The organism is Solitalea canadensis DSM 3403, from assembly GCF_000242635.2.
Lineage (GTDB): Bacteria > Bacteroidota > Bacteroidia > Sphingobacteriales > Sphingobacteriaceae > Solitalea > Solitalea canadensis.
Window position 1 is genome coordinate 5,017,418 of the sequence record NC_017770.1, and the last position, 115,343, is coordinate 5,132,760.

97 protein-coding genes (1 of these 97 cut by a window edge) are annotated in these 115,343 nt (G+C 37.2%); 64 read left to right on the forward strand and 33 right to left on the reverse strand.

All coding sequences use genetic code 11. The features are described 5' to 3' along the window. Window positions 1-1,541, forward strand: partial view of a hypothetical protein gene (locus SOLCA_RS21215; protein ID WP_014682541.1) — the 3' portion only. 79 nt of this gene lie to the left of the window's left edge; the window shows 1,541 of its 1,620 coding nt (coding positions 80-1,620); its start codon lies beyond the left edge, outside the window; the stop codon is at window positions 1,539-1,541. An 84-nt stretch (window positions 1,542-1,625) separates the two neighbouring features. Here the strand turns inward: SOLCA_RS21215 and dxs are convergent, their stop codons facing one another. Then, a complete protein-coding gene (gene dxs / locus SOLCA_RS21220) occupies window positions 1,626-3,554 on the reverse strand; it encodes a 1-deoxy-D-xylulose-5-phosphate synthase (protein WP_014682542.1) in 1,929 nt (642 codons plus the stop codon). Between the two features lie 137 nt (window positions 3,555-3,691). Next, complete coding sequence (locus tag SOLCA_RS21225) at window positions 3,692-4,969, reverse strand: nucleotide sugar dehydrogenase (RefSeq protein WP_014682543.1); 1,278 nt, start codon at window positions 4,967-4,969, stop codon at window positions 3,692-3,694. A gap of 229 nt (window positions 4,970-5,198) precedes the next feature. Here SOLCA_RS21225 and SOLCA_RS21230 point away from each other — a divergent pair, with 229 nt between their 5' ends. Together SOLCA_RS21230 and SOLCA_RS21235 are read left to right on the forward strand one after the other, a co-directional pair. Continuing rightward, entirely contained in the window at window positions 5,199-5,966 is a 768-nt protein-coding gene (locus SOLCA_RS21230; RefSeq protein ID WP_014682544.1) for a segregation and condensation protein A, read from the forward strand. 241 nt (window positions 5,967-6,207) lie between these two features. Then, window positions 6,208-7,479 (forward strand): serine hydroxymethyltransferase, encoded by a 1,272-nt coding sequence (locus tag SOLCA_RS21235; RefSeq protein ID WP_014682545.1) that lies wholly within the window; start codon window positions 6,208-6,210, stop codon window positions 7,477-7,479. Between the two features lie 686 nt (window positions 7,480-8,165). On the opposite strand, the gene SOLCA_RS21240 is transcribed toward SOLCA_RS21235, so the two are convergent. Next, a complete protein-coding gene (locus SOLCA_RS21240; RefSeq protein WP_042480342.1) occupies window positions 8,166-8,864 on the reverse strand; it encodes a ComF family protein in 699 nt (232 codons plus the stop codon). Between the two features lie 97 nt (window positions 8,865-8,961). After that, complete coding sequence (gene rlmN, locus SOLCA_RS21245; RefSeq protein ID WP_014682547.1) at window positions 8,962-10,026, reverse strand: 23S rRNA (adenine(2503)-C(2))-methyltransferase RlmN; 1,065 nt, start codon at window positions 10,024-10,026, stop codon at window positions 8,962-8,964. Window positions 10,027-10,165: 139 nt separating this feature from the next. On the opposite strand from rlmN, the gene SOLCA_RS21250 reads away from it, so the two are divergent. The 19 genes from SOLCA_RS21250 (at window position 10,166) to SOLCA_RS21340 (ending at window position 36,162) form a co-directional block, all read left to right on the forward strand. After that, window positions 10,166-11,320, forward strand: coding sequence for an amidohydrolase family protein (locus SOLCA_RS21250; protein ID WP_014682548.1), 1,155 nt, complete (start codon window positions 10,166-10,168; stop codon window positions 11,318-11,320). 22 nt (window positions 11,321-11,342) lie between these two features. Then, complete coding sequence (gene idi, locus SOLCA_RS21255) at window positions 11,343-11,843, forward strand: isopentenyl-diphosphate Delta-isomerase (protein ID WP_014682549.1); 501 nt, start codon at window positions 11,343-11,345, stop codon at window positions 11,841-11,843. Between the two features lie 8 nt (window positions 11,844-11,851). Next, window positions 11,852-12,142, forward strand: coding sequence for an acylphosphatase (locus SOLCA_RS21260; RefSeq protein WP_014682550.1), 291 nt, complete (start codon window positions 11,852-11,854; stop codon window positions 12,140-12,142). 62 nt (window positions 12,143-12,204) lie between these two features. Beyond that, on the forward strand, window positions 12,205-13,689 hold the full coding sequence (locus tag SOLCA_RS21265; protein WP_014682551.1) for a lipopolysaccharide biosynthesis protein: 1,485 nt from the start codon (window positions 12,205-12,207) through the stop codon (window positions 13,687-13,689). Between the two features lie 86 nt (window positions 13,690-13,775). Beyond that, window positions 13,776-14,210, forward strand: coding sequence for a dUTP diphosphatase (gene dut, locus SOLCA_RS21270; RefSeq protein WP_014682552.1), 435 nt, complete (start codon window positions 13,776-13,778; stop codon window positions 14,208-14,210). Window positions 14,211-14,256: 46 nt separating this feature from the next. Then, complete coding sequence (locus tag SOLCA_RS21275; RefSeq protein ID WP_014682553.1) at window positions 14,257-16,008, forward strand: tetratricopeptide repeat protein; 1,752 nt, start codon at window positions 14,257-14,259, stop codon at window positions 16,006-16,008. Beyond that, on the forward strand, window positions 15,986-16,777 hold the full coding sequence (locus SOLCA_RS21280) for a DUF4292 domain-containing protein (RefSeq protein WP_014682554.1): 792 nt from the start codon (window positions 15,986-15,988) through the stop codon (window positions 16,775-16,777). Before SOLCA_RS21275 ends, SOLCA_RS21280 begins: the two co-directional genes overlap by 23 nt. A gap of 9 nt (window positions 16,778-16,786) precedes the next feature. Beyond that, window positions 16,787-18,082 carry a murein hydrolase activator EnvC family protein gene (locus tag SOLCA_RS21285; protein ID WP_245536734.1) on the forward strand — a complete coding sequence of 432 codons (1,296 nt, stop codon included), beginning with the start codon at window positions 16,787-16,789 and terminating at the stop codon, window positions 18,080-18,082. A gap of 129 nt (window positions 18,083-18,211) precedes the next feature. Beyond that, entirely contained in the window at window positions 18,212-18,430 is a 219-nt protein-coding gene (locus tag SOLCA_RS21290; RefSeq protein ID WP_014682556.1) for a Sec-independent protein translocase subunit TatA/TatB, read from the forward strand. A 51-nt stretch (window positions 18,431-18,481) separates the two neighbouring features. Continuing rightward, entirely contained in the window at window positions 18,482-19,915 is a 1,434-nt protein-coding gene (gatA, locus tag SOLCA_RS21295) for an Asp-tRNA(Asn)/Glu-tRNA(Gln) amidotransferase subunit GatA (protein WP_014682557.1), read from the forward strand. Between the two features lie 216 nt (window positions 19,916-20,131). Then, window positions 20,132-21,586: a lytic transglycosylase domain-containing protein gene (locus SOLCA_RS21300; RefSeq protein WP_169313294.1), complete on the forward strand. Its 1,455-nt coding sequence runs from the start codon at window positions 20,132-20,134 to the stop codon at window positions 21,584-21,586. Between the two features lie 192 nt (window positions 21,587-21,778). Further along, window positions 21,779-24,058, forward strand: a complete 2,280-nt coding sequence (locus SOLCA_RS21305; protein ID WP_014682560.1) for an NADP-dependent malic enzyme — start codon at window positions 21,779-21,781, stop codon at window positions 24,056-24,058. A gap of 184 nt (window positions 24,059-24,242) precedes the next feature. Then, window positions 24,243-24,836, forward strand: coding sequence for a Holliday junction branch migration protein RuvA (ruvA, locus tag SOLCA_RS21310; protein ID WP_014682561.1), 594 nt, complete (start codon window positions 24,243-24,245; stop codon window positions 24,834-24,836). A gap of 38 nt (window positions 24,837-24,874) precedes the next feature. Then, window positions 24,875-31,921: a T9SS outer membrane translocon Sov/SprA gene (gene sov / locus SOLCA_RS21315; RefSeq protein WP_042480346.1), complete on the forward strand. Its 7,047-nt coding sequence runs from the start codon at window positions 24,875-24,877 to the stop codon at window positions 31,919-31,921. Window positions 31,922-31,979: 58 nt separating this feature from the next. Next, window positions 31,980-32,360, forward strand: coding sequence for a glycine cleavage system protein GcvH (gcvH, locus tag SOLCA_RS21320; protein ID WP_014682563.1), 381 nt, complete (start codon window positions 31,980-31,982; stop codon window positions 32,358-32,360). A gap of 65 nt (window positions 32,361-32,425) precedes the next feature. Beyond that, window positions 32,426-32,761 (forward strand): VanZ family protein, encoded by a 336-nt coding sequence (locus SOLCA_RS21325; RefSeq protein WP_157604626.1) that lies wholly within the window; start codon window positions 32,426-32,428, stop codon window positions 32,759-32,761. A gap of 353 nt (window positions 32,762-33,114) precedes the next feature. Continuing rightward, window positions 33,115-33,333, forward strand: coding sequence for a FeoA family protein (locus tag SOLCA_RS21330; RefSeq protein ID WP_014682565.1), 219 nt, complete (start codon window positions 33,115-33,117; stop codon window positions 33,331-33,333). Window positions 33,334-33,345: 12 nt separating this feature from the next. Then, complete coding sequence (gene feoB / locus SOLCA_RS21335; protein WP_014682566.1) at window positions 33,346-35,460, forward strand: ferrous iron transport protein B; 2,115 nt, start codon at window positions 33,346-33,348, stop codon at window positions 35,458-35,460. A gap of 87 nt (window positions 35,461-35,547) precedes the next feature. Next, window positions 35,548-36,162: a SprT-like domain-containing protein gene (locus tag SOLCA_RS21340; RefSeq protein WP_014682567.1), complete on the forward strand. Its 615-nt coding sequence runs from the start codon at window positions 35,548-35,550 to the stop codon at window positions 36,160-36,162. Here the strand turns inward: SOLCA_RS21340 and SOLCA_RS21345 are convergent. Together SOLCA_RS21345 and SOLCA_RS21350 are read right to left on the reverse strand one after the other, a co-directional pair. Next, window positions 36,159-36,644, reverse strand: coding sequence for an SRPBCC family protein (locus SOLCA_RS21345; protein WP_014682568.1), 486 nt, complete (start codon window positions 36,642-36,644; stop codon window positions 36,159-36,161). The genes SOLCA_RS21340 and SOLCA_RS21345 overlap by 4 nt on opposite strands. A 17-nt stretch (window positions 36,645-36,661) precedes the next feature. Further along, on the reverse strand, window positions 36,662-37,585 hold the full coding sequence (locus SOLCA_RS21350; RefSeq protein ID WP_042480351.1) for a DUF4440 domain-containing protein: 924 nt from the start codon (window positions 37,583-37,585) through the stop codon (window positions 36,662-36,664). 117 nt (window positions 37,586-37,702) lie between these two features. On the opposite strand from SOLCA_RS21350, the gene SOLCA_RS21355 reads away from it, so the two are divergent. Then, window positions 37,703-38,377, forward strand: coding sequence for a hypothetical protein (locus tag SOLCA_RS21355; protein ID WP_014682570.1), 675 nt, complete (start codon window positions 37,703-37,705; stop codon window positions 38,375-38,377). Here SOLCA_RS21355 and cysS read toward each other — a convergent pair whose 3' ends face one another. From cysS to mutL, 5 genes are all read right to left on the reverse strand, one after another. Then, on the reverse strand, window positions 38,378-39,838 hold the full coding sequence (cysS, locus tag SOLCA_RS21360; RefSeq protein WP_014682571.1) for a cysteine--tRNA ligase: 1,461 nt from the start codon (window positions 39,836-39,838) through the stop codon (window positions 38,378-38,380). A gap of 107 nt (window positions 39,839-39,945) precedes the next feature. Then, on the reverse strand, window positions 39,946-41,058 hold the full coding sequence (locus tag SOLCA_RS21365; RefSeq protein WP_014682572.1) for an endonuclease/exonuclease/phosphatase family protein: 1,113 nt from the start codon (window positions 41,056-41,058) through the stop codon (window positions 39,946-39,948). After that, the gene (locus tag SOLCA_RS21370) at window positions 41,055-41,948 is read right to left on the reverse strand and encodes a rhomboid family protein (protein WP_014682573.1); all 894 of its coding nucleotides are present in this window, start codon (window positions 41,946-41,948) and stop codon (window positions 41,055-41,057) included. The genes SOLCA_RS21365 and SOLCA_RS21370 overlap by 4 nt, the downstream gene beginning before the upstream one ends. 2 nt (window positions 41,949-41,950) lie before the next feature. Next, the gene (locus tag SOLCA_RS21375; RefSeq protein ID WP_014682574.1) at window positions 41,951-42,661 is read right to left on the reverse strand and encodes a rhomboid family intramembrane serine protease; all 711 of its coding nucleotides are present in this window, start codon (window positions 42,659-42,661) and stop codon (window positions 41,951-41,953) included. Between the two features lie 89 nt (window positions 42,662-42,750). After that, window positions 42,751-44,610 (reverse strand): DNA mismatch repair endonuclease MutL, encoded by a 1,860-nt coding sequence (gene mutL, locus SOLCA_RS21380; protein WP_014682575.1) that lies wholly within the window; start codon window positions 44,608-44,610, stop codon window positions 42,751-42,753. A gap of 314 nt (window positions 44,611-44,924) precedes the next feature. Between mutL and SOLCA_RS21385 the strand changes: the two genes are divergently transcribed. The 3 genes from SOLCA_RS21385 to bshA all read left to right on the forward strand — a co-directional run bounded on the left by SOLCA_RS21385 (window position 44,925) and on the right by bshA (window position 50,052). Then, entirely contained in the window at window positions 44,925-47,846 is a 2,922-nt protein-coding gene (locus tag SOLCA_RS21385) for a glycoside hydrolase family 3 N-terminal domain-containing protein (RefSeq protein ID WP_014682576.1), read from the forward strand. A 72-nt stretch (window positions 47,847-47,918) separates the two neighbouring features. Beyond that, the gene (locus SOLCA_RS21390) at window positions 47,919-48,770 is read left to right on the forward strand and encodes a hypothetical protein (protein ID WP_014682577.1); all 852 of its coding nucleotides are present in this window, start codon (window positions 47,919-47,921) and stop codon (window positions 48,768-48,770) included. A gap of 139 nt (window positions 48,771-48,909) precedes the next feature. Beyond that, window positions 48,910-50,052 carry an N-acetyl-alpha-D-glucosaminyl L-malate synthase BshA gene (gene bshA / locus SOLCA_RS21395; RefSeq protein WP_014682578.1) on the forward strand — a complete coding sequence of 381 codons (1,143 nt, stop codon included), beginning with the start codon at window positions 48,910-48,912 and terminating at the stop codon, window positions 50,050-50,052. Window positions 50,053-50,172: 120 nt separating this feature from the next. On the opposite strand, the gene SOLCA_RS21400 is transcribed toward bshA, so the two are convergent. Beyond that, window positions 50,173-51,810, reverse strand: coding sequence for a pseudouridine synthase (locus SOLCA_RS21400; RefSeq protein WP_014682579.1), 1,638 nt, complete (start codon window positions 51,808-51,810; stop codon window positions 50,173-50,175). 374 nt (window positions 51,811-52,184) lie between these two features. Here SOLCA_RS21400 and SOLCA_RS22610 point away from each other — a divergent pair, with 374 nt between their 5' ends. Together SOLCA_RS22610 and SOLCA_RS21415 are read left to right on the forward strand one after the other, a co-directional pair. Further along, complete coding sequence (locus tag SOLCA_RS22610) at window positions 52,185-53,105, forward strand: lytic transglycosylase domain-containing protein (RefSeq protein WP_014682580.1); 921 nt, start codon at window positions 52,185-52,187, stop codon at window positions 53,103-53,105. Between the two features lie 99 nt (window positions 53,106-53,204). After that, on the forward strand, window positions 53,205-54,062 hold the full coding sequence (locus SOLCA_RS21415) for a lytic transglycosylase domain-containing protein (RefSeq protein WP_014682581.1): 858 nt from the start codon (window positions 53,205-53,207) through the stop codon (window positions 54,060-54,062). A gap of 80 nt (window positions 54,063-54,142) precedes the next feature. Here SOLCA_RS21415 and SOLCA_RS21420 read toward each other — a convergent pair whose 3' ends face one another. Beyond that, window positions 54,143-56,815: a TonB-dependent receptor domain-containing protein gene (locus SOLCA_RS21420; RefSeq protein WP_014682582.1), complete on the reverse strand. Its 2,673-nt coding sequence runs from the start codon at window positions 56,813-56,815 to the stop codon at window positions 54,143-54,145. Between the two features lie 281 nt (window positions 56,816-57,096). On the opposite strand from SOLCA_RS21420, the gene uvrA reads away from it, so the two are divergent. Both uvrA and SOLCA_RS21430 read left to right on the forward strand, forming a co-directional pair. Further along, entirely contained in the window at window positions 57,097-59,943 is a 2,847-nt protein-coding gene (gene uvrA / locus SOLCA_RS21425) for an excinuclease ABC subunit UvrA (RefSeq protein ID WP_014682583.1), read from the forward strand. 48 nt (window positions 59,944-59,991) lie between these two features. After that, on the forward strand, window positions 59,992-61,494 hold the full coding sequence (locus SOLCA_RS21430) for a bifunctional ADP-dependent NAD(P)H-hydrate dehydratase/NAD(P)H-hydrate epimerase (RefSeq protein WP_014682584.1): 1,503 nt from the start codon (window positions 59,992-59,994) through the stop codon (window positions 61,492-61,494). A gap of 68 nt (window positions 61,495-61,562) precedes the next feature. Here the strand turns inward: SOLCA_RS21430 and SOLCA_RS21435 are convergent, their stop codons facing one another. From SOLCA_RS21435 to lipA, 3 genes are read right to left on the reverse strand one after another with little or no spacing between them, the layout of a single operon-like run. Then, window positions 61,563-62,342: an anti-sigma factor gene (locus SOLCA_RS21435; protein ID WP_014682585.1), complete on the reverse strand. Its 780-nt coding sequence runs from the start codon at window positions 62,340-62,342 to the stop codon at window positions 61,563-61,565. An 8-nt stretch (window positions 62,343-62,350) separates the two neighbouring features. Next, the gene (locus tag SOLCA_RS21440) at window positions 62,351-62,896 is read right to left on the reverse strand and encodes an RNA polymerase sigma factor (RefSeq protein ID WP_245536735.1); all 546 of its coding nucleotides are present in this window, start codon (window positions 62,894-62,896) and stop codon (window positions 62,351-62,353) included. 17 nt (window positions 62,897-62,913) lie between these two features. Continuing rightward, a complete protein-coding gene (lipA, locus tag SOLCA_RS21445) occupies window positions 62,914-63,792 on the reverse strand; it encodes a lipoyl synthase (protein ID WP_014682587.1) in 879 nt (292 codons plus the stop codon). A 204-nt stretch (window positions 63,793-63,996) separates the two neighbouring features. Between lipA and SOLCA_RS21450 the strand changes: the two genes are divergently transcribed. Further along, window positions 63,997-64,401 (forward strand): OsmC family protein, encoded by a 405-nt coding sequence (locus tag SOLCA_RS21450; protein WP_042481875.1) that lies wholly within the window; start codon window positions 63,997-63,999, stop codon window positions 64,399-64,401. A 133-nt stretch (window positions 64,402-64,534) separates the two neighbouring features. Here SOLCA_RS21450 and ytxJ read toward each other — a convergent pair whose 3' ends face one another. The 5 genes from ytxJ to SOLCA_RS21465 form a co-directional block, all read right to left on the reverse strand. Then, complete coding sequence (ytxJ, locus tag SOLCA_RS21455; RefSeq protein WP_014682589.1) at window positions 64,535-64,864, reverse strand: bacillithiol system redox-active protein YtxJ; 330 nt, start codon at window positions 64,862-64,864, stop codon at window positions 64,535-64,537. Then, window positions 64,864-64,992 carry a hypothetical protein gene (locus tag SOLCA_RS23820; protein ID WP_014682590.1) on the reverse strand — a complete coding sequence of 43 codons (129 nt, stop codon included), beginning with the start codon at window positions 64,990-64,992 and terminating at the stop codon, window positions 64,864-64,866. Before SOLCA_RS23820 ends, ytxJ begins: the two co-directional genes overlap by 1 nt. An 87-nt stretch (window positions 64,993-65,079) precedes the next feature. Next, window positions 65,080-65,235, reverse strand: a complete 156-nt coding sequence (locus SOLCA_RS23310; protein ID WP_014682591.1) for a hypothetical protein — start codon at window positions 65,233-65,235, stop codon at window positions 65,080-65,082. Window positions 65,236-65,269: 34 nt separating this feature from the next. After that, window positions 65,270-65,764: a 6,7-dimethyl-8-ribityllumazine synthase gene (gene ribH, locus SOLCA_RS21460; RefSeq protein WP_014682592.1), complete on the reverse strand. Its 495-nt coding sequence runs from the start codon at window positions 65,762-65,764 to the stop codon at window positions 65,270-65,272. A gap of 95 nt (window positions 65,765-65,859) precedes the next feature. After that, window positions 65,860-66,543 (reverse strand): tetratricopeptide repeat protein, encoded by a 684-nt coding sequence (locus tag SOLCA_RS21465; RefSeq protein WP_014682593.1) that lies wholly within the window; start codon window positions 66,541-66,543, stop codon window positions 65,860-65,862. Window positions 66,544-66,628: 85 nt separating this feature from the next. Here SOLCA_RS21465 and recF point away from each other — a divergent pair, with 85 nt between their 5' ends. From recF to arsC, 4 genes are all read left to right on the forward strand, one after another. Further along, complete coding sequence (gene recF, locus SOLCA_RS21470; RefSeq protein ID WP_014682594.1) at window positions 66,629-67,768, forward strand: DNA replication/repair protein RecF; 1,140 nt, start codon at window positions 66,629-66,631, stop codon at window positions 67,766-67,768. An 86-nt stretch (window positions 67,769-67,854) separates the two neighbouring features. Then, on the forward strand, window positions 67,855-68,148 hold the full coding sequence (locus SOLCA_RS21475) for a DUF721 domain-containing protein (protein ID WP_014682595.1): 294 nt from the start codon (window positions 67,855-67,857) through the stop codon (window positions 68,146-68,148). A 43-nt stretch (window positions 68,149-68,191) separates the two neighbouring features. Further along, complete coding sequence (locus SOLCA_RS21480) at window positions 68,192-68,791, forward strand: GNAT family N-acetyltransferase (RefSeq protein ID WP_014682596.1); 600 nt, start codon at window positions 68,192-68,194, stop codon at window positions 68,789-68,791. Between the two features lie 24 nt (window positions 68,792-68,815). After that, entirely contained in the window at window positions 68,816-69,157 is a 342-nt protein-coding gene (arsC, locus tag SOLCA_RS21485; protein WP_014682597.1) for an arsenate reductase (glutaredoxin), read from the forward strand. A 297-nt stretch (window positions 69,158-69,454) separates the two neighbouring features. On the opposite strand, the gene SOLCA_RS21490 is transcribed toward arsC, so the two are convergent. Continuing rightward, window positions 69,455-69,874 (reverse strand): nucleoside-diphosphate kinase, encoded by a 420-nt coding sequence (locus tag SOLCA_RS21490; RefSeq protein WP_014682598.1) that lies wholly within the window; start codon window positions 69,872-69,874, stop codon window positions 69,455-69,457. A 98-nt stretch (window positions 69,875-69,972) separates the two neighbouring features. Between SOLCA_RS21490 and SOLCA_RS21495 the strand changes: the two genes are divergently transcribed. The 16 genes from SOLCA_RS21495 to SOLCA_RS21570 all read left to right on the forward strand — a co-directional run bounded on the left by SOLCA_RS21495 (window position 69,973) and on the right by SOLCA_RS21570 (window position 89,426). Continuing rightward, complete coding sequence (locus tag SOLCA_RS21495; protein WP_014682599.1) at window positions 69,973-70,854, forward strand: FKBP-type peptidyl-prolyl cis-trans isomerase; 882 nt, start codon at window positions 69,973-69,975, stop codon at window positions 70,852-70,854. Between the two features lie 160 nt (window positions 70,855-71,014). Further along, the gene (locus SOLCA_RS21500) at window positions 71,015-72,022 is read left to right on the forward strand and encodes a DHH family phosphoesterase (RefSeq protein ID WP_014682600.1); all 1,008 of its coding nucleotides are present in this window, start codon (window positions 71,015-71,017) and stop codon (window positions 72,020-72,022) included. Window positions 72,023-72,050: 28 nt separating this feature from the next. Then, a complete protein-coding gene (locus tag SOLCA_RS21505) occupies window positions 72,051-72,884 on the forward strand; it encodes an FKBP-type peptidyl-prolyl cis-trans isomerase (RefSeq protein ID WP_014682601.1) in 834 nt (277 codons plus the stop codon). Between the two features lie 121 nt (window positions 72,885-73,005). Then, a complete protein-coding gene (locus tag SOLCA_RS21510) occupies window positions 73,006-73,776 on the forward strand; it encodes a TatD family hydrolase (protein ID WP_014682602.1) in 771 nt (256 codons plus the stop codon). A 53-nt stretch (window positions 73,777-73,829) separates the two neighbouring features. Continuing rightward, window positions 73,830-74,867, forward strand: a complete 1,038-nt coding sequence (locus SOLCA_RS21515) for an asparaginase (RefSeq protein WP_014682603.1) — start codon at window positions 73,830-73,832, stop codon at window positions 74,865-74,867. Window positions 74,868-75,209: 342 nt separating this feature from the next. After that, complete coding sequence (locus tag SOLCA_RS21520) at window positions 75,210-75,890, forward strand: response regulator transcription factor (protein ID WP_014682604.1); 681 nt, start codon at window positions 75,210-75,212, stop codon at window positions 75,888-75,890. Continuing rightward, window positions 75,890-77,260: a sensor histidine kinase gene (locus SOLCA_RS21525; RefSeq protein WP_014682605.1), complete on the forward strand. Its 1,371-nt coding sequence runs from the start codon at window positions 75,890-75,892 to the stop codon at window positions 77,258-77,260. The genes SOLCA_RS21520 and SOLCA_RS21525 overlap by 1 nt, the downstream gene beginning before the upstream one ends. A 117-nt stretch (window positions 77,261-77,377) precedes the next feature. Then, window positions 77,378-78,649 (forward strand): TolC family protein, encoded by a 1,272-nt coding sequence (locus SOLCA_RS21530; protein WP_042481878.1) that lies wholly within the window; start codon window positions 77,378-77,380, stop codon window positions 78,647-78,649. 12 nt (window positions 78,650-78,661) lie between these two features. Further along, window positions 78,662-79,762 (forward strand): efflux RND transporter periplasmic adaptor subunit, encoded by a 1,101-nt coding sequence (locus tag SOLCA_RS21535; RefSeq protein ID WP_014682607.1) that lies wholly within the window; start codon window positions 78,662-78,664, stop codon window positions 79,760-79,762. Between the two features lie 20 nt (window positions 79,763-79,782). Continuing rightward, window positions 79,783-82,908 (forward strand): efflux RND transporter permease subunit, encoded by a 3,126-nt coding sequence (locus SOLCA_RS21540; protein WP_014682608.1) that lies wholly within the window; start codon window positions 79,783-79,785, stop codon window positions 82,906-82,908. Window positions 82,909-83,065: 157 nt separating this feature from the next. Then, window positions 83,066-83,845 (forward strand): SH3 domain-containing protein, encoded by a 780-nt coding sequence (locus tag SOLCA_RS21545; protein ID WP_157604628.1) that lies wholly within the window; start codon window positions 83,066-83,068, stop codon window positions 83,843-83,845. A 368-nt stretch (window positions 83,846-84,213) separates the two neighbouring features. Next, the gene (locus tag SOLCA_RS21550; protein WP_014682610.1) at window positions 84,214-85,185 is read left to right on the forward strand and encodes a polyprenyl synthetase family protein; all 972 of its coding nucleotides are present in this window, start codon (window positions 84,214-84,216) and stop codon (window positions 85,183-85,185) included. Between the two features lie 79 nt (window positions 85,186-85,264). Then, entirely contained in the window at window positions 85,265-86,320 is a 1,056-nt protein-coding gene (locus tag SOLCA_RS21555) for a TerC family protein (RefSeq protein WP_014682611.1), read from the forward strand. Between the two features lie 152 nt (window positions 86,321-86,472). Further along, window positions 86,473-87,717, forward strand: coding sequence for an ornithine--oxo-acid transaminase (rocD, locus tag SOLCA_RS21560; RefSeq protein ID WP_014682613.1), 1,245 nt, complete (start codon window positions 86,473-86,475; stop codon window positions 87,715-87,717). Window positions 87,718-87,797: 80 nt separating this feature from the next. Beyond that, the gene (locus tag SOLCA_RS21565) at window positions 87,798-88,490 is read left to right on the forward strand and encodes an aspartate/glutamate racemase family protein (protein ID WP_014682614.1); all 693 of its coding nucleotides are present in this window, start codon (window positions 87,798-87,800) and stop codon (window positions 88,488-88,490) included. 141 nt (window positions 88,491-88,631) lie between these two features. Further along, the gene (locus SOLCA_RS21570) at window positions 88,632-89,426 is read left to right on the forward strand and encodes an SDR family oxidoreductase (protein WP_014682615.1); all 795 of its coding nucleotides are present in this window, start codon (window positions 88,632-88,634) and stop codon (window positions 89,424-89,426) included. Between the two features lie 128 nt (window positions 89,427-89,554). On the opposite strand, the gene SOLCA_RS21575 is transcribed toward SOLCA_RS21570, so the two are convergent. From SOLCA_RS21575 to recJ, 3 genes are read right to left on the reverse strand one after another with little or no spacing between them, the layout of a single operon-like run. Beyond that, window positions 89,555-91,078, reverse strand: coding sequence for a GH3 auxin-responsive promoter family protein (locus tag SOLCA_RS21575; RefSeq protein WP_014682616.1), 1,524 nt, complete (start codon window positions 91,076-91,078; stop codon window positions 89,555-89,557). Window positions 91,079-91,104: 26 nt separating this feature from the next. Continuing rightward, window positions 91,105-91,860, reverse strand: a complete 756-nt coding sequence (gene lptB, locus SOLCA_RS21580; RefSeq protein WP_014682617.1) for an LPS export ABC transporter ATP-binding protein — start codon at window positions 91,858-91,860, stop codon at window positions 91,105-91,107. Between the two features lie 11 nt (window positions 91,861-91,871). Beyond that, window positions 91,872-93,572 (reverse strand): single-stranded-DNA-specific exonuclease RecJ, encoded by a 1,701-nt coding sequence (gene recJ, locus SOLCA_RS21585; RefSeq protein WP_014682618.1) that lies wholly within the window; start codon window positions 93,570-93,572, stop codon window positions 91,872-91,874. 255 nt (window positions 93,573-93,827) lie between these two features. Here recJ and pheS point away from each other — a divergent pair, with 255 nt between their 5' ends. Together pheS and SOLCA_RS21595 are read left to right on the forward strand one after the other, a co-directional pair. After that, the gene (gene pheS / locus SOLCA_RS21590; protein WP_014682619.1) at window positions 93,828-94,865 is read left to right on the forward strand and encodes a phenylalanine--tRNA ligase subunit alpha; all 1,038 of its coding nucleotides are present in this window, start codon (window positions 93,828-93,830) and stop codon (window positions 94,863-94,865) included. A gap of 13 nt (window positions 94,866-94,878) precedes the next feature. Next, a complete protein-coding gene (locus SOLCA_RS21595) occupies window positions 94,879-95,463 on the forward strand; it encodes a TetR/AcrR family transcriptional regulator (protein WP_014682620.1) in 585 nt (194 codons plus the stop codon). 417 nt (window positions 95,464-95,880) lie between these two features. Here the strand turns inward: SOLCA_RS21595 and SOLCA_RS21600 are convergent, their stop codons facing one another. Further along, window positions 95,881-96,693, reverse strand: a complete 813-nt coding sequence (locus SOLCA_RS21600; RefSeq protein ID WP_042481882.1) for a carcinine hydrolase/isopenicillin-N N-acyltransferase family protein — start codon at window positions 96,691-96,693, stop codon at window positions 95,881-95,883. A 114-nt stretch (window positions 96,694-96,807) separates the two neighbouring features. Here SOLCA_RS21600 and rlmD point away from each other — a divergent pair, with 114 nt between their 5' ends. From rlmD to pepT, 5 genes are all read left to right on the forward strand, one after another. Further along, window positions 96,808-98,214 (forward strand): 23S rRNA (uracil(1939)-C(5))-methyltransferase RlmD, encoded by a 1,407-nt coding sequence (gene rlmD, locus SOLCA_RS21605; protein ID WP_014682622.1) that lies wholly within the window; start codon window positions 96,808-96,810, stop codon window positions 98,212-98,214. A gap of 194 nt (window positions 98,215-98,408) precedes the next feature. Then, a complete protein-coding gene (locus SOLCA_RS21610) occupies window positions 98,409-98,783 on the forward strand; it encodes a hypothetical protein (protein ID WP_014682623.1) in 375 nt (124 codons plus the stop codon). A gap of 78 nt (window positions 98,784-98,861) precedes the next feature. Further along, window positions 98,862-99,368 (forward strand): phosphoribosyltransferase family protein, encoded by a 507-nt coding sequence (locus SOLCA_RS21615; RefSeq protein WP_014682624.1) that lies wholly within the window; start codon window positions 98,862-98,864, stop codon window positions 99,366-99,368. 5 nt (window positions 99,369-99,373) lie between these two features. After that, entirely contained in the window at window positions 99,374-99,838 is a 465-nt protein-coding gene (gene tnpA, locus SOLCA_RS21620) for an IS200/IS605 family transposase (RefSeq protein ID WP_014682625.1), read from the forward strand. Window positions 99,839-100,139: 301 nt separating this feature from the next. Continuing rightward, complete coding sequence (gene pepT / locus SOLCA_RS21625; RefSeq protein ID WP_014682626.1) at window positions 100,140-101,384, forward strand: peptidase T; 1,245 nt, start codon at window positions 100,140-100,142, stop codon at window positions 101,382-101,384. Between the two features lie 132 nt (window positions 101,385-101,516). Here the strand turns inward: pepT and recQ are convergent, their stop codons facing one another. From recQ to SOLCA_RS21640, 3 genes are read right to left on the reverse strand one after another with little or no spacing between them, the layout of a single operon-like run. Continuing rightward, window positions 101,517-103,634 (reverse strand): DNA helicase RecQ, encoded by a 2,118-nt coding sequence (recQ, locus tag SOLCA_RS21630; protein WP_014682627.1) that lies wholly within the window; start codon window positions 103,632-103,634, stop codon window positions 101,517-101,519. 55 nt (window positions 103,635-103,689) lie between these two features. Further along, a complete protein-coding gene (locus tag SOLCA_RS21635) occupies window positions 103,690-104,193 on the reverse strand; it encodes a shikimate kinase (protein WP_014682628.1) in 504 nt (167 codons plus the stop codon). A 1-nt stretch (window position 104,194) separates the two neighbouring features. Beyond that, window positions 104,195-105,253 carry an ABC transporter permease gene (locus SOLCA_RS21640; protein ID WP_014682629.1) on the reverse strand — a complete coding sequence of 353 codons (1,059 nt, stop codon included), beginning with the start codon at window positions 105,251-105,253 and terminating at the stop codon, window positions 104,195-104,197. A 177-nt stretch (window positions 105,254-105,430) separates the two neighbouring features. On the opposite strand from SOLCA_RS21640, the gene hemN reads away from it, so the two are divergent. From hemN to SOLCA_RS21670, 6 genes are all read left to right on the forward strand, one after another. Further along, a complete protein-coding gene (gene hemN, locus SOLCA_RS21645; RefSeq protein ID WP_014682630.1) occupies window positions 105,431-106,795 on the forward strand; it encodes an oxygen-independent coproporphyrinogen III oxidase in 1,365 nt (454 codons plus the stop codon). 188 nt (window positions 106,796-106,983) lie between these two features. Further along, window positions 106,984-107,973 carry an aldo/keto reductase gene (locus tag SOLCA_RS21650; RefSeq protein WP_014682631.1) on the forward strand — a complete coding sequence of 330 codons (990 nt, stop codon included), beginning with the start codon at window positions 106,984-106,986 and terminating at the stop codon, window positions 107,971-107,973. A 56-nt stretch (window positions 107,974-108,029) separates the two neighbouring features. After that, entirely contained in the window at window positions 108,030-108,374 is a 345-nt protein-coding gene (locus tag SOLCA_RS21655; RefSeq protein ID WP_014682632.1) for a winged helix-turn-helix domain-containing protein, read from the forward strand. Window positions 108,375-108,546: 172 nt separating this feature from the next. Next, window positions 108,547-109,665: a cytochrome-c peroxidase gene (locus SOLCA_RS21660; RefSeq protein WP_014682633.1), complete on the forward strand. Its 1,119-nt coding sequence runs from the start codon at window positions 108,547-108,549 to the stop codon at window positions 109,663-109,665. A 15-nt stretch (window positions 109,666-109,680) separates the two neighbouring features. Continuing rightward, window positions 109,681-111,660: a TonB-dependent receptor plug domain-containing protein gene (locus tag SOLCA_RS21665; RefSeq protein ID WP_014682634.1), complete on the forward strand. Its 1,980-nt coding sequence runs from the start codon at window positions 109,681-109,683 to the stop codon at window positions 111,658-111,660. Between the two features lie 15 nt (window positions 111,661-111,675). Further along, window positions 111,676-112,179 (forward strand): molybdopterin-dependent oxidoreductase, encoded by a 504-nt coding sequence (locus SOLCA_RS21670; protein ID WP_014682635.1) that lies wholly within the window; start codon window positions 111,676-111,678, stop codon window positions 112,177-112,179. Between the two features lie 106 nt (window positions 112,180-112,285). Here SOLCA_RS21670 and SOLCA_RS21675 read toward each other — a convergent pair whose 3' ends face one another. The 4 genes from SOLCA_RS21675 to SOLCA_RS22620 all read right to left on the reverse strand — a co-directional run bounded on the left by SOLCA_RS21675 (window position 112,286) and on the right by SOLCA_RS22620 (window position 115,240). After that, window positions 112,286-113,428, reverse strand: coding sequence for a BT_3928 family protein (locus SOLCA_RS21675; protein ID WP_014682636.1), 1,143 nt, complete (start codon window positions 113,426-113,428; stop codon window positions 112,286-112,288). Between the two features lie 106 nt (window positions 113,429-113,534). After that, a complete protein-coding gene (locus SOLCA_RS21680) occupies window positions 113,535-114,083 on the reverse strand; it encodes a DUF1599 domain-containing protein (RefSeq protein WP_042481885.1) in 549 nt (182 codons plus the stop codon). A gap of 74 nt (window positions 114,084-114,157) precedes the next feature. After that, window positions 114,158-114,418 carry an energy transducer TonB gene (locus tag SOLCA_RS21685; protein WP_014682638.1) on the reverse strand — a complete coding sequence of 87 codons (261 nt, stop codon included), beginning with the start codon at window positions 114,416-114,418 and terminating at the stop codon, window positions 114,158-114,160. 153 nt (window positions 114,419-114,571) lie between these two features. Next, on the reverse strand, window positions 114,572-115,240 hold the full coding sequence (locus SOLCA_RS22620) for a hypothetical protein (protein WP_014682640.1): 669 nt from the start codon (window positions 115,238-115,240) through the stop codon (window positions 114,572-114,574). Window positions 115,241-115,343: the final 103 nt, after the last annotated feature.

Genomic DNA, 115,343 nt, shown 5'->3' on the forward strand with positions numbered 1-115,343 from the left:
AATTAGGAACATATTTAAAACCTTCAGAGGCTAAACTTTTATACACTGATTCTGTAGTTCGTCATACTACATTAAGGCCCTACGTGTTGAATGCTAATGATTCGTTGTTTTTAAAGGAAGATTCAACAACACATAAAACATGGCTTGGAAGAAAACTGTGGGATGAACATTTACTGCAGGTAAGACAACCGGATTTTGATTTGTACCTGGACTTTCTGCCCGACTTTCAAGTTGGTCGCGATTTCAATAATGATCGAACCACTTGGTTAAATACAAGAGGTTTTTATATTGGAGGCCGAATCGGAAAACAGTTCACTTTTTATACTTCTTTTTATGAGAATCAAGGCGTTTTCCCTCTTTATGTAGATCAAAGTACCCGTACAACAGGAGTAATCGCGGGACAAGGAGAGGTTAGAAATTATGGAAATGGCGGATTTGATTATTCATACGCAGCCGGTCGTATTTCTTATACACCCTCTAAGTACTTCAATTTTGATTTAGGTTATGATCGTAATTTCATTGGAGACGGCTATCGATCACTGCTTTTGTCTGATGCAACAGCTCCTTATCCTTATGTTAAACTGACAGCAACTGTTTGGAAGTTGCGTTATATGATGATGTGGGCGCAAATGATCGACCGCGAGTCACCAAAGTTTGATTACCAGAATGGATATAGAAAAAAATGGGGGGTATTTCACTATCTTGACTGGAATATTTCAAAGAAGGTTTCTGTTGGATTATTTGAAAATGTGATCTGGCAAGATGCGGATTCTTTAGGGAAACGTGGCTTTGATATGAGCTATCTGAATCCATTATTATTCTTTCGTCCGGTTGAGTTTGCTAACGGGTCTCCTGATAAAGTATTAGTCGGAATGACTGCCAAATATAAGATGCTACCTAAGTTTACGTGGTATGGACAATTTGCTTTAAATGAATTTACCGCAAAAGAGTTTTTTGCCGGAGATGGATATTGGGGAAATAAGTGGGGGGCACAAATAGGATTCCGCTCATTTGATATTTTTAAAATCCCGAATTTACATTTCCAAGGAGAAGTAAACATAGTTCGACCGTATACCTATACTGCCAGAAAACCAGTTGTAAATGGTGTGGTAAACCCTAATAATGGTAAACCAACGAACAATTACGTTCATTTTTCTCAATCATTGGCTCATCCTTGGGGCGCAAACTTTGAGGAATTCTTAGGAATTGTTAACTATTCATGGAAACGATTTGATTTTCGCGGTCAGTTTACTTACGGTTATTATGGTTTAGATCCTCAGGGAATGAATTATGGTAAAAATATCTTACTTCCATATGATACTCGTGTAAGTGATTATGGTAATCATATAGGACAGGGGATTACGACAAATCTGTTTTATGGGGATTTAACGGCTGCTTACGTATTAAATAAGAAATACAATTTGCGAATTGAAACTGGATTAACTTTGCGAAGTGAGAATAATTCCAATGGAAACAATTCAACCGCGATAATTAACTTCGGATTGCGGAGTTCATTCCGAAATTTGTACTACGATTTTTAGAAACATAATATAAAAAAACCGCAAAGGCGCTAAGACGCTAAGATTATATCTTTACGTTTTAGCGCCTTTGCGGTTTACTATCTATTAAATTGCTAATAACTTCGCTGTGCTTCCTTCTACCATTGATTTAACAGTACTCGCTATTGCTTTTGAATCATAATGACACTCTGCATAAAGTTCCTGTTGTTCTCCATGTTCAACGATTCTGTCAGGGATACCTAAGCGTTTTACTTCTGCCATGTATCCGTTATCTGCCATAAATTCTACTACAGCAGAACCCATTCCTCCAACTACACATCCATCTTCAACAGTAATCACTTTTTTAAACTTTTTAAATACCTCGTGAAGCAATTCTTCATCTAAAGGCTTTACAAAACGGAGATCATAATGAGCAGGGTTAACTCCTTCTGAACTCAGTTGATTTATCGCTTTTACAGCTTCATTTCCTATGGTGCCGATTGTTAATATTGCTACTTCATCACCATCGCAAATCTTACGACCTTTCCCTACCTCAATTGGCTGTAAGGGACGTTTCCAGTCGGCCATTACACCATTGCCACGTGGATAACGAATAACAAAAGGACCCATGTTATCTTGTTGAGCGGTAAACATAAGATTACGCAGCTCTTCTTCATTCATTGGAGCAGAAACTGTCATGTTTGGAATGCAACGCATATAGGCTAAATCATAAGCCCCATGATGCGTTTGGCCATCAGCACCGGCAATTCCGGCTCTATCAAGGCAAAACACTACATTGAGATTCTGGATTGCTACATCATGTATTACCTGATCATATGCACGCTGCATAAATGATGAGTAAATATTGCAAAATGGAATCATTCCCTGAGTTGCTAACCCGGCAGAGAAGGTAACTGCATGTTGTTCGGCAATACCCACGTCGAATGCTCTGTTTGGCATTGCTTTCATCATAATGTTTAATGAACAACCTGAGGGCATAGCTGGGGTAATTCCCATTATTTTGGGATTCTGTTCTGCTAGTTCAACAATTGTATGTCCAAATACATCTTGATATTTAGGAGGCTGAGGAGTTGCAGGTACAGATTTTTTTATTTCTCCAGTGATTTTATCAAACAATCCAGGAGCATGCCACTTGGTTTGGTCCTGCTCTGCTAAAGCATAGCCTTTTCCTTTTACCGTTACACAATGTAGTAATTTTGGCCCTGGAATATGTTTCAAATCCTCCATTACTCTTGCCATGTGCTCGACATTGTGCCCATCAATGGGGCCAAAATAACGGAACTGTAATGCTTCAAAGAAATTACTTTTTTTCAGAATGCTTCCTTTGATAGCCTTTTCTACTTTCTTAACTATATCACGAGCATTAGGCCCGAATTTGCTAATTGGACCTAATATCTTCCAAACATCCTTTTTGAATTGATTATACGATTGTGAGGTTGTGATATCGGTAAGGTATTCTTTTAATGCACCAACATTCGGGTCAATTGACATGCAATTGTCGTTAAGAACCACTAATAAATTAGAGTTCTCTACGCCAGCATGATTGAGTGCCTCAAAGGCCAGTCCTGCAGTCATTGCTCCATCGCCAATAACGGCGATGTGTTGACGGTCGGTTTCTCCTTTGTATTGAGATGCTACGGCCATCCCTAGGGCAGCTGAAATCGAGGTGGATGAATGACCTACCCCAAAGGTATCGTATTCACTTTCTGATCGTTTAGGGAAACCACTAATGCCTCCGTATATACGATTAGTATGGAACACGTCTCGCCGACCTGTTAATATTTTATGTCCGTATGCCTGGTGACCAACATCAAAAATGAGTTGATCATATGGAGTATTGAATACATAATGTAAAGCGACAGTTAGCTCTACTACACCAAGGCTTGCACCAAAGTGGCCACCGTTTACAGATACGATGTCAATAATATATTGTCTTAACTCTTTACAAACTTCTTCTAACTGATTCTCCTTCAATTTTCTCAAATCCGAAGGATAGTTGATATTTCTCAACAATGGTCCCGCTTCAACCTGCATTGTTTGGATTTTTGTTATAACTCCGTTTAAGCCAGCAAATATATAACTTAAACATAATATAATTACTTTGGTTTCAGAGAATAGAACGATTATAAGTTGGACTGATAATGAGAGTTTTGTCCTTTTTTAGCTTGAAATTATAATCTAGCATCTACAATATTTCTGTCCAGAATCCCCTTCGTGTCAAAAATTACTGTTGATCCGTTTGCAGTTATACGTGAAAAATCTATTTCTAAAAACTCATTATGTGCAACAGCCAAAATGATGGCATCATAAACCTTGCTATACAGATTCTGGGATAAATCAATCCCATATTCTTTTTTAACAATGCTCTTATCTGCCCAGGGATCATAGATGTCAACTAATAATCCAAATTGGGTTAATTCCTCATAAATATCTATAACCCGGGAATTACGAACGTCTGGGCAATTCTCTTTAAAAGTAACACCTAATATTAAAGCTTTAGCTCCATCCACCCGATGTTTTTTCTGTATTAATAATTTCACCACTTTGTTGGCGATGAACATTCCCATGTTATCATTGATTCGGCGACCGGATAGAATTACCTGGGGATAATATCCTAAACTCTGGGCTTTATGTGTAAGATAATAAGGGTCAACTCCTATACAATGTCCTCCGACCAAGCCTGGTCTAAATTTGAGAAAATTCCACTTAGTGCCAGCAGCTTCAAGTACATCATTGGTGTCAATGCCCATTCTGTCGAAAATAAGAGCCAGCTCATTTACGAACGATATATTAACATCACGTTGGGCGTTTTCTATGGCTTTTGACGCCTCCGCTACTTTTAATGACGGTGCCAGGAATGTCCCCGCTTCAATAATGGAATCGTATAGGTCTTTTATTATTTTGGCAATTTCTGGAGTACTGCCGCTTACCACTTTTCTGATAGATTTTAACGTATTTGTTTTATCACCCGGATTTATTCGTTCTGGTGAATAGCCACAGAAAAAGTCTTTATTGAATGTTAAACCACTGTATTTCTCCAGTACTGGAACACAATCCTCTTCTGTGCAACCGGGATAAACAGTGGATTCATAAATAACAATATCTCCCTTTTTAATTAATGTCCCTAACATTTCAGAGGCCTTTAGCAATGGACGTAAATCAGGATTCTTGAATTCGTCTACCGGAGTTGGAACCGTTACAATATAAACAGTGCAATCTTTTAAGTCATTTAAATTACTTGTGAAGGAGAGTTTTTCTATTGAATTGATATCCACATATTGAGTTTCAAGGGTTTTATCGAAACCTTTGGATAACTCATCTATACGTAGCTGATCAATATCAAAACCTACAGTAGTAAATTTCTTTCCAAACTCTACCGCCAATGGTAGACCCACATATCCTAAACCAACAATTGCTATTTTTATATTTTCAGTAGAAAGTGTATCCATTCTGTTTTGTTCAATATATTCTAAATGAACGGAAGTTCTAAAACAAAGAGTTCTATTGATTGCAAAAATACGCTATTACTTTAAATAATAGCTGAATTCCATCAGCCCACCAATATCCAATCTATTGTTATTTTATTGTTTCGGTGTTGTCTTTTTCCCCATTGGTTGAAAATTAGCTCATTGATAATTACATCGGAAGTGTATTTTTGCGGCAAAAGATTACTGTCCGTTGAGTTTCGAGATAAAGTTAGCACAATTTGAAGGTCCTTTTGACCTGCTTCTGTTTTTTATTGAACGGGATGAGTTAGATATTCACGATATTCCTATTGCTCATATAACTCGCGATTTTCTCGATTATATTCATCAAATGCAGGCGATGAATATCGAGCTTGCAAGCGAATTTATTCTTGTTGCGGCAACATTAATGCGAATTAAGGCTAAAATGTTGATTCCTAGGCCAGAATTGGATGAAGAAGGTAACGAAATCGACCCTCGCTTAGATTTGGTCCAAAAGCTTCTTGAATATAAAAAGTACAAAGCTGTAATGACTGACTTTCAGCATTTGGAAGATGAACGATTGAAACAAGAAAAAAGAGGGAATATTGCTCGTGAGTTAGAAGAAATTGCAAGTCAGGCGGCTCCCGGCGAAGAATTGCAAACACTTGATCTCTATCGATTATTAACCGTTTATGAACGAGTATTGGCTCGATTTGCGGCAGGTAAACAGCAAATAGTTCATACTGTTGTTCAATATCCTTATTCAATTGAAGAGCAGAAAGTAGCAATTATGAAGCTTTTCGATAAAGAAAAAAGGGTGAGTTTTGAAGATGTTTTATCCATAAGTCAGGATAAAGTTCAGTTGGTTTATAACTTCTTGGCTGTTTTGGAGTTATTGCAACAGCAAATCCTTGATATTAATATCGGCCTTGGATTTAATAATTTTTGGGTTTCTCCTAAAGAACAAGTTGAAGAATCCGTTGAAGAAATGGAAAAATAGACTTGAAATAGCAAACAATGCGGCAAGATCTCAAAGCTCTATTCTTACTTTAACGTATTAATCTTTATTCAGAATTAAATGTCAAAAACCTGACGTCTTAGTGACTTTGCGCGAAACTTCATTTAAAATCCTCAAAAAGAGTTAGTAACTTCGCGGCACCTAACCCGAGGAAGGTGTCAAGTGTTTACAAGCCTTGTAAATGTTTGATTTTCATCTTAACACAAAAACAAATTATTCTCACATGAACAGAGATACCGTTCTATTTGATCTTATTGCTAAAGAAGCAGACCGCCAGGAAGAAGGCATCGAGTTAATCGCATCAGAAAACTTTACCAGCAAGCAGGTAATGGAAGCACAAGGTTCTTGTTTAACCAACAAGTATGCTGAAGGTTTACCTAACAAACGCTATTATGGCGGCTGTCAAATTGTTGACCAAGTTGAGCAATTAGCAATTGACCGTGCTAAAGAATTGTTTGGCGCTACCTGGGTTAACGTACAACCTCACTCAGGAGCTTCTGCAAATGCTGCTGTATTTTTGGCATTATTACAGGCTGGGGATAAGATTTTAGGGTTTGATCTTTCACATGGAGGTCACTTAACTCACGGTTCTCCTGTTAACTTCTCAGGTCGTTTATATCAACCTCATTTCTACGGAGTAGAAAAAGAAACTGGTTTGATCGACTATAAGCAAATGGAGGAAGTTGCTATGCGTGAGAAACCAAAATTAATAATTTGTGGTGCATCTGCTTACTCGCGTGATTGGGATTATGAACGCATTCGTTCAATTGCTGATCAGATTGGCGCTTTGATTCTTGCAGATATTTCACACCCTGCAGGTTTAATCGCGAAAGGATTGCTGAATGATCCATTAAAACATTGTCATGTAGTTTCAACTACTACGCATAAGACTTTACGTGGTCCTCGTGGTGGTATGATTATGATGGGCCAGGATTTTGAAAATCCTTGGGGGCTAAAAACACCTAAAGGTGAATTAAAAACAGTTTCGTCGTTATTAGATGCTGCTGTGTTCCCTGGTACTCAAGGCGGACCATTAGAGCATGTTATTGCTGGTAAAGCTGTGGCATTTGGTGAAGCATTAACCGATGAATATTTACAATATATTACCCAGGTTAAAAAGAATGCTGCTCGTATGGCTCAATCTTTTGTTGATCGTGGTTACCAAATTATTTCAGGTGGAACCGATAATCACTTAATGCTTATCGATCTTCGTAATAAAAATGTAACCGGTAAAGCTGCTGAAAATGCTTTAGTGTTGGCAGATATTACTACTAACAAAAATATGGTTCCATTTGATGACAAATCACCGTTTGTTACATCTGGATTCCGTGTAGGTACAGCTGCTGTTACAACTCGTGGAATGAAAGAAGAACACATGGATACAATTGTTGAATTAATTGACCGTGTGTTAATGAATATTGATAACGAAGGAGAAATTAAAGCAGTAAAGAAAAAGATTAATACCTGGATGCACGATTTCCCTCTTTATAAATAGTAAATAACTGATTAGGATATTCTGAGAGGCGGTGATGAAAATCATCGCCTTTTTTTGTTTACGATTTTTGGGTGATTATGAGTGGGGTAGGTACAAAAAAAGAAAGCAAGAATAACATTAAGTTAATCTCGCCTTCTATCTAAATTTACGCTCTCTAAGTACTTTTACGCAATCGATTGAGAAAGGTTTCAAAAAAGATAAAATTTTTTAGAAATATATTTTGGTGATATTTTATTGGTCTTGAAAAGCGGATTTAAGTAGAATAATAGGGAGTAGGAGCGAAGCCTGTAAATTATGGTATGTAAGTATGAAGAGGAAAAAGATCAGTGAAGACCTACATTAATAAAATATGGAACTAAAAAATTTAGGCGTCGTGCAGTTAAAATGAGAGTCGGTTTTGCTACCACTCGAAGCAATCTTTTTAAAGATGTATAGCTAATAAGATTAGTGTTACCACTAATCACCAACTGTTGTTCCTGTTCTAAAAAGAAGTGAAAAATTGGGAAGAAATGCCCATAAAAAAAGAAAGCAAGATTAACATAGTTAATCCCGCCTTCTATCTAAATTTACGCTCTCTGTGTCCTTTTACGCAGCAGGTACAGAAAGGTTTCAGAAAAAGTGAAAATATTTCAATAATCTTGTAACTATCAGATTATCAGCGATAAAATTTGTTTAAACATCTATCTTTATTTTGCGTAAGCAATAGCGGCAACGCTTACGCTAACATTTTCGATTTTTAACAAGCTTTCTGCACATGCTTCGATTGTTGCACCAGTCGTAATGACATCATCTACCAATAGGATATGTTTTCCGGACAATTCATCTATATCTCTGATTTGGTAAATGCTTTCCACGTTTTCATGACGCTGAAAACGGTTTTTCTTAGTCTGTGTTTCATTTGAAGTAGTTTTAATTAAGGAATTGGAGTTAATGGGGATTTTCATGCTCTCTGCCAAACCTTTGGCAAAACATTCACTTTGGTTGTAACCTCTGGTTTTTAATTTGGTTGGATGAAGTGGCACAGGAATTATAATGTCGACAGAGTCATATGGCTCGGCATAACGAAGTTGATATCCGTAGATTCTTCCTAATTTAACACCTACCTCCTGTTGTTTTTTATATTTAAGCTGATGTAAAAGATTTTGCACTTTTCCACCTTTTCTAAAATTAAAACAGGCACATGCTGCTTCAATTTTAATCTTGCCCCAAAATTGTTTGGCAACCGGGTTAGCCTTGTCGAGATGGAAGTTTGTGTAGGGAAGGTGCTGTTGACAAAATGTGCATATAACAGTTTCTCCCTTAAATAAATTGTTTCCACAAGCCTGACATAGTTCAGGAAATATTAATGAAAGAAAATCATTAATGTACTCTTTAAAAATATTCATAGATAGTAAATGACCAATCATTAGGATTGATCGAATGTTAAATAGCAATCAACGCCACATCTAAATAAATATGGCAATAAACATCTGAATGTTCAGTTTAATGACCTGCTGCCGCTTCTTCTTTTACGGCGAGTTGTCCGCAAGCTGCATCAATATCTTTGCCTCTGCTTTTGCGGATATGGACATTTACATTGTTTTTCCGTAAGTAGCTTGCAAAAGCTTCCAGTTTGTCTTCCTCCGTATTTACAAAATCTGCAAATGAAATTGGGTTATACTCAATGATATTTACTTTACAAGGAACATGTTTACAGAACTGAGCCAGTTCTTTGGCATCTTGCAAGGAATCATTAAAGTCATTGAATACGATATACTCGTAAGTAACTGGATTTTTAGTTTTAGCGAAATAATATTTTAACGCGTCTCGCAATGCTGTTAATGAGTTTTGCTCATTAATAGGCATAATCTCATTGCGCTTGGTATCGTTTGCAGCGTGGAGAGATAAGGCAAGATTAAACTTAACATTATCGTCACCAAGTTTTTTGATCATCTTAGCAATGCCAGCTGTTGAAACGGTAATACGTTTTGCTGCCATATTTAATCCATCTTCAGCAGTAAGTCTTTCCACCGATTTCATCATCCCACTATAATTGAGCAAAGGTTCTCCCATACCCATATATACAATGTTCGATAATGGAATTCCATAATGCTCACGTGCCTGTTTGTCGATCAAAACTACCTGGTCATAAATTTCATCCGCATTTAAATTACGTTTACGATCCATGTAGCCGGTGGCACAGAATTTACAGGTTAAGCTACAACCAACTTGTGAAGACACACAAGCGGTCATCCTGTCTTCTGTAGGAATTAATACACCTTCAATAATATTACCGTCGTAAAGCTTAAAGGTATTTTTGATAGTTCGGTCTGAGCTGATTTGTTGCTTATCAATTGCAACAGCATTGATGGTGAAATTTTGGTTAAGTTTTTCACGAAGATCTTTTGAAAGATTGGTCATTTCATCAAAACTCCAGGCAGATTTTTTCCATAACCATTCATAAACCTGCTTTGCTCTAAACCCTTGTTCACCCATTTCGGTAAACAGAGTTTTCAGATTTTCAAGTGAATATGAACGTATGTCCTTCTTAACCAATGCCTTTTCCATGGCGCAAAGATACGGTTTTTTAATAATTCGAAAATTGAGTATTGGAGAATGAGGAAATGATAGTTAAATGCAATTACTGTTTTATGGCAAATTCCTAAATTTTCTCATTCTCAAGTTTTATAACCCCTATCTTTGGCACATGCGAAAATTGTCTGCTGATTGGATTATTACACTTGCTCATGAGCCTTTAAAAAATGGAGTAGTGATCATCGACGATGATGGAAAAGTGATAAACCTGCTGCAATCTCCTGTTGGTTTGAATGATGTAGAGCATTTTGATGGAATTCTTTGTCCAGGTTTTATAAATGCCCATTGTCATCTTGAGCTTTCTCACCTAAAAGGTAAGCTGCCTGAAAAAACTGGTTTGGTTAACTTCATTCAAAATGTGCAGAAGTTTCGTAGCGCAGACATTCAGGAAATTATTTCATCCATAGAGCGTGCCGAAAATGAAATGCGCGAGAATGGAATAGTTGGAGTAGGTGATATCTCCAATTCGGAAAATACATTTTTGCAGAAGAAAAAGCAGAACTTACACTATCATACATTTGTGGAAGTTTTTGGATTTAATCCTGCATCTGCAGAAAAATTGTTGTCAAATTCGATTGAATTGGCGTCAAAGGCCCCACAGGAAGCAACAGTTGTTCCTCACGCTCCTTATTCTGTTTCTGAAAAATTATTCAGGCAAATAGCTGACTTAGAACAATCAATCGTTTCAATCCATAATCAGGAAACTGCAGAAGAAGGTAAGTTTTATAAAAATAAAACAGGTGATTTTCTTAAGCTTTATGAAGGTTTTGGATTAGATATTTCCTTCTTTAATGCTAAAGGGAAAAACTCTATACAGTCGTATTTGCCTTGGATGGGTAAAGGGAGAAAACTTTTAGTACATAATACTTGTTCCTCGGAGGAGGATCTAAACTTTGCAGAGGATAATAGCGATAATTACTGGTGTTTATGTCCTAACGCAAACATTTATATTGAAAACCAGTTGCCTGATATTCCATTGTTTATACAAAAAAAGCTTAAACTGGTAGTAGGAACCGACAGTCTTGCTTCCAATCATCAGCTTTCCATCTTAGCAGAGATGATGACGATTGCTGCAGCATTTTCTGATATAGACCTGGAAACTATGCTTGTCTGGGCGTGCAAGAATGGTGCGGACTTTTTTGGATGGAATGATTTTGGAACCATTGAAAAAGGAAAGAAACCCGGACTAAATCTTCTTCAACATGTAAGAGAGACTTCAGGACATTTTTATATTTCGGAAAAAACTACCATTAAAAAAATAGCCTGAACCGGAGGCTCATTAAATAAAAATGAAAGAAAAGGAACTTATATTGGTAAATATCGATGATGAAGTTGTTGGCTTTGGTGAAAAATTACCTGTTCATGAGCAGGGACTTTTACACAGGGCCTTTTCAATTATGATATTTAATGATAATAATGAGGTTTTAATCCATAAAAGGGCCATCGATAAGTATCATTCAGGAGGCTTGTGGACTAATGCCTGCTGTAGTCACCCATTAAAAGATGAGGCTATAGAAATAACATTGCATCGTAAATTGCAGGAGGAGATGGGTTTTGATTGTTCCTTAACCTATAGCTATAAATTTATCTATAAAGCTGAATTTAATAACGGATTAACAGAACATGAGTTGGATTACGTTTATATTGGCAATTACAATGGCATGGTTAATCCTGACCCATTGGAGGCATCCGATTATAAATGGGTAAATATGGATGTAGTTAAAAAGGATGTTGAGTTGAATCCGGAGATTTATACTGAATGGTTTAAGATTATATTGAAACAACTTTAGTTTTTAAGATGATCAAACATCTCAACATAGTGATAAAAGGCAAAGTGCAAGGGGTTTATTATCGAGCATCTGCCAAAGAAGCTGCCGATAGAATGGGTGTAACCAGGTTTGTTGAAAATCAGAAAGAAGGTTCTGTTTACATTGAAGCAGAGGGGACTGATGAGCAACTTGAAGCTTTTATGAAATGGTGTAGAATAGGACCGGACAGGGCTGTAGTAACAACCGTTGACATAACAGAAAGTAATCTTGCAGATTTTAAAAGCTTTGAAGTTCGGAAAAAGAGTATTTTTGGCTTCTGAAAATTTATTATTCAACTCATAAAAGTTAGAATTATACCATTCACCTTTAATTAAGATAGTAGTTGTCAGTTTTTAAGAAATTTGTTGGCCAAACGGCTATCTATGGTTTAAGCAATATTGCTACCCGTATTCTCAACTTCTTTTTAACTCCTTTATATACCAATGTTTACGCTCCTGGTGTATATGGCGTTTTTACTCTTCTATATAGCTATGCTTCTATTCTGAATGCTGTATTAGCTTTTGGAATGGAAACCACTTATTTCCGTTTTCTAAGCAAGGAGAAGGATAAACAATTAGTCTACTCTAATTCATTTTGGGGTGTAACTGTAGTTGCTATTTTATTTCTGATACTGGGTCTTTCTGCTGCTGGTCCTATTGCGCTATGGTTACAAGGAGATAAAACAGGTATCGACTACAAACCCTTTGTTCAATACTTTGTATGGATATTATCCATTGATGCGATATGCGTAATTCCGTTTGCAAAACTGCGAGCTGATGAACGTCCTGTTAGGTATGCAGTAGTGAAAATTGCTAACATTGGTGTTTTCATTGGGCTAAACCTGTTCTTTATTCTTGTTCTTCCTGCAATAATTAAAAATCATGGTCCCGGCTACGATTTTTTTCATAAGTATTATCAGCCTAACTGGGTGGGATATGTATTTGTGTCTAATCTGATAGCTAGTATTGTTACATTAATATTGCTAATACCCGAGATTGCAAAAGTTCATTTCAGGTTTAATACGGCAATGTTTACCAACATGCTTAGTTATAGCTGGCCAATCCTGATTGCTAATATCTCCTTCATTATTAACGAAAATCTGGACAAAATACTTTTGGAGAGATATCTTCCGATCGAAATTAGTACACGTGATGTTGGTATTTATGGGGCCTGCTGTAAACTGGCTATTTTCATGAATATTTTTATTCAAGCATTCAGGTTAGGAGCAGAGCCTTTTTTCTTTAGTCATTCTAAAAATGAGAATGCGCCTCGTACATATGCTACCATCATGCATTATTTCATAATAGTAGTTTGTATGATTTTCGTCGGATTGATGGCCAATATTGATGTGTTGAAATATTTTATCGGACATAAATTTTGGGTCGGTTTGCCAGTGGTTCCAATTTTACTGTTTGCCTATGTATGTTTAGGAATTTATATGAACCTTTCAGTTTGGTATAAATTATCAGACCAAACCCGTTACGGATTTTACATCTCTGCAGTAGGAGCAGTCCTGACCATCCTATTAAATATCTTTTTTATAGCAAAATATAGTTACATGGCCTCTGCTTGGGCAAGCTTAATAGCTTATTTGGTAATGATGATATTGTCATATGTTCTCGGGCAAAAAAATTACCCGATTCCTTATGATTTGTCATCGGCACTTACCTATATAGGAGCCTCAGCAATAGTGGTAATCATTCTGTATTTCGGCTTTCATAACAATATCTTTGCAGGAAATATCCTTTTAATTGCTTTTCTTGGCTTTGCTTTTTATAGAGAGAAAGATAATTTTAAAAAACTAATCAAGCGACAAGCTTCCATTTAGGAGCATCATTGTTACCCGAAAATCGGTGTAATCAAATTATTAATCGATGTAAGCAAGTCAAATAATCAGAGTAATCATAAAAAAATATGCAGATCAAAGTAATCAATCAATCTACTAACCCTACTCCATCATATGAAACCGTAGCTTCTGCAGGAATGGATATTCGTGCATTTCTGGAAGATACAGTTGTTATTAAACCTTTTGAACGTCAATTAATTCCAACGGGTTTGTTTATGGAAATTCCGGTAGGTTATGAAGTTCAGATCCGTCCGAGAAGTGGCCTGGCATTAAAACACGGAATCACTGTTTTAAATTCTCCAGGAACAATTGATGCGGATTATCGCGGGGAAGTTAAAGTTTTATTGATAAATTTATCAGATAAACATTTCGAGATTAACAACGGTGATCGTATTGCTCAAATGATCGTAGCTAAACATGAACAGGCGGGATGGTTGGAGGTTGAAGTGCTTTCGACAACTGAGCGTGGTGCTGGTGGTTACGGACATACAGGTTTGCAATAAGCAAACTTTTAAGCAATAGTCTGGTTATTATTACGTTATTGCTAAGATGGGTTTTGAGAAGAGAATAATATTATCCTTTGCTTTAGCAGCTGTGGCGTCACAGGTTTCTTTCGGACAAAATTCGGGAGGTGGAAAACCTATGCGCAGTACCATGCTAGCTGCAAAGAGTCTTACTTCTTTAGATAGTGCTAAAGTAAAGTATTATTTCCTGAGTGGATTACGAGAAAAGACGCTAAGTAACACTAACGGAGCTATCCGTAATTTTCTGCTTTGCCTCGACCTTGACCCCACTAATGATGGTGCATACTATGAGCTCGCGATGGCGTATCAGGCACTTCAGCAGGATGATCAGGCACTAACCGCTATTGATAAAGCTATTCAATATAATAAAGAGCAGGTTTGGTATTATCAGCTTAAGGCCCAGTTGCAACAACAATTATCGTTTTTTGGGAAAGCTGCAGATACTTATGGCATGCTTACATTTCTTCGTCCAGAAAATGAGGAGTTTTATTTTGCTCAGGCTAATGCATTAGTTTTTGCTGACAAACTAGATGATGCATTGGCGCTGTATGGGAAAATAGAAAAGGAGTTTGGTTACAGCGATGAATTAGTACTACAGCGGCAACGCATTTACCTGAAAAGAGGTAATTTAACTGAAGCTGGAAAAGAAATAGAAGGATTAGTGAAGAAAAATCCTGACGAGGTGCGTTATTATTTGATGGCGGCTGAATTGTATGAGTCGAATAACTTAACTGATAAGGCTTATGAAAAATATCAGCAAGCATTAAAAATTGCACCAGATAATGGATTCCTCCATTTAGCTTTGGCGGATTATTATAAAGTTAAAGGAAATAAAGCAGCAGTTTTTGAAGAAGTAAAAAAAGCATTTGCTTCAGATGAAATTGACCTTGAGTCTAAAATCAGGATACTTTATAATAATTACGTTGACACAAACGAACAGAATATCAAATCCGAAGCTATAACGCTTTCCAATATTCTTATTGACAAATATCCTGCTGACCCGAAAGTTTATTCGATCAGGGGTGACTTTCTGTATTTGCTTGATAAGAAAAAAGAAGCGTGTGATCTTTATAAAAAAGCTTTGGCTGTAAACAAAACTAATTACCCTATTTGGGAGCAGTTAGCTCGTATACAACTTAGCTTAAATGATTTTAAAGCAACTGAAGCTACGTGTACTGAGGCCTTGCAATATTTCCCTGATAAGGTGTTATTGTATTTGTTTAATGGTATTGCTAAATCACAGAATGGCAACCCTACAGCAGCAATTGAAGCTTATAAGTCAGGGCTTTCTTATACGCAAGGAAATAAGGATCTTACAGCGCAGTTTTATGCAAACATGGGTGATACTTACCATGCGATGGGTAATTATCCGGAATCCGACAAAGCATACGAAAGTTCTCTTGCGTTAGATTACGATAATGCTTTGGTATTGAATAATTACGCATATTACTTAAGTTTGCGCGGCAAAGATCTTGTAAAAGCGGAACGAATGGCACGTAGAGCAAATCAGCTCGAACCTAATAATATTTCTTATGAAGATACATATGGATGGGTTTTGTATCGTTTAGGTCGTTATCAGGATGCCCGCATGTGGCTTGAAAAGGCGCTAAGTAATAATGTCTCCAAAAGCGCCACACTGGTTGAACATTATGGCGATATTCTTTTTAAGCTGGGAGATCGTGAGTCTGCTTTGTCATATTGGAAAAAAGCAAAAGAATACGGAAGTAAATCAGAGTTATTAGAACGAAAAATAAATGATCAAGCCTTACACGAATAAATTTCTCCTTATACTGGGCCTAACAGGGCTTCTTATCACTTCTTGTAGAGCAAAAAAAGAAATAGTTGAAACGGGACCTTTAAACAAAAAGGAACTTACTGAATCTGAAAAAGCTCGTCTGCGTTTTGAAAGTCAGGTTGATAGTGCTGAATTACCATTTGATTATTTTAGTGGTAAGGCAAAAGCTACTATCACCACCAATAATTTGGATAATAATGCAACAATAAACCTACGCATTAAAAAAGATGAAATAATTTGGGCATCGGTTTCGGCTTTTGGAATTGAAGCTGCACGCGCTTATATAACACCTGATAGTGTAAAAGTATTGGTAAGGTTAGGTAAAAATAACTACATCAATAAAGGTTTTGATTATATTCAGGATATGACAAATAAAAAAGTCGATTTTAAAACTTTACAGTCGATATTGGTTGGAAATAAACTTCGTAATTTCTCAGATCAGACTGACGACTTTAAAGTAGAGGATCTATTCTATATTTTAACGGGTGGAAAAGAAGGGCTTAGTTATAAGTTTAATTATAATAACCAGTTTAAGACTGATAATTTTGAGATCGAAAATAATACACCAGATCAGCATTTGAATGTTGGATACGGAAACTATGCTTCTTACAATTCACATTTGGTGCCTCTGGAAATATCTATATCTTCGCAAACAGGTGATAAAAAATTAGCTGTTTATCTTAAATACATTAAGGTTTCGGTTAACGAACCACTCGAATTTCCTTTTTCTGTACCTAAACGATTTAATTAAGCGAATAGAATGATGTTGCTTCAACATAGAAAGAATATTTACGGTGTATTATTATGTTTCATCCTGTCGGGGCTGTGTTCTTCTGTATTTGCTCAGTCGAGAACTGAATTAGAAAAAAAGAAAAAACAGTTAAACCAGGATATCGAATATACGAATAAGATATTACGTCAGACTCAACAGGAGAAAGCGGCTTCATTGAAGGGCTTGAGAGTATTAAATAGCCAGATTAACACACGTGAAAAGGTTATCGGTACAATCAATAAGCAAATTACGGTAATCACTGGTGAGATTGGCGAGAAGAACCGTAATATTTCTTCATTACAACAACAACTGGCACAGCTTAAAAAGGAGTATGCAAACATGGTGTTATTTGCATATCGTAATCAAAGTGCTTACAATAAATTAATGTTCATTTTTGCAGCTGAGGATTTCAATCAGGCCTACAAAAGAATGAAATATTTACAGCAGTTTGGAACGTACCGTCGTAAGCAGGCCGAATATATTGAGCGTACAAAAAAAGCATTGAACCTTAAGGTAATGGAGCTCAATTCAGATAAGAAAGAGAAAGGTACTTTATTAACTGAAGAGCAAAAGGAAAAACAAACACTAACAAAAGAGAAAGTTAAGCAAACACAAGTTGTAGGACAATTGCAAAGTCGGGAGAAAAATCTTCGTCAGGAAATTGCTAAGAAACAACGTGAAGCTCAAAAATTAAATAAGGCAATTCAAGATATTATCCGCAGGGAAATTGAAGAGGCTCGCAAAAAAGCGGAAGAAGAAGCTCGCCGTAAAGCAGATGCAGAAGCAAAAGCAAAAGGAACGACAGCTCCAACCACAACACCTAAAACTGCCAGTGGTTCTGCCGTGCTTTCTTCGACACCTGAGGCTGCCAAATTAACCGCAGATTTCGTAAGTAATCGTGGTCGTTTGCCTTGGCCGGTAGAAAAAGGGGTAATTGTTGAACGTTTTGGTGTTCATCCACACCCTGTTTTGGCAAAGGTTGAAGTAAACAATGATGGAATTGATATAAAGACTAATCCAGGAGCAGCAGCAAGAGCAGTGTTTGGTGGTGAAGTTATTGCAGTAACTTCTGTATTCGGAGAGTATGCAGTTATTATAAAACACGGTGAATACTTTACTGTGTATTCAAATCTACGGTCAGCTTCTGTATCGCGTGGACAAAAAGTGACTACTAAACAATCTATTGGTACTATTTCATCAGATGCGGAAGGAAATACTGAGTTAAACTTCCAGGTTTGGAAAGGACAAGTGAAGATGGACCCTGAATATTGGTTGGCAAACTAAGTTATTGTAACAATCGATTTTTGTTCATTCAATCTTCATTAAACTAGTTTAAGTTTGTAGCGCAAATGGGTTTTGAATATCAAAACCCATAAAAAATAATTATCGTATATTTGCAAAAAAAACAAAGAGATGTTAAGTAGCACTTTATTATTCCTGAACTTAGGTACACCTGAAATTATCCTAATCATGTTTGCGATCTTATTATTGTTTGGTGGCAAAAAACTGCCTGAGTTAGCTCGTGGTTTAGGAAAAGGTATTCGTGAATTCAAGGATGCTTCAAGCGGTATCAAACAGGAAATTGAAGACAGCATGAACAATCCTGAGCCTGCAAAAAAAGAACAGAAATAGTTCTTCCTTCATTCTTAATTCTTCCAGTTTAAAGATATCATTTTTTAGACCTTGCAATCGTATGATTCTTTAGCGGCTGTTCAAGCGGCTATCCACAGTGGAGCTATAACGCTCGGACATCTTGTAAATACTTATCTTGAACGCATTCAAGCTACAACTAACCTTAACGCTTTCGTTGAGGTTTTTGGCGATGAAGCAATTGAGTATGCCCGTATTATTGATAAAAAAATAAAAGATGGCAAAGCAGGAAAGCTTGCCGGAATGGTAATCGGTATAAAAGATAATATTTGCTATAAAGATCACCAGGTTACTGCTTCGTCAAAGATTCTGCAAGGTTTTACCTCCATTTATTCTTCCACCGTAGTAGAACGTTTATTAGCCGAAGATGCAATTATCATTGGACGCTTAAATTGCGATGAATTTGCGATGGGAGGCTCTAATGAAACTTCTGTGTATGGCCCTGTGCTAAATGCAGCTGATCATACAAAAATATCAGGAGGTTCCTCTGGAGGTTCGGCAGTTGCTGTTCAAGCGGATCTATGTTTGGCTGCTTTAGGAACTGATACGGGAGGATCTGTTAGACAACCAGCCTCATTCTGTGGTGTGATTGGCTTAAAACCTACTTATGGTCGAGTATCCAGACATGGTATTATTGCCTATGCCTCATCATTTGATCAGGTAGGTCCTATTACCAAATCAATTGAGGATGCTGCTTTGTTATTGGAAGTGATGGCCGGGAAGGATGATTACGATAGTACAGCATCTTCTGTACCTGTAGCGAATTACTCAGGAAACCTTGAATTTAAGGGTAAAGCACGTATCGCTTATTTAAGTGAAGCACTTAACAGCGAAGGCCTTGATCCGGAAATAAAGGCATCAATGCAACAAAACATTGATAAATTAAGAGCGGAAGGGCATGTTGTGGAGGAAGCACATTTTCCGTATTTGGATTACGTTGTTCCAACCTATTATATCTTAACAACTGCTGAGGCTTCTTCAAACTTGGCACGTTATGATGGCGTTCATTACGGTTATCGTAGTGATAAAGCTGTTGACCTTGAAACTACCTATAAAAAATCTCGTTCAGAAGGTTTTGGCTTAGAAGTAAAACGTCGTATCATGTTAGGCACATTTGTGTTGAGTGCTGGTTATTATGATGCTTATTATGCTAAAGCTCAAAAAGTTCGCCGTTTGATACAGGATAATTTAAATCAAATTCTTTCTCAGTACGACTTTATTTTATTGCCGAATGCTCCTACTACCGCATGGACATTAGGTGAAAAGATAAAAGATCCTGTGGTTATGTATCTTGAGGATATCTTTACGGTACAGGCTTCCCTGGCCGGATTGCCGGCAATTTCGGTTCCTGTAGCTGAACATTCTAATGGTTTGCCTATCGGAATGCAGCTGATTGGGAAAAAATTTGACGAGGGAAATCTTCTTTCTTTTTCAAAAACACTTTTAAATATTAATAAAAAAGCTTAATTTAAAGTAGCTGATGGTTAGTGCATTGAATTTTGAGGGTAAATTTCCTTCAAAATTTATTGTATTAAATGCAACAAAGGTTGCAAGTTCATCGTTTTACAATTTGTTTGTTACAGATAATTGTGTTGCAGGATGATTATCGATTGAATCTGATCAATATAAGAAGCGCCATTTTAGTTTTTCTAAACTGGTTGACATAAACAAATGAAATTACAGATGAAAAAAAGTTTACTTTCGCTATGCTTTTCAGTCGCTGCAGTTGCAGCTATGGCTGACGGAGGTGCAAAACCACTCATCAAGACATTTAAGCAGAATCCGCCAGGTGGCAAAGATTCACTTGAGGCACCTTTAATGGCTTCCGCAGCGCCGAAAACTCAAGACACTCTATTTGTTCTGCCTTCTGATCCTACCGAAATTCCTTACTACGAAAACCATATTTATAAACTTCGCTTAGACTCTATTAAGAGTGAGATCCCTATGGATTATAATGAATATGTGCAAAATCATATTGATTTATATGCATTTAAGCGTCGTGGATTGGTTTCGAGAATGTTGGGTGTAGGGAGATATTATTTCCCAATTTTCGAAAAATACCTGAAAGAAGAAGGACTTCCTGTCGAATTAAAATATTTACCTGTTATAGAATCTGCTTTAACTCCAACGGCTGTTTCACGTGTAGGAGCAACCGGTTTATGGCAATTTATGTATGGCACAGGTAAGATGTATGATCTGGATGTAAATTATTATGTTGATGAACGCAGAGATCCAGTGGCTTCAACAATTGCAGCGGTGCAGTTTCTAAGCGATCTTTTTGATCGTTATTCAGATTGGTTACTGGTAATTGCTGCCTATAATTGTGGTCCTGGCAACGTCGACAAGGCAATCAATAAAGCCGGAGGAAGTACTAATTTCTGGGATATCCGTCCTTTTTTACCTCGTGAAACGGCTAATTATGTTCCGGCCTTTATCGCTGCAACCTATGCAATGACCTATGCTCCTTTGCATAACATTGAAATGGCTGAAGCTACTTTTAATCTTGAAACAGATACAATTCTGGTAAATAAATCAGTTTCATTAGCTAAGATCGCTAATGTATTAAATGTTTCTGCTGAGGAGCTCAATTTGCTTAATCCGAAATATCGGAAACACGTTGTGAATGCAACTGCCAGCAATCCGCAAGAATTAGTCTTGCCTAAGAATGCTAAAGAATACTTTGCAAGTCTGAATACATCAATCCTTGATCAGGCTGTAGTTAAGTTAGCTTCTTTTAGCTCACGAGAACAACGCCAGCAAATCGATGATGAATTTGTTAGCCTTTTAAAGAATAAGAAAAGAAAATCTGCTATAACTTATTATAAAGTTCGCTCAGGTGATAATTTAGGCTCAATAGCTGCAAAGAACAAGTGTTCTGTTGCTGACCTAAAGTCATGGAATAACTTGCGTTCTAACCGAATTGTATCCGGACAACGATTAAAGGTTTATGGTTCAAAACAAGAGTTTTTAGCAAGTGTAAAGAAAAGTCAACCGAAAACTTATAAAGTAAGATCAGGCGATACTCTTTCAACCATTGCTGAGAAATTCAATGGGATGACCGTCGATAAGTTAAAAAAAATCAACAATATTAAGAATGCGAAAAGTATCAGACCAGGTACTGTTTTGCGTGTAAGTTAAGAGGTTTTATGTCCAATTTAGTTGATTAAAGAGATAAAGAGCCCGCCAAGGGCTCTTTTTTAATATTATAAACCAAACATCATTTCAGCCAAAGGCAATTATAAATTTTTAAAAAAATCAACTTATAAAATATTAAACTGTGATTTTTTAGATGATTTTATAATTTTGGCGATTCACTAAAAACACAAACAAATGAGTAAGATCACTCACAAACAGGATGCCCTTGATTACCACGCATTGGGTCGACCTGGAAAAGTAGAGGTAGTTCCAACCAAATCCACAAACTCTCAACGTGATTTATCATTGGCATATTCGCCAGGCGTTGCAGAGCCTTGTTTAAAGATCGCAGAAAATAAAGACGACGTTTATAAATACACTGCCAAGGGAAATCTTGTAGCCGTAATCAGTAATGGAACAGCCGTTTTAGGGTTGGGAAATATTGGTCCGGAAGCAGGAAAGCCTGTAATGGAAGGTAAAGGCGTATTATTCAAAATCTTTGCAGATATCGATGTATTTGACATTGAACTAAATGTAACAGATGTAGATGAGTTTGTACGTACAGTAAAAGCACTTGAACCAACTTTTGGAGGAGTTAATCTTGAAGATATTAAAGCCCCTGAGTGTTTTGAGATTGAGCGCAGACTAAAAGAAGAATTAAATATTCCTGTAATGCATGATGATCAGCATGGTACTGCGATCATTTCTGCTGCGGCATTGTTAAATGCGCTTGAATTACAGAAAAAGAAAATTGAAGAAGTAAAGATCGTTGTTTGTGGAGCCGGTGCTGCTGCAATGTCTTGTACTCGTTTATACGCGTCATTAGGAGCTCGTAAAGAGAACATCGTAATGACTGACAGTAAAGGTGTTATTCGCTCAGATCGTGCAGGCCTGGACGATGCTAAGAAGGAATTTGCCACCGATCGTCGTGATGTTTCATCGCTGGAAGATGCTATGAAAAACGCAGATGTATTCATTGGTCTTTCAACAGCAGGAACGGTTAATCCTGAAATGCTTAAAACAATGGCTAAAAATGCGATAGTTTTCGCAATGGCTAACCCTGATCCTGAAATTGGCTATGAACTTGCTGTCGAAACCAGAAATGATATTATCATGGCAACGGGTCGTTCGGATTATCCTAACCAGGTAAATAACGTATTAGGATTCCCTTACATTTTCCGTGGTGCATTGGATGTTCAGGCAACTCAAATTAATGAGGAAATGAAACTTGCTGCTGTTAAGGCAATTGCTGAATTAGCCAAGAAGCCTGTTCCTGAAACGGTGAATTTAGCTTATAACCAAAGTAATATCACTTTTGGTAAAGACTATATTATTCCGAAGCCGTTGGATATGCGTTTAATTACGCACGTAGCTCCGGCAGTAGCTAAAGCAGCTATTGAATCAGGAGTAGCTCGTAAGCCTATTACAGATTGGGAAGGTTATGTTGATAGCTTGAAAAAACGCTTAGGCCTTGACGATAAGTTGATGCGTAACATTGCCAGTCGTGCAAAATCACAACCTAAACGTGTTGTATTTGCTGAAGCTGACAATTACAAAATGTTGAAAGCTGCTCAAATTGTTAAAGACGAAGGTATTGCTGTTCCAATTCTTTTGGGAAATATTGATAAGATTAACCAAATAATTGAAGAACATAATCTTGATCTTAACGGCACTGTAATAATTGATCCTTTCAAAGAAGAAAAGAAATTGCAGGAATATGCTGAAATAATCTACAAAAAACGTCAACGCAGAGGTATCAGCTTAAGCGATGCCCGTAAGTTAGTACGTGATCGTAATTACTTTGGCTCTGTAATGGTTGAATTGGGTGATGCTGATGCAATGATTTCTGGTCTTACGAAGAGCTATAAAAATGTAGTAAAACCAGCATTGGAAGTTATCGGTACTCGACCTGGTGTAAATCGTGTAGCAGGTATGTACATGATGTTAGCTAAAAAAGGTCCTATCTTTTTTGCTGACACAACAGTTAATCTTGATCCTTCTGCGCAAGAAATTGTAGATATCACTTTATTAGTAAATGAAGCTGTAGAATCATTCAATATTAAACCTCGTGTCGCATTATTATCCTATTCAAACTTTGGTTCGAATGATGGTGTAACAGCGGTTAAAATGCGTGATGCAGCATCTATTTTACATAAAGGATATCCAGAAATGTTGGTTGATGGAGAGGTTCAGGCTAATTTTGCAATGAATGCAGATTTGATGAAAGCTAATTTTCCGTTTTCTCAATTAGCAGACGGGCCTGCCAATACATTAATCTTCCCAAATTTAGAGTCTGGAAATATTTCGTATAAACTATTACAAGAAGTGGGTGGAGCTGAAGCCGTTGGTCCTATTCTGTTAGGATTAAATAAGCCAGTGCACATATTGCAATTGGATAGTTCAGTAAGAGAGATTGTGAACATGGTAACAATTGCTGTTGTAGACGCCCAGCAACGTCAACAAGCAGGTAAATAACCCATATCCTTTTTATAAAATCCGGTAGTTAATAAGGATTCTTTAGTAAGAATCCATAAATTAGCTACCGGTTTTGTTTTATAAATTACTCTTCCGAAGTAACTTTAGTGTCTACATTTGAGTATAAATCATTTGATTTACAGTTAATAAAATATATTATTAGAAATTATTACAATCACTACGTATGATTGCTTACATACATGGAAAGGTGGCTTTTAAATGCCCTACTTACGTAATTATTGAAACTGCTGGAGTAGGCTATCAAATTCATATTTCTTTAAATACCTATTCAAAGATTCCTGATAGTACATCAACAGGAGGGCTTTATAAACTGCATACTTATTTGAGTATTAAAGAGGATGCGCATACACTTTATGGTTTTGCTGATGAAGGGGAAAAACGATTATTTATTCACTTAATTTCAGTTTCGGGTATTGGTCCTAATACAGCTCGAATGATGCTTTCATCAATAACACCACAAGAGATTGAACAAGCTATTGCTAATGGAGATGTTCCGCAAATTCAACGAATAAAAGGAATTGGTCCCAAATCAGCTCAACGTTTGGTTTTGGAACTACAAGATAAATTGAAGAAAGAAGTTGGAAATTCATTGATTGCTATTCCTCAAAATAACAGTATCAGAGATGAAGCATTAACAGCTCTTGTTATGTTGGGGTTTGTTAAAAATACTGCTGAAAAAGTTGTTGATAGCATATTAAAACGTACAGATGATCTTACGGTTGAAGGATTAATCAAAGAATCGTTAAAGAATCTTTAATGATTTTATCAAACTACTATTTTCAACACTAGAAAAACTTGAGACCAAAACATTTACTAAGTACATTTTTTATACTGCTGCTAATTGTAGTTGCCGGGGAAACGAGTATGGTGCTTGCACAAACTACAAATCCTCCACAAAAGAGTGCTGATACAGTTAAACTTAGGTACCCTCTTAAGGAAAAGAATGATGTTTTAAATCGTTTTGACAATATAATGGGGTTAAAAGACCCTGCAAATGTGGTAAGACGAGTTGAGTATGATCCAGTAACTAACACCTATGAAATTACTGAGACTATTGGGGGACGCTTGTATCGATTACCTCAAAAACTAACTTTTGACGAGTACAAGAAATATGTTCTTGAAGAATCGAAGAAGAATTATTGGTTACAAAAGACAGGACAGTTAAATAATATTGTTCAAAACCGCGGCCTTGTACCCAAACTCAATATTAACAGTAAAACATTCAATGATTTATTTGGTGGAAATTTTATTGATATCAGACCTCAAGGATTTGCTGAAGTAAGCTTGTCAACCCGTTTCAGCAAAAATGAAAACCCACTTTTTAATACTCGCCAACGAAAACAAACCAGTCTGGATTTTGATGAACGTTTACAAATCAATCTTATTGGACAAATTGGCGAAAAGTTAAAGATCAACACCAATTTTAATACCCAAGCTCAGTTTGATTTCGAGAATCAGATAAAATTTGAATACACAGGTAAAGAAGATGAAATTGTAAGAAAAGTTGAGGTTGGTAATGTAAGTCTTCCTATTGCCGGAACATTGATTAGTGGAAGCCAGAGTTTATTCGGGCTAAAAACCCAGTTGCAATTTGGCCGCTTAGGAGTTACCGGGGTGTTCTCGCAGCAACGCAGCGAAATGAAGGAGATCAACATTACGAGTGGAGCACAAGAGAATGAGTTTAATATTCAAGTTGATAATTATGAAGCCAATAAACACTTCTTCTTAGCCCAGTTTTTTAGAAACCAATATAACTTGGCATTATCACGACCTCCAATTGTTAACTCAGCAGTAGTGATAAATAAGATTGAGGTGTGGGTTACCAACAAAACAAATAATAATGCTGATTCAAGAGACGTTTTGGCATTCCTGGATTTAGGTGAAAATGCCCCTTATAATACAGCTCAATTTATTGGAGGGGGCTCTGTTCAACCATCGGCCTATAACGTAGGTGGAAACCCGCAGTCTAACAACTTATTGTCGACAATTCCTGCACAGTCTCGCTTTACCAAAGACAATACGATCAGTACTTATTTTCAGTCTACAGGAAGTACAGATAATTATGCAAAACTTACTTATGCACGTAAGCTTAATGATCGAGAATATAAATTTGATCCTGTTTTAGGTTATGTTTCACTTAACCAGCCATTAAATAACGATGAGGTTTTAGCAGTTGCTTACCGATATACATATTTAGGAAGAGAGTATCAGGTGGGAGAGTTTTCTACAGACGTTCCTCAGGATCCTAATAATCCGGTGGTACTTTATGTAAAACTTTTAAAGAATGAGTTGTTGAAAGTTAAGTTACCAACCTGGGACTTGATGATGAAAAACATTTACAGTCTGAACGCCTATCAGGTTAGCCCTGATAACTTCCGATTAAATGTGATACGTTTGGATGAGAAATCAGGTGTAGAACAGCCGGTAATGCCAGAAGGTGCCAGAACACGTGGTAAAACCTATTTGCAATTGGCTAACCTCGATCGCATTAATACTCAACAAAATAATGAGCCTGATGGTATTTTCGACTTTATAAATAACGTCACCATAGATCCTGCAAATGGACGAATTATATTTCCCGTTGTAGAACCTTTTGGAACAGACTTAAAAGCTCAGTTTTTACCAAGCGAACAGGATTTAATTGATAAGTACGTTTATCAACCTTTGTATGATTCAACACGATTTGTTGCCCAACAATTTCCGGCATTAAACAGGTATTATATTAAAGGTATTTATAGATCGAGTGTAAGTTCAGAGTTCAACTTAAATGCAATCAACGTTCCGCAAGGGTCTGTCATATTAACAGCCGGTCCTACTCAAATGATTGAGGGTGTTGACTACACCGTTGATTATAATTTAGGTAGGGTGAAAATTTTGAATGAAGCCTTGTTAAACTCTGGGATGCCAATTAAGATCAAACTGGAGAGTACAGAATTGTTCGGAATCCAATCGCGAACAATGATGGGGGCCCGCTTAGATTATAATGTTAATGACAAGCTGAATTTGGGAGGAACTATCCTTAACCTTACAGAAAGACCATTAACTCAAAAGGTAAACATCGGCGACGAATCTATCTCAAATACAATTTATGGTTTTGATGCGAACTACAGATCCGAGTCTAAATTTTTGACACGACTTGTTGACAAGTTGCCATTCATTTCCACCAAAGAACCATCTTCAATTAGTTTTAACGGAGAGTTTGCTCATTTTATGCCAGGTCACGCAAAGGCATTAAATATTGCTGGTGATGAAGGTGGTGTTTCCTATTTGGATGATTTTGAAACCACCCGTGCTATAATTGATTTAAAAAACTACAATAACTGGTTTATTTCCGGAACTCCAATTGTATTACCTGAGGGAGGATTAAATAATGATCTAGCTGCAGGATATAACAGGGCTTTGTTAGCATTCTACACAATTGATCCTATTTTTTATGCCACCAGTAATAATACAACTCCTTCAAATATCAGAGGAAATAAGGAGGAATTATCTAATCCTTATGTTAGGGAGGTAACCGAGCAAGAGGTATTTCCTAATAAGCAATCAGTTACAGGAACACCGTTGCTTTTGCCAACCTTTGACATGGCATTTTATCCTCAAAAACGAGGTCCATATAACTATACCACTACCGGATTATTGCCAGATGGAACACTAACAAATCCACAAAGCCGTTGGGGTGGTATGTTCAGAAAGCTTGAACAAAATGATTTTCAGGCACTGAACGTTGAGTATATTGAATTCTGGGTGATGGATCCTTTCTTAGGTAATCCTAATTCAGCGGGTGGAGACCTATACTTCAACTTAGGTAGTATTTCTGAAGATATTTTAAAAGATGGATCCAAGAGTGTTGAAAATGCATTGCCGGCAAGTGGTGATACTTCGCAGATCGCTTATACCAATTGGGGAGCTGTAGGTAAAAATCAACCGGTAACACAGGCATTTGATAATGACCCTAGTGCACGTCAGCGCCAAGATGTTGGCTTGGATGGATTGAGTTCCACTGATGAGCAGAACTTTTTTCAACCTTATCTGAATCAATTACGAAGCGTACTTCCTGCAGGATCTCCAGCATTGCAACAAGCAGAAAGCGATCCTTCTAATGATGATTTTGTTTATTTCAGAGGCCCGCAGTTGGATGCTGCGAATGCGCTAATTTTACAGCGTTATAGTAGATTTAACGGTACTGAGAGTAATTCAAAAACGGCTCAACAGGCACAGGCCGCTTTAGGTATTGAGAATGCTGCATCTACCCCGAATCCTGATGGCGAAGATATCAATCGGGATAATAACATGAGTACGGCTGAAGAGTACTTTGAGTATAAAGTTTCCATTCGTCCAAATGATATGGTGGTAGGTCAAAACTTCCTGAATGATAAAGTTATCACGAATGTGAAACTGGCAAACGGGCAAGTTCAACCAACTACATGGTATCAGTTTCGTATTCCTGTATCTTCTTTTGATAGAGCTGTTGGTAGTATCCAGGATTTTAAATCTATCCGTTTTATAAGGATGTATATGACTGGTTTTGCTGATTCGGCTATTATGCGTTTTGCAAAGCTTCAGTTGGTACGGGGAGAGTGGAAAGAATATAATCCTGAAAATACGGCATTGTTAGCATTGAAAGAACCAGAAGTGCCCCCAGGAAGTGTTGATAACTCCACTTTAAACCTTGCGGCTATTAACCTCGAAGAAAATGGTAATCGTCAACCAATTCCATATGTATTACCACCAGGAATTGAACAACAACAAGTTCAAGGGGTTTATCGTGAAAATGTTCGTTTGAATGAGCAATCATTAGTTGTAAAAGTTCAAAATCTTGCAGATGGATTTGCGCGTGCAACTTATAAAACGCTTAATTATGATTTTCGTTCCTATAAGCGCTTAAAAATGTTTATCCATGCAGAAGGAACGTTGGCCAATGGGGATGTTCGTGCTATTATTCGTTTGGGTACTGATTATGATCAGAACTATTATGAATATGAAATCCCATTGAATATTACACCGCCGGGATCGACCAATGCGAATGTGATATGGCCTTCGGAGAATAATTTGGATGTAGCTTTTGAGGAACTTCAAAATTTGAAGAAAGAGCGTAATGCTAAGAACTGGCCTATAAATCAGCCTTTCCCTGGGCTTGATCCATCTGATAACACAAGGAAGTCTCGCGTTACAATTGTAGGACAACCTGATTTGAGTAAGACTAAGGTAATGATGCTGGGTATCAGAAATCCTTACGCTCCAACCAATCCCAACTTTGATGATGGATTGGCTAAATCTGCAGAAATCTGGTTTGATGAATTGCGCATTGCAGATTTCAAAGAGGAAGGTGGTGTGGCGATGACGGGTGTGCTGAATGCAAAACTTGCAGATTTTGCAACGGTGAACTTAGCAGGAAGCATGAGTACTTTTGGATTTGGATCATTAGATAGGAAAGTAAGCCAGGTGAATCGAACGAAGAATTCAACTTATGATATTTCTTCGAATATTGAGTTAGGTAAATTCTTGCCAAAGAAGGCTAATTTCTCCATTCCAATGTATATTTCGTATGCCAGGGATACAAAAAAACCTGAATATAGTCCGATTTCGCCTGATTTGTTGTTAAATGATGTGTTAAATTCCTTAACTCCTACCAAGCGGGATTCATTGGAAAGTATCGTTAATGATGTGACTACTCGTAAGAGTATCAATTTTACCAATGTTCGTAAGAATAGAGGTGCGGAAGATAAAGTGCATTTCTACGATATTGAGAACTTCAACTTTACATTTGCACATACTCAATTTAAAAACCGCTCTTATACGGTTGAAAATAATGAAGTGAAGACCTATAAAGCTATCATTGCTTACAACTACCAGAAGGAATCGCGTAATGTGAAGCCTTTTAATAAGTTGTTTAAAAAAGGCTGGAGTATCTTCAAGGATATTAATATGAATTTGGCTCCTCAAGTGGTGGATGTGCAATTCATGCTTGACAGGTATTATAATGAGAGCACCTATCGGGCAACAGAAGAAACGTCTTATTTTATCGCTCCAAGTACATTTAATAAATCGTACTACTTAACGGGTATTTATAACATTGGTTGGGACATGAGTTCTGCTTTACGTGTGGATTACAGCGCACGTAGTCTTGCATCAGTTGATGAACCTTCAGGGCCAATAACATCTCATGTACGTGATTCAATCCGTAGTAATCTTTTTCAATTTGGTCGACCTGTTGAGTTTAGTCAACGTATTGGTCTGACTTATAATGTGCCGATGAATCGTATTAAACCATTAAGTTGGACCACTTTCAGTGTGCGATATGCGGTTGATTATAGCTGGCGATCAGAACCATTGTCAACATTGTTGAGTGATACGGCAAGATTTGGTAACTCTATTCAAAATGCCAGAACCACCCAATTTACGGGACAGTTGAATTTTGCGCAGTTATTTGGAAAGATCAAATTTTTAAAAGATCCAGATCCAAAAGAATTTGAGGCAGGAGATATTTATCGGGGCATGCTTACAATGATCAAGAATGTGAGTGGAACCTATTCGGTTGGAGATGGAACCTTTTTGCCAGGATATTTACCAACTACTAATATTTTTGGTTCAACTCCTGGATTGGGTTTTATGTTGGGTAGTCAACGCGATATTCGTTATGAGGTGGCTAGTAAAGGCCAGTTAACAACCTACTCCAACATGAATAGTTTGTATGTGCAGAATAAGAAAGAAGATTTAAATTATCGTGCAATTATTGAACCTGTGAAAGATTTCAGGATTGAATTATCAGGAACACGAGGTAAAACGATTAATGAGCAATCTAATTTCCGATTTGATACGTTTACTAATCAATTCCAGGAGTTCAGTCCTGTAACCACTGGTATGTTTAGCATTAGTACAATTTCTCTGAGTACATCTTTTGAGTCTGAAAACGGAATTGACAATATATCGTCAACATTTACTCAATTTCAGGAAAACCGAAAAATAATTTCACAACGGTTGGGTACTGCAAACCCAAATTCCAACCCCGATTCAACAGATAGACAAGGATATGCAGATGGATATGGAAGAAGTCAACAAGATGTGGTGGTAAATGCATTTTTATCAGCTTATTTGCGTAAAGACCCTAACTCAATGTCTTTGAAAACATTTGGTAGTTTCCCTTTGCCTAACTGGAGAATTACGTATAACGGTTTAACTAAAATACCATTCATTGCTGAGGTCTTTTCATCAGTTAATCTTAATCATTCATATCGCTCGGTATATACTATTACTAGTTTTACCTCATTGCTGGCTTATGAACAACAAAGTGGAGCTGCATACAGTAGAAATGTAACCCGCGATGTAAATAATAACTTAAACTTTTTGCCTGAGTATCAAATGGGCTTTATTACTTTGTCTGAGGATTTTCTGCCGCTGATTGGTCTTGATATGAAGTTTAAAAATAATATGACAGCGAATTTTGAGTTCAGAAAGAGTCGGTTGTTAAGCTTAAGTTTGGCTAACTCACAAATGTCGCAGTTGAAAGATAATCAGGTTGTTTTTGGTTTAGGTTATCGTACCCAGAAGTTTAAGCTTCCATTCAGAATAGGGAATCTAAACACCACTAATAACGATCTGAACTTTAGACTAGATTTCGCGCTGCGCGGCAATAAAACAATTATTTATCAGTTAGATAATGCAGTGGCTCAAGTTGCAGGTGGAACAACAACACTTTCGTTACGACCTTCAGTCGATTATATAATCAACCAGCGTTTTAACTTTAGATTATTTGTCGACAGAAATGTGACTAAGCCTGAGACTTCCAACACCTATAAAACTTCTTACACAAACGTAGGAGTTGGACTTCGACTGACATTATAGATTTTCTTATTAAAAAAAGAACTGTACTTTTGGGACACTAAAAAAATAAAAAACACTTATGAATTTTCCAGCTGAATTAAAGTATACCAAAGATCACGAATGGGTGAAAGTTGACGGTAGTGAAGCGATTATTGGTATTACTGACTTCGCACAACGCGAGTTAGGAGATATTGTTTATGTAGACATTAACACTGTTGGTCAAAGCGTAAACGAAGGCGACATTTTTGGTACTGTTGAAGCAGTTAAAACTGTTTCTGATCTTTTCATGCCTGTTAGCGGAGAAGTTTTAGAAATCAATCCAAAACTTGATTCAAATCCTGAATTAGTAAACAGCGATCCTTATGGTGACGGTTGGATGATTCGCATTAAAATTGCTGATGCTGGTCAATTAGCTGCTTTACTTTCGGATGCAGATTATAAACAACAAATAGGCGAATAAATATGTGGTTCAAACAGATGCGTTTAGCGTTAGTTTGGGTAATTATCATATTTATCTTATGTAATATGAAGCCCTCGGAATTGCCGAGTGCTTCATATTTTTTTAAAGGCTTTGATAAGGTTGTACATGGTTCATTTTTCTTTGTACTTACTTTTTTATTAAGTCGTGGATTTTATCTTCAAACAAAATTTCCGCTCTTAAAATTATTACCCGTAACTTTTGCTACATTTATTTGTTTATTTTACGGCGGATTAATTGAGCTTATCCAACTGAAAGTTTTTACTTATCGTTCAGGTGAATGGGCCGATTTTATTGCAGATGCAATAGGAACGTTTTTAGGTACAATTCCATTTTTTATTTACAAAAGGATAATTGACAAACCCCATGAAAAGATTGCTTAAGCCTTTTTTAGTAATTATACTTTGCGCAGTAACATTAGCGGTGGGGTCTTGCGCCGGAAGCCGCTGTGGTTGCCCAACTGTAAAATATAGAGTAAGATAATTATATTGTTTTACTCCTAATTCATTCAACGCTTGTCAGGCTTCAACAGACTGATAAGCATTTTTTTTATCCCCCCTCTTAAGTTCTGTTTTGTAATACTATTACTACAGGGAAAGCCTTACTTGGAATTATTATAAATAAGGAGTACCTTGCGGAGCTATTTAAAATAACAATAGTCGGTACAACGTAAATCATAAACTATGAAGTAGCCCTGATTTACGAACTACTTCTCATTATATACTTACTTATCGTTATGAACTTGTCAGAGCTTGCTATCGGAGAAAGTGCTACCATTTCAGCGTTTACAGATCAGGAAATGTCTGTTAAACTTATGGAAATGGGTTGTTTACCAGGTGAATCAGTGAAATTAGAGCAGGTAGCTCCTTTAGGGGATCCCATTGCTATTACAGTTGCCGGTTACAAATTAAGCCTACGTAAGAGTGAAGCAGCAACAGTTTTATTAACCAAGTAATGAAGATATAGAGTGAGTGGACAATTAAAAGTTGCCTTAATAGGTAATCCTAATACCGGAAAATCAACCTTATTTAATGATCTTACTGGCCTAAATCAAAAAGTAGGTAATTTTCCTGGTGTAACTGTTGATAAAAAAACAGGCTTCGCCAAATTAATGAACGGTCAAAATGCTGAAATTATTGACCTTCCCGGAATCTACAGCCTTTATGCCAAATCGAAAGATGAACAGATCGCTTTTGAAGTTTTATATGACAAAAAAGGAAAACTTCGTCCAGATTTGGTTATCGTAGTTGCTGACGCCTCTAATCTTAAAAGAAATCTATTATTATATACCCAGGTTGCTGATTTAAATATTCCGGTAATTCTTGTGCTTAACATGATTGATGTTGCAAACAAAAACGGAATAAAAATAGACGTTGATAAGCTTTCATCCCGATTAGGAATTCGGGTAATTCCAGTAAATGCACGTGAGAATAAGGGTGTTGAAGAATTAAAGTTAGCCATTCATAATGCAACAAAAATAGCTACTCAAACGAAAACCATTGAAGTTGAGGAGCTCGCACCTGCTCTTATTGATGAAATTAGCCAGAATTTTAGTGTTAATAGCCCTTACGAGGCACTGCAGTTAGCTCATCAGCATGAGAATCTTTCGAGTCTCTCGACTACTGAAAGCGATCATATTGAGAGCTTGGAGCAAAAACATTCATTTCATTCATCTGACTCTCAAGCGAAAGAAACCGTCGCCCGTTATAATTACATAAACGACTTGTTGTTTGATTGTGTACACCAGGATGAATCGGCTAAAGGAGAGACGATTAGCAATAAGATCGATAAAGTATTAACACATCGATTCTTTGGATTATTAATATTTGTATTCATCTTATTCCTTGTTTTTCAATCAATATTCACCTTTGCGGAATATCCAATGGGATTGATTGAGACCGGATTTTTGTGGATTGAACAATGGTTGTCTGGTGTGTTACCAGCGGGAGTGTTTACCAGTTTGTTGATTGATGGTGTTGTGGCAGGATTGAGTGGGGTGGTCATCTTTATCCCTCAAATTGTAATTCTGTTTCTTTTTATTGCTATTCTGGAAGACACCGGTTATATGGCACGCGTTACCTTCATGATGGACAAACTCATGAGAAAGGTTGGCTTAAATGGGAAGTCGGTTGTGCCCTTAATTAGTGGTGTTGCGTGTGCTGTTCCTGCAATTATGTCTACGCGTACCATTGAAAACTGGAAAGATAGAATTATTACCATATTGGTAACGCCATTAATGAGTTGTTCTGCACGCCTTCCGGTTTATACATTATTGATTGCTCTAGTTGTTCCTGATAATAAACTTTTTGGATTCTTAAGTTTACAAGGTTTAACCTTATTAGGCATGTACCTGATTGGTTTTTTTGCTGCCATCAGTGCCGCCTGGGTAATGAAAAAAATTGTCAGGAGTCGCGAGCGTGGGTATTTTATTATGGAACTGCCTATTTATCGTATGCCAAGATGGTCACATATTGGTATCCAAATGTATGAAAAGGCAAAAACGTTTGTTACTGAAGCAGGTAAAGTGATTATAGCTGTATCTATTATATTATGGGTACTTTCCACCTATGGTCCTTCTGCAAAGATGCAGGCGATAGATAAAAAATATGAAGCACTTTTAAAAGCCCCAAATGCTGATGCTGCTCATTTAGAGCAAGAGAAAAGCGCTGAAAAACTAGAAACATCCTATGCAGGAATATTGGGTAGAACTATTGAGCCTGTTATAAAGCCATTGGGCTATGATTGGAAAATAGGAATTGCTTTAATAACATCTTTTGCTGCCCGGGAAGTGTTTGTTGGAACAATGGCTACAATCTACAGTGTTGAAGGTGGAGATGGTGATTTAATATCTGTTAGACAAAAGCTTGCTCAGGCAAAAGAACCCGACACTGGCTTACCTGTATTTACATTTGCTACTGCATTTTCATTGATGATATTTTATGCTTTTGCGATGCAATGTGTAAGTACAATTGCCATTGTTTATCGGGAAACAAAAAGTATAAAATGGCCGCTTATTCAACTCGGGTACATGACAACGCTTGCCTATGTAGCTAGTTTAATTGTTTACCAAGTTTTAAAATAGCCGTTCGGTTATTAAACGATTGTGTGTAAAGTTGAGTTGCTGTTTTGATAAAAGGTTCGTTAGTTTGCACAGCACAAATAAACCAACTTGGACAAAGTAAGTATTCTTCAAAAATATATACCAGCTCAAGCGGCTATTTTAATAGCTCGTTGGATAGATGAATATAAAACTGAGCTTAAAATAAGTAAAAGCAGAGCCACTAAACTCGGCGATTACCGACATCCCTATGGAGATAAAGGACATCGGATCTCTGTCAATTACAATCTAAATCAATACTCATTCCTTATTACTTTAGTGCATGAATTCGCACATTTGCTAAACTGGAACAGGCATAAGAATAAGGTGAAGCCACATGGTACAGAGTGGAAACAAGCATTTCAGGAGATGATGAAACCTTTTTTTGAGATGAAGATATTTCCTGTGGATGTAGAAATGGCATTGAGAGTTTATATGACTAACCCTGCAGCTTCAAGTTGCAGCGATATGAACTTGTTGCGTACACTCAAAAACTACGACAAAAAACAAGAAATCTTAGTAACAGTAGAAAGAATCCCCTTTAACGCAGTGTTTGCACTCCCAAATGGTCGTAAGTTTCAAAAATTAGCCTTGGTAAGAAAGCGTTTCAAGTGTGTTGAACTCAGCACTAAAAGAATGTACTTGTTTAATCCGCTGGCTGAAATTGTTGAGTTACAACAAGATTAACTTTTTCTGATCCTTAGAATATCTTCCCACTTCCCGTTTTCTGCATATTCTTTGATGATGTTATTTCTTTCGATCAATAGTTCTGTCATGTAATTGGTGAGGTATAAATTGTTAAAAATCTTTCCCGCAATTCCATAGGGAGATTCAAAGTTGAAACGATCAGTCATCATAGTCTTTGACTGAACGGACCGAAATAAATGCTCATGTCGAAAAGATTTAAATGCACCCAGAATCATTTCATCAACAAAATAAGTAGGGTATTTAAATGCAGTTATTTGGGATGTTAAAGTTTGCCAGGTATATAAATACCTTGCTCTCCAGGTAACTGATTCGTTAAGTTCAATTAGTCCTTGTGTTTTTCCGGCAACAGCCTTTTCACCTGTATGAGCTGTTGAAATAATATGAAGATCAATGCTTCTCGATAAGTCAAAGCAAACTTCAATAGCACCATTAATCTCAGTTTCTAATACAATTAGCGGCATTTGAATGTATTACTTGACTAGTTAGCGTCTGTAGGAATAGGAGCCTCAATATCTAAAACCACTCTCCAAAATCCTGAGTTTTCTTTACGCCAAATTCGTACATAATTTACATTTTGGGTTACCTTTTTCCCTTTTACAGTAGTGGTGGTACTTCCTGTTCCTGTTGTATAACCCAGATCTCTTGAAGGGGCAGAATAGACTTTATCTGTTTTATAGGAAAACTCAACTTGCTGTTTATTCAGAAACTCGATGGATGTACTTTTACCTAGAATTGGCCAGTTATTATTGCGTAATAATCTAACCTGGTTACTAAGAAATTCTTTATAACTGTTTTCAACTTTACCTCCATTTAACGCTGTACAATATAGCTCATCAGTCGCTTTTAAAATTTCCATGGAATGTTTTTGCTGTTCTTCAGCTATAAAATCGAGGGTGGCTCGTTTCATTCCAAAGGTCATTGGGTTATTATACTCAAATTGAGGTGCAAAGCCAGGTTTATCATGCGATATGCCGAGGTCAACCATTAACTCCCATTTCTTCTTTGGTTTAATCCAAATGGAAACGTATTGTCCATAATTAACAACCGTTTCGCCATTGTTATCGCTTTTATATTCAAATGGTCCTGTGGTATATCCTAGGGTCTGATCGTTTGATACATCGGCGTAAACAGGCTCCCAAGTAAGAACTCCTGGTATTCCTCCTATCGATTTAAAATAATTCACACCATTAACCGGTTGCGGTCTGAATACAACCCCATCTGGATACAATACAGATAAGAATGCATCTTTTATACCTTTTTCGGCAGAGGTCTTCGAAAACTGTTTTTCTCTGTTTACTAATTCTTCAATATAATCAGGAATACTTTGTGCAAAAATGTTTGTGGCAAGAAAAAGTAAAACTGACGTACTTATTAAGTATTTTTTGAATTGGGCTACTCTCATGAATAGAAGCATAAAATAATTAAGAGTGATAAAAATAACTGCTGGCACTATATAATTCAGTAAAAATTAATAAATTTCTGTATAAATCTATTCCTTTAGCTATAAACATACCACATTATGAAAAGAACGCTCTTATTTGGTTTTTTTATATCACTGATAAATTTTACTCAGGCGCAAGATCTTGATGCTTATAAATTAAGCGGCGGTTTAATGGTTAACGACAAAAAATACGTTACTTATGATAAGCTCCCTTTTTTTAAAGAATCGTTTTTAAAGGGCAAAATTGTCACAGATAAAGGCAAAGTGATTAGCCCGGTTAATTTACGTTTCGATATGTATGCTAATGAACTACAGTTTATAAAAGACAAACGAATTTATCTCGTTAGTGAACCGGTTAATGAGTTTGTTCTGTATCAAGAATCTGATTCGTTAAATTCCACTTTTATATTCAGGCGCTATAAATTGGATGTTGGAGGGAAGGAAGTTCCGGCTTTTTGTGAAGTATTGTATGATGGGGAAACGAAACTACTGAAGTATGTGAAGCGAAGCGAAACTGAAAAAGTAAACATGACGAGCGCTACTACCGTGAAAACCTTTATTGATTACGAAGTTGCCTATTTACAAAAAGGAAAAGACGGGAAACCGATTAAATTAGATAAAAACGGCAAAAACCTGTTGCCTTTACTTTCTGATAAAGCACAACAGGTTAATGAATATGTAAAAACTAATAGAATCAAACTGAATAATGAGGAGCAATTGGTTTCACTCCTTAAATATTATGACAGTCTTTAATTAAAGGGCACTCCATGTAGTGCCATCTTTGCTGTCTTTTAGCTGATAGCCGATTTCAAGCAATTTGTTTCTTATAGTATCTGAAGTAGCATAATCTTTATTTGCTTTAGCATTATTACGCATATCAATTAACAGATCAAGTACTTTTCCTACGTTATTGCTTCCATGTTCTTCTTTTTGTAATCCAAAGATGTCGAATAAGAAATCATTGAACAATTGTGTAAGCGTTTCAAGATCTTCTGCAGTAATTGTTTCAGAACCTGCTTTAACCGAGTTTATAATACGTACACCTTCGAATAATTCTGCAATGGCAATCGGTGTATTGAAATCGTCGCTCATGGCATTATAACAACGTGTTTTCAATGCGTTGATATCGGAAGTCGAACTGTCAGAAGAGTTAAGATCCTTCAAAAGCTCGTAAGCAGAAATCATGCGTTTAAACCCTTTTTCAGATGCATCCAAAGCCTCGTTAGAAAAGTCTAATGTGCTACGGTAATGCGCCTGTAACATAAAGAAACGAACAACTGTAGGGCTATAGCCTTTTTGCAACAATGGGTGATTTCCTGTAAACAATTCATGAGGCAGGAAACTGTTGCCTAATGATTTTGACATTTTTTGTCCATTCACTGTCAGCATATTGGTGTGAATCCAATAATTAGCCGGCGACTTTCCGCAAAAGGCGATATTCTGCGCGATCTCATTTGTATGATGGGTCGGAATTAAATCCATTCCACCACCATGTATGTCAAAATGTGCACCTAAGTACTTATTGCTCATTGCCGAACATTCGAGATGCCATCCTGGGAATCCCCAGCCCCAAGGCGAAGGCCACTGCATTAAGTGAACGGGCTTAGCTTTGATCCAAAGCGCAAAATCTAATGGGCCTTTTTTCTCTTCTTGTCCACCCAAATCACGGGTATTATTTAACAACTCTTCAATATTACGGCCGCTTAATACGCCATAATTCTGTTCCTTGTTATATTTTTCAACGTCAAAGTAAACGCTTCCATTTACTTCGTAAGCAGCTCCGTTTTCAAGCAAAGTGCGAGTCATTTCAATCTGCTCAATGATATGGCCCGTTGCTGTCGGCTCAATACTCGGTGGCAATGCATTGAAGACTTCCATGACTTTTCTGAAATCAACAGTGTATTTTTGCACGATTTCCATTGGTTCCAGCTGAGCCAGCTTCGCTTTTTTAGCGATTTTATCTTCCCCAAAATCCTGGTCACTTTCAAGGTGCCCTGCGTCAGTAATGTTGCGGACATATCTTACTTTGTAACCTAGATGAGAAAGATATCTGAAAACAATGTCGAATGATATAAATGTGCGACAGTTGCCCAAATGTACATCACTATAAACGGTTGGACCGCAAACATACATTCCCACTAATGGGCTGTTGATTGGTTTAAACTCTTCTTTACTTCTGCTTAGCGTATTGTAAATAAAAATGGGTTGCTGCATTGCTTATCTCTTTACTCTTGGTTGAAAACGGCACAAAATTAACAATCTTTATACCAATATTGTGTTTTTGATAGTTAGAATTTGAGTGCGTTGATGTTAATTAAGATTTACTCTTTTAAAATTATATCACTTCTAACCGGAAAATGGTCGGAAAGTTTTTGAGGGATGATTTTATAGGTCTGAGCTTCGAAGCTATTATCGTACAAAATAAAGTCAATCTGGAAATTTGGAAACGCTCCTCCATATGTTTTTCCGAAACCGACACCTTTTTGGCAAAAAGAATTATTCATTCCTTTTGAAACCGTTTGAAAGGCGTAAGAAACCGGCGTATCATTGAAATCTCCACATAATAAAACCGGATATGGACTGCTTTTTACGGCTTCCGAAACTAGTTTTGCTTGAATACTTCGTTTTTCGAAGGCTCTTTTCAGCATTCGGGCAATCCGGCGGGTAAGTACTCTGTCTGTTGATAAGGAATCCCGAACCTTTTGATAATATTCATAATCCTGCTGTTGGAAACTGATAGATTGCAAATGGATATTAAAAACCCTAACTATATTTCCTTTAATATTTAAATCAGCATAAACACACGTATTATCGGTTTTATCACTTGAAAACGGAATTTCTTTACCGGCTTCTATCGGGTATTTAGAGAAAATGGCAAGTCCGGTTGATTCATACTCATCGCCGATAATCTTTTTTACGTAATAATATTTTGTATCTAAAATGGATAAAATACTATCCTTGATATTGAATTTACCCCTTTTTCGTGAATAAAACTCCTGTACACAAAGTATATCAGGCTGTTCTTCTTTTATAAGCTCTAATATCTGATGTTTGGTTGAATCATCATTACTGCGTTTGTTCATCGGCCTGAAATAATGAGTATTATAACTCATTACTCTTATGGCGTTGTCTGGTTTATGGTCCAGATTATAGGGCATATTTAATCCAAAACTGTTCCGATGAATGGAGAAGCCAATTGCAATAACAAAGAGGGAGATCCAAGCAGGGCGTCGCCAAATAATTAGCCAAAAGAAAAAGAATAAAATATTCAGTAACAGAATAAAAGGGTAGGCCAAGCCGAAAAAGGCAATAGGCCAAAAATAAATAGGATCTATATAGGGAGCTAAGTAGCAAATCACCAAAAAAGCAGCGGTGACGAGATTAGCAGTAAATATAAATCTGTGAATTAAACTGCGCTTTTTATGATGCTTCATTCCTTTTCCTGGCTGGCTTTAAACAAAATCTCTTTCTCTTCTTTGGTTAGTCCTTCGTAACCAGTCTTGGAGATTTTGTCTAAAATCCGGTCAATGATTTCTTGTTTACTTGGTTGCTTTCTAACATTTTTACGTTCGTTTTCCGTGTTCTTATAAGCAACTTTCATTTTTGATTTTCTCTTAAAAAGGCTTGATATCTTTTTTCCGAGAGTTGAAAAAGGAGAGCTAATATCATTTCCTGCCCGTAACTGTTTGACATAGCAAAAACCTAAAATGGCGCCGCCCAAATGTGCAATATGTCCACCAGCATTATCACCGGTAATATTTATTAAATCAAGTAATACAAAGAATAATACAATGTATTTGATTTTGACCAGCCCAAATATGAACAGCATGAACTGATAGTTAGGTAATAGGGTTGCAGTAGCCACTGCAATAGCCAGAACACCTGCAGATGCTCCTAATGTGCGTGGGAGTAATGCATTGTTTTCAAACGCAGGAAATATATTGAACATCAGGATGAACAACGCGCCTCCGGTTAATCCTCCTAAAATATAGATCCATGCAAATTTTTTGCCCCCAATATATTCTTCTAATAACTGGCCAAACCAGTACAAGCCAAGCATGTTAAAAAGCAAATGGAAGAATCCTTCATGTAAAAACATGTAGGTGAACAAACTCCATGGCTGCTTAATTAATGCATCAAGAGAAGCGGGTACTGCTAAATAGGAAACAATTTTTGTGGATAAAGTTGGCTCCATTTTGAACAGAAGTTCAAAAACAGCGATAAGCTTTATTGCAAAAAACACAAAAACGTTTATGGCGATAAACTGATGAAGTTTTCGTTGCGGACGGAAGAGTACTTGTTTTAATTCTTCTACTAAACTCATGATCAATAATATGAACCTGGCTTACGAATTTTCCAAACTTTTAATAAAATAAAACCAAATAGCATGCCGCCTAAATGCGCATAGTGAGCTACGTTGTCACCTGGGCGATTAGCGATGCCCATCCATAGCTCAATTGCACCATAAATGATTACAAAGTACTTAGCTTTTATCGGAAAGAAAAAATATACATACAATAATGATTCGGGAAATAACAACCCAAATGCGAGTAGTAAACCAAACACTGCACCTGACGCCCCTATCGTAGGAGTGCTGTAAATATCCTGAATTTTTGCCATAACTACCGGGTTTGTTATATCCGTTTCTTGCGAATAAGGAATAAATGTGCCCGTTAGTTGATAAACCTGATAAGCACTTAATGACAACTGTAATATCATGGCACCAATTGCTGTAATCATATAATATGAAAAGAACCGTTTAGAACCTAAATAGTTTTCTATTACACTTCCAAACATGAACACCGCAAACATATTAAAGAATATATGGCCAAAATCATATTGCAAAAAAGCGTAAGTTATTAATTGCCATATTCTGAATAAAGGTGAATCAAAGTAAAAAGCTGCTCCATATCGAATAATAAAGTCATGTAAAATAGGATTAACACGCATGGCTATAAAAAACAGCACATTTATTATTAATATGTTCTTAACCACTGGCGGTAGCATCGCAAAAGGCGACGGTCTGTACTCTGTCATATAAATTGTTAAAACTGCGTTTAAAAGTCTACCGCAGAAGTTAGTTACTCATTAAATAGTTCAAAAAAACGTTTATCGATCAGTTAAAATCAGGATGAGAATCTTTTCAGTAATTCATCCAAACCAATAGTAATAAAAGTTGGCTTGCCTGCTACAGAAACTTTTGGCATCTGGCAGGCAAAGAGCTCATCGATCAGCAAAGTCATTTCTTCTTTTGTTAGTGGTGTGCCTGCTTTTAAAGAAGCGTTTTTGGCTAATGATCTAGCTAAATTATCTCGTTTATCTAATTTAAGAATTGTTGCATTCTGCTTAAAGTTTTCGAGCAGGTTTTCTAATAATAATGCTTCATTTCCACCTGCAACGTCTGATGGAACCCCATCTACTACCACTGAATTTCGGCCAAATTCCCTTATATCAAATCCTAACGCTTTGATTTCATCCATCATTTCTTTTAATAGCTCAAAATCTGCAGGTGATAGTTCTAAATTCTGCGGAAATAAACTCTGTTGGCTATTCGCTTTATGTGTATCCAGTGAATTTAAATAACGTTCATATAAAACCCTTTCGTGCGCAGCTTGCTGATCTATTACAATAAAACCTGATTTGATAGGTGATATAATATACCTGTTATGTATCTGAAACGATTGATTTTCGTTGATCTTATATTTAGGAGATTCTGTCTCTTGCTCCGGTAGGTTGAATAAGGGGTGAGTATGAACTTCTTTTTTCCCTTCATCTTCCCGTACAATTTTATACAGCTGTTCCCAATTTCCCATGTTAAGTGAAGGTGATGATGTTTGTCGGAATGAAGACCCTCCTGAACGAATATTATCTTGTTCAAACGGGTTAAAGTCAGGGTTTACTGTAATCGTAGGCAGTTTTATATTGGCAGTTGAAGGAACAAAGTCGCGAAGTGCTGTACTACTTGGCGCTGCATCAAAATCAATGGCCGGACTAATATTGTATTGTCCTAACGATCGTTTAACGGCCGAACGGATAATCGCATAGATAACTTTTTCATTATCAAATTTAATCTCAGTTTTTGTTGGATGAACATTAATATCGATATGTATAGGATCGATGTTAATGAACAATACATAAAACGGGTAGGAGTCGTTAGGGAGTAACTCTTCATAAGCCGTAGCGACTGCATGATTCAAATAAGCATCTTTTATAAAACGATTATTTACAAAGAAAAACTGTTCTCCACGTGTTTTTTTGGCATTCTCTGGTTTTCCGATAAATCCTTTTATGCTGATTATATCGGTTTGTTCTTCCATTGGAACCAGGCGTTCATTATAACTGTTTCCAAAAATATGAACAATGCGTTGCTTTAAAGTTCCTTTGGGTAAGTGAAAAACCTCTTGTCCATCATGATGCAAACTAAAGAAAACAGATGGATGAGCTAATGCAACGCGCTGAAATTCATCAATAATATGACGCATTTCAACAGGATTGCTTTTCAGAAAGTTGCGACGTGCCGGAATATTGAAAAACAAGTTTTTGGCAGCGAATGAAGTTCCAGCACTGCAGCTGCATGCTTCTTGCGATTTAACCTCCGATCCTTCAATAATTAGTTGCGTGCCGATCTCATCTTCGTGCCGACGGGTTTTCAATTCAACCTGCGCAACAGCTGCAATAGAAGCCAGTGCTTCTCCACGAAAACCCATAGTTCTGATGGCGAACAGGTCTTCAGCTTTACGAATTTTAGATGTGGCATGTCGCTCAAAAGACATACGGCTGTCTGTTGCACTCATACCACAGCCATCATCAATTACTTGAATTAAACTTTTGCCAGCATCTTTAATGATTAATTTAATAGCGCTTGCTCCTGCATCAATGGAGTTTTCAATCAACTCTTTTACCGCTGAAGCCGGGCGCTGCACTACTTCCCCCGCTGCAATTTGGTTGGCTACTGAATCTGGTAATAGTTGTATGATATCTGACATGCGCTTGTTTTATTTTTGTGTCGGAAGCTGGTATGTATTGCTAATATAGATGATCAGGTATCCGGATTGTTAATTAACAAATTGATACTTCAAGAGTTTTAATGCCCCCTTTTTGATACCTGCCACTAATATCTTGGTACTAAGAGCTAACTCTTCAACAAAATACTTAGTTTTGTCGGTGCGACGATTGATTAGCGTTGCAGGACTTTTTTACTTTGTTTATTATCAAAATATTAACAAAAAGACCGGCAACTGTTATGGTTTTTGTAAAAATATAAATTTCACTGCTAACAAATAAATATTCCGTAAAAACAATGCCGACACGTTTTTTGCGATCATCTTTACTGCTCTTTACCACTCTTTTTTGTCTTTCTGCAAAATCTCAAACTGTTAATCCAATTTCAATAAATCAATTGACCACCTCATCTAATTGGGTCGATTCGGTTTTTCGAACGTTAACCCCCGATCAAAAATTGGGGCAATTAATGATGATAACAGCTTATTCACGTGCAGACAGAAGTCAGGTTGGCAGGATTGAGGAGCTGATAAAATATTATCATATTGGTGGGTTAATGTTTGCACAGGGTGGTCCGCAAAGGCAAGTAAACATGGTCAATTATTATCAGTCCAGAGCGACAATACCCTTATTAATTTCGATGGATGCAGAATGGGGCTTGTCAATGCGCTTAGATAGCACGATCAGCTTTCCTCGCCAAATGACGTTAGGCGCAATCACAGATGATAAATTGATTTACGAATTTGGGAAAGAAATGGCTCGTCAGCTGCGTAGAGTTGGTGCTACCATGAGTTTTTCTCCTGTTTTAGATATTAATAGCAATCAATGGAATCCGGTAATTAGTACACGTTCTTTTGGAAGTGACAAGCACGAAGTGACCAAACGGTCGATTCAATATATGAAAGGGTTGCAAGACGGTGGCGTTATTGCTTGTGCAAAGCATTTTCCAGGTCATGGAGATACGGATGATGACTCTCATACCTCACTGCCAACATTGTTCAGAAGTGTTGCTACAATGGACTCTGTAGAGCTTTATCCCTACAAACAATTAATTCCAGCTGGATTAATGGGGGTAATGGTAGGGCATATTAATGTACCTGCTTATGACAAAAGTGGAAACCCTGCCAGTCAATCTTACAATTTATGTTCAACATTACTAAAGAACCAAATCGGTTTTAAAGGATTGGTGATTACTGATGATTTGAACATGAAGGCTGCAAATGGTAATTTCTCTTCAACAGAGTCGGCCGTAAAATCGCTTATTGCAGGGAATGATATTCTGTTAAACCCTGAAAGCATTCCTGCAACTGTTGCCGGAATTAAAACGGCCATACAGCGGGGACGGTTGTCATGGATAGAAATTGATGCTAAGGTGAAAAAGGTTTTAGCCGCCAAATATGCGGTTGGATTAAATCTGAGAACACCGCTGGATACAAAAAATGTCATTGCAGATATTAAAACGAATGATGCTAAATACCTCAATTACGAGTTAGTGAAAAATTCATTGACCTTAGTTCGAAATCAAAAGAGCCTGCTACCAATTGTTGATGTTGAGAAACAAAAAATAGCAGCAGTAAGTATAGGTGCAGAATTAGATAATTCATTTCTGAATACGTTAGCCCGCTACGGACCCGTACAGCGCTACAATGTTTGGATGAATGATGAAGATTCGTCTTATAATAGTCTTTTGAAATCATTAACAGGTGTACAAACCATTATCATCGGGCTACACAGTATTGATACAAATGTTAAAGACAATTTTGCAATTTCTGAAAACGCCAGAAAACTGATCGTACAATTAAGTAAAACAAGTAATGTGATCTTAACCGTTTTTGGAAATCCATATTGCATTACCAATTTTGATTATGTTCCGGCTATCTTGATTGGCTATGATGATAATTCTTTAGCCAGAAACCTTGCTGCACAGGCAATTATGGGTGGTATTGGCTTAAGTGGTAAGTTACCTGTAACTGTTGGGGTAGGTTTTAAAAAAGGTGATGGGGTAACAACAAAAGCAACGCGACTTGAATATGCAATGCCTGAAGCAGCAGGAATCAAAACATCAGACCTGAACAAGATCGATTCCATTGCATTGGATGGTGTTAATAAGCAAGCATATCCGGGTTGTCTAGTGTTAGTTGCTAAAGATGGAAAAGTGATTTACGAGAAAGCATTTGGTTTTCATACATATGATAAGTTAATACCTGAACAAACTACAGATGTATTCGACTTAGCTTCCATTACTAAAATTGCTGCCACCACTCAGGGAATCATGCGTTTATATGAACAAGGGCGCATTGATATGGATAATTCTTTTGGTACATACGTACCTGCCGCCAGAAATTATGATAAGTCGGGTATATTATTGAAAAACCTGATGACTCACCAGGCAGGTTTAACTCCCATGGTTGCTTTTCATAATCATTTAAGTGGTGACGAGTACGAGTATGATTCAACGGCTAATTTTCCTATACGCGTAGCACAAGACTTTTATTTGCGCAAAGGCTTCTTTGAGAAGGTTATGCTTCCCCGGATGTTAGCGTCTAGGTTAAATACACCTGGAAAATATGTTTATAGTGATTTGAGTATGTATTTCATGCAACAGGTTTTGCAGGATGTAAGCGGACAAAAATTACAGGATTATGTAGCCTTAAATTTTTATAAGCCACTTGGTTTATCAACCATGTGTTTTAATCCTCGCTATCATTTGCCATTAAACAGGTTAATTCCAACAGAAAATGATAAATGGTTTCGTCATCAATTGCTTTTAGGTGATGTGCATGATCCCGGAGCTGCTATGAGTGGTGGAGTAGCCGGACATGCTGGTTTGTTTTCGACAGCTAATGATCTTGCTGTATTGATGCAAATGCTTTTGAATGGAGGAATCTATGGCGGTCAACAATACTTTCGTCCGGAAACTATTCAAAAATTCATTGCCTATCAGAATCCAACAATCAGCAGAAGGGGCTTAGGGTTTGATAAGCCTGAAGTTTCCATGAAAGAGCGTTCTTATGGAGCAACGGCCAAGGAAGTTTCTGATGACACATTTGGTCATACCGGTTTTACCGGAACATGTGTTTGGTCTGATCCCAAGTACAATTTAACCTATGTTTTTCTTTCCAATCGTGTTTGTCCTGATGCAGATAACAATAAACTTGGTGGAATGGGTATCCGTCCTAAAATTCATCAGGTTGTTTACGATGCAATTTTAAAGCAATAATTAAATTGCTATCCTTTATTTCTTACGCCTTTTTTATAACTTGTAGATAATCTACTATTTATCTACTTGATTATGAAAATTCGCTCTTCTATTATTTGCCTATTAGGCTTATTTATCTTTATGGCAAGCTGTCAGAAAGATATTGATGAATCACCTTCCGGAAAAAAACCTCAACCATTAATTGAAACCAAACCATTGTTAAAGCTTATTCATATGGATAGTGGTTTCCTTTATGATGAGAACTTTAGTTATTTGAATGGAACCAATAAATTACAAGAATATATCACAGTCTCAAATCTGGGAATATCTCAAAAAATCACAATCTCTTATGATTTGAATGAAAATATTGCTGGATGTACCTACAGTTTTTACCGTAACGGTGCCCCACTTTTTGTTCTTAAACATGAGTATTCAACAAATGCGTCGGGGAAAATTTCAGGAATAAAGACATATTTTAACAATTCACCGCAAAGACTCGCACTGTGCAACTATAATACAGGTGGACTTTTAGATAAAATAGAATGGTTAAACATGGATAGTACAGTGGCGAGCAGGGTTGAATTTAAGCATGATGCTAAGGGGAACGTAACTTATGAATGTGTGTTTAATGGAAATCAAACCAAAGCTTTCCAAAATAGCTATTTTTCTTATGATAATAAGAACTCATCCTATAAAAATGTCAGGAACATCGAAGTGTTATACCTGATTTTCTTTGAATATTGGAAGTATATTGAACCAATAAACGATGGAGGTATGCTAAATCAATTACAATACTTAAACCCTACCAATAATATGACATATGGAATAGCTAAATGGCTTAATCGTACAATGGGAATTGAAGGGATTAACTACAAATACAGAACCGATAATTATCCCGAGATTAGGACCATCTCCAGTAGTATTTACGATATTTCATACTATTAATTAAATACGACCGATTTCATATAAATTGTAAAAACAATTGCTTAGGTCTTTAGTTTAATGTTTATTAAAACACCTATTTTTAATTGTAACTTCGAACTGCAAATGAATTTGTGAGATCGACAGTAAACCTATTATATAAATGAAGATCGGAATTGTATGTTATCCTACCTTTGGTGGTAGCGGAGTAGTAGCCACCGAATTGGGAAAAGCATTGGCTGAAAAGGGCCATAAGGTGCACTTTATAACCTATAGTCAGCCAGCAAGGCTCGACTTTTTCTCAGAAAACCTATTCTACCATGAAGTTTCAGTAAGTAATTACCCGTTATTCGATTATCCACCGTACGAATTAGCCTTGGCAAGCAAACTTGTTGATGTAGTAAAGTATGAAGGTCTGGATCTTTTGCATGTTCATTACGCAATTCCACATGCCTCTGCAGCCTATATGGCCCGTCAGATTTTGGCTTCAAACGGAATTCACATCCCTTTTATAACTACCTTACACGGTACTGATATTACCCTGGTAGGGAAAGATATAACTTACAAGCCGGCAGTAACGTTTTCTATTAACCAGTCTGATGGGGTTACTTCTGTTTCAGAACATTTAAAAGCAGATACCTATCTGCATTTTGATATAGAGAATGACATTAAAGTGATTCCTAACTTTATTGACTTCCGCCGATTCAGCTTAAAACCACGTGACCACTTTAAAAAGGCGATTGCCCCTAATGGTGAAAAGATCATTACCCATACGTCTAATTTTAGGGCTGTTAAACGTGTAACAGATGTGGTGGAGGTATTTGCGAAAATAGTGACAAAGGTACCTGCTAAGTTATTGATGGTAGGAGATGGTCCGGAACGTGTAAATGCTGAACAGCTTTGCCGTAAATTAGGCATCTGCGATCAGGTACGTTTCTTAGGAAAACAGGAAGCGGTAGAAGAGATTCTCTCCATTTCAGACTTGTTTATTATGCCATCGGAAAATGAAAGTTTTGGATTGGCGGCATTGGAAGCCATGGCTTGTCAAGTTCCGGTGATATGCTCGAATGCCGGTGGTATGCCTGAACTGAATGTACATGGGGTTACAGGCTTTATGAGTAATGTAGGTGATGTGACTGATATGGCCAAGAATGCGATCTATATTCTGGAAGATAATGAGCGATTAGCCACTTTTAAAGCTGCAGCATTAGCCCGCGCCAAAGAGTTTGACATAAGTTACATCATGCCTATTTATGAAGAGTTTTATAAGGAGGTGATAGAAAAAAGTAAACAGGCTGTTGTTTAAAATATAGAAAGCCATCCCGGTTTAACCGGGATGGCTTTTTTTGTTTACAAAAATGAATGTATAAAAAAAGCTGTCAACAGTATTTACTGAGACAGCTTTTTCTTATTCTGATGTTAAACGTTATTTCACTAAGCGTTTAACGAAAAGCAATTCTTCTTTGCTTAAATATCTCCAACGTCCACGAGGAAGGTCCTTTTTGGTAAGATTTGCATAAACTACACGGTCAAGTTTTTCAACCTCATAGCCCATTTGTTCAAAAATACGACGAACAATACGATTTTTACCACTGTGAATCTGGATACCAACTTCTTTTTTGCTGGCTCCTTCTACGTAAGATAGGTCATCAGGTTTAACAAAACCATCTTCTAACTCAATACCTGCTTCTAAACGTTCAAAATCATCCTGACGGAAACTTTTGTTTAAGGTAGCATGATAAATTTTAGGAACTTGGTTTTTAGGGTGAGCTAATTTCTCAGCCAAATCACCATCATTTGTTAATAATAATAAACCGGTGGTGTTTCTATCTAAACGACCAACTGGATAAATACGCTCACTTGATGCCTTTTGAATAAGGTCCATAACGGTTTTACGCTCGCGCGGATCATCTGTTGTAGTAATGTAATCCTTAGGCTTATTTAACAGTACATAAACCATTTTCTCACGACGCAGCAACTGGCCATTAAAATGAACGGTATCGCTCACATTAACTTTATAACCTAATTCGGTAACAACTTGTCCGTTAACAGATATTTCGCCTAATTCAATTAACTCGTCAGCTTTTCTGCGTGAGCAAACTCCTGCATTAGCGATATAACGGTTTAAGCGGATTTCATCAAAGTTTTCAGGTTGATCATCTCTTCTTTTGCTAGAAGGTTTTCTGTCTCTGAATCCTCTATCCTTGAAATTTTTAGAAGGATGTTTTCTTTCGTTGTAATCGCGTTCGTATTTCTTAGCTCTTTCTTCTGCGTTGAATGGTTTACGTTCACGATCTCCGCTAAACGATTTTCTATCGGATGAACGATCGCCATATGGCTTACGCTCTCTGTCATTACCGTAAGATTTGCGTTCACCACGATCACCGTAAGGTTTGCGCTCACGATCGCCGCTGAATGATTTTCTATCTGATGAGCGATCGCCGTATGATTTACGTTCACGATCTCCATCGAATGATTTATGCTCGCTACGATCACCATATGATTTACGTTCACGATCTCCATCGAATGATTTACGTTCGCCACGATCACCGTATGGTTTGCGTTCACGATCTCCACTAAACGATTTTCTATCTGAGGAGCGATCTCCGTAAGATTTACGCTCACGGTCTTCACCGTATGATTTTCTTTCGCCACGATCTCCATAAGGTTTACGCTCACGGTCGCCGTTAAATGATTTTCTGTCTGAAGAACGATCTCCGTAAGGCTTGCGTTCACGATCTCCGCCAAATGATTTTCTATCGGCAGAGCGTTCGCCATATGACTTGCGTTCGTTATCAAATGATTTCTTTTCTGGACGATCGCCATACGATTTGCGTTCACGGTCGCCGCTAAATGATTTTCTTTCCGATCTGTCGCCGTAAGATTTACGTTCACCTTCGCTTCTGAATGATTTACGTTCACCAGAACGTTCTGTACGGTCGTTGCTAAATGATTTTTTCTCATCACGGCTTGTTCCTGCCGGTCTGCTTGTTCTTTTTCCTGCACTATCCCCTCGTCCACGTTTTGCGGAGATGTCTTCACGACTTTTCCTTGGTCTGTTCATTTCTTATAAGATTAACTATGAAAAAAATAAATGGAATGCCTTTTTGCTAACCGATTGAATATTTAACGGCTTAATAATCTGGCCTTCCAATTTTAAATTGGGGCAAAAGTACGCATTTAATTTGTCATCGAACGTTGAATGGAACTTAATTTTTTTTGAAAAAAAATGCCTTTTAAGAAATCGAGGTTTAACAATCATTAAACCTCGATTTTTGCTAAAATTTGTATAAAAAATTTAACTAATATTTTTAGTTTTCTTGCAAAAGCTTGTCTGTCAACAAAATATCGCTTACTTTTGTCGCCGGAATTGTGTGGGGAAGGGCTTATTATATCCCTCCCAAGTGTTAATCACCTAAAAGGTTTTATAGAAATAGAATGAAGAAACACTTTAGTATTTGCGCACTTTTACTTGCGTTCTCGGTTTCAGTTTTTGGAGCCACTAATAGTAAAGACAAACCGGATGATCCATTTAGTTCAGCTTTAGTAATGAAGCAATCGGACTATAAATCATCACAAAGTTATTTGATTGAAGCATTGGCGTTTTCCGGTGAAGCTGTACCTTTCGATAACGATATTGTTTATGACAAGTTTATCAGAAATCTTAATACAAGAGTTTCACATAGCTTTATCGAAAATCTACAGAACCTTTCATCGAAATGGTTTCCTGTAATTGAACCAATCTTAACCCAATACGGTATTCCCGACGATTTTAAATTTATACCAGCGATTGAATCAGGGTTCAACAGAAACGCTCGTTCACGTTCTGGTGCGGTAGGGTTTTGGCAATTTATGCCAGCAACTGCGCGTGCATATGGTTTACGTGTAGGTAAAAAAGGAGACGATCGGAAAGATGTTGTTAAATCGACTATCGCTGCGTGCCGTTACTTAAATGATCTTTATGAGCGACTTGGTTCGTGGACACTGGTTGCTGCTGCCTACAATGTAGGACACGGTGCCTTAGAATCTGCAATGAATCGTCAGAATGAAGAAGACTACTTTGATCTTAAGTTAAATAAAGAGACTGGTAATTATGTGTACAAGGTGTTAGTTTTTAAACACGTTTTTCAAAATGCAGATGATTACGATCCTTACTTTAGCAGTTCATCAGTAAGAGTAGCTGATATGCAAGGAATAGGTAGTATTGGCTTGTTAAGTTTAGGTGCATTAACCGGATTGGTTGACCCAAATGCTAGCAATCAATCTCCTAAACCAATAACAGAACCAATTCAGCCAAAAACAGGCAGCTCAAAAAAGAAATTGATTGCTCGTGCAGGCAGATTGTTTAACTGGATATAAAAACAATTAACTGGTATGATAATTGATAACATGCCGGTTAAATAAGATATAAGTTTAACAGAGATTAATGTATTTTAATCTTGCTTAGATTTAATGACTATGATAAGAAAGCACTTCATTGCGTGTGCTTCTGGTGTAATAGTGTTCGCTCTCATTAATTTATTGTTCTTTAATTCAAATTCTGGATTTTCCATTAATAAGGGAAATCTGAGCACTACATCAGCAAGTACAAAGGTGTCACCAGTAGTACCGGACTTTGCCGGAGAGCAAATCCCGTTACAAGACGCCCAAGTAAAAAAGCGGTTTTTTGCCACATTGCATCGTACAAACATGACAAATCGTCAAGTTTATACTGCAAGAGTAAAAGCAAAGAGATGGTTTAAAGTGATTGAGCCTATTCTGGCAAAGCATGGAATACCTCAGGATTTTAAATATGTCCCGCTAATTGAGTCAGGCTTCAGTACAGACACTTCTGCAAAAGGAGCAGCCGGATTTTGGCAGTTTATGCCAGGCACGGCGCGTCACTTTGGATTGGCTGTAGGAAATGGCGTTGATGAACGCTATGATCCTGTAAAATCAACAGATGCAGCTTGTCGTTATTTGAAAGTTTTGTATAAACAATTCGGTTCATGGACGATGGTTGCAGCAGCGTACAACATTGGGTCTACAAGACTTCAAAGGCATACGAAGCAACAAAATGAGGATGATTACTTTAAGTTACAGCTCAATAAAGAAACATCGAGCTACGTTTACAAGTTAGTTGCCATGAAAACGGCTATCAACAAAAACAAAGTAAACATTGTAACTAATCAAACTCCCATTAAAACTGTTTCAGCAGGTTATTCGATCAACTTGAGTAATTTATATGCTTACAGTCCGGAGTTTATTACCAATATGCTTAAGCGCGTTGGTTATTCCTCTTTAAAGAACGTAAAACAGAATACTGCAAGAAACTAGTGCAGTAGGTGAAATTTAAAAAGCCGCCCCGGTTCAACCTGGGCGGCTTTTTGTTTTATTATCAGCTGATTTTGACTTTCTTATCGCGGAGGCCCACCGGCAGATTTAAATCCACCTAAATTATAGTTAAGACCAACTCTGATCACACGGCTGATCGTTTGATTCTTACTAGTCTGAACAAACTGTCCTGAAGTAATCCTTGCCGCATTGCGGGTATTAAATAAATCGTCGGCACTCAACGTGAAGTTAAGTTTTCTGTTCAGGAAGCTTTTTCTCAAGTCAGCTCCAGCAGTAACATAGCCTTTGGTATAACCCTGAACAAATGCCTGTGGTCCAAAATAACGAATATTAGCTCCAAAGTTCCAGTTTTTAGGCAATGTTAATCTTGCGTCAGCATTACCATTATAACTATACCTGTCACGGTTTTGCTCACTTTGTAGCCTGTTCGTAAAGATATTCCTGTTAACACCTGCTCCAGCATTGATATTCAGCTTTCCTGCAAAAAACATGATGCTACCATTTACGTCAACACCCCATGCTTTATTTTGACCCAGGTTGAAATAAGTAGTATTAGAGATATTCCTTGGGCCAACAACTGTATAGCTGGTAATCATATCATCTGTTTGACGGTAATACAATGAGGTACCAATGCTTCCCACACCGGTAAAACGGTTATAACCCAACTCGAAAGTGTTACCGCGGGAAGGATTAAGATTGATATTACCTTCTTTTATATTTAACGGATCTGTTATATTGACATAAGGATTAAGCTGGTCCATTGTTGGGCGGTTAATCCTGTTGCTGTAACCAAAACGCAAACTCTGTATATCATCAATTTTATACATTACGTTTATGCTTGGATGGAGAGTCAGAAAAGGTTTATCAAAGTCTTTATCGGGAGAAACAAGGTTATTAACAACCAGATTGTATTGTTCCAGACGTAAACCTGCTGTAATGGTAAATTTACCTAACGATTGTGTGAACTGAAGATATCCCGAACTAATCAAATCATTTTTATCGAAGTCATTACGAAGTGAATCAACTTCATTAAAGCCATTGCTGCCTAATGTGTCGATCCTATAACGGTTCATGTCTAGTGATAAGTCTGAGCTAATACCCGCTTCAAAACGGCTTTTATTCTGATTGAAAGGCCAAATTAAATCAGCCTTAAAGTTGATTGAATTAGTGTAATCACGGCTATAGGTTCTTTGTAATGTAGTGTCATTGACAGGAACGTACTCCTTTACAAAATTGTACTGATCGTAATTGCTGTTACTTGTGCGATTCGTTCTAGAATAGTTGATCTCCGTTTTAAACTCCTTCATGCTTTGGAAACTAAATGCATTCATTCCACGGCCTCCACCCATGCCTCTGCCTCCACCACCGGCATTTCCCATCATCGGAACAACAGCTCCTCCGCCGGCACGTTGAACCATATCTCGCATTCCTTGAGGATTATTTTGCATAACACGGCGTAAAGAATCTGCCATGCCAGGGTTTTTCTGCATTACAATTCGCATTGAGTCGGACATCTTGGTCATTCGTTCTGCTGCTTTCTGCTGACCCTTATCCATGAAAACATGGCGATAACCAACACCAGCTTTCATCGTCAGATTGTCACTTCCCGAAGAAGTAATTCTATTGAAATTACGGTACTGAATTTTATCCTTATCAAGTTGATTACTTAGTGAACTGTTGTAATTATCATTGTTGCTAACCGTAAGTCCAAGATTAAATGTCATACTGTTAGCCGGATTGAAACGATACGTATTATTAGAAAATAAGTTATGATTCTGAGCGCTATTGTTACCAATGCTCGACTGGTTTAAATAAGTAGTGCCGTTTACACTAAAGTTTTCACGTTGTAATTCGCTTGCCGTATTATTACTAAATGGGCTGTAATTATAATTGTTAAAGCTGGAGAATTTGCGTGTATAATAATTAGCACTTAAGCGGCCACTATAACGATTTCGGGTATTAGCATTAAAGCCTACAACTGCACTACTGCCACGCAGCCCTGCACGGTTCTTGGTTACAATATTGATGATACCACCAGACCCTTCGGCACTGTACTTTGCGGACGGACTAGTTAGTACTTCAATCTTTTGCAACGCACTTGCTGGTATCATATCCAGCACCTTTGAAAGCTCTGTTGGTTCTCCATCGACTAATACTTTAATATCACTGCTTCCTCTTATCGAAATTTTTCCATCACCATCTACCTGTACGGAAGGAATGCGTTGTAATGCTTCAACAGCAGTGGCTCCAGAGTTTTGCAAACTTTCTTCCACATTATACGTTACTCCTTCAGCACCAACCTGAAAAGGGCTTCGTTGTGCTGTAACAGTAACTTCATTAAGCTTGTTGGAAGTTTGTTTAAGCTTCAGATCACCAATGTCTATAGTAGGTTTACCTTCATTGATAGCGATATTGTTTAAAGTAATGGTTTCATACCCAACGTAGCTAATAGTGATTTTATAAGCACCAAATGGAATTTTTTGGAAAAGAAATTCGCCACTCTCATTGGTATAAGTACCTTTTGAAGCTGCCGTTTCAGTTGATTTTAATAGGGAAATAGTTACAAAATCTAACGCTTGCTGCGTTTGTGAGTCGATAATTTTACCTGAAATTTTCCCTGAAGTGGCAACTTTGGTTGAAGTGTTATTTTGGGCATTAGCTGAAAACGCTGCCAAGATGAATAGAATAAGTAAGATTCCCAGTTTCTTACTAAATGATAATAAAGTCAATTTCACGTATGTTAGTTTAGTTATTTCAAAGATAGATTTATAAAACGTAATAAGGTTTAAGGTAAGTATGCAACAATACAGTTACCCGGATTTTACTAAAAAAATAATCATGAGTATTGAATAACACGCAATATCAAACCCTTACCCGTAATATTATTTCCTTATCTTTGCGACCATATCATGTTTCTTGCTAAAAAAACCAGCATTGAGTTTAGCACTCATGCAACAATGAAAGTTGTTTGGCTGGTTCTTGATGGCCATTAATAACAGATCATCTTTCAGAAAAAATGAGTGAAAATTTTACCGATTTAGGTGAGCAGGCCGAAGTTGAAGTTTACGGTGCCCGTGTTCATAATCTGAAAAATATAGATGTTTCCTTTCCTCGTAATAAGCTGGTTGTAATTACCGGACTGAGTGGTAGTGGAAAATCGTCATTAGCATTTGATACAATCTATGCTGAAGGGCAACGACGCTATATGGAAACATTTAGTGCCTACTCCCGTCAGTTTATGGGTGGTATGGAGCGTCCTGATGTGGATAAAGTGTCAGGCTTGAGTCCGGTAATTGCGATTGAACAAAAAACTACCTCTAAGAACCCTCGTTCAACGGTTGGAACAATTACAGAGATCTATGATTTTTTGCGCTTGTTGTATGCACGTATTGCGGATGCCTATTCGTACAATACCGGCGAGCTGATGCAAAAAATGTCGGAGGAACAAATTATCAATACCATTATGGAGCAATATGATGGTAAGGGCATTAATATATTAGCTCCGGTTGTAAAGGGAAGAAAGGGTCATTATCGCGAACTGTTTGAGCAAATTCGCAAGCAAGGATATACGAAAGTTAGGGTCGATAATGAGATTTTGGATGTAACGCCCAAAATGCAGTTAGATCGTTATAAAATCCACGATATTGAGATTGTAATTGATAGGGTTGAAGCCAAAGCAGATAACCGAAAACGCATTGTTGATTCTGTTGCTGCTGCCATGAAACAAGCTAAAGGCATCATCAAAATTGCTGACAAGGAAAATAACGTTTCTCATTTCTCGAAGTTTTTGATGTGTCCGACTACAGGAATTTCTTATGATGAACCGCAGCCTAATACGTTCTCATTTAACTCACCATATGGCGCCTGTCCTAAATGCAGTGGACTAGGATATGTGTTAGAAGTCGACGAACATTCGGTAATACCCAATCCTAAGTTAAGCATTATAGAAGGAGGCTTAGCGCCTTTAGGAGAATACCGTGAAACATGGATGTTCCAAATGCTGAAGGCCTTAGCTAAGAAATATGAGTTCTCTCTATCGGCCCCAATTGAAAAATTGTCGCCGGAAGTAAAAGATATTATTCTTAACGGTGCTCCGGATATCATTTCAGTTCCTGTAAAGTACGGTAGTCACAACACTCAAAACTACCAGGTTACATTTGATGGTCTGATTAAAACACTGGAAGAACAGCAGGAAAACCGGAAGGATGATGAAAACGGAACGGATCTGGAAGGTTTCAGAACGCTTAGGGTTTGTCCGGAATGTCATGGCGCTCGTTTGAAAAAAGAAGCCTTGCATTTTAAAATTAATGATAAGAATATTTTTGAACTAAGCTGCATGGACGTAAGCACCTTGAAGCAATGGTTTGAAAATATAGAAGAGCATTTATCGGAACGAAAAAATATTATTGCCCACGAAATTTTGAAAGAAATCAGGGCTCGTATTGGATTTCTTTTAGACGTTGGTTTAGTGTACCTGACGCTTGACCGAACAGCAAGAACACTTTCTGGTGGAGAAGCACAACGAATTCGTTTGGCAACGCAGATTGGTTCGCAATTGGTCAATGTGCTTTACATCTTAGATGAACCAAGTATTGGGCTGCATCAGCGTGATAATACCCGTTTGATTGAAGCTTTAAAAAGTTTGCGAGATGTAGGCAATACTGTATTAGTGGTTGAGCACGATAAAGATATGATCATTGAGGCTGACCATGTAATTGATATGGGGCCTGCCGCGGGTGTGCATGGAGGAGAGGTTGTTGCTCAAGGACCTCCAGACCAATTGTTGAATTTTCACACGATAACAACCGATTATATAAACGGGGTTAAGGGTATTGAAGTTCCTGCAAAACGTCGGGATGGTAATGGTCACCTGTTAAAACTGATTGGGGCAAAAGGAAACAACTTAAGAAATGTTTCAGTTGAATTTCCTTTAGGTAAATTTATTGGAGTTACTGGAGTTTCAGGAAGTGGTAAATCAACTTTAATTACAGAAACTCTTTATCCAATTCTTAACCAATATTTCTTCAATGCAAAGAAGAAGCCATTGGAGTATTCAAAAATCGAAGGATTGGAACATATCGATAAGGTAATCGAAATTGACCAAACACCAATCGGACGTACACCTCGTTCAAACCCATCCACTTATACCGGAGTGTTTTCTGATATCAGGAATTTGTATACGCAATTGCCTGAATCAAAAATCAGAGGATATAAACCCGGACGTTTTTCTTTCAACGTAAAAGGCGGAAGATGCGAAACCTGTCAGGGTGCGGGAATGAAGGTTATTGAAATGAACTTTCTGCCTGATGTGTTAGTGAAATGCGAAGAGTGCCAGGGAAAACGCTATAACCGTGAAACATTAGAGGTTCGTTATAAAGGCAAATCGATCAGTGATGTGTTGGATATGAGTGTAGAAGATGCTGTGCCGTTTTTTGAAAATATTCCTGCTATTTATCGTAAAATAAAAACATTACTTGATGTCGGCTTAGGTTACATTACACTTGGGCAGTCATCGGTTACCTTGTCAGGAGGAGAGGCTCAGCGAGTTAAATTGGCTACTGAACTCTCTAAAAAAGATACGGGAAAAACATTTTACATTTTAGATGAACCAACAACAGGGTTGCACTTTGAAGATATTCGTGTGCTGTTGGGTGTATTGAATAAATTGGTGGAAAAAGGCAATACTGTTTTGGTTATTGAGCATAATCTGGATGTTGTTAAAGTAGCCGACCATGTCATTGATCTGGGACCTGAAGGTGGAAGAGGCGGTGGTACAATTGTGTTTGAAGGAACTCCCGAAGGATTGACTAAGAGTAAGAAAAGCTTTACCGGAGAATTTCTGAAAAAAGAAATGAACTTGTAATAAGGTGAAATTTTGGTTTGTGTAAATTGATGTAATTTTCAACTAACGATGAAAAAGATTATCTCCGCAACACAAACTCGTGAGGCTGATGCCTATACCATAGCTCATGAACCCATTGCCTCCATTGATTTGATGGAACGGGCGAGTAAGGCGTTTGTTCAACGATTTATGATTGAAGTACCTCACAAGCATACTTCAATTGCTGTTTATTGTGGAACCGGTAATAATGGAGGAGATGGCCTGGCTGTAGCGCGCCTGCTAAATGCAGAGAAGTATAGAAATATAAGCGTTATTATTCTGCAACACAGTTTTAAAACAACTCCTGATTTTGAAGAAAACTTACGTCGACTAAAAAAAACATCAATTCAATATGAAATTATTCAGGATGGAATGGAGTTTCCTCCTAATCAAGCTGAGGTAATTATTGATGCTATTTTAGGATCAGGCTTAAATAAACCTTTAGAAGGTAGTATTGCCCTTTGGGTTGAACAACTGAATGGTTTTGAAAAGAATGTCATTGCAGTGGATATCCCAACCGGGATGTTTGCTGATCAATTGATCGATAAAGATGCCGTCATCCTGAAATCAGATCTTGTTATTTCATTTCAACGTCCAAAACTAAATTTTCTACTTCCAGAATCGTCACCGTTTATTAAGCAATGGGAAGTGGTTGACATTGGACTGGATGAGCACTTTATACAGCATTGTGTTAGCGATAAAGTTATTATAGAAGAGGCTGATATAAAAGAAATAATTAGGGTACGAGATAATTTTAGTTATAAAGGAACATACGGACATACACTAATTATTGCTGGGCAACCGGAAACCATGGGCGCGGCATTGTTGTGCGCTGAAGCAAGCTTAAATACAGGAAGTGGCTTAACAACTGCGTTTATTCCTGCATCAGGGTTAACTGCCTTAAACAGCCGGTTACCTGAAGTGATGGCAATTCCCGATGACCATTCAAAAATCGATTGGAAAAATTATGATGCAATCGCTATAGGACCAGGTTTAGGAAAAAATCTTACAGCAAAGGAATTACTAAGCTTAACACTCCAGAACTTTAGAGGTTCAATTGTATTGGATGCCGATGCGTTGAACATGCTTTCGGATGATCAGTTATTGTTCAACCTTTTGCCTGAACAATCTATCATTACACCACATGTTAAAGAATTTGATCGTTTGTTTGGCGAGCACTTTAGTTGGCATTCTAGGTTAATAACCATGCAGGAACAAGCCCGGGAACGGGATTTGATAATTGTACTTAAAAATCGGTATACGATCATTGCAACTCCTAACGGTTCCCTCTATTTTAATCTTACTGGAACGCCTGCGATGGCAACCGGAGGTTCGGGAGATGTATTAACAGGTGTTATAGCGTCATTATTAGCTCAAGGCTATTTCGCACCACAGGCTGCAATTGCAGGAGTCTATTTACACGGGAAAGCGGGATGTGAAATTGTCAGAAGAATGGGAATAAATGTTATTCCTGCGAGCCAATTAGCCACAGAGATAAACAAGGTAATGTATTCAATAGTAAAACACGATTAATCATTCAGTCAGGAAGAAAAATCAAAAAGGAATTGGTGTGATCAAACAAAAATCAGTGTAATCCAAACCTATATTTTCCCCATTACGTACATTTTGTCCATAGAAGGGTTTCTGCTTCCGCCACGAGGTTCAAGCGTTACAGCAAATGCCTGAGCTCCTTTGATATCTTTCATTTTGAACATTGTTTTCTGGTTCTTCTTCACATCAAAAACTCCTGCATCAATTGGTTTTCCATCAACTATGGCCCACAGTTGATATTGGTGCTCACTGTCATTTTCAGGTAGGTTAAGCATATCAACCATCACATTGGCACTTTTACTATTCCAATAAACCATGATTTCATTTCCGGGGAAAGAAGAGGTTGATGCTAAATGAACTTTTTTTACATCGGGGTTGTGTAACACTCCACGGTAAGTATTCATGTCATCTTTCATGGATGCCATGCTAGCTGCTATTTGGGCATTAGATGCTTGCTCAGTCAGTAACTCACGTTGTGATGAACGCCAACGTTCCCAATAAGTAAAAGCCGCAATACTACTAATCAATAATAAGGTTAAGCAGGCCGCCATTCCATAGGCAAATAATCTCGTTGGGTAGAGAGGAATAATCGGTTTGTCTACTTTGGTATTGGTTATTTGAGACATGATCTGTTGCTTTGTAATCGAACTTGGCTCAATTCCCATTGCCAAAGATGTACTTTCATGATTTTCTTCAATTTTAGCCAGTTCCTCTGCAATTTCAGGGTAATTGGCCGCCATGGCTATCACTTCCTGTGATTCAGCTTCTGAAAGAGCTCCGTAAACATACATTTCAAGTATCCCGGATTCAATATATTCTTTTACGTCCACAGCTAAAATCAATTAAAAAATTTACGTAATTCCATAATTGCCATGCGCAACCGGGTTTTCACGGTTCCTAATGGAATATTTAATTCTTCCGCAACTTCACTTTGTTTAAAACCCTGGAAGTATATCATTTCCACAATAGCCTTTTGATCGGGTTTCAGGTTTAGCAATAAATCCTTGATTCCGATGTGCTCTGGTGAAAGTGAAACATTGTTCAGATAATCAATAGTATTTACGTTGTTATCCAAATCCTGGTTTTTACTATCATTCCGGAAAGATTTAGAACGAAGCCTGTCTATCGCTTGGTTACGGGCTATATTGGCCATCCAAGTGAATAAACGTCCCTTTGATACATCATAACTTACCGCCTTTTCCCAAATCTTCAGAAAAACCTCCTGCAATACATCATTGGCTTCTTCTTCTGATTGAACTATCCGAAAGATTATACCATTTAATGCGGATGAATACATATTGTACAAGGCCTCAATTGCTAGCTTCTGTTTTTGCTTCAGCCCGGTAACAAGTTCATCTTCCGATAGCATTAAACGTTTCTTCAAGTGAAATCAGGTTAGATTTATAATGGGAACAAATGTTTCTCAGCGTGATACGAAGAACGAACCAATGGTCCACTTTCAACATATCTGAATCCTTTAGCCAACCCAACTTCTTTGTATCGCGCAAATTGGTCAGGGTGGATAAATTCAATAATTGCGTGGTGATTTTTTGTTGGTTGTAGATATTGTCCGACAGTTAAAATATGAACACCAGCTTCCAGTAAATCATCCATTGCCTCAAAAACCTCATCTTCGGTTTCTCCAAAGCCCAGCATAATACCAGATTTTGTACGTAAGCCGGCTTGGTTGATACGTTTAAGACATTCTAAGCTACGATCATATTTAGCCTGAATTCTGATTTCTTTGGTTAAACGACGAATAGTTTCAATATTATGAGAAACTACCTCTGGTTTTTCAGCTAAAACACGTTCTAAGTTATCCCATTGGCCTTTAAAGTCGGGTAAAAGGGTTTCCATAGATGTTTGCGGACTTTTTTCTCGAATAGCACGAATAGTTTCTGCCCAAATGGTAGAACCACCATCTTTCAAGTCGTCACGATCCACTGAAGTGATAACGCAATGCTTTACCTGCATTAACGCTACTGAACTAGCCACACGTTCAGGCTCTTCAAGATCTACTGCCAAAGGGCGTCCTGTGGCTACTGAACAAAAAGAACAAGAGCGAGTACATATATTTCCCAGGATCATAAAGGTTGCAGTTCCTGCTCCCCAGCATTCGCCCATGTTGGGACAATTACCGCTTTCACAAATAGTGTGGAGTTTGTGACCATCTACCAGTGAGCGAACATGTGCATATTCTTTACCGGTTGGCAATTTTACGCGCAACCAGTCTGGTTTTTTTATTTTGGGTTCGGCTTTAACTACCGGTAATTCAATCATATTAATCTCAATATCTTATATGGTAAAACCCTAAATCCGCTAAATTGTTGGGTGGAATTTCAAAATGCAAATATCCTGATTAATGTACGATTTTAAAAGCACAATTACAGTTTGATTACGGAAGTATAAATTTGTGACGTTCAGTTAACATGCATGTTCGATAATAAACACTTAAAATCTATATTTGGGCTCAATAATAAAAGTATGGCAACAGTTAAAACAATTTATAAAGGCGATTTACGTACTGAAGCGACGCATTTACAGTCGGGCACTAAAATTATAACAGACGCACCTACTGATAATAATGGTAAGGGTGAAGCCTTTTCTCCAACTGATTTAGTTGCAGCAGCTTTAGGAAGTTGTGCAATGACAATTATGGGAATAGTGGCGAACAGAGAAAATATTGACCTTACGGGAACAGATTTTTCTGTTGTTAAAGTAATGGGAGCTGAGCCCAGGAGAATTTCTGAAATTCAGGTAGAGTTTAATTTTCCTGAGTTAGCAATCGATGATCGTCAGCGGAAATTACTGGAAAATGCAGCATTAACCTGTCCGGTAGCTAAAAGTTTAAAAGAGGAGTTGGTGCAGTCACTTAGATTTAACTGGTAGTCTTCCTAAGTCACTAAAGTGGTGAGCCTTTTAAGGTCGGATTTAAACGACATTAGAAATAACGAAGAGCTTAAAATAAAAAGAGGAGACCTAGGTCTCCTCTTTTTATTTTACATAAATGTCAATTATTATCTTAAATCATCTGTTCTACGGTGTCTTCTACACTAATTTCACCATGAGAAGATTCATAGATACATTCACCCTCCTTAATTAATAATAACTGAGGTGATTCATGATGAACCTGGAACATTTCTGCTATCATCGCTGAAATTGGTCGGTATGTTAACAGATCGAGATAATAAACGGATGTATTTTCCGGGAGCTCCAGCCAATCGCTTTCAAACCGTTTTTTAGCAAACAGGCTGATAGAACAACGTGTACTGTGCTTGAAAATAATACTGAAACCCTGATGTTTTTTAATCTCGTGAAGCTGTTCTTCAGCTGTTAACGCAATCCAATTCATTAATAATACCTTTGTTTTTTAGGCTTTTTTGTTGTCGAATAAGCCGGGCATTTTTCACCACTGCGGCAAGATTCTAATACAGTACCTGCAATAAACGCGCAAAGTAGTATAACAGCAATACGTTTCATTATGTTTGGAGTTTAGTTTTATTAATATACCGTAATAATTACGAAAAATAAAATTTGTTTGAACATCAAAGTGTAAAAATGTCTCGTTTAGTCTTTAAAACGGTCTTTTTTCTTTCCTTTAGATTTTACAGGCTTTGCTGTTATTCCCGAAGCATACGCTGGACATTGATATCTTCCACATGCCTCAAAAAGTATTCCAGATAGCATGCAGGTAAGTACTAACAAAACGGCTGACTTTTTCATAACCGTTTATACGCAAAACCTAAACTATTGGTTATTATTTTTTCAACTTTTTAGCAAGATCGGCCATTTTGATAGCAGTAACTGCTGCTTCATCACCTTTATTTCCATGTCGGCCGCCTGCGCGTTCAATAGCCTGCTGCATGTTATCAGTTGTTAAAACACCGAAAATCACAGGTCTGTTGTATTTTAAAGCCACATCCGTAATGCCAATTGAAACAGCATTGCAGATAAAGTCAAAGTGACGGGTTTCACCCTGAACAACGCAGCCTAAACAAATAACCGCGTCAAACGTTTCTGATTCTAATAACAGCTGTGCTCCTGTGCTTAATTCAAAAGTGCCTGGAACTGTGTGAGTAATAATTTGCTCATCGGCAGCACCATAATTCTTTAATGTAGAAATGGCACCATCTAATAAAGCTCCAGTAACTTTATGGTTCCATTCAGAAACAACAATTCCAAATTTATATCCCTGAGCAGAAGGTACTTCTGATTCAGAAAAGTCTGATAAATTTTTATATGCAGTAGCCATATGTTGATTTAAAGGTTAGCAGGAAATAAAAACGGCGAACAGCCAAAGTACTGTTCACCGCTTAAATATTTTTGTTCAGTTAGAACTTTAGCCGATTATAACTTTGCTTCAGCACGAGCGATGTATTCATCAATTGAACGTGCTTGTTGCGATTCAGCGTATTCAGTTTTGATCGTTTTGTAAGCTTCAACAGCTTTGTCATTTTTCTTCAACTCCTCGTAGATCATACCTAATTTCATTAAGTAGATTGGTGAAAAGCTTTGCAGTTTTTTATCAGCTGCTTTTTTGTAATAATCAGCTGCTTTATCGTAATTCTTTAATTCGCTGTATGCATCACCAATTGCACCTAGAGCGGTTGCACTGGTAACCTCATCTTTAGAACTATAACTTTCTAAGTTGTCAATTGCTTTTTGGAATTCACCTTTCTTAAGGTAAATGATACCTGAATAATAATAAGCCAAATTAGCAGCCTTTGTACCACTGTATTCGTCAATAATTTTTACAAATCCAGGGAAGTTACCATCTCCGTTAAGAGCCTTATCTAATGAATCAGCTTCAAAATATTGTTCAGCCTTAAACATTTGATCCTGTGCTTCTTTATCCTGGTTTTTATGGTAAAGGTTCCAACCTATGAATAAACCACCCATAATCACAATTGCTCCCAGAATGATTAGAAGGCTTTTTTTGTTTTCGGTAACAAACATTTCTGTTTTTCCGAACTGCCCTTGTAAATCTAAACCACCGATTTCCTGATGATTATTCTCTTGATTTTTTGCCATTTGTACTATATTGAGTGCGCAAAAATACACTTTTAATCTTTTTACGCAAGTCTGATTATTATTTGATGTTGCTTACCTTTGTTCAATGTATCTGCAAAAGCTTACCCTGTTAAATTTTAAAAACTACGAAGAGGCCGAATTGGACTTTATTCCAACGGTAAATTGCTTTGTTGGTAATAATGGTGCAGGTAAAACAAATCTGTTGGATGCTATCCATTACCTGTCTCTTTGCAAAAGTTATTTTAATCCGGTTGATAGTCAGCAAATACGCTATGAACAGGATTTTTTTATGTTGCAGGGCGTTTTTGAGAAAAATGAACAGAGTGAGGTTATTTTCTGCGGATTAAAGAAAAATCAGAAAAAACAATTCAAGCGTAATAAAAAGGACTATTCACGATTGGCAGATCATATCGGACAGTTCCCGTTAGTAATGATCTCTCCGTATGATATTAGCCTGGTTATTGAAGGTAGTGAAGAGCGTCGGAAATTTATTGATAATGTAATTTCTCAGACAGATAACCGTTACCTCGACACGCTTATATTATATAATAAGAACCTGACGAATAGAAATAGCTTGCTTCGACAGTTTGCAGAAAGTGGAAATTTTGATCCTGACCTTCTATCTGTTTATGATGATCAATTAATTGCAACAGGTTCTGAAATTTATCAAAAACGAAAATCATTCCTCGAAGAATTTACTGAAGTATTTAATACACATTATAAGTATCTTAGTAACGAAGCAGAAAATGTGACCCTGCAATATGTTTCGCAGTTAAATGAAGATGCTTATGCAGAAGGCTTGAAAAAAAGCTTCAGAAAGGATACCGTTTTACAACGCACGAATTTTGGTATTCATAAAGATGAGCTTGAATTTAGTATACATGGCTACTCCTTGAAAAAATTTGGATCTCAGGGTCAGCAAAAATCATTTCTCATTGCATTAAAACTGGCACAGTATAGTTATCTCTATAAGTTAAAAGGATTTAAGCCCTTATTATTATTAGATGATATTTTTGACAAGCTGGATGACATGCGGGTTAAAAAAATGATGGAAATGGTTGTTCAGGATAATTTCGGCCAGTTATTTATTACCGATACCAGTAAAGACCGGGTAGAAAAGGTGTTTGATGAAATAGGAATGGATATTAAAGTGTTCGAAGTAAGCAAAGGAGCAGTTGAAGGCGGACATATTAAAGACGAAGCTTTTGTAAACCGATCAGAATAGGATCGTTTAACTACTGAATCAACTTATTTATTAATGTAATCAATCCCGTTAATTATCGGGCCTAATCGGTGTAATCACCAAAATATATGTTTAAAAAATCCAACGAACAAACAATGAAAGAAGCAATAGACCTGCTTCTTGAAACATACCGAATAAAGGATAAATATAATGAAGTGAATATTGTTCAGTCATGGGCCGATATAATGGGGCCAATGGTTGCCAACAGAACTTCTGAAATATTTATCCGCAATAAAAAACTATTTGTTCGATTAGATTCCGCGGCACTTCGCCATGAGCTTACCCGTGCAAAAGAGAAGATTGTTGAGGTGGTAAATGATAAGGCTGGAACCAAAGTGATTGAGGAAGTGGTGTTTTTATAGTTTTAAGACAGTATAAATAACGTTAAGTTTCTAATAAGTAAGTATGAACCTTTTTGATCCGTCTCAGATCGTTGTCCTCGAAAATGAAAAAGTCCTTTTACGGCCATTAGAAGAAACCGATTTTGAACATTTGTTAGAATTTTCTTTAAATGAACCTGAAATCTGGAGATATTCTTTGTTACAGGCTGGTGGTGAAGAGAATTTGAAAAAATATATTCAGATTGCTTTAGCCGCAAAGAAACTAGGTAGAGAATTTCCATTTATCGTATTTGATAAACAGCAAAACAGGTATGCAGGAAGTACTCGTTTTTATGATATACAATTATCTTATCAAACATTGCAGTTGGGTTATACATGGTATGGTAAAGATTTTCAAGGTACAGGTTTAAATAAGCAATGTAAGTTTCTATTGTTGGAGTTTGCTTTTGAGAAGTTGGGCATGGAAAGGGTAGAGTTTAGAGCAGATAATAATAATGCTAGAAGTATTGCTGCAATGAAAAGTATTGGGTGTACCGTGGAAGGTGTGCTTCGTAGTCATATGCCCGACTCGTTTGGTGGAAGACGGGATAGTATTGTTCTCAGTATTCTAAAAAAGGAATGGGAGAATGGTGTTAGAGATAAGCTAAAAAGTAAACTCAGTTGAAAGTTTAGATCACAAGAAAATAAGATGAAAATACTTCACAATCCAAAATGCAGCACCAGCCGAACTGCTTTGAAATTATTAGAAGAAAAGGGCGCTAAGCTGGAAATTATAAAATATATCGACGATAAGCTTTCTGTTGATGAACTTAAGGACATTATAAAACTTATCGGCATAAATCCCATAGAACTAGTGAGAACAAAAGAGCCAATCTGGAAAGAACAATTTGCAGGTAAATCTTTGAGCGATGACGAAATAGTTAATGCAATGATTGAGTTTCCACAGTTGATGGAACGTCCGATAGTGATTGAAGGAAATCGAGCCGTTATCGGAAGGCCTGTTGAAAAAGTGATTGAGTTGTTGAAATAGCTGGTAGCCATCAACCATTAGCTGTTAGTAATTAGCTATTAGATTTACAGCTGTTAGCTTAATAAAAAAAGGAAAAGCATGAACTCAATTCATGCTTTTCCTTTTATAGGCCAATAGCTAATAGCTAAAATTAGAAACTGAGTTATTGAAGTAGCTGGTAGCTATCAGCCATTAGCTGTTAGTAATTAGCTATTAGATTTTCAGCTGCTAGCTTAATAAAAAAAGGAAAAGCATGAACTCAATTCATGCTTTTCCTTTTATAGGCCAATAGCTAACAGCTAAAGGCTTATAGCTAAATTAGAAACGCTCAAAGTTATTGAAGAAGAAGTTTCCTTCGATAGCAGCGTTTTCATCTGAATCAGAACCGTGGATAGCGTTAGCGTCAATAGATTTAGCAAAATCAGCACGGATAGTTCCAGCATCAGCTTTACTTGGATCAGTTGCTCCGATAAATTTACGGAAATCTTCGATCGCGTTGTCTTTTTCTAAAATCGCAGCATAGATAGGTCCTTGCGACATAAAGCTAACTAAGTCTTTATAGAACGGACGCTCACTGTGAACAGCATAGAATTGACCAGCAGTTTCAGTAGTAAGTTTTGTGTATTTTAATGCAACAACTTTGTAGCCCGCTTTAATGATACGGTCTAAAATCGCGCCTGCATGGCCATTCGCCACCGCATCAGGCTTAATCATTGTGAAAGTTCTGTTAGTAACCATTTCTTTTTTAAAATTTGCCGCAAAGATAGAGTTTTATCTGTTAATTTAGCCCCTTGCCTTTAACTGGTTTTTAACACATTAACGCTTACATAAATTAAATGAAACAACTCAAATTTCTGATAGCATTATTAGTTATCGCAGGAGTAACTTTGATGGCTTTTGATAATGGCTTTCAGCAAACCAAACGTGGCCTGTTTTATAAAATTCTTAAAACAACAGCCACCAATAAAATAAAAATCAAACAAGGTGATTATGTGAAATTTCACATGATCTATAAAACCGATAAAGACTCAATCCTTCAAAGTACTTATAAGCTTAAACAACCTGCTGAGGTTATTGTAAGAATTGATACAATGGCAGATAAGAGTCAGGTTATGGAGGCTTTAACATTATTGGCCAAAGGTGATAGTGCCACATTTAGAATTGGTAGTGATTTGTTATTTAAAGGTGCGCCTGCATCTGTTCAACGTCCGCCATTTCTGGCATCAAAAAGATTTTTATGTTATACGATTAAGGTTATCGACGTAAAAACACCTCAGCAAATGGAAGCTGAAGCAAAAGCAGCAGCAGCTAAGCGCAAAGCAGAGGAAGACAAATCAATTAGTGATTATGCAAAAGTCAATAATCTGCAATTGTCGACTACACCATCAGGGTTGCGTTACCAAATAACTTCAAAAGGAAACGGAGTGAATGCAAAAGCAGGTGACACCATTAATGTACACTATACAGGTAAACTATTAAGCGGTAAAAAATTCGATTCATCTTACGATCGCAACCAGCCTATCGAATTTATGTTAGGCAAAAACATGGTGATTGCCGGTTGGGATGAAGGTTTACAATTGTTGAAAAAAGGAGAAAAAGCAGTTTTTGTAATTCCATCAGGATTAGCATACGGAGAACGTGCAATGGGAGCGGATATTCCAGCTAACAGCATCCTAGTGTTTGATGTTGAATTAGTAGATATTAAGCCGGTGAAGTAATTATATTAGTCCATAGTCCATGGTCCATAGTCTATAGAATCTTCGAGTCGGATTAAACTTACTATGGTCTATGGACTATTGACTATGGTCCATTACCCGCTCGATATGTCTATGAACTATGGACCAAACTACGTATCTTCGCCCTCTTTAACCAAATTACATGCAGTCAATTACGGCCTTAAAGCCACTTTTAGAAACAGCAAAAAATATAGTCATAACAACTCATCCAAAACCTGATGGTGATGCGATGGGTTCATCATTAGGGCTTTATCATTATTTGTTACTAAAAGGGCATAACGTACATGTAATTACTCCTACTGATTATCCATTCTTTTTACATTGGTTACCTGGAAATGGAGAGGTTATCGTATATCCTGATCAACCCCAACAATCAGAAAAGTTAATTGCTGATGCAGATATTATTTTCTGCCTTGATTTTAATGGTCTGAAAAGGATAAACGGACTTGGCGATGTTGTTGGGGCTGCTCCTGGAATAAAAGTAATGATCGATCATCACCTCGAGCCAGAGGGGTTTGATGATTATCGCTTATGGAATGCCGCGGCATGTGCTACCGCAGAGTTGGTTTATGACTTTATGGTGCAAATGGGTGATAAAGCGTTGTTAAATAAAAGTATCGCCAGTTGTTTGTATTGTGGAATCATGACTGATTCAGGATCGTTCCGCTTTAACTCTGTAACCGCACATTTGCATAGAGTTGTTGCCGACCTTATTGAGGTGGGTGCAGATAATGCACGTATTCATGAATTGGTTTACGATACCTATTCTGAAAGTCGGACACGTTTCTTAGGATACTGTCTGAAAGATAAATTGCAAGTTTTTGAAGAATACAGAACAGCGCTGATAGCATTAACACAGCAAGATCTTGATGAATATAATGTTGGTTCAGGTGATACAGAAGGTATTGTTAATTACGCACTTTCAATCAATAATATTAAATTCGCGGCCATAATTATTGACCGGGCCGAAATAGTTAAATTATCATTACGCTCTAAAGGAGAATTTCCGGCAAATGAAGTTGCAAAAAAATACTTTGAAGGAGGAGGGCATCACAATGCCGCAGGGGGACAATCGCAATTATCATTGGAAGAAACCGTACAGAAGTTTATTTCAGTACTACCGGAATATAAAGAGTTATTAAACGTTTAAACCACAAGCATTAATAGAAAATTATTCAATGAAAGCAAAATTTGCAGTTTTAGCAGTAGCCCTTGCCGGTGTGCTGTTCGCTTGTAACAAAGATGGTTACAAGAAAAGTGAGAACGGTCTGTTATATAAAATCTATACCGAAAATAAAGGCGAAAAAATCAAAGAAGGCGACTTTATTCGTGTAAATATTATCTACAAAACTGACAGTGATTCAGTATTGATGGATACTTACAAAATGAAAAGACCTTATGATTTGATCGTTCAAAAACCTCTTTTCAAAGGAGATATGATGGATGCCTTTAAAATGTTAACTAAAGGCGACAGTGCTTCATTTAAAGTTATTGCTGACTCAGTTTTCAATCCTAAAATGGGTATGTCAATGCCTCCATTTATTAAATCGGGTAGCTATTTAACGTTCATTGTAAAAGTAGAAGACGTTAAAACTAAATCGTCAATGGAAGCAGAAGCCAATAAAGCAATGGATAAATTCCAAACTGATAGCAAAATTGCATTCCAAAAAACAGCTTCTGGCTTACGTTATTTCATCTCTACTCCAGCTGCAGCCGGAACTCAAGTGAAATTAGGTGATACTGTTAAAGTTCACTATACCGGTAAATTGTTAGACGGAACCAAATTCGATTCATCATTAGACCGTGGTCAGCCATTTGAATTACCAGTTCAAAAAGGTATGGTGATTGATGGTTGGGTAGAAGCATTACAATTATTGAAAAAAGGCGAATCTGCAACTTTCATTATTCCTGCAAAATTAGCTTACGGTGAAATGGGTAATGGTCCTATTCCTCCAAACAGCCCATTAGTATTTGAATTACAAGTGTTGGATGTTAAATCAGCTAAGAAATAGTTGATCTGAACATACAGACAAATAAAATAAAGAACTGCGGATGAACAATCATTCGCAGTTTTTGTTTAAACAGCATTTGAGAAAATAAACTTGTGAGTCGATCACGGAACAAAATTTTAAAATGTTATTAACCGATACACATACACACCAATATTATTCACCAGAAGATCCGGCAGAAAGAGAAAAAGCGATTCAGCGTGCTTTTGACAATGGGGTAAAACGTATGTTTTTGCCAAATGTAGATTCTGGAACTATTCAGCATGTATTTGATCTGGCCACGAAATATCCCGAAAACTGTTTTCCAATGATGGGTCTTCACCCATGTTCTGTTAAGGATAATTATGAAAAAGAGTTAACTGTTATAAAGCAGGCTATTGATGCAAATAAAATCTACGCGATCGGTGAAATCGGAATAGACCTTTATTGGGATAAAACGCATCTGGAAGAGCAAAAGAAAGCATTCAAAACTCAGATTGGTTGGGCTAAAGAGCTTAACCTGCCAATCGTTATCCATTGCCGCGATGCTTACAACGAAATCATTGAAGTATTAGAAGAAGAAAAGGATGAAAAACTTCGTGGTATTTTCCATTGTTTTGGAGGTTCAGTTGAACAAGCTCAAAAAGTAATTAATCTAAACTTTTACTTGGGCATTGGAGGAGTTGTTACCTATAAAAACTCAGGATTAGATAAAACTGTGGCGGCAATTAATCCTGAACATATTGTTTTGGAAACGGATGCGCCTTATTTAACTCCTGTACCTTATAGAGGTAAGCCTAATGAGACAAGCTATTTAGTGCATATTGCTCAAAAAGTAGCCGACCTTTATCAGATGGATATTGTAAAATTGGCAAAAATCACTACAGAAAACTCGGTAAAAATATTTGGAGTTTAATTCAGATTGGTTTTCTTTGCAAATCAATCAAAAATTAACGAATCTAAACCTTAATGACCAATATTCTGATTATCTATACCGGCGGTACGATTGGTATGGTAAATGATCCTAAAACAGGAGCATTAAAACCATTCAACTTTTCGCACATTACCGGTAATGTACCCGAACTAAAACGACTTAATTATAATTTCGCCGTTCACTCTTTCAACCCGACGCTGGATTCATCTAATATGACACCGGAAATCTGGGTAGAATTGGCAGTGATCATTGAAGATAATTATAATAAGTACGATGGTTTTGTGATATTACACGGATCAGATACGATGGCTTATTCGGCCTCGGCATTAAGTTTTGCGTTGGAAAACTTAGCCAAACCGGTGGTTTTTACCGGTTCTCAACTGCCAATTGGGGAGATCAGGACAGATGCAAAAGAGAATCTGCTGACCGCTCTTGAAATTGCTGCAGCTAAAAAAGATGATGGTTCTGCAATGGTTCCTGAAGTATGTATCTATTTTGATTTCATGCTTTACAGAGGAAACAGAGCCACTAAATTTGATTCAGAAAAGTTCCAGGCGTTTACTTCGACCAACTATCATCCTTTGGCAGAAGCCGGAATTAGGTTAAAATATAACGAAAAGTATATTCTACCTCAGCCAGAGAAACCGCTTAAAGTTTATAAATACTTTGACACATCAGTAGGATCATTAAAGTTGTTTCCTGGAATGGATGCTCGCTTTGTAAGTGGCGTATTAAGCACTCCGGGTTTGCGCGCAGTAGTAATGGAGGCGTTCGGTTCCGGAAATGCAAGTACAGATCCACGATTTCTGGCCGTATTGAAAGAAGCCATAAACAGGGGAATTTTGATCCTCGATATTTCTCAATGTATGGGTGGAACCGTAGAATTAGGACATTATGAAACCAGTAATGAATTGTCGTCAATGGGAATTTTAAGTGGTTATGACATGACTTACGAAGCTGCTATCACAAAACTAATGTTTGTAATGGCACAGAATCTTCCTGCTGAAGAACTAAAACTGATGTTATCGACCTCTATAAGGGGAGAATTGACCAAGCTGAATGGACAGTCTTAGGTTTATTGTGATCAATTCTGCCAGTTATGCTGATTCATTAAAATATAGAACTATTTGAGTGGTTTTTTGTGCTAGACGAATAGTAGAAAGAAATTATAAACCGAATATTTGCAAACCAGTTATTTTGTTGAGAGCATGAAATACTGGATTTATTGCTTCCCGTACAACCTCCCTGGTTGAAAGCGGTAGAAGGTTTGGTTTAATTATTGATTTAGGCTGTTCCGCTTTATGGGACAGCCTAAATTGATTTTTGGAGTACTCCATCATTGTTATTTACTGACTTATTTTTATAAGCTTTGCTTATTGAAAATATAACTTCTCAGTTTCCATCGTTATTAGTATATGCTACGTATTTGTTTAGTCGAAGATGAAGAGAAGGTGGCTTCTTTTATAAGAAACGGCCTTGAGGAACATTATTATCTTGTTGATCATGCCAAAAATGCCAGCAGAGCGTTAGCAATGATGGGACAGCAATACTATGACTTGATGATATTGGATGTAATGCTGCCAGATACAAACGGTGTTGAGTTATGTACTCAAATACGTCAAACAAATCCTACGATTCCTATTTTAATGCTTACGGCTCTTGGAACGATAGGAGACAAGGTGAGTGGATTAAAATCGGGTGCCGATGACTACATGGTAAAACCATTTCATTTTGAGGAATTATTGGCCCGAATTGAGGCACTTATACGTCGTAGGGAGCAGGCTCCTGCAACAGCAAAATTCCTCGCTTTTGGTGATCTTAAGCTGGATACATGGGGTAAAACAGCAGAACGTGCCGGTAAAAAAATTCAACTTACAGCGAAGGAATATGATTTATTGGAACTGTTTCTTTCTCATCCACGAAAATTACTCTCCCGTCAGTTTATCGCTGAAAAAGTGTGGGGCATTGGTTTTGATACAGGTACTAATGTTATAGATGTGTATGTAAACTATCTTAGAAATAAGGTTGATAAGGATTTTGAAGCAAAACTGATTCATACTATTATTGGCATGGGATATATTCTTAAACAAGAATAATGAAAATAAAGAATCGCCTTTCTCTCTATTTTACCCTTATTAGTGCAAGTATTTTATTATTAGTGATGATTGTAGTGTACCTGGTGTTTGTATCATCATTACGCAACGATTTTTATCACCGTTTAAAAGACCGTTTACAAGTTGCCGCCAAATTATACCTGGAAGCAGATGAGCTTTCGAAAGACTCATTGGAGGAAGTTCGTACAAGTTATTTGGCGAAGCTCTCTGATGAGGTGATCCGGATCTATGACTTTAAAAATGCAGCTGCCTTTATCCCCGATCAACAACAATACTGGTCCAATAAAGTAATTAACAGGGTTAGATACGACGGTTCAATTAAATATTTTGAAAATAATAATCAGGTTGTAGGAATCTATTACAGAGATAATCAGGGTGATTTTGTGATACTTGGTTCTGCCAGAGATACTGGAAGTGAAATCCGCTTGCTTCAACTGCAAAAAATCATGCTCATTGTGTTCATTGTTAGTAATGTGTTTCTTTTTCTGATAGGAAGATGGTTGTCATACAGGATATTATCTCCGATCGATGGTTTGGTTGCTCAGATGCAAAAAATACGCGCTGATAATTTAGAGACTCGCGTGGTGGTTAACAATGAAGATGATGAGATCGGAATACTTGCAAAAAACTTTAATAGCTTACTCGAACATCTGGATAATGCATTTGAGTTGCAGCGAACATTTGTTGCCAATGCCTCTCATGAACTTCGAACGCCAATAACTACAATCATAGGGGAAGCAGAAGTTGGCTTAAAAAGAACCCGGGATGAAGAGGAATACCGTGCAATATTAAAATCAATAATTGCCGATGCCGACAAGCTGAAAGATACGATTACCGGCTTAATGGAGTTGGCACAGGTAGATATGGATTTTACCCGCGCAAAACTGACACCTATCCGAATCGACGATCTTTTGTGGGAACTACAAGATTACTGGGGCACTAAACTGAAGGCCCCACTGCTCAAGGTTAGCATTTCTAAATTGCCCAAAGATGAACGTTTCTTGATTATTAATGCCAACAAGTCTTTATTGGTTATCGCTTTTAACAACATTATTGGCAATGCTTTTAAGTTTTCAGAGAATAATCCAGTTGAGTGTGAGTTGTTTGCAGATGAAATTACTATGCAGATTAAGTTCATTGACCAGGGAATTGGAGTTGATGAAAATGATAGAAAGAAAGTACTGGAGCCTTTTTATCGTTCAAAAAATGCCGAAAAATACCCTGGAAGCGGAATTGGACTATACGTTACAAGGAAAATCATAGAATTATTTAAAGGAACTGTTTCTATATTGTCTGCCTCTGGCAAAGGATTAATCGTAAGCATAAGTTTTGTTCAGGATAAAAAACGCTAGGTAGACGACATATAAAATTCTAACCGCATTCTAATCTTTCTTTAATTTTACTCCAATATCTGCCGCATAGTTTTGCTCGAAATAAAATAAACTATGTTCGCCCAATCTTCAAGAAGGATGTTGATAATAGGAAGTGTATTTATGTTGCTTCCATTTGTTGTTCTTGCTCAAACGGATACGCTCAAAATTTCACATCAAAAGGCCGAGGAATTATTTCTTGCCCATAATCTTCAGTTAATTGCTCAGAGATATAATGTGGAGCAGGCTAAAGCTGAGGTAATCACAGCTAAACTTTTTGATAATCCACAGTTTACTTATGAGAATGTATTTTACAATCCTGATACCAAAAAGTATTTTCAAACCTCATCAGCAGATGGTCAGGGACAATACCAGGCTCAATTATCACAGCTTTTTAAACTTGCCGGCAAACGAAATAAAAGTATTCAATTAGCCACAACTGGCTTGAAAGTGGCCGAGTATGAGTTTGCTGATTTGGTGCGGACTCTTCGGTATACATTAAGAACCAATTATCACACCATCTATTACAAGCAGCAATCTGCTGCAATTTATGAAACCGAGCTGAACTCGCTGAAACAATTTCTTGGTGTTTATAAAGTTCAACTGCAAAAAGGAAATGTTGCAGAGAAAGAGTTACTCCGTATCCAGTCATTATTATATACGCTACAAGCTGAACAGGCGCAAGTACTGAATGAGTTGGAGGACGTGCAGACTGAGTTGCGCCAATTATTAGGTGTTGGAGTAACTACTGTGATTGTGCCCGATGATCAGGATGAAAAGTTTGCAACTGATATCGTAGTTACTAAAATTACATATGCCTCACTGTTGGATTCGGCATTGGTTAACAGACCCGATTTAAATGTAGCCAAAACCAATATTGATTATGCGAATATCAACTTGAAGCTGCAAAAGGCAATGGGAGTGCCTGATCTTACTATTTCGGCATCTTATGATCTTCAGGGAAGTTATATCAAAAATTACAATGGAGTTGGAGTGAGTCTCTCATTACCATTCTTTAATCGTAATCAAGGAGTTATAAAGCAAGCTCATTCTCGAATTGCTCAACGAAAAGCTGAAACTGAAGTTCTGGATAATCAGATCAAGAATGAATTGTCGGCCAGTTATCAGCGTGCATTACGTTTAGCAGCATTGCATAAGTCTGTTGATCCCACATTTAAAGAGAATTTTAAGGGCCTGATTGAACAAGTGAACTTAAATTTCCAGAAACGAAATATAGGCATGCTGGAGTTTCTTGATTTTTACGACTCCTATAAAGTCAATACCCTTCAACTCAATTCTTTGACAGAGGATCTACTCAATACCCTTGAAGAGCTTAATTATTTAACCGCAACTCCATTCTTTAACCGATAATAAATTTTGTTTATGCATTTGATTCGCAATTGCTTCCATCCTGTTCTTATTGGTTCAGGAATGATGATACTTCTTTTTGTTGGTTGTTCGAATGACCAACCCAAAGCAATAAAAGAGGAAAAGTTTATAGTGACCGATACATTGCTAAGCAGCTTGTTGATTGATACAGTAAAGTCATCCAACTCAACATCTGAAATAACCTTAACCGGTAAAATTGTGCCGGACGAGGATAAAATGGTAAAAATCTATCCAATGGTAAGTGGTTTGGTCCAGGATGTTCACGTTCACTCCGGCGATGTGGTGGGAAAAGGTCAATTGCTTGCTACCATGCGCAGTGCAGAGGTTGCCGGTTATGCTAAAGAAGCGATTAGTTCTGAAGCTGAATTAAAGACCTCCTTACGCGAAATGCAAGTAACAGAAGATTTATATAACAGTGGAATGGCTTCGCAACGTGATTTGGAAGTAGCTAAGGCTAACTACGAAAAAGCCAAAGCGGAGGACCGAAGATCAAAGGCCGTTTTGCATATCAATCCTTCTAAAGGAGATCTTAATTACATGGTTAAATCGCCAATATCTGGGTTTGTTATCGAGAAAAAGGTGACAAATAATATGCAGGTCCGCACGGATAATGCGGAAAATATGTTTGCCATTGCTGATTTGTCAAGTATGTGGGCCTTGGTAAATGTATATGAGTCTGATATTTCAAAAGTAAAAGCTGGCGATAATGTAAAAATAACAACCCTCTCTTACCCTGATAAAGTATTTTCCGGAAAGATCGATAAAGTATATAATACAATCGATCCGGAAAATAAAGTGGTTAAAGCGAGGGTCAAGATCAATAATCCCGATCTGATCCTAAAGCCGGAAATGTTTGCTAATGTAGAAATCAGTTCAGTAGGTGATGATACAATGCCTGTGATTGATACTCAATGTCTCATTTTCGATAATAATCAATATTATGTTTTAGTGATCGAGGGAAAAGAAAAAGTTAAAATTAAACCCGTTACAATTGCCCGAAAAACAGAAAATAAAGCCTATATCCGTTCAGGTGTTAAATCGGGCGACCACTTAATTGCCTCAAGGCAAGTATTTATTTATGAATCTCTTAAGTAATCCATCTTCAATTAATTCTCATGAATAAATTAATAAAAGCGATCCTGTCATTTGCTTTAAAAAACAAATACATGGTGTTCTTTATCACCTTGTTAATAGCGGCTGCAGGATATATCAGCTTTAAAAAGATTAGTATTGAAGCATTTCCGGATGTCACGAATACCTCTGTTACGATTATCACACAGTGGCCGGGGCGAAGTGCTGAAGAGGTAGAGAAATTCGTTACGCGGCCAATTGAGATAGCAATGAATCCAACTGAAAAGAAAACAAGTATTCGTTCTTCTTCATTATTTGGATTATCCATTGTAAAAGTAACCTTTGAGGATGATGTTGATTATGCCTTTGCTCGTTTTCAGGTAAATAATCATATCGCTGATGCTGATTTACCAGAAGGAATTCAACCAGGTATTCAGCCTCCTTATGGGCCGACCGGAGAAATCTATCGTTATACACTCACCAGTAATAAAAAATCAATACGTGAGCTAAAAACTATTCAGGACTGGGTGGTAGAGCGTGAACTATTGGCCGTTCCGGGTGTTGCCGACATAGTCAGTTTTGGCGGAGAGGTTAAAACCTTTCAAATTACCATTGATCCTTCAAGAGCCATGCAATACGGTGTTATGCCTTTAGAATTGTATGAAGCAGTTTCAAAAAGTAATATCAATGTTGGAGGTGATGTTATTGAGCAAAGTGGACAGGCTTATGTGGTTAGGGGCATCGGAATTCTTAATAATATTAATGAAATCAAGAATATCATCGTTGATAATATTAACGGAACACCAATCTATGTGCACAATATTGCAGAAGTTACCGAATCAAGTTTACCTCGATTAGGACAAGTGGGAAGAGATAATGACCCGGATGTGGTGGAGGGCATTATTGTGATGCGCAAGGGAGAAAACCCGAGTAACGTTATTAAAGCTGTAAAAGCGAAAATAACTGAGTTGAATAGTAATATCTTGCCGGATGATGTCAAAATAAAACCATTTTACGATCGTGAAACACTGGTTGATTTTGCTACTCATACCGTGCTTCATAACATGATCGAAGGGATCATTTTTGTGACTTGCATTGTCCTTTTATTCATGGCCGATTGGCGAACTACACTAATTGTTTCCGTTATCATTCCGCTTGCGTTGTTGTTTGCATTTATTTGTTTGAAGTTGAAAGGCATGTCGGCTAACCTACTTTCGATGGGGGCGATCGATTTCGGGATTATCATTGACGGAGCCGTCGTCATGGTTGAAGGAATATTTGTAGCGCTTGACCATAAGGCGAAAAAGGTAGGAATGGAAAAGTTTAATCTGCTTAGTAAGTCGGGCATCATTAAGCGAGCTTGTTTAGAAAACGGTAAAGGGATTTTCTTTGCAAAACTGATCATCATAACCGGTCTTCTTCCAATTTTTACATTTGAAAAAGTAGAGGGCAAAATGTTCTCTCCGCTGGCCTGGACTTTAGGGTTTGCATTGTTAGGTGCCTTGCTGCTTACGTTTACCTTGGTTCCTGCAATGGCTAATGTGTTGCTTCGAAAAGACGTAAGAGAACATCATAATCCAGTATTGGCATTTACCACCAGTAACTTTATGCGATTCTTTGATTGGTGTTTCCGTATGCGGAAAAAGATGTTGATTGTTTCTATGGTGGTATTAGTTGCTGGTGTTTTCTCCTTTAAATTCCTGGGAACGGAATTTTTACCTGAACTGAATGAAGGTTCTATTTATGTTCGTGCAACTGGTCCGTTGAGTACCTCTCTTGATGAATCAGTAAAGCTTTCGAATGAGATGCGGAAAATATTTATGGGGTTTGATGAAGTGAAACAAGTGCTTTCGCAAACAGGCCGGCCGAATGATGGTACTGATGCTACTGGTTTCTATAATATTGAGTTTCATGTAGATATATATCCACAGAAAGAGTGGAAACGCAAGCAAACAAAGGAGCAGTTGATAGAACGAATGCAGGATCGCTTGAAAGGGTTCCCTGGTATCAACCTGAACTTTTCTCAGCCTATTATGGATAATGTTGAAGAGGCTGTTTCAGGTGTTAAGGGTTCTATCGTTGTTAAGCTTTTTGGTGATGACTTTAATTATATCGAACAGGAAGAAGAAAAAATGCTCTCCATTTTAAAAACCGTTGAAGGGATCGAAGACTTGGGAATCCTTCGGAATTTAGGGCAGCCGGAACTGCAAATCCGGCTTAATCAGCAAAAAATGGCACTCTATGGAGTAACTGCAGCTGATGCAAATGCAGTGGTGGAAATGGCCATCGGAGGGAAAGCAGCTTCCAAGATCTACGAAGGTGAGCGCAAGTTTGATTTGCGCATACGTTATCCCGAAGATTATCGGAATAATGATGCAGAAATTGCAGCACTAAGGGTTCCGACTTTAAAAGGCACTAAAGTTCCATTGGGTGAAATCGCTGAAATTAAGAAAATAATTGGTCCAAGTATGATTTACCGCGATAAGCATAAACGATATGGTGCTATCAAATTTTCGATCAGAGGAAGAGATATGGGAAGTACAATTGCTGAAGCCCAACAAAAAGTGAATGCTGCCATCAAATTGCCAAAGGATTACAAACTCGAATGGGCAGGTGATTTCGAAAACCAACAGCGTGCTACCAACCAATTGTCGACAGCGGTGCCGATTAGTTTGCTGGTTATTTTCTTTATTCTTTTTGTTCTTTTCGGAAATGTAAAAGACTCTTTGCTAGTATTGAATAATGTGCCATTTGCCATTATGGGTGGAATTTTAGCCTTATTGATCACTGGCATTAATTTTAATATCTCAGCAGGTATTGGATTTATTGCCTTGTTCGGTATTTGTGTGCAAAATGGTGTAATTCTGATCACTAAATTCAAGCACAATATTGTTGAACTTAAGCACCATCCAACCTGGACGTTCGCTGATGCACTTCGCGAAGGAGTGGAGACGCGGATGCGTCCGGTTATCATGACCGCTTTAATGGCCGCTATTGGATTATTACCTGCCGCTATGTGTACAGGCATTGGCTCCGAAGCCTCTAAACCTTTGGCAATTGTGGTTATCGGAGGCTTAATTACCAATACAATATTCAACCTTTTTGTATTCCCAATCGTGTTTTATATCAGTTATCGAAAAAAGGTACAAAAGAGCTTACATGTAGGTTGATACATGTTAGAAGTCTTTTTGGATGAGCGGCCGGATTAAGTTTCGGTCGCTTTTATTGTTACGTTTATTTGAGGTATTGAAGAGTAAAGTGTCTTTTTATTTGTTTAATCTTGTGGTGCAATTATTCGATACTTATAAAAAGAACATCTGTTTGACTATGAGATTTTTACTCTTTCTTATTGCATTCCTGTTTAATGCAACTCTTCTCTTGGCACAATCAACATTATACAATTGGCAAAAAAATGGTCTTCGACTTCGTGATCAGCCTTCGGCAAGTGGCAGGATCATTACGAAAATTCCGTATGGAGCTCGGCTGGAAGTACTTGAGGTGATTAAAGACAAGCCGTTTTCTGCTAAATTATTCTCCACTAAACGGGTGTGTGAACAAGAAGAGGGCGTGGAGATTAAAAATCATGAACTAAATGGAAATTGGATCAAGGTAAAATATAATGACTCGATTGCTTATGTAGCTAACGTTTATTTATCTCCTCTTAAAACTATACCATTACAAGCTAAGGACGATGGTGCTGTTATGTACGACAATGAGAAAATGCAGCGGATTTTATTTTCTTATTTTGGAATGCCACTAAAAAGATCAAAAAAGAATACAGCAAAGGAAAAGGGAGAAGAGGCCTATATAGAAAACTTCGCTTTTGTAAATAATGTTACCGTAAAACACGAATTACAATACCTGGAAGAAGGAGCTGGAGGAGAGGTTTACGAAATCAGTATTTCTAAAAGAAACGTGATGGATGTGTTATGGCTGGCATTTGTATTGGCACAAAACGGTGAAGTTGATGAGGCGAATTATTGTTACGTTGAAACAGATACGAATGTATTGAAGCTGGATCATTATGGTGAGGGGCAGTCGAATACGATTGAAATAAAGCAAGAAAAGGACAAAGTAATCCTTTCGCTGAGTTTTGGAGGATGTTAATAGATCGTCAATAATAGCTAATAATGGGAATTAGGTTAAGTACAATAAAAGAGGTAAAAGAAAAGTATGCCTTCTTAAAAGAGTGAGAGGGGCTTTAGCTAGAATGATTGGCGGGATGAGGATTATTTTATAGTCGCCGGTGGAAAAGTATAAAAGCAAACTGAGCAGGCTCAATCTAATATAGATTATTTCTGTCGGGAAATTAGTATAATGAGGGCTAATGAGTATATTTGGCCCGAAAGTTTTAAAATTGAACTGAATCAGGTATACAAACGATATTTCGGCCAACCGGAATATCATTTTTTTGGTAGCTGAATTAAGGAATAGGAGTGGTTAACAAAACGTATCACTCGTGCAATCACACGCGAATGCCAACATTAGACGAAATTAAAAGACCTATAGCTGCTGAAATTGATTTGTTTGAAGAGAAATTCAAAAAATCAATGCAAAGTTCGGTGCCTCTGCTTGATCGCATTACCCATTACATTTATAAAAGTAAAGGCAAGCAGATGAGGCCTATGTTCGTATTTTTTGCGGCAAAGGTTTGCGGAGGGATCACAGAAGCCACACATCGTGGTGCTGCATTAGTAGAGCTTTTACATACCGCTACATTGGTTCATGATGATGTGGTGGATGACTCGCATGAGCGTAGAGGCTTTTTTTCCATCAATGCACTTTGGAAAAATAAGATTGCTGTTTTAGTAGGCGATTTCCTGCTTTCAAAAGGTCTGTTACTTTCTGTTGAACATAAAGACTATAATCTACTCGAAATCGTTTCTAATGCAGTACGTGAAATGAGCGAAGGAGAGCTATTGCAAGCAGAGAAGGCTCGTAAGATGGATATTGAAGAGGAACTTTACTTTGAAGTGATCCGTCAGAAAACAGCGTCCTTAATTGCTTCGTGCTGTGCTTGTGGTGCTGCATCGGCAAATGCATCGGTAGAAGATATTGAAAGGATGCGTGTTTTTGGTGAAAAGATCGGAATTGCTTTTCAGATAAAAGACGATCTTTTTGATTTTGGTCACGATGATGTAGGAAAACCTCGTGGTATTGATATCAAGGAGAAGAAAGTGACTCTTCCTTTGATTTATGCATTAAAAACTTGTGACCGTACACAGAAGAGATATATCATCAATCTGGTGAAAAATCATAATGAAGATGCTGTAAAGGTTCAGGAAATCATTGAGTTTGTAAATAAAACCGGTGGTTTGGAACTTGCAGAACAAACCATGTTCAAATATCAGGAAGAGGCTTTTGAAATTTTAAGGACATTCCCTGATACCGAACAACGCCGATCATTAGAGCAATTGGTTCGTTTTACAACGGAAAGAAAAAAATAGGATGGTGAAAACGGGTAATTGATAATTACCCATTCATCAGACAGTCAGTTTGCTTATTCATACTTTTAATAATAATAAAATGTCGAACGAAGTTATTTATTTCGGAAGTTTTCTTGTGTTCATTGCTGCGATGTTAAGCCTCGATTTAGGGGTGTTTAACAAAAAAGACCATGTTGTAAGCTTAAAGGAAGCACTAATAATGAGCATTATTTGGGTTTCGCTGGCGCTTGGATTCTATGCGGTAATTTATTTTAAAGGTGATTTACTTCATGGAATTACTGATATGGCTCGTTTACAGGAAGTCGTATTAGCTCATAAGCATAATATAAAACTGATACCTGATAATTTTGAGGCGAGCTTAGAAATTTATCGTCATAATCTTTCTTTAGAATTTATCACCGGTTATGTTGTTGAATATGCGCTATCAGTTGATAATATCTTCGTAATTGTATTGGTGTTTACGGCTTTCGGTGTTGAGAAGATTTATTATCACAGAGTATTGTTCTGGGGTATATTAGGAGCCGTTATTATGCGTTTCCTGTTCATCTTTATCGGTGCCACATTGATCACTAAATTCGGATGGATTCTTTACGTATTCGGCGGATTCCTTGTTTATACAGGGGTAATGATGTTCATCAATCGCGACCACGATGAAGAAATTGACCCTCAAAATCACAAAGTAGTACGTTGGGCTCAGCACGTTTTCTCTGTATGGCCACATTATGAAGGCAATAAGTTCTTTGTAAAAAGAGATGCAAAAACTTTGGTTACGCCACTATTCATTGTTTTATTAGTTATTGAGTTTACCGACCTGATCTTCGCAGTCGATTCAATTCCTGCAATTTTCGCTGTAACTAAAGATCCGTATATCGTATTCTTCTCAAATATCTTCGCGATTTTAGGTTTACGTTCTATGTTCTTCTTGTTGGTAAACATTATTCATAAGTTCCACTATCTTAAGGTTGGCTTATCAGTATTATTAGTCTTTATCGGGGTGAAAATGCTTGCGCACAGTTACCTTGAAAAAATAGGTTTCCAAACTTCTCACTCACTGATCATTATCCTTTTGATACTAACGGTAAGTGTTGTAGCGTCGCTAATGTTTCCAAAAAGACATGATGTTGAAAAAAAATAATAACTATTAAAATGATAGTTTAAATAATTTAAAGCCCGATTTTCATCGGGCTTTTCTTGTTTTTTGCCCTTTCTGATAGCTGTAGGGCCATCCATTGTATACAGGATCAGTTTAAAATCCGCTATATTTGGATATAAACAACACAAAATTTTATGTCAGTAACAGTAACCGGATTGTCATCCACAGCATTAATGGAGTTAGAGAATAAGTATGGAGCGCATAATTATCACCCATTACCCGTTGTGCTTGATAAGGGTGAAGGTGTATATGTTTGGGATGTTGAAGGTAAACGTTACTTCGATTTTCTTTCAGCTTATTCTGCCGTAAATCAAGGTCATTGTCACCCTAAAATTATAAACACACTTGTAGAGCAGGCACAAAAGTTAACACTTACATCACGAGCTTTCTATAATAGTACATTAGGTGAATATGAAAAATTTGTAACCGGTTATTTTGGTTTCGATAAAGTTTTACCAATGAACACGGGGGCAGAAGCCGTTGAAACTGCAATTAAGATTTGTCGCAAGTGGGCATACGAGAAAAAGGGTTTGCCTACAGATTCTGCCCAAATCATAGTTTGTGAACAGAACTTCCATGGTCGCACAACCACAATTGTTTCCTTTTCGAGCGATAGTGGTGCAAGCAAAAACTTTGGTCCTTTCCCTTCTGGATTTATCCGTATTCCTTATAATGATTTAGAGGAATTAGCAAAAGCTTTGGAGAAACCTAACGTTGCAGGTTTCTTAGTAGAGCCAATTCAGGGTGAAGCAGGAGTTTTTGTTCCGGATGAAGGCTATCTGGCAAAAGCCAAGGAATTGTGTAAGAAAAAAAATGTATTATTCATTGCAGATGAGGTACAAACCGGGATTGCTCGCACAGGTAAATTGCTGGCTTGTGATCATGAAAATGTTAAACCGGATATGCTGATTCTTGGTAAAGCCATTTCAGGGGGAGTACTACCTGTTTCGGCAGTTTTATGTAATGACGATATTATGAATGTGATTACGCCAGGAACTCATGGTTCCACCTTTGGAGGTAATCCATTGGCTAATAAAGTGGCGATGGCTGCATTAGAAGTTGTAAGTGATGAGCAATTAGCAGAAAATGCGGAGTGTTTAGGAAAGATTTTCCGTGCTGAAATTCAAAAGCTGGTTGATGAATCTGATTTATTGGTATTGGTAAGAGGAAAAGGCTTGTTAAATGCCATTGTTGTAAACGATACAGAAGATAGTAGTACCGCATGGGATATTTGTATGCAGTTAAAGGAAAACGGTTTATTGGCTAAGCCAACCCATGGAAACATTATTCGTTTTGCACCGCCTTTAGTGATGAATGAAGAACAATTACACGAATGTATCGCGATTATAAGAAAGACCGTATTGGCCTTTAAAAAATAAAATTCCTAAGAAATGATTAGTGCGGCAATTCAATTTTGAGTTGCCGTTTTTTGTAAATAAGAACTCTATAGCTGAGCCAAATGAAAAAACTCGGATTAATAGGTGGCATCAGTTGGGTGTCGACCTCAGATTATTACAAATTAATCAATGAAGGTGTAAATGCTAAGTTAGGCGGTTTAAATTTTGCTGAATGTATCATCTACTCATTTAACTATGCAGATATAAAAAAGAATAATGATAACGATGATTGGGATGCAACGTTAAACATGATTCTAAAAGCAGCTGAATGTTTGAAGTTGAGCGGAGCTGAAGCAATTATTCTCTGCGCTAATACAATGCACTTGATAGCTGATAAGCTACAACTGCAAATTGATATACCAATTATTCATATTGCTGAAGTTACTGCAAGAGAAATAAAAAAGGATGAAATAAAGAAAATAGGATTGCTTGGGACGAAGTTTACGATGGAGAGGGATTTCTTCAGAAATAAGCTTTCTGATCAAGGTATTAAATCTGTAATACCAGCAGCAGCTGACAGAGACTTTATTCAGGAAACGATCTATTATGAATTGGGGAAAGGTATTATAAAGGAAGAAACCAAACAGCGTTATATTTCCATTATTAATAATTTGATAAAACAAGGTGCAGAGGGCATCATTTTAGGTTGTACTGAAATACCATTGATCATTAAACAGAACGATGTTTCTGTAAAAGTATTTGATACTACTTTAATTCATTCGGCTGCTGCTGTAGAGTTTATACTTTCTTATTAAGTTTTTATCTTGAGCAATAGTTAAAAAATGAAGAGGGTTGTAAATGAAATTTGATACCTCTTTGCTCAAATAGTTGTTGCGGCAGGAGTGCAACGAGTAATATTATGGGAAAGGGTAAAAAGATTTTTGAGATTTAGATAGATGAAATATCATAACAAGAAAGTACTTATAACGGGAGCTTCCTCTGGGATTGGCGAAGCAATCGCCTATGCATTTGCTAAAGAAGGTGCATTTTTAATTCTGGCCGCTAGAAATATTGAAGAATTGGAGCGTGTGAAATGCAATTGCATTGGTGCAGAACATGTGGTTACTACTTTCTTGGATATCAGTGATCATGATAAAGTGTTTACAAAGATGGAGTTGCTCATTAATGAATTTGGCCCCATTGATGTGTTGGTAAATAATGCGGGAATTAGTCAGCGTTCATTGGCTATTAATACATACTTTGAGGTAGAGAAGCAAATGATTGATGTAAACCTGTTGGGAACAATTGCCGTTACAAAAGGTCTTTTGCCAACAATGATAACACACGGCAAAGCTGAAATTGTAGTTATTTCCAGTATTATGGGCAAATTGGGCGGACCATTACGATCTGCTTACGCAGCCTCTAAGCATGGGCTTCATGGTTTCTTTGATACACTACGTGCCGAACACTATAAAGATGGGTTAAAAGTTCTGATTGTTTGCCCCGGATACATTAAAACTAATATTAGTATAAATGCATTAACTGGCACCGGAAAACCTCAGGCAACAATGGATGAAGCAACCGGAAAAGGTTATTCTCCTGAATATATAGCCAATAAGATATTAAAAGCGCTTAAGCAAAACAGGGAGGAGATTGTGGTGGCAAAAGGAAGGGAAAGAATGGGTGTTGTGTTAAAACGTTTCTTCCCAGGCTTATTGAGTTGGATAATCAGAAAGGCTAAAACTGTGTAATTTTTTGGCAAGCAGTTATTGTCTGATGTGCAATGTACTTACAGATCCTTCGTTCCTCAGGATGACAAGTTTATGGTCTGACAGCAGAATAAATTAAACTTAGCGACTTCGTGTCTTAGCGGTTCAATTTATACAGCCTGTTCAAGCATTAAGCCCAGCAACTCCTCAAGATATTTACGATCATTTGCCAGCCGCGGAACCTTATGTTGTCCGCCTAGTTTGCCTTTGTTCTTCATCCAGTTATAAAAAGTTCCTTCTGGTGCCACATGTAATAGAGGACGACGAAGCGCCATGTCTTTATAACGTTTGGCCTCATAGTCTGAGTTTTGTTTTTTCAGATTTTCATCCAATAAATCAAGGAAATGTTCTATGTTTTCTGGTCGTCGTTCAAACTCGATGATCCACTCGTGTCCACCGTTCTCTCCATCTGTAAAATAAACAGGACCGGCAGTGTAATCCTTGATAATGGAATTAGTGGCCTTGGTGGCAGCTGTTAAAGCTTGCTCTGCATTCTCAATAATTAATTCTTCACCAAAGGCATTTATAAAATGGCGGGTACGTCCGGTAATTTGAATCCTAAAAGGATTCAAACTTGTGAATTTAATCGTGTCACCAATCATGTATCGCCATAAACCACCATTGGTAGAGATGATGATAGCATAGTTTTTATTGAGCTCTACCTCACTTAAATCTAATGTTTTTGCATAAGGATCACCGTAGTTTTCCATTGGCAAAAACTCATAATAAATTCCATAGTCGAGCATTAATAGCATTTCAGTGCTATTGCTCTGATCCTGTATTCCAAAGAAACCTTCTGAAGCATTATAGGTCTCAAGGTAATACATGTCGTCAGACGGGATTAATTTTCTAAACTGTTCACGGTAAGGTGTAAAGTTTACAGCGCCATGCACATATAACTCAAGATTAGGCCATACCTCAAGTAGGTTACTTTTGCCGGTAAGTTCAAGAATGCGTTTGGCAAGAATTACCGTCCAGGTTGGAACACCAGTTATACTGGTAACATTCTCATTCATGGTGGCATGAGCCATTTTTTCAATCTTGGCTTCCCATTCATCCATTAATGCAATGGATAAATCCGGAGTACGGTAGAATTCGGCCCAGATTGGTAAATTCTGAATTAAAACAGCAGAAAGATCTCCGTAGCAAGACTCATCATTTAGCTGGTTAACCTGGTGACTTCCGCCCATAACCAAACCTTTTCCGGTAAACATTTGTGTTTCAGGACGATTATTGCAGTAAATGGCCAACATATCTTTGCCACCTTTAAAGTGGCACTCTTCCAATGATTCTTCACTTACCGGAATGAATTTACTTTTATCACTGGTTGTACCTGATGATTTCGCGAACCAGGTAATATTGCTTGACCATAATATATTCTTTTCCCCCTTCATCATCCGCTCAATATAGGGTTTCAATGAGTCGTAATTTTGAATAGGGAAGCGTTGTTTAAAGTCGGATGGGCTGTCGATAGATCTAAAATCATGTTTCAACCCCCATTCAGTATTGCGAGCGGTATTCACTAAGTCGGAAAGCCACTCTTGCTGAACTTCAAGCGGGTATTTCATGAAAAGCTCAATTTGATGAATTCGCTTTTTCATGATCCAGGAAACAATATTGTTGATTATCGACATGCTTTTGATGTTTAAATCCCTTTAAATTACAAAACTTTAGGGCGTAATACGAAATTCCTGCCAAGATATACACGACGAACCTGTTCGTCTGCAGCAAGATCCTCGGCTGTTCCCGACTTTAATATCGATCCTTCAAACAATAAATAAGCTCTGTCGGTAATCGATAACGTTTCCTGAACGTTGTGGTCGGTAATAAGAATTCCGATGTTCTTGGTCTTAAGTTTTGCTACAATTGTTTGAATTTCTTCCACCGCAATAGGGTCAACGCCAGCAAATGGCTCATCTAAAAGAATAAACTTAGGGTCAACTGCGAGACAACGGGCAATTTCTGTACGACGGCGTTCTCCTCCTGAGAGTAAATCTCCGCGATTCTTTCGCACTTTGTTTAAACTGAATTCAGTCAATAAAGCCTCCAGTTTTTCATGACGTTGCTCCTTGTTTAAACCAGTCATTTCAAGTATTGCCATAATGTTATCTTCAACAGTAAGCTTACGAAAAACAGAAGCTTCCTGTGCCAGATAACCGATACCCTTTTGAGCACGTTTGTACATTGCATCGTAAGTTATCTCTTGATCATCAAGAAAAACATGACCATCATTAGGTTTTATTAAACCAGTAATCATGTAAAAAGAAGTGGTTTTGCCCGCACCGTTAGGGCCAAGTAGTCCTACAATTTCTCCTTGTTTTACATTAAACGATACATGGTTTACCACTGTGCGTTTTTTGTAGGTTTTTACCAGATTTTCAGCGCGTAGCTCAAGCTTTGATTCGTTTATATCCACTGGTTTCTAGTTTATTCAAATTTTATGTCTTTAACATTTAATTGAATGGTGGTTTTTCCATTCCAGGTATTCTCCTCAATACTGTAACAAATATCAAATGGAATACCTTTTCTTATGCGTTGATAATGCTGGCCTAAATTAAAACCTATGCAATCAAAAAAATAACCTTCTGATTGTTGAACGGTAAACTTCAAGTGATTATTTCCCACCACTTGCGGCTCCCCTTTACACCATACATTTTTTGAGGCAAAAGTAGGCTTCATATTGCCCGGTCCAAAAGGGGCAAATTGCTTAATAATCCGTACTAATTTAGGTTCAATGGTATTTAATTTTACGTATTCATCAATTTCAATTTCCTGAGAAAGCGAACGTTCTTCAATGGTTGATGCAACAACTTCTTCGAACTTATTGATAAATGCCGTTATATTCTCAAGAGGAATGGTAAGCCCCGCAGCATATTTATGTCCACCATACTGTTCCAAAAGATCACTGCAAGCACTTATCGCTTCATGAATATCAAATCCGTTAACAGAGCGGGCAGAACCTGTGGCTTTGCCGTTTGACTCAGTAAGAATGATGGTAGGACGATAATATTTTTCAATCAGTCGCGAAGCAACGATACCGATAACTCCCTTATGCCAGGTAGGAGAAAATAAAACTGTTGATTTACGAGTCTGCTGACTTGGGTCGGATTCCAGCATTGCCAATGCTTCACCTGTAATACTGTTATCAAACTCCTTGCGTTCGGTGTTTTTAAGATTAACCAGCTGTCCTTTTTCAGTGGCCAATTCTGATGAACCTGAAATTAATAAATGCACCGCATGTTTAGCATCATCAATACGACCGGCGGCATTAATTCGAGGTCCAATCTGAAAAACAATGTCAGTTATTGTTATTGCTTCTTTTTGAGCGGAAAGGTCTATTAATGCTTTTAATCCTTCACAGGGGTTTTCATTAATTCTTTTCAGCCCATAAAAAGCAAGCGTTCTGTTTTCTCCGGTAATAGGAACAATATCAGAGGCAATACTGACCGCAACCAGATCGAGAAAGGGTTCGAGGTAAGTAAACGGCATATTGTTTTTTTCTGCAAATGCCTGAATGAGTTTAAAGCCGATTCCACAACCGGAAAGCTCCTTATAGGGATATTCACAATCATGTCTTTTGGGATCAAGAACAGCTATAGCGTAAGGAACCTCATCGCCTGGTAAATGGTGATCACAAATAATAAAATCAATTCCTTTTTCATTTGCGTAATCAATCTTATCAACAGATTTAATGCCGCAATCAAGCGCAATAATTAACGAATGGTTGTTTTCCTCAGCCCAGTCAATGCCTTTAGTTGAAATACCATAGCCCTCTTTATACCTGTCGGGGATATAGTAACTAAGATTATTGTAAAACTTTTTAAAGAAACTGTAAACCAGCGAAACTGAAGTAGTTCCATCTACATCATAATCTCCGTAAATAAGGATCTTTTCTTGATTTTTTATTGCTTCTTCAATCCGGTCGATCGCTTTTTCCATGTCAAGCATCAGGAAGGGATCATGTAGATGTCTTATATCAGGGCGAAAAAAATCTTTGGCACTATCAAAATCAACGATACCACGTCTTTCGAGTAGTTTAGCGATAATGGGTGAAACATTCAGTTCCTGCGACAACAAGTCCACCACGTCATTTTTATAATCCGAATGTGTAATCCACCTTTTATCCATAGTATAATTCAAGGGGTAAAAATAATAGTTTTTATGGAATGTGTTTTTTCTTTAAGTGAGCGCATGCAAGTAATAGCTTTCAATATTGTTTAAATATTTGATATACAAAAGGGTGAATACTGTTTTGTGGAAAAGTAATTTTCTCTATTCTTCAAAGTAAGTTAATGTTGTGCGATTTCGAGCGCCGGGTATGAGGCTTTTATTTTATAAGTTTAAGCTTTGTAACGAGATGCTTAAAAATTTTATCTTTGCCGGATGCAATCGAAAATAGAAGGCTATATATCAGAGATCAATGCGTTTACTCCGGCAAACGCCGAGGAGTTGGAGCAATTCCGTATAAAATTTTTAGGACGTAAAGGTATTGTGGGTGAAATGTTTGAAGAGTTCAAACAAGTTACACCAGAAGAAAAGCGCGTTTTAGGTAAGGTCCTCAACGTTTTTAAACAAACTGCAGAGGCAAAAGTAAATGAATTTAAGGAGCAGTTCGAAAATCATCAGCAACAGCATTCCGGTATAGACCTTACGTTGCCAGGCGAACCGATTAATATTGGTTCTCGTCATCCGCTTTCGTTAGTTCGTAAAGAAATCGTCGAAATATTTTCACGTATTGGCTTTAACGTTGCTGAGGGACCAGAAATTGAAGATGACTGGCATAACTTCTCCGCATTGAATTTTCCTCAGGACCACCCGGCTCGCGATATGCAAGACACATTCTTTATTCAAAAAGATACAGGGTCTGATAAAGGAGATATTGCATTACGTACACATACATCATCTGTGCAAGTACGAATGATGGAAGCAGGTAAACCTCCTTTCCGTGCAATTATGCCAGGTCGTGTGTTTCGTAATGAAGCGATTTCAGCTCGTGCGCATTGTATTTTTCATCAGGTGGAAGGTCTTTATATTGATGAAAATGTTTCGTTTGCAGATTTAAAACAGACGCTTTATTACTTTGTTCAGGAATTGCTGGGCAAAGGAACAGAAGTTCGTTTCCGTCCTTCATTCTTTCCTTTCACAGAGCCATCAGCCGAAATGGACGTGACTTGTTTGATCTGTGGAGGTGAGGGTTGTAATGTGTGTAAATATACCGGATGGGTTGAAATATTAGGTTGTGGCATGGTGGATCCGAATGTCCTTGATAATTGTAATATCGATTCAAAAAAATATACTGGATTTGCCTTTGGTATGGGTATTGAGCGTATTACCATGCTGAAATACCAAGTGAAAGACCTTCGCTTATTTTTTGAAAATGATGTGCGTTTCCTCAAACAGTTCCAATCAGAAATTATATAACAGCCCACTGTAGATGGATGTAGATAAAATATCAATAAGCATAAAAAACGCTGCTCAACATCTTTTCAGACGCTATGGCTATCATAAAACCAGTGTCAATGAAATTGCGGCAAAAGCGAATTTAGCCAAAGCCACCATCTATAAGTATTTTGAAAGCAAAGAGTTAATTCTCAATGCAATCATCATGGATTATCTTGATAAGCATATTCAGGAGCTTGCTGCAAGTGTTGATCCTAACCAGGAGAAATTAAGCAGTAAGGAGATTTCTGATCTTATTTTAAAAGCCAGCCGGTTAACATATACGGCATGTAATGAGTTTATAGGCTGGGAGTTTATCAGGGAGTCTGCAAATGCGCAGGCATTTTTGAAAAATCTTTCTAATGAGATCGAATTACTGATTATGGGTGTTGTTATGAAAGTAAGACATGTTGATGCTGATAGTGAACAGGCTCGTCGTACACGTTTTTTAGTTTCAGCTAGTAAGAGTATTGTGTTTTCATTTGCGTTTACTTCGGTAACCGATGCTGATGTAAAGAAGAATTTTATTCAGTTTCGTAATGAAATCCTTCCCTATTTGATCAGGGGAGCATTTGTATAAAGTAAATTGCATAGCTTAGTGTACGTGTGACACTTATTTTACATTAGACCATTTTAGTATTTGGTACAAATGTTGTATGTTTGTAGCATGAATTAACACATTCTACACATGAGACGAGAACTAAAAGATTTCTCATTGGAGCTTGAACAAAAATTTGAGTTCTACTGCAAACCAAAGAGCAGTCTTTTACGTTTTATAATCAGACTTTTCAAATTGTAAAGTTTCATAGATAAATTGGTTTAGGTTGAGCCCCGTATAACAGAGATGTTGACGGGGTTTTCTTTTTTGATCCGGGATACACAGATTTTGTTTTTGGGATTACACAGATTTTTTAGGGGATTACACCGATTTGTAATTTTAAATTATACATTCCGAGCGCTCCCTTCTCCTTCAGGAGAAGGGCAGGGGATGAGGTGTTTACTCCAAAATAATTGTTTGCGCTTTGTTTAATTTGAATGTTTCCCTAAGGTTCATTCGAGTAATTCTTTTATTATCCAGCTTATAAACCAACACAAATTCCATATCACTTATATTTATGAAAGTGGAGTATAACGTACCTGCTTCTTTCCTCTTCTCTGTAACTGTTTTGGGTTGCACTGCTTTCGCTGCAATATTTCCCACTTCTTTTAGTGTTAATGGAGTTGAGGTCTCGGTTAATCGCTTAATCTCTGCTTCCATAGCATCATAACGCTTACAAGGATAATTGCCTGCAGCAGTATCTGATAGTAAGAAATTGGTGGCCATTAAATAGTTGTTGGCTATTCTTATTACCTTTTTCTCTCCTTTTACCCATTCGATAACTGCCGCATTGCCAGATTTATCACCAAATAGCAAATGTCCGTTTGACAAACAAATATCTTTGGCCGATAAGAATGTCAGGGCATCCTCTACGGTTTTGCACTTAGCCAAAATTTCATCACCTAAATTGCCTTTAGGTTTATTGCAACCTTTGGGTGTACTTTGATTGGGGGTTACCGCTCCATCAAAAAATAATCCGGATTGGTTAATTCCGCCTTGAGCAAAATCATCCCATCCATACCATAATCTCCCTAATTCCGATTTATTCGGAGGCATGATTTTGATGTAAGGCTTCACATTGTACCAATAATCTTCATTATTAACTGCATAGATTTTGCCTGTAGTTTTGTCAATAAAATACAAGATAGAGCAGGCTGTGCTGGTTAATGAGGTTATTAATTGAAGACTTAGGACTAATACTAATTGTCTCATTTTGTCAGACTTGTTGAAATTATCATTAAAGTTATTGAAATGTATTGATATTACTGATTGCGTAATCATAACGCTGTTTAACAACCGTCTGAAAAATCGTACTTTTGCAGCCTGATGGCAAAAAAGAAATTTGAACCTTACATAGCTGAGGGCGTGGAAATTGTGGACATTGCTCATGATGGGCGTGCAATAGGTAAACATGATGATCGGGTAATCTTTGTTGATAAGGCTGTTCCTGGCGACTTTGTAGATATCAATGTAAATTACAGAAGAAGGCAATTGTTTGAAGGGAAAATCGATAAACTTCATAAACCTTCAGAATATCGTGCAGAGCCTTTTTGTTCTCATTTCGGTGTTTGTGGAGGATGCAAATGGCAGCATTTGAGCTATGAGGGTCAACTTAAATTTAAACAGAAGCAAGTTGTTGATGCTTTGGAGCGTATTGGTGGCATAAGTACTGAATCATTGATCCCTATTTTCGGATCTGAGAAAACGACTTATTACAGAAATAAAATGGAATATACTTTTTCCAATAAGCGTTGGCTTACGGAAGAAGACATGCAAAATGCAGCTAACTTAGAACAGGATGCACTAGGATTTCATGTTCCTTTGCGCTTTGATAAGATCATCGATATTCAGCATTGTTATTTGCAGCAAGATCCTTCTAATGAAATTAGAAATGCGATTCGTGCTTATGCACTTGAAAATCAATTGTCGTTCTATGATTTGAAGGAGCATAAAGGACAACTACGTAACCTGATCATCCGTACGGCAAGTACAGGCGAATTGATGATAATTGTGGTGTTTGCGCATGCAAGTAAATCTGTTATTAATACAATGATGGATTATGTTGCAGATCGATTCCCGCAGATTACTTCATTATCTTATGTGGTTAATCAAAAAAAGAACGATACCATTTTTGACCAAAATGTGGTTACCTATAAAGGCCGTGACCATATTTTTGAAGAAATGGAAGGGATTAAATTTAAAATTTCTCCCAAATCATTCTATCAAACTAACTCTGAGCAGGCTTATAACCTATATAAGATAACCCGCGATTTTGCCGACTTTAAAGGCGACGAATTGGTATACGATCTTTATACCGGGGCAGGGACAATTGCTAATTTTGTTGCAAAGAAAGTAAAGCAAGTTGTGGGTGTTGAGTATGTTCCGGAAGCGATAGAGGATGCTAAGATCAATTCTGAAATCAATGGAATTGATAATACATTATTTTATGCAGGAGATATGAAAGATGTTTTAAATGCAGATTTCATTGCTCAGCATGGAAAACCCAATGTTGTTATCTCTGATCCGCCTAGAGCTGGAATGCATGCAGATGTTGTGGCGCGCATCAACGAAATGGAACCAGAGAAAATCGTGTATGTTAGCTGTAATCCGGCTACGCAAGCAAGAGACTTGGCACTGTTGAATGAAAAGTATGAAGTAGTGAAAATTCAACCGGTTGATATGTTCCCGCAAACAATTCACGTGGAGAATGTTGTTTTACTAAGAAAAAGATAAGAGGTCACGCAAAGCCGCAATGGTTTATGCCCTTGCCGTCTTTACAAGTGATACTTTTCCTTTTACTATGGAAATATAAAATTCTGATTAGAAGGAGAATGTTGTTTTACTAAAAAAGATAAGGTGTAACACACAGAGATGAAAACAATCAGCGTAATCATTCAATGGAATCTGTGTAATCCTAATAAATAGTTATGGAGTTAGAAAATTCTGATCAGCCGCAAAAAGGTCCTAGTCCTTTGGTGAGCTTGGAAAAAGACCTTAAGTTATACAATGAATCAATCAGAGAAGTTGCTGCGGATATTTTGGAAGCAAAACTTTCTGATTACCCGATCTTCGTTGCTCATCAACATGAGGTGAGCCTTGGTCAGATGATTTTAAACAGTAAGGAACTTAAAACAAGCTGGAATATAAATGCCGCTACTTTAGAAGAGTTCATTGAAAAGAACGTAATTGCAAAAGAACGTGAGGAATATTTTGTAAATAATTATAAAGATCCGGAAGCGTATATGTGTTTGTTTGTCATAGTACCTGAAGGAGCCAATTTTGTTTTTTATCCATACAAGTAATTATTAATGTGTAAACTTTAAATGCTCTTTTTTGCCCATTAAATATTTACCATTATTTTTAACTCTTTGATTTTGCCCATGAGTACAAAAATTAAGATACTGGATAAAAAACAGATCCAGCAAAAGATAGATCGTATTGCATATCAAATTTTGGAAGACAATTTCGAAGAAAAAGAAATTGTTTTGGCCGGTATCATTCCCCGTGGGAATACACTTGCCGAGCGATTAAAGAAGAAAATCGAATCGATAGGCGAGTTAAAGGTTAAACTGGTAAATATTGAATTGAAGAAGGATAGCAGTTCGTTAGAGGCCAAGACTGATGTTGCAATTGAAGAGTGTATTGATAAAGTGATAGTGGTGGTAGACGATGTGCTGAATAGCGGGCGGACATTAGTTTATGGTTTGGGTATTTTTCTGAATATTCCAACCAAAAAAGTAAGGACGGTTGTATTGGTAGATAGAAGCCATAAATTATTCCCAATCCATACAGATTTTGTAGGTCTGGAGCTTTCTACCGTAGCCCAAGAACATATTGATGTTGTGTTGGGTGTTGAAGGACAGGAGGATGCGGTGTATTTGGTGTAAGGAAAATGGCTAATACGTTCTCTCAATTATTTGTTCATGTAATTTTTACCGTAAAAGGCCGTGCTAATCTAATTCATGAGTCTTTCAGAGAAAAGGTTGAAAAGTATATAGCGGGGATTGTTTCTAATAAGAAACAGAAGTTATATGCTATTTATTGCATGCCAGATCATGTACATATATTGATAAGCATATCCCCCTCTGCTACTATTTCTGACTTGGTGCGAGATATAAAATCGGCGTCATCTTCCTTCATATCATTAAATAAATGGGTTGTTGGCAAATTTAGTTGGCAGGAAGGATTTGGTGCTTTCTCTTATTCAAAATCGCAGGTAGATAAGGTAGTCAATTATATTATCAAGCAGCCAGAACATCATAAACACCAATCGTTTAAAGATGAATATTTAGAGTTATTACGAAGGTTTGATGTTTCCTATAATGAAGAATACCTTTTCGATTGGGTAGAATCCTGAATACGTCAAGTGTCACTCCTCCGGAGCTAAATCAAGGTAAAGCTATTGCACTATTAAGGTTTGGCTTCTCTGAAGCTTGCTCCAATGGAGTTCAATAAATTAGACAATAGAAGTCTACTCTGAAAGGCCATGCCTTAGTAGCTATTTATTAGCCTCTTAGCTGCCAAAGTCAACTTTTCTTAGATTTGCTCCGAATGGAGCTCATACTTAGGAGGCTTATGGATTAATTAAATAATAGTTTGAGCCCCGGAGGGGCGGAACAGTAGGTAGAATCAAAAATTAGATAATCCTTTTTACCCTTATGAATAATTATAATTTTACTGTAGTTGAACGTTTTATGCGTTATGTACAGGTTGATACCCAAAGTGATGGCAGTTCAACTGCTTCACCGACCACTGAAAAGCAGAAAGATTTAAGCAAAATATTAGTTCAGGAGTTGCAAGCCATGGGCGTTGCTGATGCTCATCTTGATGATTTCGGCTATGTATATGCAACGATTCCGGCTAATACCGAAAAGAAAGTTCCCGTTATTTGTTTCTGTTCGCATGTGGATACTTCTCCGGATTGTAGTGGGAAAAATGTAAAGCCAATTATTCATAAGAATTACCAAGGACAAGATCTTGTTTTGCCTGATGATAATACCCAGGTTATTAAAATGGTTGATCATCCGGATCTAAAAGATCAGATTGGAAATGATATTATTACAGCTAGCGGAACCACATTATTAGGCGCCGACAATAAAGCTGGTGTTGCGGAAATTATGGATGCTGCCAATTATTGGATGGCGCATCCGGAAGTAAAACATGGTCAGATTCGTATTTTATTTACTCCCGATGAAGAAGTTGGTCGCGGTGTAAATAATGTCGATATGAAAAAACTTGCAGCAGATTTTGGTTACACGATTGATGGCGAAACCTTAGGCTCATTGGAAAATGAAACTTTCTCGGCAGATGGTTTAAAGATTACCATTTATGGAGTGAGTGCTCACCCCGGTTTTGCAAAAGGTAAAATGGAAAGTGCTATCAAAATTGCTTCAGAAATTGTTGCAGCTCTGCCAAAAGATCATTTGTCACCTGAAACTACTGAAGGAAAAGAAGGTTTTGTTCATCCTGTAGGTATCCAGGGAAATGTGGAAGAAGCAAGTGTTTCCTTTATCATTCGCGATCATATTACTGCAAATCTTGCTAAACACGAGGATGTAGTTAAACAAATTGCTGAAAAAGTGATAGCTAATTACCCGTTCTCAAAATTCGAGATCAAGATCAGTGAACAATACAGAAACTTTAAGGAAGTGTTGGATCAGCATCCTCAAGTAATAGAATATGCATTAGAAGGTATTAAGCGTAGTGGTATGGAGCCAAAATTACAAAGTATTAGAGGAGGAACAGATGGTTCTCGCTTATCATTTATGGGCTTGCCTTGTCCGAATGTATTTGCAGGTGAACATGCATTTCACTCAAAACATGAATGGGCATCTGTACAGGACATGCAAAAGGCGGTAGAGACGATTGTTAATATTGCAAGCGTGTGGGAGGAAAAAATTTAGCCTAATTTGGGAATTTGAGGATTTAGGAATTTGAAAATAGTTCATTCCTAAATCCTCAAAAATTCATCAGTAATTCCAATTTTTCAATTGTTCCATATAGCAAAGGCGAATTCTCAAATTTCCCAAATTATCTTATTTCCTTTCTATCCATCCCAGTGCTAACCTGATTTTGTGGTATTCCACTTCTCCTCTTAAAAAATCAAAAATATCTTTTAGCTTATCACTTCCGGTTGCTTTATGCGCTAAGCGAACTCGTTCAATCTCGTCTAAACTTACGAATTGTAATAGGTCGATGTTATCTCCTTTAATATATAAGGCCGAAATGTGCGAAAACACTGTTTGAAGTGAAAGTTTCCGGTTCGCAGCTACTTCTTCAGGCGTGAAATTCTTATTTAACAGGTAAAGCGTTTCCTTAAATGTATCTCCTTTTGTTCTGGAGCCACTCCCATTTCGGTTAATATGATTGGTAATTAATTCAATGAACTGAGTGCCATATTTCTCCATTTTTCGTTGACCGATACCCGAAATAGATAACAAGGCATTTTCAGTCTGTGGCTTTTCAGCAACCATTTGCCGCAATGAAGCATCGGTAAAGATTGAATAAGCAGGAACTTTTTCTTTTTCCGCAAATTCTCGCCGCAGTCGGCGTAATGCTTCAAATAATTTATCGTCTGTGGTTTCAACAACTGGTGTTATATCATCTAATGGAATTGTCTGTGTTTTCTTAACCTCTCTGACTACTGGATAAACAAGGTCAGCTGTTTTCTTTCCGAATAATATTTCCTTACCAAGTTCAGTTGATTTTAAGCTAAAGCCTTCATCGTAAGCCATCTCAATGATGCCCAGATTGAGCATTTGCATGATAAATTGCTGCCAGTGATTAAAACTTAAATCGCTTCCTGCTCCATAGGTCTTAATTTTATCAAAGCCCTTTTCAAGGACTTCGGCTTTGTGCGAACCCCTTAAAACATCGATAAGCATTGTTATTCCAACAGATTCATTCATCCTCAATAAGGCAGATAATGCTTTTTGCACTAACAATGTGCCATCGAAATGCTTTCGGGGATTTTTGCATACATCACAATTTCCGCAACTATCTTCAAAGTTTTCTCCAAAATAATTAATCAGAATCTTTCTTCGACAAATATCGGCTTCCGCAAATTGTTGAATCCGTTTAAGCTTCTCCAGGTTAAGTTCACGTTGCTGACTTTGTTCGGCAAATTGGGTTAGTAAAACAATGTCAACTAAATTATAATAGAGAATGGTTTCACTTTCAAGTCCATCACGACCTGCTCGTCCAATTTCCTGGTAATAACCTTCAATGTTTTTAGGTAAATTATAGTGAATTACCCAACGAACATTTGATTTGTCGATTCCCATTCCAAAAGCCACTGTTGCACATACAACCTGAACCCGATCATTGATAAAATCTTCCTGGGTTTCATTACGGTCATCAGCACTCATTCCGGCATGATAAGCTGCTGCGTTTACCTGATGTTCGCGAAGCTTTTCGGCCAACTCTTCCGTGGTTTTTCGGCTTAGGCAATAAATAATTCCTGATTGGTTGGGTTTAGAGTGAATAAACTGAACGATCTCCTGGTCTTTTTGACGCGTTTTAATCCCTGTCTTTACTTCTAAATTTAAATTAGGCCGATCAAAAGAGGCAACAAATGTAGCCGGCTTATGCAAATTTAACTGCCTTATAATATCTTTTCGGGTAACCCTGTCGGCAGTAGCTGTTAATGCTACAATTGGTACATCCGAAAATCGTTCTTTTAAAATACTTAGCTGAGTATACTCAGGACGAAAATCATGCCCCCACGAAGAGATGCAATGAGCCTCATCAATTGCTAATAATTGAATATTAAAACGACCAAGCATTGGTATGCTCGATTTTAATTTTTCGGGTGATAAGTATAATAACTTAATATTTCCGTTAATACAATCTTCAATAACCACTTCCTCTTCTTCGAAACTCTGGCTACTGTTTAGATAGGCAGCTCCAATACCATTTATGCGCAATGCATCTACCTGGTCTTTCATTAACGAAATCAACGGAGAGATGACAACGCACAATCCATCTAAAAGTAATGCAGGTACCTGAAAACAAATGGACTTTCCTCCACCTGTGGGCATTAATACTAACGTGTCTTTTTTATCGAGAATGGATTGGATGATATTTCTTTGTAAAGGACGGAATTCATCATATCCGAAATATTCTTTTAGAACAGACTGGGCTGCTGTAATCATGGCGCAAAAATAGATTTTTAGGTAGAAACTACGGCGCCAAGATAGTCTTTTGTTTTTAGTTTTTGCTAATTAAATTAGCAATTATTTCGGGGTGCACATTTAAACCATCGACTATAAAATGAGCTTTTTTATAATGTATATCTCTGGCTTCCAGTCGCTCTTCAATGAATTTAATCAGGTCATCGCCTTTTAAATCTTTAATTAAAGGGCGTTGTTCTTTGGCATTTTCTAAACGAGTAGCTAATGCTTTTGGCGAAAGTTGAAGATAGATGGTTTGACCATTTTTATTCATCCAGTCCATATTGTCATGGAAACAAGGTGCCCCGCCACCTGTTGAGAGTACGTAGTTTTCTGGAAAAGGATGTGTTTGAAGAATATCCTTTTCCAACTCTCGGAACTTTATTTCACCATGTGTTGCAAAATACTCGCCAACAGTACCTCCTGTAATTTCTTCAATTAAATGATCAAGGTCGAAAAAAGGATAATTAAGGTTTTTTGCCAATTTCTTACCAAAGGTGGTTTTTCCGGCCCCCATAAAACCAATAAGGAAAACTTTCATATTATCTTACCCTCACTCTCGGATCGAGTACTCCGTAAAGTATATCGACCAAAATATTTAATACTACAAAGAAGAACCCACAGAACAGAATGGAGCCCATAACAACAGGGAAATCAGCTAGACCTAATGCATCAACAGTTGCTTTGCCTAATCCATTATAGCCAAAGATATATTCGATGAAAAACGAACCCGCTATAAGTGATGCAAACCAACCCGAAATAGCAGTAACAACCGGGTTAAGTGCATTTCTTAAGGCATGCTTCACCACAACAGTATAATTGTTCAATCCTTTGGCTCGTGCCGTACGGATATAATCCATAGAAAGTACATCAAGCATAGCACTACGGGTTAGCTGAACAATAATTGCCAATGGACGCAGACCAAGGGTAATCATGGGTAGCCAAAGGTTTTTTAGTGTAAGCACTTCCCCTTTAAACGGATCGAAATTATGTAAACTGCCCGACATGTTTAGGCCGGTGTAATCACTTAAAACAAAGCCAAAAAGCCATGCGATAATAATCCCTGCAAAAAATGAAGGTGCTGATATACCAATAATTGAGAAACCGAGCGAAGCTTTATCAATCCAACTATCTTTTTTTATTGCAGATATTACTCCCAATGCAATTCCAATAATAGAAGCAAAAAGCATGGACGTAAAAGCTAAAATCAATGTATTGGGAATGGTTTCCCGCAGGATTTCAGAAACTTCTTTTTTGGTTTGATAGGAACGACGCAGATAAGGCATTTTAATCGCCAAAACTTCATCTTTACCAACCGGAATGAGTTGTTGATAATGATATTTTGCTCTCGAAACCGAATCTGTGCCATGAATTCCAATAGGAGAAACATCATTCAGAAATAATGCGAACTGAACAGGCATGGGCTTGTCAAGACCTAGTTCTTTCCGAACGGCTTCTAATGACTGTACATCTGAACGCTGTCCCATTGTCATACGTGCCGGATCTGCCGGTAATATATTGAACAGAAAGAATACAGAAACTACAATTCCTAAAAGAACAAGTAATCCGTAAAATGTCTTATTGAGTATATATGAAAGCATTAATAATGTACTTGGCGCCGAATTTAATGAAAATATCTACGGTTTCTATAAGACTTAAGTAATTGATGGGAAGAAGAAAGTTTGTCATTCTTACGTAAGTATTCAGAAAAAATGACTTTTGTCAGTTTTTTCTCAATCAGTATGCGTCATTTTTGTAATTAAAATCCAATTTGTTGCATGAATACCAGTCTGATACAAAAATATAATGTTCCCGGCCCAAGATATACCAGCTATCCAACAGTGCCGTACTGGAACGAAGAAGAGTTTACCAAAAGTGCATGGGAAACTACTGCAATACGAGCATTCAATGAATCAAATCTGACGGAAGGCATTAGCTTATATATTCATTTACCTTTCTGTGAAAGTCTCTGTACATTTTGCGGGTGTAATAAGCGCATTACTAAAAATCATGGTGTAGAAGATCCATACATTGCCGCAGTACTGAAAGAGTGGAACATGTATTGCGATCTTTTGGGAAGCCGTCCAAAAATTAAAGAAATTCATTTAGGCGGTGGAACTCCTACATTCTTTGATCCTGATAATCTAAGGAAGCTAATTCTAGGAATCTTTAAATCTGCTGATCGTTGCAAAGAATGGGAGTTCAGTTTTGAAGGCCACCCTAATAATACATCTTATGAACATCTGCAGACTTTATATGAACTGGGTTTCAGAAGAGTAAGTTTTGGTGTACAGGATTATGATCACCAGATTCAAGTCGCAATTCACCGTATTCAACCTTTTGAGAATGTTGAACGTGTGCATCAGTGGGCTAAAGAAATAGGTTATACCTCCATTGGGCACGATTTGGTTTTTGGTTTACCCAAACAAACTCGTTTAAGTATTGCTGAAACAATAGCCAAAACTAATTTGCTAAAACCGGATCGCTTAGCCTTTTATAGTTATGCTCATGTTCCTTGGTTAAAAGGAAACGGACAACGTGGCTTTGATGAAAGTGATTTGCCTAAGGATGAAGATAAACGTGCATTGTACAATTTAGGTAAGTTATTATTTGAAGAAAATGGTTATGCCGAAATAGGTATGGATCATTTTGCTTTGAAATCTGACAGCTTATATCATTCCGCGGAAAACAAATTATTGCATCGCAATTTTATGGGTTATACCTCTTCCAAAACAAAGCTAATGATCGGATTGGGCGTGTCTTCAATTAGTGATTCATGGTACGCCTTCGCTCAAAATGTGAAAAGTCTGGAAGAATATTATGCCTTGATAAATGCTAATGAATTACCTGTTTTCAGAGGCCACATCCTAAACCTTGAAGATTTGATTATCAGGAAACATATTTTAAATATCATGTGTCAGTTAGAGACTTCATGGACAGATGAGTCGTTGAGGTTTAAAGAACTCGATAGTGTGATTGAAAGTTTGCATGAGTTAGTTGAAGACGAACTTATTCTACTTTCTGATGAGGGTTTAAAAGTTACACAAGAAGGTATTCCGTTTATAAGAAACATTTGTATGGCTTTTGACCTAAAAATGATAAGAAACAAGCCTGAAACCCGGCTTTTTTCGATGACAATATAGTTTTAAAATTAGATTATGTGCGCAGCCAGTGCTGTCGGGTTAATTCCCGGCAGCATTTTTTGTTTATACCAACAAAGTCGTCTGATTTTTGCTTTTATTTTTTGTCTGATGCAAACATTGGAGACAGTAATTCGTTAGATAAAGTACTTCAATAAAATCTACGACACTAAAAACAATAAAAGCTAATTATGAGAACAAAAGTATTTGGCACACAAGGTCTTGTTGCTTCTGAGTTGGGCTTGGGTTGTATGGGAATGAGTGATTTTTACGGTCACAAAGATGATAATGAGTCTCTTAAAACATTAAAAAGGGCGCATGAAATTGGCGTTACATTTTGGGATACATCAGATATGTATGGTCCTTTTCATAATGAAGAATTGCTGGCAAAAGCATTGAAGGGTATTCGTGAGGATATAATGCTAGCCACAAAATTCGGAATTATGCGTGATCCTGCAGATGTGATGAAACGCATTTTAAATGGTAAGCCTGAATATGTTCAGTCGGCATGTGAAGCCAGTTTAAAACGATTACAAGTAGAGGTGATTGACCTTTATTATTTACACCGTCAGGATCCGGCAACTCCAATCGAAGTTACCGTTGAAGCCATGGGGAAACTTGTTAAGCAAGGTAAAGTTCGTGGTATTGGCTTATCGGAAGTTACTACAGAAACACTACGTAAGGCTCATGCAGTATTCCCTATTTCAGCAGTTCAAAGTGAATATTCTTTGTGGAGCCGTGAACCGGAAGATGGTTTGTTGCAGGCATGTAAAGAATTGGGTGTTGCATTTGTTCCTTACAGTCCGCTTGGAAGAGGCTTCTTAACCGGACAAATAAAAAGGTTTGAAGACTTTGATCCCGATGATTATCGTAGAATCTCTCCACGTTTTCAAGGTGATAATTTTACTAAAAATTTAGAATTAGTTGCTAAAATTGAGGCTCTTGCTGAAAAGAAGGGATGTAAGCCATCACAATTAGCCTTAGCTTGGGTATTAGCTCAGGGCGATTTTATTTTCCCAATCCCAGGAACTAAACGGATAAAATACCTGGAAGAAAATGCAGCGGCAGTTGATATAAAGCTTACCGTAGAAGAACTAAAAGCAATTGATGCAATTGCTCCAAAAGGTATAGCTGCTGGAGAACGCTATAATGAAGCAGGAATGAAGATCGTTAATCAATAATTTCGCCATATTACAAATTGATTTCTTTGTAATTTAGTTTCCTTTCTTTTAGCACTATGAGTCAGCCGCAGTTTGAGTTAAATGGCAGAATTTGGATCGATACACCTAATGGAAAATTTTTAGGGCATGGGAGAGTTGAACTAATGGAACGGATTCATGCAAGCGGCTCTATAAGGCAGGCTGCCCTTCAGATGAAAATGTCGTACAAACAAGCATGGGATTTGGTTAAATATATCAATGAAAATATTGGTGAACCAATTATTATTTCACAGCGAGGCGGCAAAGGTGGCGGAAGGGCAGTTATTACCGAAAGAGGATTAAGTATTATTGATCAGTATAGAGAACTTCAAAAAAAATTCCATGAGTTTTTAATATCACAATCTTCTAAAATGAAACTGTGATGTACTAAATAGTTTTAGCTAGTAATTTCTGAAAATTTTAATAAAAAGCATGATATAAATCATAGTATCAATCTTTGTTATTGTTTTAAATTTGTCGTTATATTTACAAAAGTATAACGATATTTATGAAACAAGTTTATTGTTGTTCCTTTATTATTTACCAATTTTTGCCATGAAACACCCAATTATTTCTAAAATAGTTGGTGTTAACTGGCTTAAACTATTCTTCCTTGGAACAATCTTATCATTCATTTTATTTTCTGCATTAGCTGCAGATGACTACAAGCCTACTCTCTATAATCTAACCTATCCTTCCTATTTCGGGAATAGATTCTCAATTCCTTCTGACAATCCTTTAACAAATGAAGGAATTTATTTAGGTCGAAAATTATTCTACGAAACTCGTTTGTCTGCAAACAGAAAAATCTCTTGTGCTAGTTGCCATAAGCAAGAGAAGGCCTTTTCTGATGATCGCGTTGGAAGTATCGGTGTCGACGGTTCTGTTACAGAGCGAAACTCAATGGCGATTGTTAATCTACTCTGGGCCAGAAAATTCTTTTGGGATGGACGGGCTATTGGTTTAGAGCAACAAGCTGCTATTCCATTGGCCAATCCACATGAAATGGGGCAATCCGCAGCGCTATCAGCTGTTATTTTAAGAAAGATTAAGGGATATCCGTATTTGTTTAAACATGCATTTGGTGATACTGCTATTACCGCAGATCGTATTGTTAAAGCCATAGCTCAGTTTGAAAGAACGCTTATTTCGGCAGATTCTCCTTATGATAAATATTTGCGAAACGAGTATTCACCGTCGCAAATTGAATTGGAAGGAATGGGACTCTTTATGACAGCCCCGCAACCAGGTAAAGGCATACGTGGTGCAAACTGCGCCCATTGTCATGGTGGCGAGAAAAGTTATTTAGAGATGTTTCATAATAACGGACTTGATAGCATTTACAAAGATGCAGGTATACAATTGCTTACCGGTTTTGAGACCGATCACGGCAGGTTTAAGGCTCCTACATTACGAAATATTGCACTAACAGCTCCTTACATGCACGATGGCCGGTTTAGTTCCCTGGAAAAGGTATTGGATCATTACAATGGGCCCTTACATCCACATCACTTAAGTTCTTTTTTAAAAGGAAGTTCCAACAATGAGGGAGGACTTACATTGGGGCTAACCAATAAGGAGAAGATGGCCATTGTTTCATTTCTGCACATGCTAACCGATTCATCATTTGTGAAAAATCCTGCATTTTCTGATCCTAATAAAGAAACAAACTAAAAATTGCAATATACTATGAACAAATTTTACTATTTGATAGGTATGACAAGCCTATCTATGGCTGCTAATGCCCAAACTGTTGACAGCTTACCTGTTACAGAAAGGGTTTTTAAGCTGGGAGAAGTAGTCGTTTCCGGTAAAAAGAATAATGAGACCAGCATTTTAACCAACGAAAAAATAGAAATGTTTAATCAACAGGATGCGTCGGGGGCCTTGAATTTATTACCAGGCATTAATTTGTCGAAGGTTGGGGCCAGAAACGAATCGGTCGTATTGGTCAGGGGATTTGACCTGAGGCAGGTTCCTGTTTTCATTGATGGAATTCCTGTTTATGTTCCTTATGATGGTTATGTAGACCTTGGACGCTTTACAACGTTCGATATATCTCAGATCAATGTTGCGAAAGGTTTTTCATCTGTAACATTTGGGGCCAACACCCTGGGTGGTGCTATTAATATTGTTTCAAGGCGACCATTGAACAAATTTGAGATTGATGCAAGTGCAGGTTTAATGAATAGCGAAGGGCACCGTCTTGGTTTAAATATGGGTTCAAAAGTGGGTAGATTTTATGTTCAGGGAAGTGTTTCACAATTGAAACAACAAAGCTATTTGCTTTCATCTGATTTTATCATCAAGCCGCTTGAAGATGGCAACGACCGGAATAATGCTTACAGGAACGATAATAAATACACTATTAAAGTTGGTTTTACTCCACGAAGAAATGATGAGTACGCGTTGAGCTATATGAAACAAGATGGACAAAAAGGCAATCCTCCTTATGTTGGAAATGATCCATTACAAAAGGCCCGTTTTTGGCAGTGGCCTTATTGGAATAAGGAGAGTGTCTATTTCATTTCTTCAACAGGAATTACCGGAAACAGCGCTTTTAAAACGCGATTGTATTATGATAAATTTAAAAATCAGCTGAATGCTTACGACGATGCTACGTATTCAACACAGACTAAGCCCTCGTCATTTCAAAGTTTTTATGATGATGATACTTATGGTGGTGGACTTGAATATGATGCTCAATTGATCCAAAAACATTTGATTAAAACATTTATTCAATACAAAAACGATCGTCACAAGGAACATAATTTAGGAGAGCCAATTCGGACTTACAGAGATTATACCATTTCTGCAGGAGTAGAGGATTCCTATAAGGTAAGTGATAAATTAATACTTACCCCTGGTGTAAGCTTTAATTTACGTGGTAGTCTTCAGGCGCAAGATTATAATTCTTCAACAAAGGAAATTGCCGATTATCCTGAAAATAATAACAATACATTTAATGTGCAGCTTGGTGCCGTTTATCAATTTAATGACTTTAACAAGCTAAATGCTTCTGTTGCAAGAAAATCACGATTTGCAACAATAAAGGATAGGTACTCATATCGGATGGGGGCTGCGATTCCTAATCCGGATCTTAAGGCTGAAATGGCTAATCACTATGAAGTGGGTTATTCAGGGAGATTAATAAGCAAATTGGGTATGGAGTCAAGTGTGTTTTATAGCCGTATTTCTGATGCAATACAACAGGTAAATAACGTAAAGCCTAATACTTATCAGCTACAAAATACCGGCAAAGCAGCGTTTTACGGGGCAGAATTATCGTTAAAATATGATATTCTTAATAACTGGTATACAGTAGCTCAATACAGCTATTTACATCGCGATAATTTAAGTAATAAGGAAATAAAGTTTACAGATGCACCTGAAAATAAAATGGTTGTTTATTCTCAGTATAGTTTTAATAGCCGTTTTTCGGTATTAGCAGGAACTGAATACAACTCGGCCCGCTACAGTACAAGTTATGGAACAAAAGCTGATGAATTTGCAATTGTAAATTTAGGCGTTCAGGCTAAAATTTATCGTTGGGTTTCAGCAGAGGCAGGTGCAAATAATGTGTTTGATAAGAACTATTCAATTAGTGAAGGTTACCCTGAACCCGGGCGGAATTGCTTTGTCAGTTTGGTTATTAATAATATAAAATAGAACAAGCACTTAACTATGAGAATAAGCTATTATTTCTTTTTATTGATGCTGTTAGAGGTATTTCCACTGGCAGTAGATGGACAGAGCTTAACGAAACAAGCTTCCGTTACAATTAGCGGGGAAGTAAAAACACCTGTTGAATTAAAAGTTGAGGATATAAATAAGATGGAATTGACGCAGGTAACGAAGAAGGATAAGAATCAGGTTGAGCATATTTATTCCGGTATTGAGCTATCTCAGCTACTAAGTACTGCAGGTGTAGCTTTAGGAAAGGAGCTAAGAGGGGAACATTTGCTGAAGTACTTGCTAATTGAAGCAAGTGATGGTTATCAGGTGTTGTTTTCACTTGCGGAAGCGGATCCTGAATTTGTTTCAAGGAAGATCATTTTAGCAATTAAAAAAGATGGAAGTCTACTGCCATCAGATGAAGGTCCGTTTCATATTATTATTGATGGCGAAGGGAGAGGCTCTCGAAACGTGAGACAAGTAACTTCAATAAAAGTGAAGTTTGCTGATTAAATTACCGCGAAGTCGCGAAGGCGCTAAGAGTTTTATTATTCTTTATTGTAAAAACAACGAAGGCGCTAAGAGGGATTCTTAGCGCCTTCACGGCTTGTTTGATATCTTATTTCTTAAAGTAAGCAGCTTCCAATTCTGCTACACTTGGTAAGTTTCTATAATGCCATTTATTAATAACTGTTCCGTTTTTTAATAATAGAACACCTGGATTGGCACGCACCATTGATTTTAATGGTATTGCATCTGAGTAGAAAAACTCATAATAAATGTTGTTTTCATGACGGAAATTCTCTGCATCAAGAGGAGTAGCAGAAGTAATACCTACAGTACGTGCGTGGTATTTTTCGGTCATCAGTGTAAGTTTATTAAAGTATTCCTGAGTCCCTTTGTTGGCTTTCGTTAAATCATACTCGATAATCCAAAATGAGTACTCCGGATCTTCCAAAACTACAGAAGTCACATCATTACCGTCTTCATCATTAATTTTTAAATCACGGACTGGAACCTGATAGCCTGCTTTTACTAAAATCGGATCAGATGCTTTTACAAACTCCCAGTTTTTATCTTCATAGATTTTTGTCGAGATGTAGGCTTTATCATCCAGTTCTTTAATCTCACCCGTCGTTTTGTTTTTCAGTGTGTACATGATCTTGAAAACATCAGGTTCAGCACCTTCTGGTATTGTCATTAACGAAGGTAGGTTGTTCCCTACTTTATAAGGTAAGAAATCAATGAATGGTAGGTTTCTCAAGGTATAAATGCCAATTCCGAAACTGAATATGGTAGCAATAGCAATGGTAACCCAAGAGCCTTTGGTGCCAAAAACTGGTTTGATTTTATCGGTGTTAAAAAAGATCACCAGTATCAAAGCCAATAAAATCATGTCTTTGGAGAACGATTGCCAAGGAGTCAGCGGAATTGCATCACCAAAGCAACCACATGTTTTTACCACATCGAAATAAGCGGAATAAAACGTTAAAAAGCTAAAGAAAACAATCAGTAATAATAATCCCCATGCGGTTTGCTTAATTTTTGCGCCAAATAATAAGGCGATACCCATTATTATTTCAAGGGCACATAAGAAAATAGCAATGGCAACTGCAAACGAGTTTAGAAATGTAAGGTGAAAAACTTCAAAATACTCTTCAAGTTTGTAGGAAAAACCTAACGGATCATTTTGTTTTACTAATCCTGAAAAAATAAACAACAAGCCGACAAGTATCCGGCAAATATTAACAATATACTTCATGGTTTAGATTCCTCTTCGCTGTTGGGAAGAAGATTAAGTTATTAGTTAAATTTTTAACGATTATAAAAGCCTAAAAGTTTCTTTGTATTACTATTGTTAAGAATGGTTATGCGTCAGCGATTCCCAGTCGGATGAGTGCAAAAACCGAATAATTGATCATGTCTTGGTAATTAGCCTCAACACCTTCAGAAACTATTGTTAAACCTTTATTATCTTCAATTTGTTTAACCCTGAAAATTTTCATGAGGATAAGATCTGTTAATGAACTTATTCTCATATCTCTCCAGGCTTCTCCGTAATCGTGGTTTTTGTTTTCCATCAACGCCTTGGTTTCGTTGATTTTGGCATTGTATAAGCGTTCTACATCTGCAAAAGGCAACTCAATCGGATCGTTTTCCGTTAGTTCGAGTTGAATTAAGGCAATTATGCAATAATTGATAATGCCGATATATTCCGGAATAACTCCTTCGTCGACCTTACTTACTTTTTTCTCTTCAAGCGTACGAATCCGTTGCGCTTTAATAAATATTTGATCAGTGATAGATTCAGAACGAAGGATGCGCCAGGCAGTCCCATAATCTTTTGCTTTCTTGAAAAACAATTGTTTACAATTGTTTATTACCGAATCGTATTGAGTATCTGTGTTGGTTTGCAAGTTCAAAATAGTTTTATCCTTTATTAAGATTCACAAAAGTACATTTTTTGAAATTTACTGTATGGAATATCCAATCAATCTAATCGAAGGTTAAAATGAATTGTTAAGTATACAGGAACAGGATTTTTGTTACAATAGCCTGGTTTCCATTTGATTTTACTGATTGCAACAAGCATTTGTTTTGCTATAGTGCTCCCATCGATATTTTTGATAACCCGTTGCCCAATGATGCGTCCATCCGAATTAACAATAAAGCCAATTGTTACACGACTTTGTAATCTATTAGCAGTTGGTTCCATCCGGATATTTCTCATAACCAACCCAATACGCTCCATTCCACCCTCAGGTTAAGGTTGAATTTCTGCAAAAAAAACAACTTTCTTTCCGGTAAGAGAATCTGTGTCGCCAACGCATTTTGATGATGTTTGTCCAAATGTATGGATACTAAGCATGCAAAATATTAAAGAAAAAAATGCTCTCATCGTTTTTTAGTGTTGACAATTAATATGCAGTCCTTGTTTTTTTAGCTTTTCTGAGAATTCGGTTTCGTCATTAATATCGATAAGATCAAATCTGTTCTCTTTATAGAAATACTTATAGATTAGTTTTCTTAATTCTTCAGCTTTTCCAATATCAATTGTGTTTAAGCCTATTACAAAGTAAGGAGTTTCAGTATCGGTATATAAAGCAAAAATCGGGATGTCTTTAAAAGTGCCATTTTGAGCAATAAACTTCTTGAAACATTTTGTCATTTCCTTTGCACTGTCTTTATCCGGATGCATGAAAATGTTTTCAATTTTTGTTATGGTTACTTTCTTCTTTTGAAAACTTTCTTCTGTAATATTAGCATAAATATCGTCCGTTATATCAATCCCTTCTAGATTGGATTTTATGGCTCTATAAGTATATTCTGGTCCAAAAGGTAATCCCCACCATCCAATCAGTAAATTAACCACATTATATTTTCTACTAAACTTTACTGCCATTTCGCCGGGTTGCAAGTAATAAATTTTGGATATTCTAACGGCAGGCCTGAAAAATGGTCTGGGAAAAATGCACTCAAAGAAAACAAATCGAGCTCCTTTATTTTTGTTATCAATTATATCCTCAAATTTTAAATGATCGGGTATTTTTAAAGAATAGGTTAAATGTTCCATAGCAAAATTGTTATTGCAATATATGTTATTTTAAAAGTTGATGTCAAATGCTTTCTTTAATTTAGGCGAATTTCAGCCATGAAAGTGCCTTCAGTTATTTCGT

Bases quoted from the DNA above. Each gene is read 5' to 3' on its own strand.
- SOLCA_RS21575 (WP_014682616.1), bottom strand. From the start codon at position 91,078: ATGTCGATAATCAACAATATTGTTTCCTGGATCATGAAAAAGCGAATT.
- tnpA (WP_014682625.1), top strand. From the start codon at position 99,374: ATGGCTAATACGTTCTCTCAATTATTTGTTCATGTAATTTTTACCGTA.
- SOLCA_RS21520 (WP_014682604.1), top strand. From the start codon at position 75,210: ATGCTACGTATTTGTTTAGTCGAAGATGAAGAGAAGGTGGCTTCTTTT.
- SOLCA_RS21400 (WP_014682579.1), bottom strand. From the start codon at position 51,810: ATGAACAGACCAAGGAAAAGTCGTGAAGACATCTCCGCAAAACGTGGA.
- SOLCA_RS21595 (WP_014682620.1), top strand. From the start codon at position 94,879: ATGGATGTAGATAAAATATCAATAAGCATAAAAAACGCTGCTCAACAT.
- SOLCA_RS21660 (WP_014682633.1), top strand. From the start codon at position 108,547: ATGAAACACCCAATTATTTCTAAAATAGTTGGTGTTAACTGGCTTAAA.
- SOLCA_RS21475 (WP_014682595.1), top strand. From the start codon at position 67,855: ATGTTTAAAAAATCCAACGAACAAACAATGAAAGAAGCAATAGACCTG.
- rlmD (WP_014682622.1), top strand. From the start codon at position 96,808: ATGGCAAAAAAGAAATTTGAACCTTACATAGCTGAGGGCGTGGAAATT.
- SOLCA_RS21600 (WP_042481882.1), bottom strand. From the start codon at position 96,693: ATGAGACAATTAGTATTAGTCCTAAGTCTTCAATTAATAACCTCATTA.
- SOLCA_RS23310 (WP_014682591.1), bottom strand. From the start codon at position 65,235: ATGAAAAAGTCAGCCGTTTTGTTAGTACTTACCTGCATGCTATCTGGA.
- SOLCA_RS21650 (WP_014682631.1), top strand. From the start codon at position 106,984: ATGAGAACAAAAGTATTTGGCACACAAGGTCTTGTTGCTTCTGAGTTG.
- SOLCA_RS22610 (WP_014682580.1), top strand. From the start codon at position 52,185: ATGAAGAAACACTTTAGTATTTGCGCACTTTTACTTGCGTTCTCGGTT.
- SOLCA_RS21665 (WP_014682634.1), top strand. From the start codon at position 109,681: ATGAACAAATTTTACTATTTGATAGGTATGACAAGCCTATCTATGGCT.
- SOLCA_RS21610 (WP_014682623.1), top strand. From the start codon at position 98,409: ATGGAGTTAGAAAATTCTGATCAGCCGCAAAAAGGTCCTAGTCCTTTG.
- SOLCA_RS21495 (WP_014682599.1), top strand. From the start codon at position 69,973: ATGAAACAACTCAAATTTCTGATAGCATTATTAGTTATCGCAGGAGTA.
- recJ (WP_014682618.1), bottom strand. From the start codon at position 93,572: ATGGATAAAAGGTGGATTACACATTCGGATTATAAAAATGACGTGGTG.
- SOLCA_RS21480 (WP_014682596.1), top strand. From the start codon at position 68,192: ATGAACCTTTTTGATCCGTCTCAGATCGTTGTCCTCGAAAATGAAAAA.
- cysS (WP_014682571.1), bottom strand. From the start codon at position 39,838: ATGCAGCAACCCATTTTTATTTACAATACGCTAAGCAGAAGTAAAGAA.
- SOLCA_RS23820 (WP_014682590.1), bottom strand. From the start codon at position 64,992: ATGAAACGTATTGCTGTTATACTACTTTGCGCGTTTATTGCAGGTACT.
- SOLCA_RS21430 (WP_014682584.1), top strand. From the start codon at position 59,992: ATGAAAAAGATTATCTCCGCAACACAAACTCGTGAGGCTGATGCCTAT.
- dut (WP_014682552.1), top strand. From the start codon at position 13,776: ATGCAGATCAAAGTAATCAATCAATCTACTAACCCTACTCCATCATAT.
- hemN (WP_014682630.1), top strand. From the start codon at position 105,431: ATGAATACCAGTCTGATACAAAAATATAATGTTCCCGGCCCAAGATAT.
- rlmN (WP_014682547.1), bottom strand. From the start codon at position 10,026: ATGGAAAAGGCATTGGTTAAGAAGGACATACGTTCATATTCACTTGAA.
- SOLCA_RS21500 (WP_014682600.1), top strand. From the start codon at position 71,015: ATGCAGTCAATTACGGCCTTAAAGCCACTTTTAGAAACAGCAAAAAAT.
- SOLCA_RS21640 (WP_014682629.1), bottom strand. From the start codon at position 105,253: ATGCTTTCATATATACTCAATAAGACATTTTACGGATTACTTGTTCTT.
- SOLCA_RS21655 (WP_014682632.1), top strand. From the start codon at position 108,030: ATGAGTCAGCCGCAGTTTGAGTTAAATGGCAGAATTTGGATCGATACA.
- bshA (WP_014682578.1), top strand. From the start codon at position 48,910: ATGAAGATCGGAATTGTATGTTATCCTACCTTTGGTGGTAGCGGAGTA.
- pepT (WP_014682626.1), top strand. From the start codon at position 100,140: ATGAATAATTATAATTTTACTGTAGTTGAACGTTTTATGCGTTATGTA.
- rocD (WP_014682613.1), top strand. From the start codon at position 86,473: ATGTCAGTAACAGTAACCGGATTGTCATCCACAGCATTAATGGAGTTA.
- SOLCA_RS21345 (WP_014682568.1), bottom strand. From the start codon at position 36,644: ATGCCGCTAATTGTATTAGAAACTGAGATTAATGGTGCTATTGAAGTT.
- SOLCA_RS21260 (WP_014682550.1), top strand. From the start codon at position 11,852: ATGATCAAACATCTCAACATAGTGATAAAAGGCAAAGTGCAAGGGGTT.
- SOLCA_RS21290 (WP_014682556.1), top strand. From the start codon at position 18,212: ATGTTAAGTAGCACTTTATTATTCCTGAACTTAGGTACACCTGAAATT.
- SOLCA_RS21275 (WP_014682553.1), top strand. From the start codon at position 14,257: ATGGGTTTTGAGAAGAGAATAATATTATCCTTTGCTTTAGCAGCTGTG.
- SOLCA_RS21385 (WP_014682576.1), top strand. From the start codon at position 44,925: ATGCCGACACGTTTTTTGCGATCATCTTTACTGCTCTTTACCACTCTT.
- SOLCA_RS21550 (WP_014682610.1), top strand. From the start codon at position 84,214: ATGCCAACATTAGACGAAATTAAAAGACCTATAGCTGCTGAAATTGAT.
- arsC (WP_014682597.1), top strand. From the start codon at position 68,816: ATGAAAATACTTCACAATCCAAAATGCAGCACCAGCCGAACTGCTTTG.
- SOLCA_RS21225 (WP_014682543.1), bottom strand. From the start codon at position 4,969: ATGGATACACTTTCTACTGAAAATATAAAAATAGCAATTGTTGGTTTA.
- SOLCA_RS21515 (WP_014682603.1), top strand. From the start codon at position 73,830: ATGACCAATATTCTGATTATCTATACCGGCGGTACGATTGGTATGGTA.
- SOLCA_RS21635 (WP_014682628.1), bottom strand. From the start codon at position 104,193: ATGAAAGTTTTCCTTATTGGTTTTATGGGGGCCGGAAAAACCACCTTT.
- SOLCA_RS21545 (WP_157604628.1), top strand. From the start codon at position 83,066: ATGAGATTTTTACTCTTTCTTATTGCATTCCTGTTTAATGCAACTCTT.
- recF (WP_014682594.1), top strand. From the start codon at position 66,629: ATGTATCTGCAAAAGCTTACCCTGTTAAATTTTAAAAACTACGAAGAG.
- idi (WP_014682549.1), top strand. From the start codon at position 11,343: ATGAAAGAAAAGGAACTTATATTGGTAAATATCGATGATGAAGTTGTT.
- SOLCA_RS21240 (WP_042480342.1), bottom strand. From the start codon at position 8,864: ATGAATATTTTTAAAGAGTACATTAATGATTTTCTTTCATTAATATTT.
- SOLCA_RS21615 (WP_014682624.1), top strand. From the start codon at position 98,862: ATGAGTACAAAAATTAAGATACTGGATAAAAAACAGATCCAGCAAAAG.
- SOLCA_RS21530 (WP_042481878.1), top strand. From the start codon at position 77,378: ATGTTGATAATAGGAAGTGTATTTATGTTGCTTCCATTTGTTGTTCTT.
- ribH (WP_014682592.1), bottom strand. From the start codon at position 65,764: ATGGCTACTGCATATAAAAATTTATCAGACTTTTCTGAATCAGAAGTA.
- SOLCA_RS21465 (WP_014682593.1), bottom strand. From the start codon at position 66,543: ATGGCAAAAAATCAAGAGAATAATCATCAGGAAATCGGTGGTTTAGAT.
- SOLCA_RS22620 (WP_014682640.1), bottom strand. From the start codon at position 115,240: ATGGAACATTTAACCTATTCTTTAAAAATACCCGATCATTTAAAATTT.
- uvrA (WP_014682583.1), top strand. From the start codon at position 57,097: ATGAGTGAAAATTTTACCGATTTAGGTGAGCAGGCCGAAGTTGAAGTT.
- SOLCA_RS21415 (WP_014682581.1), top strand. From the start codon at position 53,205: ATGATAAGAAAGCACTTCATTGCGTGTGCTTCTGGTGTAATAGTGTTC.
- gcvH (WP_014682563.1), top strand. From the start codon at position 31,980: ATGAATTTTCCAGCTGAATTAAAGTATACCAAAGATCACGAATGGGTG.
- SOLCA_RS21505 (WP_014682601.1), top strand. From the start codon at position 72,051: ATGAAAGCAAAATTTGCAGTTTTAGCAGTAGCCCTTGCCGGTGTGCTG.
- pheS (WP_014682619.1), top strand. From the start codon at position 93,828: ATGCAATCGAAAATAGAAGGCTATATATCAGAGATCAATGCGTTTACT.
- ytxJ (WP_014682589.1), bottom strand. From the start codon at position 64,864: ATGAATTGGATTGCGTTAACAGCTGAAGAACAGCTTCACGAGATTAAA.
- SOLCA_RS21285 (WP_245536734.1), top strand. From the start codon at position 16,787: ATGATGTTGCTTCAACATAGAAAGAATATTTACGGTGTATTATTATGT.
- SOLCA_RS21325 (WP_157604626.1), top strand. From the start codon at position 32,426: ATGAAGCCCTCGGAATTGCCGAGTGCTTCATATTTTTTTAAAGGCTTT.
- SOLCA_RS21570 (WP_014682615.1), top strand. From the start codon at position 88,632: ATGAAATATCATAACAAGAAAGTACTTATAACGGGAGCTTCCTCTGGG.
- lipA (WP_014682587.1), bottom strand. From the start codon at position 63,792: ATGATTGAATTACCGGTAGTTAAAGCCGAACCCAAAATAAAAAAACCA.
- SOLCA_RS21510 (WP_014682602.1), top strand. From the start codon at position 73,006: ATGTTATTAACCGATACACATACACACCAATATTATTCACCAGAAGAT.
- mutL (WP_014682575.1), bottom strand. From the start codon at position 44,610: ATGTCAGATATCATACAACTATTACCAGATTCAGTAGCCAACCAAATT.
- SOLCA_RS21555 (WP_014682611.1), top strand. From the start codon at position 85,265: ATGTCGAACGAAGTTATTTATTTCGGAAGTTTTCTTGTGTTCATTGCT.
- SOLCA_RS21685 (WP_014682638.1), bottom strand. From the start codon at position 114,418: ATGGAGCGTATTGGGTTGGTTATGAGAAATATCCGGATGGAACCAACT.
- SOLCA_RS21375 (WP_014682574.1), bottom strand. From the start codon at position 42,661: ATGACAGAGTACAGACCGTCGCCTTTTGCGATGCTACCGCCAGTGGTT.
- ruvA (WP_014682561.1), top strand. From the start codon at position 24,243: ATGATTGCTTACATACATGGAAAGGTGGCTTTTAAATGCCCTACTTAC.
- SOLCA_RS21300 (WP_169313294.1), top strand. From the start codon at position 20,132: ATGAAAAAAAGTTTACTTTCGCTATGCTTTTCAGTCGCTGCAGTTGCA.
- SOLCA_RS21365 (WP_014682572.1), bottom strand. From the start codon at position 41,058: ATGAAGCATCATAAAAAGCGCAGTTTAATTCACAGATTTATATTTACT.
- SOLCA_RS21235 (WP_014682545.1), top strand. From the start codon at position 6,208: ATGAACAGAGATACCGTTCTATTTGATCTTATTGCTAAAGAAGCAGAC.
- SOLCA_RS21355 (WP_014682570.1), top strand. From the start codon at position 37,703: ATGAAAAGAACGCTCTTATTTGGTTTTTTTATATCACTGATAAATTTT.
- SOLCA_RS21280 (WP_014682554.1), top strand. From the start codon at position 15,986: ATGATCAAGCCTTACACGAATAAATTTCTCCTTATACTGGGCCTAACA.
- SOLCA_RS21305 (WP_014682560.1), top strand. From the start codon at position 21,779: ATGAGTAAGATCACTCACAAACAGGATGCCCTTGATTACCACGCATTG.
- SOLCA_RS21450 (WP_042481875.1), top strand. From the start codon at position 63,997: ATGGCAACAGTTAAAACAATTTATAAAGGCGATTTACGTACTGAAGCG.
- SOLCA_RS21535 (WP_014682607.1), top strand. From the start codon at position 78,662: ATGCATTTGATTCGCAATTGCTTCCATCCTGTTCTTATTGGTTCAGGA.
- SOLCA_RS21350 (WP_042480351.1), bottom strand. From the start codon at position 37,585: ATGAGAGTAGCCCAATTCAAAAAATACTTAATAAGTACGTCAGTTTTA.
- SOLCA_RS21675 (WP_014682636.1), bottom strand. From the start codon at position 113,428: ATGAAGTATATTGTTAATATTTGCCGGATACTTGTCGGCTTGTTGTTT.
- SOLCA_RS21250 (WP_014682548.1), top strand. From the start codon at position 10,166: ATGCGAAAATTGTCTGCTGATTGGATTATTACACTTGCTCATGAGCCT.
- SOLCA_RS21330 (WP_014682565.1), top strand. From the start codon at position 33,115: ATGAACTTGTCAGAGCTTGCTATCGGAGAAAGTGCTACCATTTCAGCG.
- SOLCA_RS21670 (WP_014682635.1), top strand. From the start codon at position 111,676: ATGAGAATAAGCTATTATTTCTTTTTATTGATGCTGTTAGAGGTATTT.
- SOLCA_RS21525 (WP_014682605.1), top strand. From the start codon at position 75,890: ATGAAAATAAAGAATCGCCTTTCTCTCTATTTTACCCTTATTAGTGCA.
- dxs (WP_014682542.1), bottom strand. From the start codon at position 3,554: ATGCAGGTTGAAGCGGGACCATTGTTGAGAAATATCAACTATCCTTCG.
- SOLCA_RS21540 (WP_014682608.1), top strand. From the start codon at position 79,783: ATGAATAAATTAATAAAAGCGATCCTGTCATTTGCTTTAAAAAACAAA.
- recQ (WP_014682627.1), bottom strand. From the start codon at position 103,634: ATGATTACAGCAGCCCAGTCTGTTCTAAAAGAATATTTCGGATATGAT.
- SOLCA_RS21370 (WP_014682573.1), bottom strand. From the start codon at position 41,948: ATGAGTTTAGTAGAAGAATTAAAACAAGTACTCTTCCGTCCGCAACGA.
- SOLCA_RS21390 (WP_014682577.1), top strand. From the start codon at position 47,919: ATGAAAATTCGCTCTTCTATTATTTGCCTATTAGGCTTATTTATCTTT.
- SOLCA_RS21490 (WP_014682598.1), bottom strand. From the start codon at position 69,874: ATGGTTACTAACAGAACTTTCACAATGATTAAGCCTGATGCGGTGGCG.
- SOLCA_RS21565 (WP_014682614.1), top strand. From the start codon at position 87,798: ATGAAAAAACTCGGATTAATAGGTGGCATCAGTTGGGTGTCGACCTCA.